General features: G+C 71.1%; 98 protein-coding genes and 1 riboswitch (2 of these 99 cut by a window edge). Of the genes, 56 read left to right on the top strand and 42 right to left on the bottom strand.

What is annotated here, in order from left to right; translation table 11 throughout:
• Together ABKA19_RS01735 and ABKA19_RS01730 are read right to left on the bottom strand one after the other, a co-directional pair.
• Positions 1–2,830: the 5' portion of a TonB-dependent receptor gene (locus ABKA19_RS01735; protein ID WP_502945687.1), read on the bottom strand. Its footprint begins 350 nt before the window's first position; the window shows 2,830 of its 3,180 coding nt (coding positions 1–2,830); its start codon is at positions 2,828–2,830; its stop codon lies off the left edge, out of view.
• A gap of 241 nt (positions 2,831–3,071) precedes the next feature.
• The gene (locus tag ABKA19_RS01730) at positions 3,072–5,858 is read right to left on the bottom strand and encodes a TonB-dependent receptor (protein ID WP_353687377.1); all 2,787 of its coding nucleotides are present in this window, start codon (positions 5,856–5,858) and stop codon (positions 3,072–3,074) included.
• A 253-nt stretch (positions 5,859–6,111) separates the two neighbouring features.
• Here ABKA19_RS01730 and ABKA19_RS01725 point away from each other — a divergent pair, with 253 nt between their 5' ends.
• The gene (locus ABKA19_RS01725; RefSeq protein WP_353687376.1) at positions 6,112–7,128 is read left to right on the top strand and encodes a sugar kinase; all 1,017 of its coding nucleotides are present in this window, start codon (positions 6,112–6,114) and stop codon (positions 7,126–7,128) included.
• A gap of 84 nt (positions 7,129–7,212) precedes the next feature.
• Here ABKA19_RS01725 and ABKA19_RS01720 read toward each other — a convergent pair whose 3' ends face one another.
• The 5 genes from ABKA19_RS01720 to ku form a co-directional block, all read right to left on the bottom strand.
• Positions 7,213–8,157: an MBL fold metallo-hydrolase gene (locus ABKA19_RS01720; RefSeq protein WP_353687375.1), complete on the bottom strand. Its 945-nt coding sequence runs from the start codon at positions 8,155–8,157 to the stop codon at positions 7,213–7,215.
• Positions 8,158–8,364: 207 nt separating this feature from the next.
• Positions 8,365–9,009 (bottom strand): response regulator transcription factor, encoded by a 645-nt coding sequence (locus ABKA19_RS01715; RefSeq protein ID WP_353687374.1) that lies wholly within the window; start codon positions 9,007–9,009, stop codon positions 8,365–8,367.
• Positions 9,006–10,124, bottom strand: a complete 1,119-nt coding sequence (locus ABKA19_RS01710) for a sensor histidine kinase (protein WP_353687373.1) — start codon at positions 10,122–10,124, stop codon at positions 9,006–9,008. The genes ABKA19_RS01715 and ABKA19_RS01710 overlap by 4 nt, the downstream gene beginning before the upstream one ends.
• A gap of 201 nt (positions 10,125–10,325) precedes the next feature.
• Positions 10,326–12,959 (bottom strand): DNA ligase D, encoded by a 2,634-nt coding sequence (ligD, locus tag ABKA19_RS01705; protein WP_353687372.1) that lies wholly within the window; start codon positions 12,957–12,959, stop codon positions 10,326–10,328.
• 6 nt (positions 12,960–12,965) lie between these two features.
• Positions 12,966–13,904, bottom strand: coding sequence for a non-homologous end joining protein Ku (gene ku / locus ABKA19_RS01700; protein ID WP_353687371.1), 939 nt, complete (start codon positions 13,902–13,904; stop codon positions 12,966–12,968).
• 158 nt (positions 13,905–14,062) lie between these two features.
• Between ku and ABKA19_RS01695 the strand changes: the two genes are divergently transcribed.
• Positions 14,063–14,248: a hypothetical protein gene (locus tag ABKA19_RS01695; protein ID WP_162375904.1), complete on the top strand. Its 186-nt coding sequence runs from the start codon at positions 14,063–14,065 to the stop codon at positions 14,246–14,248.
• A gap of 85 nt (positions 14,249–14,333) precedes the next feature.
• Here the strand turns inward: ABKA19_RS01695 and ABKA19_RS01690 are convergent, their stop codons facing one another.
• The 3 genes from ABKA19_RS01690 to ABKA19_RS01680 form a co-directional block, all read right to left on the bottom strand.
• A complete protein-coding gene (locus ABKA19_RS01690) occupies positions 14,334–15,536 on the bottom strand; it encodes an amino acid aminotransferase (protein WP_353687370.1) in 1,203 nt (400 codons plus the stop codon).
• A gap of 139 nt (positions 15,537–15,675) precedes the next feature.
• Entirely contained in the window at positions 15,676–16,488 is an 813-nt protein-coding gene (locus ABKA19_RS01685; RefSeq protein ID WP_353687369.1) for a putative outer membrane beta-barrel protein, read from the bottom strand.
• Positions 16,489–16,589: 101 nt separating this feature from the next.
• On the bottom strand, positions 16,590–18,713 hold the full coding sequence (locus tag ABKA19_RS01680; protein WP_353687368.1) for a TonB-dependent receptor family protein: 2,124 nt from the start codon (positions 18,711–18,713) through the stop codon (positions 16,590–16,592).
• A 229-nt stretch (positions 18,714–18,942) separates the two neighbouring features.
• On the opposite strand from ABKA19_RS01680, the gene ABKA19_RS01675 reads away from it, so the two are divergent.
• Positions 18,943–20,361, top strand: a complete 1,419-nt coding sequence (locus tag ABKA19_RS01675) for an FAD/NAD(P)-binding protein (protein WP_353687367.1) — start codon at positions 18,943–18,945, stop codon at positions 20,359–20,361.
• Positions 20,362–20,518: 157 nt separating this feature from the next.
• Here ABKA19_RS01675 and phhA read toward each other — a convergent pair whose 3' ends face one another.
• The gene (gene phhA, locus ABKA19_RS01670) at positions 20,519–21,412 is read right to left on the bottom strand and encodes a phenylalanine 4-monooxygenase (protein WP_353687366.1); all 894 of its coding nucleotides are present in this window, start codon (positions 21,410–21,412) and stop codon (positions 20,519–20,521) included.
• 125 nt (positions 21,413–21,537) lie between these two features.
• Here phhA and ABKA19_RS01665 point away from each other — a divergent pair, with 125 nt between their 5' ends.
• Together ABKA19_RS01665 and ABKA19_RS01660 are read left to right on the top strand one after the other, a co-directional pair.
• Positions 21,538–22,014 carry an Lrp/AsnC family transcriptional regulator gene (locus ABKA19_RS01665; RefSeq protein WP_353687365.1) on the top strand — a complete coding sequence of 159 codons (477 nt, stop codon included), beginning with the start codon at positions 21,538–21,540 and terminating at the stop codon, positions 22,012–22,014.
• Positions 22,015–22,115: 101 nt separating this feature from the next.
• Positions 22,116–22,694, top strand: coding sequence for a cupin domain-containing protein (locus tag ABKA19_RS01660; RefSeq protein WP_353687364.1), 579 nt, complete (start codon positions 22,116–22,118; stop codon positions 22,692–22,694).
• 195 nt (positions 22,695–22,889) lie between these two features.
• Here the strand turns inward: ABKA19_RS01660 and ABKA19_RS01655 are convergent, their stop codons facing one another.
• The 7 genes from ABKA19_RS01655 to ABKA19_RS01625 all read right to left on the bottom strand — a co-directional run bounded on the left by ABKA19_RS01655 (position 22,890) and on the right by ABKA19_RS01625 (position 28,781).
• Positions 22,890–23,774, bottom strand: coding sequence for an acid phosphatase (locus ABKA19_RS01655; RefSeq protein WP_502945686.1), 885 nt, complete (start codon positions 23,772–23,774; stop codon positions 22,890–22,892).
• Positions 23,771–24,946, bottom strand: a complete 1,176-nt coding sequence (locus ABKA19_RS01650; RefSeq protein ID WP_353687363.1) for a glycoside hydrolase family 18 protein — start codon at positions 24,944–24,946, stop codon at positions 23,771–23,773. Before ABKA19_RS01650 ends, ABKA19_RS01655 begins: the two co-directional genes overlap by 4 nt.
• Positions 24,947–25,137: 191 nt before the next feature.
• Positions 25,138–25,917: a rhomboid family intramembrane serine protease gene (locus ABKA19_RS01645; RefSeq protein WP_353687362.1), complete on the bottom strand. Its 780-nt coding sequence runs from the start codon at positions 25,915–25,917 to the stop codon at positions 25,138–25,140.
• A gap of 135 nt (positions 25,918–26,052) precedes the next feature.
• Positions 26,053–26,541: a hypothetical protein gene (locus ABKA19_RS01640; protein WP_353687361.1), complete on the bottom strand. Its 489-nt coding sequence runs from the start codon at positions 26,539–26,541 to the stop codon at positions 26,053–26,055.
• A gap of 35 nt (positions 26,542–26,576) precedes the next feature.
• Positions 26,577–26,876 (bottom strand): LysM peptidoglycan-binding domain-containing protein, encoded by a 300-nt coding sequence (locus ABKA19_RS01635; RefSeq protein ID WP_162312353.1) that lies wholly within the window; start codon positions 26,874–26,876, stop codon positions 26,577–26,579.
• Between the two features lie 105 nt (positions 26,877–26,981).
• Complete coding sequence (queF, locus tag ABKA19_RS01630; protein WP_353687360.1) at positions 26,982–27,806, bottom strand: NADPH-dependent 7-cyano-7-deazaguanine reductase QueF; 825 nt, start codon at positions 27,804–27,806, stop codon at positions 26,982–26,984.
• A gap of 117 nt (positions 27,807–27,923) precedes the next feature.
• Positions 27,924–28,781, bottom strand: a complete 858-nt coding sequence (locus ABKA19_RS01625; RefSeq protein WP_353687359.1) for an EamA family transporter — start codon at positions 28,779–28,781, stop codon at positions 27,924–27,926.
• Positions 28,782–28,925: 144 nt separating this feature from the next.
• Here ABKA19_RS01625 and ABKA19_RS01620 point away from each other — a divergent pair, with 144 nt between their 5' ends.
• Positions 28,926–29,591, top strand: a complete 666-nt coding sequence (locus ABKA19_RS01620; RefSeq protein ID WP_353687358.1) for an alpha/beta hydrolase — start codon at positions 28,926–28,928, stop codon at positions 29,589–29,591.
• Entirely contained in the window at positions 29,588–30,691 is a 1,104-nt protein-coding gene (zapE, locus tag ABKA19_RS01615; RefSeq protein ID WP_353688019.1) for a cell division protein ZapE, read from the top strand. The genes ABKA19_RS01620 and zapE overlap by 4 nt, the downstream gene beginning before the upstream one ends.
• A gap of 9 nt (positions 30,692–30,700) precedes the next feature.
• On the opposite strand, the gene ABKA19_RS01610 is transcribed toward zapE, so the two are convergent.
• From ABKA19_RS01610 to ABKA19_RS01600, 3 genes are read right to left on the bottom strand one after another with little or no spacing between them, the layout of a single operon-like run.
• On the bottom strand, positions 30,701–30,925 hold the full coding sequence (locus ABKA19_RS01610) for a hypothetical protein (protein ID WP_353687357.1): 225 nt from the start codon (positions 30,923–30,925) through the stop codon (positions 30,701–30,703).
• A gap of 27 nt (positions 30,926–30,952) precedes the next feature.
• On the bottom strand, positions 30,953–31,570 hold the full coding sequence (locus tag ABKA19_RS01605; protein WP_353687356.1) for a DUF998 domain-containing protein: 618 nt from the start codon (positions 31,568–31,570) through the stop codon (positions 30,953–30,955).
• Positions 31,571–31,620: 50 nt separating this feature from the next.
• Complete coding sequence (locus tag ABKA19_RS01600; RefSeq protein WP_353687355.1) at positions 31,621–32,535, bottom strand: alpha/beta hydrolase; 915 nt, start codon at positions 32,533–32,535, stop codon at positions 31,621–31,623.
• A gap of 123 nt (positions 32,536–32,658) precedes the next feature.
• A riboswitch (cobalamin riboswitch) is annotated at positions 32,659–32,881 on the top strand.
• A 273-nt stretch (positions 32,882–33,154) separates the two neighbouring features.
• Between ABKA19_RS01600 and ABKA19_RS01595 the strand changes: the two genes are divergently transcribed.
• From ABKA19_RS01595 to ABKA19_RS01575, 5 genes are all read left to right on the top strand, one after another.
• Entirely contained in the window at positions 33,155–35,506 is a 2,352-nt protein-coding gene (locus ABKA19_RS01595; protein WP_353688018.1) for a ribonucleoside-diphosphate reductase subunit alpha, read from the top strand.
• A gap of 55 nt (positions 35,507–35,561) precedes the next feature.
• Positions 35,562–35,786, top strand: a complete 225-nt coding sequence (locus tag ABKA19_RS01590) for a hypothetical protein (protein WP_353687354.1) — start codon at positions 35,562–35,564, stop codon at positions 35,784–35,786.
• 103 nt (positions 35,787–35,889) lie between these two features.
• A complete protein-coding gene (locus tag ABKA19_RS01585) occupies positions 35,890–36,906 on the top strand; it encodes a ribonucleotide-diphosphate reductase subunit beta (protein ID WP_162375885.1) in 1,017 nt (338 codons plus the stop codon).
• A 53-nt stretch (positions 36,907–36,959) separates the two neighbouring features.
• On the top strand, positions 36,960–38,258 hold the full coding sequence (locus ABKA19_RS01580) for a serine hydrolase domain-containing protein (protein WP_353687353.1): 1,299 nt from the start codon (positions 36,960–36,962) through the stop codon (positions 38,256–38,258).
• A gap of 124 nt (positions 38,259–38,382) precedes the next feature.
• On the top strand, positions 38,383–38,784 hold the full coding sequence (locus tag ABKA19_RS01575) for an acyl-CoA thioesterase (RefSeq protein WP_353687352.1): 402 nt from the start codon (positions 38,383–38,385) through the stop codon (positions 38,782–38,784).
• A 202-nt stretch (positions 38,785–38,986) separates the two neighbouring features.
• Here the strand turns inward: ABKA19_RS01575 and ABKA19_RS01570 are convergent, their stop codons facing one another.
• Entirely contained in the window at positions 38,987–39,187 is a 201-nt protein-coding gene (locus ABKA19_RS01570; protein ID WP_353687351.1) for an oxidoreductase-like domain-containing protein, read from the bottom strand.
• A gap of 128 nt (positions 39,188–39,315) precedes the next feature.
• Positions 39,316–40,209 carry a fructose bisphosphate aldolase gene (locus tag ABKA19_RS01565; RefSeq protein WP_502945685.1) on the bottom strand — a complete coding sequence of 298 codons (894 nt, stop codon included), beginning with the start codon at positions 40,207–40,209 and terminating at the stop codon, positions 39,316–39,318.
• Between the two features lie 159 nt (positions 40,210–40,368).
• Between ABKA19_RS01565 and ABKA19_RS01560 the strand changes: the two genes are divergently transcribed.
• The 4 genes from ABKA19_RS01560 to purU all read left to right on the top strand — a co-directional run bounded on the left by ABKA19_RS01560 (position 40,369) and on the right by purU (position 44,438).
• Entirely contained in the window at positions 40,369–41,235 is an 867-nt protein-coding gene (locus tag ABKA19_RS01560; protein ID WP_353687350.1) for an NAD-dependent protein deacetylase, read from the top strand.
• 141 nt (positions 41,236–41,376) lie between these two features.
• Positions 41,377–42,228 (top strand): hypothetical protein, encoded by an 852-nt coding sequence (locus tag ABKA19_RS01555; protein ID WP_353687349.1) that lies wholly within the window; start codon positions 41,377–41,379, stop codon positions 42,226–42,228.
• Positions 42,229–42,336: 108 nt separating this feature from the next.
• Entirely contained in the window at positions 42,337–43,437 is a 1,101-nt protein-coding gene (locus ABKA19_RS01550) for an NADH:flavin oxidoreductase/NADH oxidase (protein WP_353687348.1), read from the top strand.
• 149 nt (positions 43,438–43,586) lie between these two features.
• Positions 43,587–44,438, top strand: coding sequence for a formyltetrahydrofolate deformylase (gene purU / locus ABKA19_RS01545; RefSeq protein ID WP_162375879.1), 852 nt, complete (start codon positions 43,587–43,589; stop codon positions 44,436–44,438).
• Positions 44,439–44,644: 206 nt separating this feature from the next.
• On the opposite strand, the gene ABKA19_RS01540 is transcribed toward purU, so the two are convergent.
• Positions 44,645–45,430 (bottom strand): TSUP family transporter, encoded by a 786-nt coding sequence (locus tag ABKA19_RS01540; protein WP_353687347.1) that lies wholly within the window; start codon positions 45,428–45,430, stop codon positions 44,645–44,647.
• A 168-nt stretch (positions 45,431–45,598) separates the two neighbouring features.
• Between ABKA19_RS01540 and ABKA19_RS01535 the strand changes: the two genes are divergently transcribed.
• Positions 45,599–46,882, top strand: coding sequence for an amidohydrolase (locus ABKA19_RS01535; protein WP_502945710.1), 1,284 nt, complete (start codon positions 45,599–45,601; stop codon positions 46,880–46,882).
• 145 nt (positions 46,883–47,027) lie between these two features.
• Here the strand turns inward: ABKA19_RS01535 and ABKA19_RS01530 are convergent, their stop codons facing one another.
• Positions 47,028–48,764: an ExeM/NucH family extracellular endonuclease gene (locus ABKA19_RS01530; RefSeq protein ID WP_353687345.1), complete on the bottom strand. Its 1,737-nt coding sequence runs from the start codon at positions 48,762–48,764 to the stop codon at positions 47,028–47,030.
• A gap of 66 nt (positions 48,765–48,830) precedes the next feature.
• The gene (locus ABKA19_RS01525; RefSeq protein ID WP_162375875.1) at positions 48,831–49,349 is read right to left on the bottom strand and encodes a c-type cytochrome; all 519 of its coding nucleotides are present in this window, start codon (positions 49,347–49,349) and stop codon (positions 48,831–48,833) included.
• 457 nt (positions 49,350–49,806) lie between these two features.
• Between ABKA19_RS01525 and ABKA19_RS01520 the strand changes: the two genes are divergently transcribed.
• The 3 genes from ABKA19_RS01520 (at position 49,807) to ABKA19_RS01510 (ending at position 55,150) form a co-directional block, all read left to right on the top strand.
• The gene (locus ABKA19_RS01520) at positions 49,807–52,404 is read left to right on the top strand and encodes a glycoside hydrolase family 3 protein (RefSeq protein ID WP_353687344.1); all 2,598 of its coding nucleotides are present in this window, start codon (positions 49,807–49,809) and stop codon (positions 52,402–52,404) included.
• 138 nt (positions 52,405–52,542) lie between these two features.
• Positions 52,543–54,105, top strand: a complete 1,563-nt coding sequence (locus ABKA19_RS01515; protein ID WP_353687343.1) for a sodium/sugar symporter — start codon at positions 52,543–52,545, stop codon at positions 54,103–54,105.
• A gap of 37 nt (positions 54,106–54,142) precedes the next feature.
• The gene (locus ABKA19_RS01510) at positions 54,143–55,150 is read left to right on the top strand and encodes a LacI family DNA-binding transcriptional regulator (RefSeq protein ID WP_162375872.1); all 1,008 of its coding nucleotides are present in this window, start codon (positions 54,143–54,145) and stop codon (positions 55,148–55,150) included.
• 162 nt (positions 55,151–55,312) lie between these two features.
• Here ABKA19_RS01510 and ABKA19_RS01505 read toward each other — a convergent pair whose 3' ends face one another.
• Complete coding sequence (locus tag ABKA19_RS01505; protein WP_353687342.1) at positions 55,313–59,077, bottom strand: indolepyruvate ferredoxin oxidoreductase family protein; 3,765 nt, start codon at positions 59,075–59,077, stop codon at positions 55,313–55,315.
• Positions 59,078–59,223: 146 nt separating this feature from the next.
• Between ABKA19_RS01505 and ABKA19_RS01500 the strand changes: the two genes are divergently transcribed.
• From ABKA19_RS01500 to ABKA19_RS01485, 4 genes are all read left to right on the top strand, one after another.
• A complete protein-coding gene (locus tag ABKA19_RS01500; RefSeq protein WP_353687341.1) occupies positions 59,224–59,856 on the top strand; it encodes a tetratricopeptide repeat protein in 633 nt (210 codons plus the stop codon).
• A gap of 96 nt (positions 59,857–59,952) precedes the next feature.
• Positions 59,953–60,657, top strand: a complete 705-nt coding sequence (locus tag ABKA19_RS01495; RefSeq protein WP_353687340.1) for a 2OG-Fe(II) oxygenase — start codon at positions 59,953–59,955, stop codon at positions 60,655–60,657.
• 7 nt (positions 60,658–60,664) lie between these two features.
• Positions 60,665–61,579: an AEC family transporter gene (locus tag ABKA19_RS01490; RefSeq protein ID WP_353687339.1), complete on the top strand. Its 915-nt coding sequence runs from the start codon at positions 60,665–60,667 to the stop codon at positions 61,577–61,579.
• An 86-nt stretch (positions 61,580–61,665) separates the two neighbouring features.
• Positions 61,666–62,832 carry a WD40 repeat domain-containing protein gene (locus ABKA19_RS01485; RefSeq protein WP_353687338.1) on the top strand — a complete coding sequence of 389 codons (1,167 nt, stop codon included), beginning with the start codon at positions 61,666–61,668 and terminating at the stop codon, positions 62,830–62,832.
• Positions 62,833–63,003: 171 nt separating this feature from the next.
• On the opposite strand, the gene ABKA19_RS01480 is transcribed toward ABKA19_RS01485, so the two are convergent.
• Positions 63,004–64,488 (bottom strand): AAA family ATPase, encoded by a 1,485-nt coding sequence (locus ABKA19_RS01480; RefSeq protein ID WP_353687337.1) that lies wholly within the window; start codon positions 64,486–64,488, stop codon positions 63,004–63,006.
• 130 nt (positions 64,489–64,618) lie between these two features.
• Between ABKA19_RS01480 and ABKA19_RS01475 the strand changes: the two genes are divergently transcribed.
• From ABKA19_RS01475 to ABKA19_RS01435, 9 genes are all read left to right on the top strand, one after another.
• A complete protein-coding gene (locus ABKA19_RS01475; RefSeq protein ID WP_353687336.1) occupies positions 64,619–65,251 on the top strand; it encodes a nucleotide-binding protein in 633 nt (210 codons plus the stop codon).
• A gap of 40 nt (positions 65,252–65,291) precedes the next feature.
• Entirely contained in the window at positions 65,292–65,777 is a 486-nt protein-coding gene (locus ABKA19_RS01470) for a SixA phosphatase family protein (RefSeq protein ID WP_353687335.1), read from the top strand.
• A 4-nt stretch (positions 65,778–65,781) separates the two neighbouring features.
• A complete protein-coding gene (locus ABKA19_RS01465) occupies positions 65,782–66,363 on the top strand; it encodes a YceI family protein (RefSeq protein ID WP_353687334.1) in 582 nt (193 codons plus the stop codon).
• Complete coding sequence (locus tag ABKA19_RS01460; RefSeq protein ID WP_353687333.1) at positions 66,360–68,339, top strand: phospholipase D family protein; 1,980 nt, start codon at positions 66,360–66,362, stop codon at positions 68,337–68,339. The genes ABKA19_RS01465 and ABKA19_RS01460 overlap by 4 nt, the downstream gene beginning before the upstream one ends.
• Before the next feature lie 813 nt (positions 68,340–69,152).
• Positions 69,153–69,572, top strand: a complete 420-nt coding sequence (locus tag ABKA19_RS01455) for a hotdog fold thioesterase (RefSeq protein WP_353687332.1) — start codon at positions 69,153–69,155, stop codon at positions 69,570–69,572.
• 202 nt (positions 69,573–69,774) lie between these two features.
• Positions 69,775–70,575 (top strand): lysophospholipid acyltransferase family protein, encoded by an 801-nt coding sequence (locus tag ABKA19_RS01450; protein ID WP_353687331.1) that lies wholly within the window; start codon positions 69,775–69,777, stop codon positions 70,573–70,575.
• 68 nt (positions 70,576–70,643) lie between these two features.
• Positions 70,644–71,639 carry a YheT family hydrolase gene (locus ABKA19_RS01445; protein WP_353688016.1) on the top strand — a complete coding sequence of 332 codons (996 nt, stop codon included), beginning with the start codon at positions 70,644–70,646 and terminating at the stop codon, positions 71,637–71,639.
• Between the two features lie 56 nt (positions 71,640–71,695).
• The gene (locus ABKA19_RS01440; protein WP_353687330.1) at positions 71,696–73,759 is read left to right on the top strand and encodes a tetratricopeptide repeat protein; all 2,064 of its coding nucleotides are present in this window, start codon (positions 71,696–71,698) and stop codon (positions 73,757–73,759) included.
• 18 nt (positions 73,760–73,777) lie between these two features.
• Complete coding sequence (locus ABKA19_RS01435; RefSeq protein WP_353687329.1) at positions 73,778–74,389, top strand: YbhB/YbcL family Raf kinase inhibitor-like protein; 612 nt, start codon at positions 73,778–73,780, stop codon at positions 74,387–74,389.
• Between the two features lie 100 nt (positions 74,390–74,489).
• Here the strand turns inward: ABKA19_RS01435 and ABKA19_RS01430 are convergent, their stop codons facing one another.
• Both ABKA19_RS01430 and ABKA19_RS01425 read right to left on the bottom strand, forming a co-directional pair.
• On the bottom strand, positions 74,490–75,359 hold the full coding sequence (locus tag ABKA19_RS01430; RefSeq protein ID WP_502945684.1) for an META domain-containing protein: 870 nt from the start codon (positions 75,357–75,359) through the stop codon (positions 74,490–74,492).
• 107 nt (positions 75,360–75,466) lie between these two features.
• Positions 75,467–76,261 (bottom strand): undecaprenyl-diphosphate phosphatase, encoded by a 795-nt coding sequence (locus ABKA19_RS01425; RefSeq protein ID WP_353687328.1) that lies wholly within the window; start codon positions 76,259–76,261, stop codon positions 75,467–75,469.
• A gap of 221 nt (positions 76,262–76,482) precedes the next feature.
• Between ABKA19_RS01425 and glnA the strand changes: the two genes are divergently transcribed.
• The 8 genes from glnA (at position 76,483) to ABKA19_RS01385 (ending at position 84,709) form a co-directional block, all read left to right on the top strand.
• The gene (glnA, locus tag ABKA19_RS01420) at positions 76,483–77,892 is read left to right on the top strand and encodes a type I glutamate--ammonia ligase (protein WP_162375856.1); all 1,410 of its coding nucleotides are present in this window, start codon (positions 76,483–76,485) and stop codon (positions 77,890–77,892) included.
• 8 nt (positions 77,893–77,900) lie between these two features.
• Positions 77,901–78,041 carry a hypothetical protein gene (locus ABKA19_RS01415; protein WP_353687327.1) on the top strand — a complete coding sequence of 47 codons (141 nt, stop codon included), beginning with the start codon at positions 77,901–77,903 and terminating at the stop codon, positions 78,039–78,041.
• Positions 78,042–78,326: 285 nt separating this feature from the next.
• Positions 78,327–78,665, top strand: coding sequence for a P-II family nitrogen regulator (locus ABKA19_RS01410; protein ID WP_162375855.1), 339 nt, complete (start codon positions 78,327–78,329; stop codon positions 78,663–78,665).
• 21 nt (positions 78,666–78,686) lie between these two features.
• Positions 78,687–80,165 carry an ammonium transporter gene (locus tag ABKA19_RS01405; protein WP_353687326.1) on the top strand — a complete coding sequence of 493 codons (1,479 nt, stop codon included), beginning with the start codon at positions 78,687–78,689 and terminating at the stop codon, positions 80,163–80,165.
• 223 nt (positions 80,166–80,388) lie between these two features.
• Positions 80,389–81,132 carry an N-acetylmuramoyl-L-alanine amidase gene (locus tag ABKA19_RS01400; protein ID WP_353687325.1) on the top strand — a complete coding sequence of 248 codons (744 nt, stop codon included), beginning with the start codon at positions 80,389–80,391 and terminating at the stop codon, positions 81,130–81,132.
• Between the two features lie 60 nt (positions 81,133–81,192).
• A complete protein-coding gene (locus tag ABKA19_RS01395) occupies positions 81,193–82,248 on the top strand; it encodes a two-component system sensor histidine kinase NtrB (RefSeq protein ID WP_353687324.1) in 1,056 nt (351 codons plus the stop codon).
• Positions 82,245–83,693 carry a nitrogen regulation protein NR(I) gene (gene ntrC, locus ABKA19_RS01390; protein WP_353687323.1) on the top strand — a complete coding sequence of 483 codons (1,449 nt, stop codon included), beginning with the start codon at positions 82,245–82,247 and terminating at the stop codon, positions 83,691–83,693. The genes ABKA19_RS01395 and ntrC overlap by 4 nt, the downstream gene beginning before the upstream one ends.
• Before the next feature lie 461 nt (positions 83,694–84,154).
• A complete protein-coding gene (locus ABKA19_RS01385) occupies positions 84,155–84,709 on the top strand; it encodes a superoxide dismutase family protein (RefSeq protein ID WP_353687322.1) in 555 nt (184 codons plus the stop codon).
• A gap of 52 nt (positions 84,710–84,761) precedes the next feature.
• Here ABKA19_RS01385 and ABKA19_RS01380 read toward each other — a convergent pair whose 3' ends face one another.
• Positions 84,762–85,637, bottom strand: a complete 876-nt coding sequence (locus tag ABKA19_RS01380; protein WP_353687321.1) for a hypothetical protein — start codon at positions 85,635–85,637, stop codon at positions 84,762–84,764.
• Between the two features lie 191 nt (positions 85,638–85,828).
• Between ABKA19_RS01380 and ABKA19_RS01375 the strand changes: the two genes are divergently transcribed.
• Positions 85,829–87,106 (top strand): acetyl-CoA C-acetyltransferase, encoded by a 1,278-nt coding sequence (locus ABKA19_RS01375; RefSeq protein WP_353687320.1) that lies wholly within the window; start codon positions 85,829–85,831, stop codon positions 87,104–87,106.
• Between the two features lie 33 nt (positions 87,107–87,139).
• Here ABKA19_RS01375 and ABKA19_RS01370 read toward each other — a convergent pair whose 3' ends face one another.
• The 4 genes from ABKA19_RS01370 to ABKA19_RS01355 all read right to left on the bottom strand — a co-directional run bounded on the left by ABKA19_RS01370 (position 87,140) and on the right by ABKA19_RS01355 (position 91,538).
• Complete coding sequence (locus ABKA19_RS01370; RefSeq protein ID WP_353687319.1) at positions 87,140–88,375, bottom strand: MgtC/SapB family protein; 1,236 nt, start codon at positions 88,373–88,375, stop codon at positions 87,140–87,142.
• Positions 88,376–88,415: 40 nt separating this feature from the next.
• Positions 88,416–89,678, bottom strand: coding sequence for a heme biosynthesis protein HemY (locus ABKA19_RS01365; RefSeq protein WP_353687318.1), 1,263 nt, complete (start codon positions 89,676–89,678; stop codon positions 88,416–88,418).
• Positions 89,675–90,664: a uroporphyrinogen-III C-methyltransferase gene (locus ABKA19_RS01360; protein ID WP_353687317.1), complete on the bottom strand. Its 990-nt coding sequence runs from the start codon at positions 90,662–90,664 to the stop codon at positions 89,675–89,677. Before ABKA19_RS01360 ends, ABKA19_RS01365 begins: the two co-directional genes overlap by 4 nt.
• Before the next feature lie 112 nt (positions 90,665–90,776).
• Complete coding sequence (locus ABKA19_RS01355; protein ID WP_353687316.1) at positions 90,777–91,538, bottom strand: uroporphyrinogen-III synthase; 762 nt, start codon at positions 91,536–91,538, stop codon at positions 90,777–90,779.
• Between the two features lie 55 nt (positions 91,539–91,593).
• On the opposite strand from ABKA19_RS01355, the gene ABKA19_RS01350 reads away from it, so the two are divergent.
• From ABKA19_RS01350 to ABKA19_RS01330, 5 genes are all read left to right on the top strand, one after another.
• On the top strand, positions 91,594–92,049 hold the full coding sequence (locus ABKA19_RS01350; RefSeq protein ID WP_353687315.1) for a YiiD C-terminal domain-containing protein: 456 nt from the start codon (positions 91,594–91,596) through the stop codon (positions 92,047–92,049).
• 52 nt (positions 92,050–92,101) lie between these two features.
• Positions 92,102–92,530 (top strand): hypothetical protein, encoded by a 429-nt coding sequence (locus tag ABKA19_RS01345; protein ID WP_353687314.1) that lies wholly within the window; start codon positions 92,102–92,104, stop codon positions 92,528–92,530.
• A 144-nt stretch (positions 92,531–92,674) separates the two neighbouring features.
• The gene (locus tag ABKA19_RS01340) at positions 92,675–93,112 is read left to right on the top strand and encodes a rhodanese-like domain-containing protein (RefSeq protein ID WP_353687313.1); all 438 of its coding nucleotides are present in this window, start codon (positions 92,675–92,677) and stop codon (positions 93,110–93,112) included.
• Between the two features lie 90 nt (positions 93,113–93,202).
• Complete coding sequence (gene secB / locus ABKA19_RS01335) at positions 93,203–93,724, top strand: protein-export chaperone SecB (protein ID WP_162375842.1); 522 nt, start codon at positions 93,203–93,205, stop codon at positions 93,722–93,724.
• Between the two features lie 22 nt (positions 93,725–93,746).
• On the top strand, positions 93,747–94,781 hold the full coding sequence (locus ABKA19_RS01330) for an NAD(P)H-dependent glycerol-3-phosphate dehydrogenase (protein ID WP_353687312.1): 1,035 nt from the start codon (positions 93,747–93,749) through the stop codon (positions 94,779–94,781).
• Between the two features lie 905 nt (positions 94,782–95,686).
• Here ABKA19_RS01330 and ABKA19_RS01325 read toward each other — a convergent pair.
• The 4 genes from ABKA19_RS01325 to ABKA19_RS01310 form a co-directional block, all read right to left on the bottom strand.
• Entirely contained in the window at positions 95,687–96,241 is a 555-nt protein-coding gene (locus tag ABKA19_RS01325; RefSeq protein WP_353687311.1) for an OmpO family porin, read from the bottom strand.
• 157 nt (positions 96,242–96,398) lie between these two features.
• Positions 96,399–96,875, bottom strand: a complete 477-nt coding sequence (trmL, locus tag ABKA19_RS01320) for a tRNA (uridine(34)/cytosine(34)/5-carboxymethylaminomethyluridine(34)-2'-O)-methyltransferase TrmL (protein ID WP_353687310.1) — start codon at positions 96,873–96,875, stop codon at positions 96,399–96,401.
• Positions 96,876–96,923: 48 nt separating this feature from the next.
• Positions 96,924–97,325, bottom strand: coding sequence for a hypothetical protein (locus ABKA19_RS01315; RefSeq protein WP_162375838.1), 402 nt, complete (start codon positions 97,323–97,325; stop codon positions 96,924–96,926).
• Between the two features lie 370 nt (positions 97,326–97,695).
• A complete protein-coding gene (locus ABKA19_RS01310) occupies positions 97,696–98,433 on the bottom strand; it encodes an SDR family oxidoreductase (protein WP_353687309.1) in 738 nt (245 codons plus the stop codon).
• A gap of 91 nt (positions 98,434–98,524) precedes the next feature.
• On the opposite strand from ABKA19_RS01310, the gene ABKA19_RS01305 reads away from it, so the two are divergent.
• From ABKA19_RS01305 to ABKA19_RS01295, 3 genes are all read left to right on the top strand, one after another.
• Positions 98,525–101,383, top strand: a complete 2,859-nt coding sequence (locus tag ABKA19_RS01305) for a M16 family metallopeptidase (RefSeq protein ID WP_353687308.1) — start codon at positions 98,525–98,527, stop codon at positions 101,381–101,383.
• A gap of 217 nt (positions 101,384–101,600) precedes the next feature.
• On the top strand, positions 101,601–101,918 hold the full coding sequence (locus ABKA19_RS01300; protein ID WP_162375835.1) for a DUF4156 domain-containing protein: 318 nt from the start codon (positions 101,601–101,603) through the stop codon (positions 101,916–101,918).
• A gap of 94 nt (positions 101,919–102,012) precedes the next feature.
• Positions 102,013–103,029: a 3-oxoacyl-ACP synthase III gene (locus tag ABKA19_RS01295; RefSeq protein ID WP_353687307.1), complete on the top strand. Its 1,017-nt coding sequence runs from the start codon at positions 102,013–102,015 to the stop codon at positions 103,027–103,029.
• 134 nt (positions 103,030–103,163) lie between these two features.
• On the opposite strand, the gene ABKA19_RS01290 is transcribed toward ABKA19_RS01295, so the two are convergent.
• Positions 103,164–103,892: a UPF0149 family protein gene (locus ABKA19_RS01290; protein ID WP_353687306.1), complete on the bottom strand. Its 729-nt coding sequence runs from the start codon at positions 103,890–103,892 to the stop codon at positions 103,164–103,166.
• Between the two features lie 135 nt (positions 103,893–104,027).
• On the opposite strand from ABKA19_RS01290, the gene ABKA19_RS01285 reads away from it, so the two are divergent.
• Complete coding sequence (locus ABKA19_RS01285) at positions 104,028–104,954, top strand: alpha/beta fold hydrolase (RefSeq protein ID WP_353687305.1); 927 nt, start codon at positions 104,028–104,030, stop codon at positions 104,952–104,954.
• A gap of 104 nt (positions 104,955–105,058) precedes the next feature.
• On the opposite strand, the gene ABKA19_RS01280 is transcribed toward ABKA19_RS01285, so the two are convergent.
• On the bottom strand, positions 105,059–105,487 hold the full coding sequence (locus ABKA19_RS01280) for a YkgJ family cysteine cluster protein (RefSeq protein WP_353687304.1): 429 nt from the start codon (positions 105,485–105,487) through the stop codon (positions 105,059–105,061).
• A 135-nt stretch (positions 105,488–105,622) separates the two neighbouring features.
• Here ABKA19_RS01280 and oleC point away from each other — a divergent pair, with 135 nt between their 5' ends.
• From oleC to ubiB, 5 genes are all read left to right on the top strand, one after another.
• Positions 105,623–107,305, top strand: a complete 1,683-nt coding sequence (gene oleC, locus ABKA19_RS01275; protein ID WP_353687303.1) for an olefin beta-lactone synthetase — start codon at positions 105,623–105,625, stop codon at positions 107,303–107,305.
• Positions 107,302–108,309: a 2-alkyl-3-oxoalkanoate reductase gene (oleD, locus tag ABKA19_RS01270; RefSeq protein WP_162375830.1), complete on the top strand. Its 1,008-nt coding sequence runs from the start codon at positions 107,302–107,304 to the stop codon at positions 108,307–108,309. The genes oleC and oleD overlap by 4 nt, the downstream gene beginning before the upstream one ends.
• A 68-nt stretch (positions 108,310–108,377) precedes the next feature.
• A complete protein-coding gene (locus ABKA19_RS01265; RefSeq protein WP_162375829.1) occupies positions 108,378–108,536 on the top strand; it encodes a DUF1328 domain-containing protein in 159 nt (52 codons plus the stop codon).
• A gap of 184 nt (positions 108,537–108,720) precedes the next feature.
• Complete coding sequence (locus tag ABKA19_RS01260; RefSeq protein ID WP_353687302.1) at positions 108,721–109,347, top strand: ubiquinone biosynthesis accessory factor UbiJ; 627 nt, start codon at positions 108,721–108,723, stop codon at positions 109,345–109,347.
• Entirely contained in the window at positions 109,344–111,002 is a 1,659-nt protein-coding gene (gene ubiB, locus ABKA19_RS01255; RefSeq protein ID WP_353687301.1) for a ubiquinone biosynthesis regulatory protein kinase UbiB, read from the top strand. The genes ABKA19_RS01260 and ubiB overlap by 4 nt, the downstream gene beginning before the upstream one ends.
• Positions 111,003–111,399: 397 nt before the next feature.
• Here the strand turns inward: ubiB and ABKA19_RS01250 are convergent, their stop codons facing one another.
• Positions 111,400–112,885, bottom strand: the 3' portion of a protein-coding gene (locus ABKA19_RS01250; RefSeq protein ID WP_353687300.1) for a M16 family metallopeptidase. 1,319 nt of this gene lie beyond the right edge of the window; the window shows 1,486 of its 2,805 coding nt (coding positions 1,320–2,805); its start codon lies off the right edge, out of view — the gene reads right to left on this strand; it ends in the stop codon at positions 111,400–111,402.

Raw genomic sequence — 112,885 nt, 5'->3', positions numbered from 1 at the left:
GGTTGATCAGGTCGTTGTTGGTGTACTCGGTGACCACGGTGGTGTTGCTGTTGGCCGCGGTGCTGAACAGGTAGGTGATCTCGGATTCGACGTGGGTGTAGTTCAGCTGCACGCCGAAGTTGCGCCACGCGCCCGGCAGGAAGGTGAACGGCTGCTGGTAGGTCAGCTCGTAGCCCTTGAGCGGGCCGCCGGGGGTGTTGAAGTAGCTCTGCACGTTGAACACCGTGTCCGGGCCGAAGCCGGCCGGCAGCAGGTCCAGCGAGTAGCCCATGTCCTCCCACGTGCTGAGCAGGCGGGTGCGCTGGATGTAGCTTTCGATGTCCTTGTAGAAGATCGCGCCCGAAAGCAGGGCGCCTTCGGCGAAGTACCATTCGGCGATCAGGTCGTAGTTGGTCGAGCGGAATGGCTCCAGCTGCGGGTTGCCGAGGTTGATCGAGTAAGTGCGGCCGTCGTCGAAGTACTGGGTCGGTCCACCGCTGACGCCCGGCGACAGGTACAGCAGCGCGGGGCGGGCCATGGTCTTGGCCGCGCCGAAGCGCAGCACCAGCTCGTCGGTCAGGTCCCACGCCAGGTTCATCGCCGGCAGCACGTCCTGGTAGTCGTGGGTGACCTCTGTGCCGACCAGGTAGCGGTCACCGGGTGCGGAGGTGGCGTTGGCCACGCCGAAGAACGCCTGGCAGTTCTCGGAATTGTTGGCCGGGTTGCTGGCCGCGCACGGCGCCCAGCCGGAAGCGGTGATCTGGGTGTTGACCACGCGCACGCCCACGTTGCCACGGAACGACCGCGCCATCAGGTCCGTGTTGAAATCCAGCTGCAGGTAGCTACCCAGGCTGCGCTCGTTGACCTCGAAGTTGTTGTTCGACGCGCCGAAGTGGCCGACGCTCGCCAGGCGGTAGTCGCCGCCTCGCGCGCCGCTGTCGCAGTTGCAGTAGATATCCAGAAGCTCGGCGACCTGGTCGAAGTCCGGCACCAGCCAGCTCGACGGCGCCCCGGACAGGTTGGCGCCGAAGCCGTCCAGCGAGGTGCTCAGGTCGCCTACGGTCACCCCGGCCGGCAGCGCCTGGGCCAGGCGGCCGTAGCTGATGTGCCGGTATTCCTCCGAGCTCATGTCGTAGCTCTTGTAGGCCAGGCCGCCGCGCAGGGTGAAGGTCGGGTTGAGGTTGAACTCCAGGTCCACCTTGGCGGTGTCGAACGAGTTTTCCACATACTGCGGATTGAGCCGGACTTCGCTGATGTTGCTGCCGCGCGCGGTGCCGTTGCTGTTGACCGGCACGGCGCCGTAGCCCAGCCAGGACCAGGACGAGGCGCTGTTGAGGTCGAACGGGAAGGTCATCCGCGGCATGTCCGGGGTGCCCCGCATGTCCAGCACGAAACCGTCCAGGTTCTGGTTGTCGAAGCTCACCAGCGAGAACACCGGGCGCTCGTAGTCCGAGCGCGAATGACCGACCTGCGCGTCGAGGCGGACCGAATCGTTGATGTGCTGCTCGAGGGTCAGGCTGTACTGCTGGAACTCGGTGGTCTCCTCGATCGCGGTCGATTCGGTACGGAAGTCGACGTTGTCGAACACGCCGTAGGTGAGCCGGTTCATGCTGTCGACCTCGGCTTCGCGCACCACGATCTGGGTCTTGCCGCCGAGGTTGGCCGCGCGATGCAGGTTGGCCCCAAGCGAGTCCTCGCGCTGGTCCTTGGACAGGCTGGAGTACATCGCGTCGAAGCTCAGCACCGTGTCGTCAGAGGGCTTCCACTGCAGGGCGCCGGTGACGCCGACGCGCTCGATCTCGTGCGCGGTGCGGATGTAGCGTGGATAGCGTGGATGCCAGGCGTTGGTCGCGGTCTCGTAGGCGGCGATGTTCTCGGGGGTATTGGCCGGGCGCGGCAGGCCGGTGCCGCACATGGTCGGGCTGATGCCGAAGCTGCCCCAGCCGTTGTTGCGGTCCTGGTTGGCCTGCGAACCGCTGCCGGCAGGGGTTTCGTTCGACAGCGGGTTGCGCGGGGTCTGCGGGTTGTAGCCAACCGGCGAGCAGAAGCCGTAGGTGCCGTTATTGGCCGCATTGGACTGGTTGGAGTTGCGGTGGTTGCCGTGCTCCCAGCGCACCGGGTTGTAGCCTTCCTCGTAGACGTTGCGTTTGCTGTAGGAGGCCGACAGCAGCGCGCCGAAAGTGCCGTCGCCCCAGGTGTTGGAGACCAGGCCCGACACGCGCGGATCGAACTTCTCGGTCAGCTCGCCATACCCGGCCTGGGCGCTGGCCGAGGCGCGGAAGCCGTCGTAGTCGAACGGGCGCGACGCGCGCAGGTCCACGGTCGAGCCCAGCGAGCCCTCGTCCATCTGCGCCGACTGGGTCTTGTTGACCTTGACCTGGCTGAAGAGTTCGGAGGCGAAGGTGTTGAAGTCGAAACCGCGGCTGCGGTTGACGCCGCCGGTACCGGTGCCGGCGGTGGCCAGCGCCTCCAGGCCGTTCAGGCGCACGCGGGTGAAGTCCGAGCCCAGGCCCCGGATCGAGATGCGTTGGCCTTCGCCGCCTTCGCGGTCGATCGACACGCCGGCGATGCGCTGCAGCGATTCGGCCAGGTTCTGGTCCGGGAACTTGCCGATGTCCTCGGCGAAGATCGCATCGACCTGCTCGGTGGTGTAGCGCTTCTCGTCCAGCGATTTCTGCAGGCTTTGCCGGTAGCCGGTGACGGTCACCTTGTCGAGTTCGGCGATGTCCTGGCCGATCGCCGCCGGCGCCTCGCCTGCTTCCTGTGCCGCCAGCGGCGCGGAAAGCGCCAGCGCGATCGCGGTAGCCAGCATGGTAACCGGTGTCTTTCTGCGGAAAGTGCGCTGTTGCATCACTTGATCCCCTCCCAGGGCGTTTATCGGTACTGCGGGATTGGTATCCGGGGGCCTCTGCCGGATGCCGCCGATGTCGATGACACCGATGGTCAAACGGAACCGTAACAGTGGCACGGCCGCATGGCATCTTGCAGCGCACCACCGTTGCAGGGGCGGAAACGCGCGCGACGTTGGCTAAAAAAAAAAGCCGGGGCGGTATGGCCGCCCCGGCTTCACTGGCTTCATCGATGTGACGCGATCAGAACTTGTAGCGCAGGCCCAGCAGGAACGTGCGACCGGTCTCGCTGTACTCCAGCGGCAGGCTCACGCTTGGGTTGGCGACCCACGACTCCTGTGCCTCGTTGGTCAGGTTCTGGCCTTCCAGGCTGACTTCGGCGTTCTCGCTCAGCTTGTAACGGATCGAGGCGTCGAGGATCGTGGTGCCGCTCTGGCCATGGTAGCCGGCGGCTTCGCTGTTGAAGCCGACTTCCGTGCCCGGAACCTGGATCAGGTAGTCGTTGCGGTTGGTCGCCGAGACGCGGCCGGAGAAGCGCTCGCCTTCGTAGAAGACGGTCGCGTTCCAGGAGTTCTTGGATTGGCCGACCATCGCTGCCTTCTGCGCCGCGGTACCGTTGGACAGCAGGTACTGGATCTCCGAGTCGACGTAGGTGTAGTTCATCTGCACGCCGAAGTTAGACCAGAGGCCCGGCAGGAAGGTGAACGGCTGGGTGTAGTTCAGCTCCACGCCCTGCAGTGGACCGCCCGGGGTGTTGATCGGAACGGTGAACACGAACTCGTCGTTGACCGTGGCGGTGGTGCCGTCGAGCAGGTTGGCCGGCAGGCCGCTGTCGGCATATACCATCGTTTCGCGGGTGTTCTGCACGAAGCTGTCGATGTCCTTGTAGAACAGCGCCGCGCCCAGCATCGCACCTTCCTGGAAGTACCACTCCAGGCCCAGGTCGTAGGTATCGGCGCGGGTCGGGTCCAGGTACGGATTGCCGCCGCTGACCGTGCGGGCGCTGCCGCTCACGCTCACGGTCACGCCAGGCGTCAGGGCGTTCAGGCCCGGGCGTGACATGACCTTGGCAGCGCCAAAGCGCAGCAACAGGTCCGGATTGAGCTCGGCGACCAGGTTCAGCGACGGCAGCGTGTCGCTGTACTCGCGGTCGACCGTGGTGACGATCGGCACGCCGCTGGCGGTGGCCACGCCGGTCGAGCTCTGCTTGGTCTTGACGTAGCGCACGCCGGCATCGCCGGTGACCGGCACCGAGCCGAGATCGAAGCCGAACTTGCCCATCAGCCAGGCGCCGCGGTCTTCTTCCTCGACCGAGTAGTCGCTCGGCACGTAGTTGGCCATGGCGAAGGTGCCGGTGCCGCTGAAGATGTCGAACAGCTCGGCGATCTGGTTGAAGTCAGGCACCACCCAGGTGCCCGGGTTGCCGGTCATGCCCTTGAGGCTGGCCAGGTCGACCATGTCGACCGGCACGATGCGGGTGCCATCGGGGAAGGTCGGGACGATGGTTTCCGTGGCGGCGCGACGACGCTCGATCGAGTCGAAGCTGTAGTCCTTGGCCTGGATGCCACCTTCCAGGGTGAAGGAGGAGTTGAAGAGCCAGGAGAAATTGAGGTCCGCGGTGTCGAACTCGTTGGTGACGTAGTTCTCGCGCATGCGGATGGTCGACAGGGTCCAGCCGTTCGGATCGGTCGGGCTCACGCCATAGTTGAATACCGGCTTGTTCATGTCGCCGCGGTAGTCGTAGCTGTACCCGTCGACGTTCAGCTTGTCCATCATGATCGTCGTCTGGATCGGGTTCTTGTGCTCCGACTTCGACGTGCCGACCTTGCCGTACAGCCTGAAGCTGTCGTTGAACTCATGCTCGCCATCGAGGCTGAACTGGTAGAACTCGGTAGCCCATTCGTCGTGGCGGTTCTCGGCGCGGATGTCGACGTCGTCCATGCGCGCGTAGACCAGCGCGCTGTTCTCGACAACGCCGTCCTGCACGATGATCTGGCGCTTGCCGGTGGTGCCGGAGGCGCTCAGGCCGTTGGCCTCTATGTACTTCTCGTTGCGCGTCGCGTCGATCTTCGAGTACAGGCCGTCGAAGCTGAACTCGGTGCTGTCGCTCGGCCGCCACTGCAGCGAGCCGGTGACGCCCAGGCGGTCCTGTTCGTGCTCCATGAAGGTATAGCGCGGGAAGCGCGGCGCGAAGACGTCCGGCTGCAGCGCGGGCTTGAATGGCGATGCGGGGTTGAAGCCGCCATTGGTGGTGCCGCCAGCCCAGCGCACGGTGCCCGTGCCTTCGTCCACCGTATTGCGCTCGGAGTAAGCCACCGAAAGCAGCGCGCCGAAGGTGCCATCGGCCCAGGTGTCGGAGATCAGGCCAGCGAAGCGCGGGCTGGCCGCGCCGGCCGCATCGTTCCAGCTGGCCTGCACGTTGGTGACTGCCTGGAAGCCGTCGTAGTCGAACGGACGCGCGGTACGCAGGTCCACGGTGGCGCCTAGGGAGCCCTCGTCGACGCTGGCCTGCGCGGTCTTGCGCACCACCAGCTGCGAGAACAGGTCCGAGGCGAACACGTTGAAGTCGAAGTTGCGGCTGCGGTTGGTGCCGCCCTGGCCGTCAGAGCTGCCGACGCTGCTCATCGCTTCCAGGCCATTCAGGCGCACGCGCGTGAAAGCCGGGCCCAGGCCGCGGACGGTGATCTGGCGGCCTTCGCCGCCGTCGCGGGTGATGACCACGCCCGGGATGCGCTGCAACGACTCGGCCAGGTTGAGGTCGGGGAACTTGCCGATGTCCTGGGCCACGATCGCGTCGACCATGCCGGTCTCGCCGCGCTTGATGTCGAGCGAACGCTCCAGGCTGGCGCGGTAGCCGGTGACGACGATGGTGTCGAGGTCGGTGGCCGCCTCGGCGGACGCCTGCGGAGCCGGGTCCTGCGCGGGGGCAGCGGCGTCCTGGGCGAACGAAGTCGGCATGTAAAGGGCCAAGCCGATCGAGGCGGCGAGCAGGGTAACCGGTGTCTTCCGGCGGATGTTCCGGGTTTGCATATCCCCTCCCAAAGGAAATACGGATGAATCACGGATGGCGTGAGTGACATTGCCCATCGGATGACACCGATGGCCAAACGGGAACCTAACACCGCCCGGCAGCCCCGGCATCTTGCAGCGCAGCACGGAACCCGGGGTGGGCGCGCTGGCAACAATCGACCGGCTCGCTAGAATTGACACCGCTAGCCAACGGCATTCTGCCGGGGCGGCATGCCACCATCGGTGCCGCCCGCACCGGGCCTGGGAGGGGAAAATGGCGCGTGTCGTGTGTTTCGGTGAACTGCTGCTGCGCCTGAGCGCGCCAGGCCGCGAAAAGCTGCTGCAGAGTCCGCAACTGGACGCGCGGATCGGCGGCGCGGAAGCCAACGTCGGCGTCTCCCTCGCCCATTTCGGCCACCAGGTCGCGGCCGTCAGCACGGTGGCCGACAACGCACTTGGCGAGGCGGCCGCCGGTGAACTGCGGCGCCATGGCCTCGATACCGCCGGCGTGCGCAAGGTCGCCGGCCGCATGGGCCTGTACTTCCTCGCCCCCGGCGCGATCCACCGCCCGGCCGAGGTGCTGTACGACCGCGCCGGCTCGGCCTTCGCCCTGGCCCCGGCCGATGCCTACGACTGGCCGGCACTGCTGCAGGGCGCCGACTGGCTGCACCTGTCCGGGGTGACGCCGGCGCTGGGTGCCAACACCGCTGCCACCGCGCTGGCCGCCGCCCGCGCCGCGCGCAGGACAGGAGTGAAGGTGTCGTTCGATGGCAACTTCCGTCCGAAGCTCTGGGAGGTATGGCAGGGCGACGCCAAGGCGATCCTCTCCGAGCTGATGGCCGAGGCCGACCTGCTGTTCGCCGACTACCGCGACATGGGCGTGGTGCTCGGCGGCCAGTACCGGCAGGCCGAGCCGCTTGCCCGCATCGAGGCCGCCGCGGCCGATGCCTTCGCCGCCTTCCCGCACCTGCGATGGATGGCCTGCACCATCCGCGCGCCGCGCAATGCCGATGCCCATGCGCTATCGGGCGTGCTGGTCGGCCGCGACGGCGGCACCGCACTGGCACCACAGGAAGAAGTGGGCCCGATCGTCGACCGCATAGGAGGCGGCGACGCCTTCGCCGCCGGCGTGCTGCATGGCCTGATCCACGGCTGGGCGCCGGAGCGCACGATCCGCTTCGGCCTGGCCGCCGGCTGCCTCAAGCATTCGATCCCCGGCGACTTCAACCTGGTGTCGGAAGCCGATGTCGAGGCGCTGGTTGGCGAAGGGCGCTACGACGTGAAGCGCTGAGCGCGGCACCGCTACGGTCGCTCGAGGCTGCGGTCACCGCATCATCCCTGGTAGGCGAAGGGCATTGCGTGGTCAGCACATGCCTCAGTCCCCCGGGATCCATGCGAAACCATCGCCTTCGGCGCGGACATGTCCCAGGCCGGGGAAAGGGAAATGCACGGAGTAGAGCCGCAGGTTCTGGTCGGCGGCGCGTTGCAGCAGCGCACGCCGGCTGGCCTGGGCCGTCGGTGCGTCACGGTCGAAACTCACCGTCCAGTCCGGCTGGCGCACCGAGACCACGTGGTGGTGCATCGAATCGCCCACGTAAAGCAGGCTCTGCTCGCCCGACGTGATCGCGTAGGCGGTATGGCCCGGGGTGTGCCCGTCCACGGCCACGGCGGTGACGTGGTCCGGCACGAGCACCGCGCCGGGTTCGAAGGTCGCCACACGTGGAGCGATGGCCGCCACCAGCGCGGCGTGCTGCGGCGACGCCTGCAGTGCAGCCCACTCCGCCGCGGCGATATGGATGGCGGCATTCGGGAAGGCGGGTGCGCCATCGGTGGTCAGCAACCCACCGACATGATCGGCGTGTCCGTGCGAGATGAACACATCGGTGACCTGCGCCGGTTCGACCCCCGCATCGCGCAACGATTGCGGCAGGCGTCCGCCGCGGGCGAAGCTGGCCGCGGCCGCCCCGGTATCGAACAGCAACAGGCGGCCGTCGCCCCTCACCAGCAGCGGCTGGATGCTCAGGCGCAGCGCATTCGTCGGCAGGCCCGCATCGGCCAGCAAGGCGCTCACGTCGGCGACGGGACGGCCGACGCCGAAGACCGAGTTGTCGTTGGGAAGATCGATATCGCCGTCCTTGAGGGCGGCCGCCTCCAGTGCACCGATATGGAAGCGGAAGATGTCCGGATGGGCCGGCGCGGTCGCGTCGGTGGCAGGGGCGGTGGGTGCGGCGACGTCGGCTGGCGCCGGATTCGAACAGCCCGTTGCCACCAGGGCGCCAAGCAGGGCGAGGGTCAGAGGGGAAGGAGGCACTCGGATCATGGGCGGCTCGGGAAGGAATGCGGGTCGGGCGCTCGTGGCACGCAAGCATGGCCAGCGTAGGCCTGGCCTTAGTGAACGACAACGATTGCCACGGAATTGTGCATCCCGCGACCTTTCATGTGGCGCGCGGGAGCCGGATCGGAGTCGCCCGGTCGATGTGGCAATGCCGCGGCGGAAGATTCACCGGGCACGTCGCCGGTTGCGAGGTCAGATGATCCGCAACGTAATCGCCTTCAGCACCGCACGCGTGCGGTCGCGGGTTCCGAGCTTGTCCAGGATCGTGGAGACGTAGTTCTTCACCGTGCCCTCGGCCAGGAACAGGCTGCGGGCGATCTCCTTGTTGGAGTAGCCGCCCGCCAGCAGGCGCAGGATCGCGACTTCGCGCTCGCCGAAGGTGTCGGTCGGCGGGGCCTCGTCGTGGAAGCGGTAGCGCGCGCGCACCGGGTCGGTGCTGACCGGGGCCAGCAGGGTCTCGCCGGCGGCCACGCGCAGGATCGCCTCGTGCAGATCCTCCGGGGCGGCGTCCTTGAGCAGGAAGCCCTGGGCGCCGGCGTCGCGCGCGTGCAGCAGCAGGTCGCTGTCGTCGAAAGTGGTCAGCAGCAGTACCGGCGTGCGGTCGCCTTCGTCGCGCAGTTCACGCAGGGCGGCGATGCCATCCAGGCCCGGCATGCGGATGTCGCTCAGGACCACGTCCACCGGCTGCAGCTGCAAGGCGTCCAGCAGGCCTTGGCCGTCCTCGGCCTCGAACGCGACTTCGATTCCGAGCCGTTCCAGCAGCGCCCGCAGTCCGGCGCGCACCAGCGCCTGGTCGTCGGCCAGTGCGACCCGCAGCGGCCGTTCCGGGCCGTTCACGCCGGCAGCCTGGCCAGCAGCCGCAGGCCGCCGCGCTCGGTGCGGCCGACCATGAGCACGCCGTCCAGTGCGGCCAGGCGTTCGCGCATGCCGGCGATGCCATTGCCCTCGCGCAGGTCGGCGCCGCACTGCCCGTCGTCGTGGATCTCGATGCGCAAGCCGTCTACCCCGTGGTCGATCCGCAGCCACACGCGCTCCGCGCCGGCATGGCGTGCCGAGTTGGTCAGCGCCTCCTGCGCCAGCCGCAGCACCGTCTCGGCCACGGCCGGGTCGGTGATGCGTACCCCGGGTGCGATTGTGAGATGCAGCGAGGGCCGCGGGAAGGGGGCGGCGAGCGCGCGCAAGGCCGTGGCCAGGTCGAGGCCACGGTCGTCGCGCAGCGACTGCACGACCTGGCGGATGTCGCCCATCAGTTCGCCGGCCAGGCGCTCGGCCAGGGTGACGTCGGCCCGCCCGGCCAGCGCCGGGTCCGCGGCCAGCGCGCGCAGGTTCAGGCGCATCGCGGTGAGCTTGTGCCCGGCCACGTCGTGCAGCTCGCGCGCCATCCGCAGCCGCTCGGCATCGCGCGCGCTGTCGGCGAGCAGGGCGCGCGTCGCGAGCAGGTCGGCGTTGACCCGTGCCAGCGCCGCCCGGGCGCGCTCGGCCGATTCGGCGTAGTACACGCAGATTGCGCCGAGTGCCTGGAAGCCGAGGTTGATCAGCACCATCGGCAGCGGATCATGGAATCCGAGGCTGCGCAGGACGAGGAAGAAGGCGACATTGACCAGCACCACCACCGGCGCCGCCAGCCGCACCGGCCAGGCCGCCACGGTACAGGCGGCCCAGATGACCAGCAGCACCTGGGATGCGCCGACCTCGACGCTGAGGCGGCACAGCGCCAGCACCACCAGCGGCATGGCCAGCAGCGCCGCATGGCGCCAGCCGCGCCGGTGCTCGGGAAGGAACTGGAGCAGGACGAACAGGGCCAGGTAGGCCGCGAGCAGCAGGTGGGCCGCCAACCGCGACGGCGCCTCGACGAAGCGCATCGAATAGCCGACAGTGAGGATGGTCAGCAGGCCGGCCAGGCCGAGCGGCTGGAGCAACGGTTGCAGCGCGGTTCTGAGCGACGAGAGCATGCGGGCATGCTCCGGCGCGCGGAGGCGCGTGGCAATGGCCCGGACGCCGAAAGTGACTTCCGGCAGGTCGGCACGCGTCCGCTAGCGCCAACCCCGGCGGCGGCTTGGCGAGGGTTACGCCAGCGGCGCTCTGGCTCCGGGTGCATCGCCGGCGTCGCCGGCCCGCATCCCGCCTGCGAGCACCCGGACCTGCGGCGAGGTTCAGCCGGGCAGCGACTGCCGCAACCGGTCGATCCCGTCCCACGGGTCCTTGCGCAGCCGCGACGCGCGCTGCAGCGCCTTGTCCGGGCTGAACGCGCCCGGCCGGTCGAACTTGCCCAGCTCCTCCCAGCGCAGCGGCATGGCCACGGTCGCGTGCTCGCGCGCGCGCAGCGACCAGCTGGCCACGCTGGTCGCGCCGCGGGTGTTGCGCAGCCAGTCCAGGAAGATCCGCCCGGTCCGCTTCGCCTTGCGCGCGTTGGCCAGCCACCGTTCCGGCGCATGCGCCTCCATCGCCCGGGCGAAGGCCTCGCAGAAGTCGCGCGCCTGCTCCCATGGCACCGCCGGCGCGAGCGGCACCACCACGTGCAGGCCCTTGCCGCCGCTCATGCGCAGGAAACTTTCCAGGCCGGCCTCGCGGAGGCGGCCGCGAACCTCGCGCGCGCCGTCGCACACGGCCTTCCATGACACGCCTTCCCCGGGATCGAGGTCGAACACCAGCCGGTCGGCGCGCTCGGGGTCCTCCACGGTTGCGCCCCACGGATGGAACTCGAGCACGTTCATCTGCACCAGCTGCAGCAGGCCGGTCGCGTCGTCGATCCAGACGTAGTCCTCGATCCCGCTCTTCTGCCGCAGTGGCAGCGCGTGCACCGCCTCGCCGAAGCCGGCGCCATGGTGCTTCTGGAAGAAGCACTGCCCGGTCGCGCCGTCGGGACAGCGCACCAGCGACAGCGGCCGCCCGGCGATGTCGCGCAGCAGCCACGGTGCGATCGCGCGGTAGTACGCCGCCACGTCGCCCTTGGTCATGCCGTCGGCCGGATAGACGACCCGATCAGGATGGGTGATCACGACGTCGGCGCCGTCGGCGCTGCCGGCTTTCCGCGCGGCCTTGGCCCTGGTTCTGGCGGGGGCGGTCTTGGCCGCGCCCTTGCCTGCCTTCGCCCGCGCCGGCGCTTTCGCCTTGGACGCGGCCGGCTTCTCCGGCTGCAGGTCCGCCATGTCCTTGTCCTCCCTCAGTCCGCGGAAGCTGGCCTGGCGCAGCAGGCCTTCCTTGGCCCAGCCGCGGAAGGCCACTTCCACGACCAGGCGGGGCTGCAGCCACTGTACGTTGCGCGGGCGCAGCGGGACGTGGGCCGGCAGTTCGACCGTGGGTCCAGCGGTTTCCAGCGGCCGCATGCGCTTGAACAGGTCGCGCAGCATCGCGTCGCCGAACCCGCTGCCGACGCGGCCGACGTAGCGCAGGCCGTCCTGCCCGGGTCGCGCCAGCAGCAGCGAACCGAAGTGGCCCCGGGCGCCCTTCGGCGCGGTGTAGCCGACGACGACGAACTCGTCGCCGTCCTCGTGCTTGACCTTGATCCAGTCCTGGCCGCGGCCGCCGCGGTACCGCGCGTCCACGCGCTTGCTGATGATGCCCTCGAAGCCGGCCTTGCCACTGGCGGCGAACACCTCGGCTCCGTGCCCGACCACGTGGTCGCTGTAGGCGAGCACGCCGGGCGTGCTGCCCAGCAGCTCGCGCAGCAGCTGCTTGCGCTCGACCAGCGCCGTGCCCGACAGGTCGACGCCGGCCACGCCGGGCAGGTCGAACACCACGTATCGCAGTGGTTGCCGCGAACTGCCCTCCAGCACGCGCTGCAAGGCGGAGAAGTCGCTGTGGCCCCGGTCGTCGAGCACGACCAGCTCGCCGTCCAGGTGCGCGTCGGAGACCGGCAGCGCCTCGACGGCCCGGGCGATGGCCGGCACCCGCGCGGTCCAGTCCAGGTCGTTGCGCGAGCGCAGTTTCGCCTGGCCATCGACCAGGTCGGCGAGCAACCGGTAGCCGTCCCACTTGATCTCGTGCAGCCAGGCGTCGCCGGACGGCGGGGCCTCGCGCAGGGTGCACAGTTCGGCGGCGAAGCCGCTGGGATGCGGACGGTCGCGCGCGCCCTCGAGCGCCAGCGCACGCTCGCGCCAGGCGGCCTCCCGTCGCGGGGACTTGCGCGAAGGCGCGCTTTTTCTCGCCGCTGCGCGCGCCTTGGAATGCCCGCCCGTGGCAGCCGTGCCCTCGGCAGCCTTGGCGGCCTTGGCGCTCTTGGCGGCGATTGGTGCCCTGGCCTCGCCCCTCGGCCGGCCCGTCCGTGATGGAGTCCCGACCAGATCGTCCGCCTCCACGTCGGCGGCGTGGTCGTCGCTGCGCTTGATCAGCAGCCACTGTGGCTGCCGCGCCGGCTTGCCGGTGCGGACCAGCTTCCAGGCGCCCTTGAGCTTGTCGCCGTGCAGTTCGAAATCCAGCGAGCCCCTGGCGATCGCCGCCAGCGGCTCGCCGTCCGTGGTCCAGGTGCCCTGGTCGAAGATGTCCACGTGGCCGGCGCCGTAGTGGCCTTCCGGGATGTCGCCTTCGAAGCCGGCGTAATCCAGCGGATGGTCCTCGACCTCCACCGCCAGCCGCTTGTCGCCGGCGCGCAACGACGGGCCCTTCGGTACCGCCCAGCTCTTGAGCACGCCATCGGCCTCCAGCCGGAAGTCGTAGTGGCGCCGCGATGCATGGTGCAGCTGGACGACGAATATCGGCTGCCGCTTCGACCCGCGCCGCCGCGTCGCGCCCTGCGGTTCCGGGGTCGCGCCGAAGTCGCGCTTGCGGGCGTAGTCGTGCAGCGACATCGCCGCTTACCCGGCCTTGCGCTTGCTGGCCGCCTTCCGTGCCGGCGCCTTCTTCGCGGGCGCCTTGCGCGCGGCCTTCTTCGCCGGCGCCTTGGCCGCCTTGGCCGGCGCGCGAGGGCTGGCCGCGGCCTTCTTCGCCGGGGTGCGCTTCTTCGCATCCAGGCTCTGCTGCAGCAGGGACATGAAGTCGACCACGTTCGTCGTCGCCTCCTCCGGCGCCTCCGCTTCGTCCTCGATCTGCGCGGTGCCTTCCTTGCTCTTGATCCGCTTGCGGATGATGGCCTGCAACCGGTCGCGGAACTCGTCCTTGTAGTCGTCGGGGTTCCAGCTTCCGCTCATCGAGTCGATCAGCTGCTCGGCCATCTGCAGTTCCTTGGCCGTGACCCGGTAATCGGCCGCCTTGCCCTCGGGCAGCGCATAGTCGGCCGGATCCACCAGTTCCTGCGGATAGCGCAGCAGCATCAGGATCAGGGCATCGCCCTGCGGCATCACCGCGGCCAGGTACTCGCGGGTGCGGATCACCACCCGCGCGATGCCGACGCGGTTGCCCTTGCGCAGGGTCTCGCGCAGCAGCACGTACCCCTTCTCGGCCTTCTTCGCCGGCACCAGCACGTACGGCTTCTCGTAGTAGCGCGGGTCGATGGCGGCGGCGTCGATGAAGGTCTCGACCTCCACCGTCTCGTGGCTCTCCGGCGCGGCGGCCTTGATGTCCGATTCCTCCAGCACGACGTAGCTGCCCTTGTCGTACTCGTAGGCCTTGACCACGTCCTTCCACGGCACCTCCTCGCCGGTCTCGGCGTTGACCCGCTCGTAGCGGACCGGCTTGCGGTCGCGCGAGTCGAGCATGCGGAAGTGGAGGTCGGTGCGGCGCTCGCCGGACATCAGCGATACCGGCACGTTGAGCAGGCCGAAGGACAGGGTGCCGGTCCAGATCGGGCGGGCCATGACGGGAGCCTCGGGGCGACGGGCCTGCAGGGGTAGCACGCGCGGCGTGGGGCGTCCGTGATGGATGCCCGATCACCGCCGGCTCACGCCGGGATCACGCGCCCTTTCCACGGCGCCTTCGACGATGCTGCTTCGAGCCCCCATCCGCGGAGACCGCCATGAGTACACGCGACCGCAAGGACCTGCCGCCCCCCGGCAGCGACTGCACATCCGCCCCCGAGGCGCCGCATGAGCGCAGGCAACGCAAGGAGCACGCCAGCCGCAACCAGGACGAGGCGCTCGAGGAAACCTTCCCGGCCAGCGACCCGGTTTCGCCGTTCGTTCCGGCCAAGGTGCCGAAATAGCGCATCGCAAGCCTCGCAGAAGCGCCTCGCAACAAAAAAAGGCCCGGCGATGCCGGGCCTTCGCTTGTGCGACCGCGAGGCGGCATCAGCCGCGGCTGACCGCCGCCACCGCCTTGGCCACGTACTCCAGGTTGCCCTGGTTGAGCGCGGCCACGCAGATGCGACCGGTCCCGACCGCGTAGATGCCGAACTCGTCACGCAGGCGATCGACCTGGGCCCTGTCGAGGCCGGAGTAGGAGAACATGCCGGCCTGCTGGCGGATGAAGGCGTACTCCGGGTGGCCCTGCTCGGCCAGCTTCTGCACCAGGCCCTCGCGCAGGGCGTGGATGCGCTCGCGCATGGCGGTGAGTTCCGCTTCCCACACCGCGCGCAGCTCCGGGCTGGTCAGCACGCCGGCGACCAGCGCGGCGCCATGGGCCGACGGGCTGGAGTAGATGGTGCGGATGATGCGCTTGACCTGCGACTGCACCGCCTGCGCCTGGTCGGTGGTGGCGGCCACGATCGACAGCGCGCCCACGCGCTCGCCGTACAGCGAGAACGACTTGGAGTACGAGCTGGCGACCACGAACGAATCGATTCCCGCCTCGACCAGCAGGCGGATGGCGACCGCGTCCTCGGCGATGCCCTTGTCGAAGCCCTGGTAGGCCATGTCGATGAACGGGAACAGCTGCCGTTCCTTGAGCAGCGCGGCGACCTGCTTCCACTGCGCCACGGTCAGGTCGGCGCCGGTGGGGTTGTGGCAGCACGCGTGCAGCAGCACGGTGGTGCCCGGCTGCAGCCTGCCCAAGTCGGCGAGCATGCCGTCGAAGTCCACGCCATGCGTGGCCGGGTCGAAATAGGTGTAGTCGACGATCTCGAAGCCGGCGGCGGTGAACACCGCGCGGTGGTTCTCCCAGCTCGGGTTGCTCAGCGCCAGGGTCGCGTGCGGCAGCGCCTTGCGCAGCAGCTCGGCGCCCACGCGCAGCGCGCCGGAACCGCCCACGGTCTGGGTGGTGGCGACGCGGCCTGCCGCCAGCAGCGGCGAGTCCTTGCCGAACAGCAGCTCGCGGGTGGCCTGGGTGTAGGCCGGCAGGCCGTCGATCGGCAGGTAGCCGCGCGGGCGCGCGGCGGCGGCCAGCGACTGCTCGACCTGCTGCACCGCCTTGAGCAGCGGGATCCGCCCCTTTTCGTCGTAGTAGATGCCCACGCCCAGGTTGACCTTGGTGGTGCGGGAGTCGGCGTTGTAGGCCTCGGTCAGGCCCAGGATCGGATCGCCCGGGACCCGTTCGACGTTCGAGAAGAAGGACACGGCTTGGCTCTGTTCGGTGGGGGGAGGCGGCATGCGCCGGCGGCCGGCCCTGCCGGAACGCCCGCGAATCGCGCGCGCCATGCTATCAGGCCGCCGCCGGGGGCTCGACCGTTTCCGCTGTGACGACGGCGCGCAGGCCTCAGAACCGGTAGAGCAGGCCCAGGCGCAGCCCGCTGTTGCGCATCTCCAGGTGCCCGGTGAAGGCGTCGCGCTCGGTACGCGCATCGATGTTGCTGAGGGTGTAGTCCACCAGCACCCCGAACCGCGCCCACGGATGCCATTCGACGCCGGCGCGCGCGTAGGTGATGCTGCCGTCGATGTCGTTGATCTCGGTGGAGAACCAGCCGGCGTCGGCGACGATCCGCCGGTCCTCCGCGGGGGTCCAGCGCCAGGCTGCGCCGAGGGTTGGCGCCGGCAGGTCGGCGCTGACCGAGTCTTCCAGCGCGCCGCTGCCCACCGGGTCGCCGTTGACGTCCGCCTCCAGCTCGACGCCCAGCTCGATCCGGTACCAGGTCAGGCCCACCCGCGGCCCCAGCGCCCAGTTCTCCTCGGAGAAGCCCCACCAGGTGTAATAGGCCTCGACCGCGTCGACGTCGTAATGGCCGCGCACGGTGGCCGATGCCTGGTACAGGTGGTCCTCGAACACGATGTCGCGTTCCAGCCGCTTCTCGCTTTCGACGCCGTTCTTGAAGTAGAGCAGGCCGACCTCGTGCCGCGCGAGCGGCCGCCAGCTCACGCCCAGGAAGCCGATCGTGTCGTCCTTGTCCAGGCCCAGGTCGCGCGACAGGTCGATGGTGGTGCCGTCGAAGAGCTCGCCATCGGCGCGCACCCGCGTGTCGAAGCGGGTGACGTAGCCGCCGATGCTGACGCTGAAGGTGTCCAGTGGCTCGACCGCGGCGGCGGCGACCGGAATGGCCGCCAGCACCGCGGCGACGGCGGACAAGCCGGTCAAGCGACGAACCGAACGCCCCATGCGATCCCCCTGGTGGTGACGCGGCGATCCGCGCGGGCGGGCTCGTCGCCCAGCGAATATACCGCTGAACCGCCGCGGCGCTAGCGCAGCTGCCACTCCAGGCCGAGCAGCACTGCGCGCCCGGGGCCGGGTTCGTAGTAGCGGCCGTTGCCTTCATTGACGATTACCGAGCCGATGTGTTGCCGGTCGAACACGTTGTCGATCCGGGCGAAGCCGCGCAGGCGGCCCTCGCCTGCGTGCCACAGGCGCGCCAGTTCGGCATGGACCAGCCCATAGCCCGGCGCCGAGGCGGTGCCGCGGTCGTCCACGTTCACCGCGCCGTTGACCCAGGCCTCCAGCGCCGCTTCCCATGGGCCGCCCCGCCATTGCAGGCGGAGCTGGCCGAAGTGCCGCGGCACGCCGGGGATCGGCGTGCCGGCGGCCACCGCCACCGCCGGCACGGGGCAGGCACCGGTGCACAGCGGGAAGCCGTCACGGAAGTAGGCGTCCAGCCAGGTGCCCGCCACGCGCAACGACCAGGCCTGGCCCATGGGCACGTCGGCCGACAGCTCGGCGCCCTGCCGGCGCGCACGACCGACGTTGCGGTAGCTGCTGCGGCCACCGCTGTTGCGTGCCACCGCCAGTTCGTCATCGGTGTCGGCACGGAACAGGGCCGCCTCGATGGCGGCGCCGGCATCGTTGCGCCACTTCGCGCCGAGTTCGATGTTGCCGCTGACGGCGGGCGCCAGGTCGAAGGCCAGGCCGGCGCCGCCGTCGGCGCGATACGCCAGTTCGTTGAAGGTCGGCGTCTCGAACCCGCGCCCGGCCGATGCATACAGGCGCAGGTCGTCGGCGGCGGCGAACACCAGCCCGGCCACCGGCGTGGTCTGCGAGTACTCGACCCGGCCGCTGTCGTCGGGATTGGTCGCGGTGACGTAACGGTCGTCGGAACGGAAGCGCACCACGCTGTGGCGCGCGCCGGCCTGCAGCGACCAGCGCGGCGCGAATTCCCACCACGCCTGCGCGTACTGGTCGAAGTTGTCGACCACGTCGCGCTGGTCGCGGCGCAGCGCGCCGCGCACGCCCAGCGCGACCCCGCCGGTGCCGTCGGCGCGGAAGTTCTCGTAGCCACGCCGCCATTGCCGCTGGCGGTCGGCGCTGGCGCCGATCGTGAACTCGAAATCGCCATCGCCGACCCGGCCCTGCCAGCTCGCCCGCGCGTCGGCGCCGCCGTAGCCGTTGTCCAGGTCGACCACGCCGCCGGCGCTGAGCGGACTGGCCTGCGCGGCCACGGGGACCGACAGGTACTGCACCACGCTGCGGCTGCCGCCATAGCCGGTGAGCCGCAGCTGCGCGGAATCGCCCAGCGGCTGCCGCCAGCTCGCGCCGAGCTGGTCCTGGGCCGCCGACTTGCGGGTATTGAACTGCAGCGCCACCGCGGTGGCCTGCCGGGGATCCTCTCGCACCTGCGCCCAGGTCAGGCCCAGCGGGTCCTGCGCGTCGGGCGCGCGGAAGTGGTTGCCGACCAGCTCCAGCCGGCCACCGCCGGCGAAGTCACGGTGCAGCTTGAGGTTGGCCGACTCGCGCCGCGCCGCGCTGTGCTCGCGGTAGCCGCCGGTGTCGAACACCGAGGCCGCCAGGTGGTAGCCGGTGCCGGCGGCCCTGCCGAGCACGCGAGCGCTGGCGGACAGGCTGTCGTAGGCCGCGGCGGTGGCGCGCAGGTCCACCCGGGTGGGATCGCCGCCGTCCGCGCTCCACAGCTGCACGACGCCGCCGGAGGAATTGCCGTACAGCGCCGAGAACGGCCCGCGCATCACCTCGATCCGGTCGCCGGCGGCCAGGGCGAAGTGGGAGAGCTGGCCCTGGCCGTCGGGCATCGTCGCCGGAATGCCGTCGGCATACAGGCGCACGCCGCGCACGCCGAAGGTGGCGCGCGCGCCAAAGCCGCGGATCGACAGCTGGGTGTCCTGTGCGTAGTTCTGCCGGTCGCGCGCCAGCAGGCCGGGCACGCCGCCCAGCGCCTCGGACGTGTTTACCTGCGGGCGCGCCGAGCCCTCGCCCAGGTCGACCACGTCGAGCGATGCCGGAAGGTCGAACGCGGTGGCCGATTCCACCCGCGCGGTCACCACCACCTGCGGCAGCGTGGGCGTGTCCTGTGCAGCAACGGAAGTGGAGAGCGTGGCGAGGGCCACGCTGGCGGCGCGGTACCGGGAACGGAACGTCATGGCCTTAGTTTACGTGGGTCGATCGCGCCGTTTGCGTGACGGCCGTGCGGGACGGCGGCCGTGGCGTCGACGGGCTCGCCCGCTCAGAACGAATCGCCATCATTCCAATCGGCCATGTGCATCTGCCACTCGGTGGCCATGGAAACCCCGCCGCATAACGCGGGCTTTACCCATCCCGTCGCCGCTGCCGTTCTACTTCGGCTTCGTCGAATCAGCGGAGGGCGGGGCGATGCGGATCACGATCATTGGCGCCGGGTTCAGCGGCAGCGTGCTGGCCACCGAACTGGCGCGCAGCGCGCCCACCGGCGTGGACCTGTGCCTGGTCGGAATGCCCGACGGCTACGGGCGGGGGGTGGCGTATGGCGAGGCACGGCCCGAACACCTGCTCAACGTGCGCGCGCGCGAGCTCGGCGCGACCCAGGACCAGCCCGGCGAGTTCGCGCGCTGGCTCAACCTGAGCCGGCGCGCGGAAGAGAGCTTCCTGCCGCGCCTGGTCTATGGCGAATACCTGTACTCGCGCCTGCAGTCGGCGGCGCAGGTTTCGCTGGCCGGCTTCAACCAGGTCGCGCAGGAGGCCGTGACGGTGGACCGCGAAGGCGGGGCGTTCCGGGTGACCTTGGCCGACGGTTCGGACTTCCTCACCGACAAGGTCGTACTGGCGATCGGCACGCTGCCGCCGCAACGGCTGCAGGGCGTGGGGCCGCGCCTGCTGGTCGATCCGGGCTACGTCGCCTGGCCCTGGCAACGCAACCTGCGCGGGGTGGATGCACTGGCGCGGGTGCCGCGCGATGCGCGGGTGCTGGTCGTCGGCACCGGCCTGACCATGGCCGACACCGTAGTGACCCTGTTGCGCCGCGGCCATGCCGGACCGATCACCGCGATCTCCCGCCACGGCCTGCTGCCGCGCGCGCACCTGTCCGAGCCCGGTGCGGCGATCGCGCTGCCGCCCAACGTGCTGCATGCGCTCAACAGCGCCGACGTGGGCCAGCTGCTGCGCACGCTACGCAGCCTGGCGCCGATCGTGCCGGACTGGCGCGCGCTGGTCGACGCGCTGCGGCCGTACCTGCAGCGCTACTGGAAGACCCTGCCCGACGAACAACGTGGGCGCTTCCTGCGCCACTTGCGCTCGTACTGGGAGATCGTCCGCCACCGGCTCGCGCCGAGCGTGCACGAGGAACTGGAGCAGCTGCGCGCGCTGGGCCAGCTGCGCGTCCGCGCCGGCCGGCTGCTGCGCGCCAGCCGCGGCCAGTCCGCGGTGGAAGTGCTGATCCGCGAGCGCGGCCAGGCCCACGCCAGCGCCGAGCAGTACGACGTGCTGGTCCGCGCCACCGGCCTGGACACCGACATCGAGCGCACCAGCCATCCGCTCGTCGGCCAGCTGCGCGACGCCGGCACCATCAGCGCCGATCCGTTCGGGCTGGGCCTGCGCGCGACCGCGCAGTACGAGGCATTGGACCGCCATGGCGCGCCAGTGCGCGGCCTCTACTGCATCGGGCCATTGTTGCGCGGCCAGCTGTGGGAGATCACCGCCGTGCCGGAACTGCGGGTGGCCGCGCACCAGCTGGCGCAGCAGCTGCTCAAGGCGCCGGCCACGTCCTCGCGCGTGTCGCATGAACCGCTGCCGCATGCGGCGGCCAGTATCCGCTAATTACCGGAGGCGCGCCGTCTCTTCTGTTGCAGGAGCCGACTCATCGGCGACACCGGCGCCGGAATCCCAAGGACGTCGCCTGTGCCGACGTGGCGTGTCGCCGATGGATCGGCCCCTACAAGGCACACGGGGCGGGCACGCGCCAGCAGGCTGGGGGTCAGACGTCGCCGTCGGTCGCCCAGCCTTCGCCGCTGCCACGCTGGTGCACGGCGTCGCCGTCGCGCACCTCGCCGGCCGGGATCGAGTCCTGCGTCGCCAGCCGCGCGTAAATCGGGGTGAAGTCCGGTTCGGTCGCGCGCATCAGCTGCTCGAAGCTGTCGATGACGAAATATGTCTTCTGGAAGGTATCGATCCGGTAGCGGGTGCGCATGATCCGCTCCAGGTCGAAACCAAGCCGGTTGGGCGCGGCCGACTCCAGCGAATGCAGCGATTCGCCCTTGGACGAGACGATGCCGGCGCCGTAGATGCGCAGGCCGTCGTGCTGGCGGATCAGGCCGAACTCCACGGTGTACCAGTACAGCCGGGTCAGGTTCTGCAGCGCGTCCGGGCCGATCGCATGCGCCTTCACCCCGCCGGCGCCGTAGGCCTGCATGTAGTCGGCGAACATCGGGTCCATCAGCAGCGGCACGTGGCCGAACAGGTCGTGGAACAGGTCCGGTTCGGCGATGTAGTCGATCTGTTCGGGGCGGCGGATCCACCAGGTCACCGGGAAGCGGCGGTTGGCCAGGTGGTCGAAGAAGTCAAGTTCCGGCAGCAGGCCTTCCACGCCGACCAGGGTCCAGCCGGTGGCGGCGCCAAGGACTTCGTTGAGCTGGTCGAAGCGCGGGATGGCGCGCGCGTCCATGCCCATCGCGTCCTGCGCCTGCAGGAACTCGTCGCAGGCGCGGCCGGCGAGCAGTTCGCGCTGGCGCGCATACAGCGTGCCCCAGGTGGCGTGGTCGTCGGCGCTGTAGTCCAGCCACGGCTGTTCGACCACGGCGGTGGTGTAGACCGGCACGTAGCCCTTGTCGGTCTGATGGTGTTCGACGCGGCGGGGGGTGGATTCGGACATGGCGGTGCTCGACGTGCGTTCGGCCCCAGCGTAGGCGCTATTCCACGCAACGGGATTGCAAAGTTGCGCCAGCCATGGGAATAGATGCAATCTTGTTGCGTAAATGCGATGTTGCGAGGCAACAAATGGCCGCTGCCGCCGAGTTCGACCGCACCGACCTGCGCCTGCTGGCGCTGCTGCAGCGCCAGGGTCGGGCCACCAACGCCGAACTGGCCGCGCAGGTGAACCTGTCGCCCTCGGCCTGCCTGCGCCGGATCCAGCGGCTGGAGGCCACCGGGGTGGTGTCCGGCTATGCCGCGCGGCTGGACCCGCAGGTGCTGGGCCTGGGCCTGCAGGCGTTCGTCCGGGTGCAGCTGGAAAAGCACGGCAGCGCCGGCATCGACCGCTTCGTCGAGCGCGTGCAGGGCTGGGACGAGGTGGTCGCCTGCCATGCGCTGACCGGCGACATGGACTACCTGCTGCACGTCTACGTCCGCGACCTCGAGCACTTCTCCCACTTCCTGCTCGACCGCCTGCTCAACGATTCCGGCGTGGCCGACGTCAATTCCAGTTTCGTGCTGCGCACGGTGAAGGGTTTCACGGGGCTGCCGTTGCCCGGTTGACGCGCGGTGCCATCGGCGGCACCGCGCTCCATCCGCCGGGCATGGCCCCCCGGCCGCAATCAATGCGTTGTCATACCTCGGGTCAATGACGCGAGCGAACGATGCGAATCTCCAGAAGCGCGGTGATCATGGCGCTGGCTTCGGTGGCAAGTGCGGGAGCCGTTTTCGCTGAGCCGGCATCGATGCCGGCCGCGGCCGAAGTCGTGGCCAAGGCGGCCGATGATGTGCCGGCAGTGCCCTACGATGCAGGCTCCAGCTACCGCCTGCTGGTGCCAAGCGAAGCGAACGGTGGCCAATATGCGGTGATCGAACTGGTCGAAGGACCCGGCTATCGCACCCCATGGCACCGCCACGACGGAATGGAAGAGCGTTACTACGTCGCCGAGGGAACGCTGACGGTTCGCGGCGCTGATGGCACGCGCGACTATCCGGCCGGTTCCTACATCGTCATCCCGCCCGGTGCCGTGCATGCGCAGGGCAACAACGCCCAGGTGCCGGTCAAGGTGTTGCTGACCCTGACGCCGGGCGGATTCGAGCAGTTCTTCATCGATCGCGCCGAACTGTACAAGACGGTCAAGCGGGACGATCCCGGATTCCAGGACGAGATGGTCGAGCTGGCGATGCGACAGGGCCGATGGTTGCAACCGGCCGATGCGCCGGCAGGCGCGACAACGCCCTAGCAGTCCGGCGGTGGCGTCACGGCTGGTGCGAGCTTAGCGCGCGCTGCGAACGGCCGTGGGAGCTGGCCAAGGCGCAGGGTTTCGAAAGCACCGCCGACGCGTTCGAGCAGTACTGCAGCGTGCCGCAGTCGACGAATTCCGGCTGACGCATCCGTCCGCGCCACGCTTCCACACGTGACCCGGCATGGGGCCGGCTCAGAGCACGCCGGGCAGCAGAATCGCCAGCGCCGCGGCTTCGGCCGCGCAGTCGCGGTCCGGCGCCTGCCCCTGCGTGCGCGCCGCGGCCAGTTCGACGGACGCGGCGGCGACATCGGCACGGAACGCGGCATCGGACTGCAGCCGCGCGAACGTGCCCGCGGCCATGAAGCGTCCCGCGAGGATATCGCTCTGCCAGTGCACGTTGCACACCGCCCGGCTTTCGCCGAACGAACGTCCGCGCGCAAGCAGCGCTTCGGTGTGCGCGGGCACCGCCTCGGTCAGCACCAGCGCCCACATCCAGCCGATCGCCACGTGGCCGGAGGGGTAGGAACCATTGCCGCGCAGCGCCGCTTCGTCGTCCGGCGTGCAGGTCGGAGCGCCGTTCTCGACGAACGGGCGCGCGCGCTGGTAGCGCTCCTTGGCTGCTCGGGTGGCCATCGCCGCATCGACCAGGCTGCGGCGCAGCAGGCGGTAGGTCGCCGGGGTGCGTTCGGCATCGATGCGTACGCCCAGCGTGCAGGCGAAGGTGCCGGCGGCGAACGGGAAGTCGAGGTCGGCGTCACGCGCGGCCTGCTCGAAACGTGGCGTCCCGCGCAGGGCCAGCGCCGCACGCATCACCGCATGGTCCTGGGCGAGCGCCGCGCTGCCGGCGGCCGGCGGCGCCGGGACCAGGGCCAGGCTGTCGGGAATGGCACCCGCAGCCAGGTAGCCGGCCGGCACGCCGGGCTTGAGTTCGGGCACCTTGTCCTGCACGGCGGCCGGTGCGCCCGCCACCGCAGTGTCCGCGACCGGCGTGGCGGCACAGGCGGCCAGCAGCATCGCGGCGCAACCCAGCGCCAGCAGGCGCAGCGGGCCGGTGGAAGAATGCGGTTGCAGCTTCATCGTGTGGTTTCCTTGCGTTCGGCCGGGCTCGGCGCATCCAGTCCATCGCGCAGCGCATCGAGCAGCTCGTCGTCGATGTCGTGCCGGTGCTCCCAGTACATCATGCCGCCCAGGCCGCGCTCGCGCACGAAGGCGGCCTTGGCCGCCAGCGACTGCGGGTCGTCGTAGGTGATGAAACTGCGCGTGTCGGCATTCCACAGGTACGGCGCCTGCGCCTGCCCGTCCCAGTAGCGCACGTAGCCGTCGCGTCCGGGCATGCCGCGCAGCTCGCGCCACGCCAGCGAATCGACGAAGCGGCCGTAGCGCTGGTACAGGCCCCGATTGGCAGGTTTGACCTGCGCGAACTCGCGCCCGTAGAACGCCACGCCGACATTGAGCTTGGCCGCCGGCACGCCGGCGGCCAGGAACTCGTCGACCGCCTGCACCGTGGTGCGGCTGCCGGCCGGCGCCAGCGCCGAGCGGCCCAGGCCGGTGTGGTGGCCGGTGGTGTCGGACAGGCTGCCATGAAAGTCGTAGGTCATCAGGTTGATCCAGTCGAGCACCTGGACGATCCGCGCCAGCTCCAGCCCGCGCGCGGCCTCGCCATCGGCGGCGGCGATGGTCAGCAGGTAGTGGCGGCCATCGGCGCGACCGAGCTCGTCGAGCTTCGTGCGCACGTCCTCCAGCATCAGGCTGAAGTTCCCGCGGTCCTCGGGGCGGTGGCTGATGCCGGGACCGGGCAGGGTCGGGTACTCCCAGTCGATGTCGATGCCGTCGAGCCGGTGCTCGCGCATCAGCCGCACCGCGCTGTCGGTGAAGCGTGCGCGCGACTGCGCGGTCAACGCGGCTTCGGAGAAGTGGTCCGCGCCCCAGCCGCCGATCGAGACCAGCACCTTGAGGTCGGGATTGTCCTGGCGCAGCGCGGTCAGGCCGGCCAGCGACGCCGCGGCGGTGGTGCCGGGCAGGTAGACCTCGCCGGCGGGGTTCACCAGGGCGAAAGCGAAGTTGATCGCGTCGAGCTTGCCGGCGCTGATCGGCGGCAGCGTGGGGCCGTCCATCACATAGCCGATCACCTTAAGCCGCGCGTGGCCGACGGGCACCCGCGCGGCCGGGCTGGCGAACGGGAGCAGCGCAGCGATGGCGAGCGCGGCGCAAAGCAGGCGTGCGGCGAACCTGAAGCGTGTGCGGATCATGCAGTGGCCCGGCGATGCAAAGGGCCGGCCACTATAAGCGCGCAGTTGCCTGCGATGGCGTACGCCACCGTGCTGGCGCCAGGAATGTCATGCGCGTGTCCTTCGAGTCGCATCGCGCGACAGCCTCCGGTCGCGCCGGGCCGCTCCAGGCCACGCGACGCGCCATGGCCCGTCGCGTCGCTGGCCGCGCTTCAGTCCCGCGGTGCCTGCGGCGGTCGCGGCGGGAAGGCGACGACCTTGCCGCGCGGGTCTTCGTCGCCGCCATCGCGGTGCCACAGCACCGGCACTTCGTCCGGCGAGGGAGGTTCGAGGCTGTCGCGTTCGCCGGCGCTGCGCTGCGCCTTTTCCTCTTCGATTTCCCAGCTGTAGCGCTTGCGTGGCGGCTCCGGGTCCAGCCGCCGGAACAGGAAGCCGGCGAGGATGCCGCCGACCGCCCCGCCCAGGTGCGACTGCCAGGAGATGCCGTCGCCATGTGGCAGCACGGTCAGCACCGAACCGCCATAGAACAGCATCGCGATCATGCCGGCGGCGATGGAGGGACGGTCGCGGCGCAGCAGGCCCAGGGTGGTCACCAGGAACATCAGCCCATGGGTCACGCCACTGGCACCCAGATGGCGCGTGCCCCCCTCGCCCAGCAGCCAGGCGCCCAGGCCGGAACAGATCCACAGCAGCGGGATCGCACGCAGGGTGGCGCGCGGATAGACGCTGCCGGCGAGGGTGCCGAGGATCAGCAGGGCGGTCGCGTTGGCGGCCAGGTGCGCGACCGAGCCATGCACCAGCGGCGCGGTCAGCAGTCCCAGCAGCGCGGTCCAGTCACGCGGCGACACCGCCATCGCGGGTACCGGCAGGCGCGGCTGCAGTGCGAACACCACGACCAGCAAGGCGACGAAGGCCAGGCTCAGGTTGAAGGCGAGCAGCAGCCGGCGGCGGTCGCGCTCGGCGGTGGTGGAAGCCGGTTCGTCGGGGCTCATGTTTCCTCCGGGGGCCGGAAGACCATGGCGACGCCCCCGCCCCGAATCAAGCGGCCGGCAAAAAAACGGGCGCGGTGGTTCGCACCGCGCCCAACTAGCTCACCCTGCTGGGAGAGAGACAGAGAGAGAGCTTCCCTACTTCACCTCGAACTCCTTCGACTGGACGACCGAGCCGTCGAGGGAGATTTCGACCTTGTAGCGGCCGACGGGGAATCCGTCGGGCTTGCTGATCTGGAAGGCGGTGGTGCCGTCGCCGGTGAGGCTCAGGTCGCGCGATTCCTCGTGCACGGTCTGGCCGTCCTGGAAGGTCCACTTCGCCGCCAGCTTGCCCGGCACGGTGGCCATCGCGTCGCTGGTGCGGGTGGTGACCGATGCGTAGATCGTGTCCTTCGGCGCGAACGTGGTGGCCGGCGCGGCGACCCGGTTGTCGGCGCCGACGGCGTTGCCCAGGTCGATCGCGGTCACCGAAGCGGTCGCGGCGGCGGCCGGTGGCGTCATCGGCGTGGGTTCGCTGGTCGCAGGCGGTGCCGGCGGCGGCGTGGGCTCGGGCTTCTTGCAGGCGGACAGCACGAGCGCGGTAGCCAGTGCGGCCGACAGCGGATACAGCAGGCGGGTACGGCTCATGAGGGGATCCTCCTGGAGGATGGGGAGCGGGGCGCTCAGGCCGGGTCGGCGGGGATCTTCAGCACCTGGCCCGGCTTGATCCGGTCCGGGTCGTCGAGCTGGTCGCGGTTGGCCTCGAATATCCGGGGCCAGGCGCTGGCCTTGCCGTAGAACTGCTTGGCGATCGCCGACAGCGTGTCGCCCTTTTCCACGGTGTAGGTCTGCACCGGGGGATCGACCATCTCCTCGGTGGAGCGGACGCCGCCCTGCACGTTGCTGAAATCCGGGCGCTCGGCCTCGGTGCTGCGGACTCCGCCCTGCACGTTGGAGAAGTCCGGCTTGTTTCCGGTACCCATGCGCGTGACCTGCTCTGGAGGCGCGGCCACCGTCTCACAGCGCCTGTTAACAAAGCATCTGAAGCTCGTGAAGCCTTTATTGGAACGGCCGCCGCGCGTGCCGGTTCACTGACGCAGGTCACGCAACGGCGGCGGCGGCGGCATGTCCGCGGTCGCGCGCCAGGGGTTGATGTCCAGCCCGCCACGGCGGGTATACCGCGCCTCCACCGACAGGCTGGCCGGGCGGCAGCGATGCAGCACGTCGAGGAAGATCTGCTCGACGCACTGCTCGTGGAAGCCCGCATGCTCGCGGAAGCTGACGATGTAACGCAGCAGGCCGGCACGGTCGATGCGCGGCCCCCGGTAGCGCAGGTGCAGGCTGGCCCAGTCCGGCTGGCCGGTGACCGGGCAGTTGGACTTGAGCAGCGCCGAGGTCAGGTGTTCTTCGGTATGCGCGGCGTCGTCGGCGTCCAGGTACGCCGCATTCGGCGGGCCGTAGTCGTCGAAATCCGCTTCGACGGCGTCGATCGATTCGCCATCGCCGGCCGCGTCCTCCGCCATCGGCGGCAGGCCGAAGGCGGCCGCCACCGGCGCCCCGGCGCTGCGCGACAGGTCGCCGGCGATGCGCTCGAGCACCGCCCTGGCATCTTCGAAACGCTCGCCGTTGAGCGAGTTGAGATAGAGCTTGAGCGACTTGGATTCGATCAGGCTGGGGGAATCGTGGGGCACCTGCAGGGTGGCGGTGGCCACCTGCGGCTTGCCGCGCGCGTCGAGCCAGGACAGCTCGTACGCCATCCAGCGGTCGTGGCCGGTGAACGGCAGCGGCGCGGCAGCGGCCAGGCCGAGCTCGGAACGCGCGCCGGCACGCGGGATCGGGAACAGCAGGGTGGGGTCGTAGCCCTTGGGATAGGCGACCTCGCGGCCCAGGCTGGAGTCTTGCGCGGTAGTCATGCGTGCATTCTAGGGCCGGGTGCGCGCCGCGGCCCACCACGCGGACCCTGCCGCAGGCGCCCGTTCATGGGCGGCCGACCCGTTACGGCCGTTGCGGTGCCCGTCGTGCCCGCGACGCTACCCCTGCGCCAGCGCGATCAGCCCGATCGCCGCCACCGCCGCGACGATCGCCACGCGGTTCAGCGCCGAGGTCCGCTCGCCGAACGCCAGCACGCCCACCGCGGTGCCGAGCACGACCACGCCGATGTTCATCGTCGCGAACACCACCGCAGGGCTGTCCGGCAGCGCCTGGTGCGCGCGCACGTAGAAGAGGATGTTGCCGAAATTGAGCAGGCCCAAAAGCAGGCCGGCAGCGATGTGGTGCAGGCCGGGGCGCACGCCATGGCGAACCCGCCGCCAGCCCTGCCAGGCGAGCATCCCGGCGAAGGCCAGGACGAAGGCGACCATCAGCGCCGCGGTGGCCGGGGTGCCGGACAACGCCACGCGCTTGAGCAGGACATCGACCACGGCGAAGCCCGCCCACACCGCCAGCAGCAGGATCCAGGCGCGCGGGCCGGCCTCGCCCTGCACCGGGCGCGCGAGGATGCCGGCGACCGCGAGCAGCCCCAGCGCCAGTCCGGCCAGCTTCATCGGCCCGGCCTGTTCGCCGAAGAACAGGAACGCCGCCGCCAGCGAGAGCAGCAGCGACAGGCGCTGGGCGATGTCGGTGCGGACGATGCCGGCCAGCCGCACCGATGCGGCCAGCACCAGGAACAGCGTGGGCAGCACCAGCGCGAGGGCCAGCAGCTCGATCCACGGCGCGCCGGGCTGGCGCAGCGCCGCCGGAGGCGGCTGCAGCAGCCAGGCGCACAGCAGCGCGGCGGCCAGGTAGTTCCAGGTCACCATCTGCGCCACGTCCCAGCCGCGGCGCGGTGCCAGCTTGAGCAGCACCGAGACCAGCACGCTGCAGGCCACGCTGAGCAGGATGAAATGCATGGGAATCCGCGCCGGAGGAAGCCGCGGATTGTAGAGCGGGGCCCGCCCCGCTGCTCCCGCTGATCGAAGCCGGTGCCGGGGTTCCACGCCAGCGCCAGAGCCAGAGCCAGAGCAGCGGGGCAGGCCCCGCTCTACAATGCACGGATGACACAGCCCGCATTCCCCAGCGAGTCCACCACGCTGCTGCTCGACGGCCCCGCCGGTGCGCTCGAGGTCGCCATCGACTTCCCGGAGCCCGCCGACGCCCGTCCGCTGCTGGCCGTGGTCTGCCATCCGCTGCCGACCGAAGGCGGCACCATGCACAACAAGGTCGTGACCATGGTCGCCCGCGCGCTGCGCGAACTCGGCGCGACCACGGTGCGCTTCAACTTCCGCGGCACCGGCGGCTCGGCCGGCGCATTCGACCATGGCAAGGGCGAGCGCGAGGACCTGCGCGCGGTGGTGGAGTGGGCGCGGGCGGGGCACCCGGGCCACGCACTGTGGCTGGCGGGTTTCAGCTTCGGCGCCTATGTCAGCCTGTCCGCCGCCGCCGCGCTGCGGCCGGATGCGCTGATCTCGATCGCGCCGCCGGTCGCCGGCCGCGGCTGGGAGTTCGACGACATCGAGATTCCCGAGGTGCCGTGGCTGGTCGTGCAGGGTGATGCCGACGAGATCGTCGACGCGCAATCGGTCTACGACTGGGTCGACTCGCTGCCGCGCAAGCCGCAGCTGGTGCGCATGGTCGACACCAGCCACTTCTTCCATCGCAAGCTGATCGACCTGCGCGGCGCCATCCAGCACGAAGTGAAGGCGTGGCTGCCGCCGGCATGAGCCAGGCCGACGCGGTCCGCACGCCCTCGCAGGCCTACGCCGACGGCGCCGCCGCCGGGCGCTGGCGCGACGATCCGGCGCAGCACCCGGCGCTGCGGGAACTCGATCGCGTCCAGCGCGAGCTGCTGGCGGCCACGCCGACCGGCTGGCGGGCGCGGCTGGGGCTGGGCGGACGCCCGGCGCCGGTAAAGGGGTTGTACCTGTGGGGCGGCGTTGGCCGCGGCAAGACCTTCCTGGTCGACCTGTTCTACGAAGGCCTGCCGCTGGAGCAGAAGCGGCGCACGCATTTCCACCGGTTCATGCGCGGCGTGCACGAGCAGTTGCGCGAACACGCCGGGCAGTCCGATCCGCTGGCGAAGATCGCGCGCGAATGGCGCGAACGGCTGCGCGTGCTGGTGCTGGACGAGTTCTTCGTCACCGACATCGGCGACGCCATGCTGCTGGGCCGGCTGCTGGAGCGGCTGTTCGCCGAGGGCGTGACCCTGGTAACCACCTCCAACACCGCGCCGCAGAACCTGTATCGCGACGGCCTGCAGCGCGAGCGCTTCCTGCCGGCGATCGCCCAGCTGCGCGAACACTGCGTGGAGCTGGCCGCCGACGGCCGCGAGGACTACCGACTGCGCGCGCTGACCCGCTCGCCGGTGTACCGCACGCCGCTGGACGCCGGCAGCGAGGCCTGGCTGGCCGAGCGCTGGCAGGCGCTGGCCTCCGGTGCGCCGGCGCGCGACGGCAGCATCCGGATCGAGGGCCGTCGCATCGGCGTGCGCGGCCGCGGCCATGGCGCGGCCTGGTTCGACTTCACCGAGCTGTGCGAGGGACCACGCTCGACCGACGACTACATCGAGATCGCGCGCGAGTTCCAGATCGTGCTGCTCGGCGGCATCCCGCGCTTCGATGCGAACAGCGAGGATGCCGCGCGCCGCTTCGTCAACCTGGTCGACGAGTTCTACGACCGCCAGGTGACCCTGGTGTGCACCGCCGCCGCGCCGCCGGTGGCGCTGTACGAGGGCAAGCGCCTGGCCGGTGCGTTCGAACGCACCGCCTCGCGGCTGATCGAGATGCAGAGCGCGGAGTACCTGGCGCGCACGCACCGCGGCTGAGGCGGCGCGTCAGGGCAACGGACCCAGCCACCCGGTGATGACCGGATGCCGCGCACGGACCGCCGCGACCAGCAGGTCCAGCGCCAGCAGCGCGATGAGCCCCGCCCCGAGCCGCATCAGGCCGTCCCCGGCGATGGTCGCCACGTGCAAGGCGCTGGCGGCGAACGCCAGGCCGAGCACCAGCGCCAGCACGCGGCCCGCGGTTCGAAGCGTTCCCCGGGATGGCGGTGTCATGCGCGGCTCCATGTGGGCAGGGCGGGATCAGCGCCGCGGCGCGCGCCGCAGGTGCCATCCCGCCAGTCCCAGCCACGCCAGGTAGAGCGCGATCACGACCTTCTGCGATCCGCCCCGCGGCAGCGCCTTCCACAGCGCATGCAGCCACAGGCCGGCGAACGCCAGCGCGGCCAGGACCAGCAGCGGCCGGGCGACCGCACGCCAGTGCGGGTCGCGGTGCAGCGAGGCGGACTGCAAGAGCATCGCCGTGCCGACCAGCAGGAAGGCGGCAATCGCCGACACGCCATGGATGAACGCGCCGGCATCGCTGGCCGGGTACCCGGGACTGGCGCCGGGCCAGGTCGCGGTGACGGCGAGCGCCAGACCGCCCCCGACCAGCAGCACCGGCACCAGCGTGTAGCGCGCGGCGGGCACCAGCGAGCGTTGCAGGGCGGCGGCGAGCAGGACGGTCGCCATCGCCAGCCCGTAATAGGCCGCCTGCAGCCACGCACTGCCCGGACCGGCCAGGTAGAAGCTCAGCGGCGCCTGCCACCAGTCGTACTCCACGCGCACGGCCTGCACCCCGACGGCGCTGGCGCAGAACACCAGGACCAGGCCGAGGACGAGCGTGCCGAGGCGGGCGGGAGTCGAGGGTGGCGCGGACATGGGCGCAGTGTGGCCGATGCCGGCGCGCCGGGGGAGCGGAGACGCCGCGCTCAGCGCACCAGCGCGTCCAGCCAGCGGTCGACCGCGGCCGTGTAGTCCGAGGGCAGGCCTAGCTCGCGGTTGACCTGGCCGTGCGACAGCGCCTGCGGAAGCACCCGGACGGCCACGCCCAGGGTCGTGGCCCTGGCCTGGAAGGCCTGCGCCTGCGGGCAGGCGTCGTTGCGGCGGGTCGAACACACCACCAGCATGGACACGGCCTGCGCGGTGAGCTGGTGCTGCGGCGAGGCGGCGACCCAGTCGTCCGGATCGGGTCCGAACGCACGGTGGTACAGCGGCGGCAGGCGCGGGCGCCGCATCATGTCCGGCACATCCAGCACACCGCTGTCGAGCGAGACTACGCCGAGCGGCGGCGAGGCCCCGGCCTCGCTCCACAGCGATGGCGAAGCGCCCACCAGTGCGGCCAGGTGGGCGCCGGCCGAGTGCCCCATCAGCACCACGCGCGAGGGGTCGGCGCCCCAGTCCGGCGCGAGCCGCTGCACCCGGGCCAGCGCGCGCGCGACGTCGCGGGCCTGGTCGAGCGGCGCGGTGTCCGGGCGCATGCGGTAGTTGGTCGACACCAGCGCATACCCCTCCGGCAGCCACTTGCCGGCCTTGCCCTCGACCAGGCCGGGATTGTCCTTGTTGCCGTTGGCCCAGCCGCCGCCGTGCACGAGCAGGATCACCGGCGCGTCCCGCAGCGGTTGCGCCGGCAGGTAGGCGTCGAAGCGTTGCCTGGGATCGTCGCCGTAGGGGATGTCTCCCAGCACCCGGGCGCCGGTGGGCAGGTTGGGCGGTTGCGTGGCCGGTTCGCGGGAGGCCTGGCGCGCCTGCTGCAGGGGCTCCCGCCAGCCCTGGGCGGACGCATCGCCAGCTCCCAAAACAACGACAAACAGGGCGGCGGACAGGCGCGCGAGGATGTTCGGCATGGCTCCAGCTCCGTTCGGGGACACGCTGGGAAACGCGGTGGACAGGCCCGGGTTGACCGTCGCCGGCGCCGGATGTAAAGCATGGTCGACACCACATCGCGTATTGACGGGCTGGCGGTCCCACAATATCTTGTGGTTGTCGGTTCCGGCGGCCCGCTCGCCACCGGATCAAAAGGGAAGCCGGTGACGCGCCTCGCGCCAGTCCGGCACTGCCCCGCAGCGGTAATTGGGAACGAACCCGCCATCGAGCACTGGGGCCTGGCCCCGGGAAGCGGCGGAAGTAGGAGGACGGCCCCGGCCCTCCACGCCCATGAGTCCGAAGACCTGCCGACAGCCGCGCGATGCACACCGCGCGGTGCCGGCCGCGGAGTCTCCGGGGGGAGATGGCTGGCGACGCAGGGCCAGTCCGCAGTCCGCCTGCCGGTTCTCGCCTCCTGCGACGCCGCTTTTCCATCCTCCGGATCCACCGGCCATCCGCTGCCCCGCGAGGGATGGGGCCGCCGCGTGCGCCACGCATGGAGGAGCAACCGTGAGCCAGACCGATACCGCCGTCGCCGGCGCCGCCGCCGCGTCCCCGGACGACGCATTCCAGCTGACCCCGCCGCCGACGGCCACCGCGATGAGCGTGACCAAGCGCAACGGCGGCCGCGAGCCGGTGGACCTGAACAAGATCGTGCGCGCGGTGCAGCGCAGCTGCGAGGGCCTGCATGCGGTCGACCCGATGCGGGTGGCCACGCGCACCATCTCCGGCCTGTACGACGGCGCCAGTACCCGCGAACTGGACGAACTGTCGATCCGCACCGCCGCGCTGCTCACCGGCGAGGAGCCCGAGTACAGCCGCCTGGCCGCGCGCCTGCTGGCCGCCTACATCGCCAAGGAGGTCACCGGCCAGGAGATCCATGCGTTCTCGCAGTCGGTGGCCCGTGGCCACGAGGTCGGGCTGATCAACGACCGCCTCCTCGGCTTCGTCCAGACCAACGCGCGCAAGCTCAACGACGCGCTCGACCCCTCCCTGGACCTGGGCTTCGACTACTTCGGCCTGCGCACGCTCTATGACCGCTACCTGCTGCGCCATCCGCACACGCGCAAGGTGATCGAGACCCCGCAGCAGTTCTTCCTGCGCATCTCCTGTGCGCTGAGCGAGGACGTGCCCGAGGCGCTGGCGCTGTACCGGCGCATGGGCCAGCTCGACTACCTGCCGTCCTCGCCGACGCTGTTCAACAGCGGCACCACCCACGAGCAGCTGTCCTCGTGCTTCCTGCTCGATTCGCCGCAGGACACGCTGGAGTCGATCTACGCCAGGTACGGCGACATCGCCCAGCTGTCCAAGTTCAGCGGCGGCATCGGCGTCAGCTACAGCCGGGTGCGCTCGCGCGGCTCGCTGATCCGCTCCACCAACGGCCACAGCAACGGCATCGTGCCGTGGCTGAAGACGCTCGACTCCTCGGTCGCGGCGGTCAACCAGGGCGGAAAGCGCAAGGGCGCCGCCTGCGTCTACCTGGAAACCTGGCACGCGGACATCGAGGATTTCCTCGAGCTGCGCGACAACACTGGCGACGAGGCCCGGCGCACCCACAACCTCAACCTGGCCAACTGGGTGCCGGACCTGTTCATGCAGCGGGTGGAGGCCGACCAGGAATGGTCGCTGTTCGACCCGCGCGTGGTGCCGGAGCTGGTCGACCTGTACGGCGAGGACTTCGAGCAGGCCTACCTGCAGGCCGAGGCGCAGGGCAAGGCGGTCAGGACGTTGCCGGCACGCAAGCTCTATGCACGGATGATGCGCACCCTGGCCGAGACCGGCAACGGCTGGATGACCTTCAAGGACAAGTGCAACCGCGCCAGCAACCAGACCCTGCGCAGCGGCAACGTGATCCACCTGTCCAACCTGTGCACCGAGATCCTGGAGGTCACTTCGGCCGAAGAAACCGCGGTGTGCAACCTGGGTTCGATCAACCTGGCCAACCACTTCGACGACGACGGCCCCGCCGGCACCGGCACGTTCGACTTCGACAAGCTGGCCGAGACCGTGCGCCTGGCCGTGCGCCAGCTCGACCGGGTGATCGACCTGAACTTCTACCCGATCGAGACCGCGCGCCGCGGCAACCTGCGCTGGCGGCCGGTCGGGCTGGGCTGCATGGGCCTGCAGGACGTGTTCTTCCGCCTGCGCCTGCCGTTCGACAGCGAGCAGGCCCGGGCGCTGTCGGCGAAGATCGCAGAGACCATCTACTTCCATGCGCTGGAAACCTCGGTCGAACTGGCGCAGGAGCGCGGCCGGCATCCGTCGTTCGCCGATACGCGGGCGGCGAACGGCGAGTTGCAGTTCGACGCCTGGGGCGTGGTGCCGGAGGACGTGGAGCGCTGGGACGCGCTGCGCGAGCGCATCCGCGAGCACGGCCTGCGCAACTCGCTGCTGGTCGCCATCGCCCCGACCGCCACCATCGCCTCGATCGCCGGCTGCTACGAGTGCGTCGAGCCGCAGGTGTCGAACCTGTTCAAGCGCGAGACGCTGTCGGGCGACTTCCTGCAGGTCAACCGCTACCTGGTCGCCGAGCTGAAGAAGCTCGGGCTGTGGACCGACGAGGTGCGCGACGCGATCAAGCTGGCCGAGGGCTCGATCCAGGGCGTGGCGCAGATCCCCGAAGCGCTGCGCCAGGTCTACCGCACCGCCTGGGAGCTGCCGATGCGCGCGCTGATCGACATGGCCGCCGGCCGCGGCGCGTTCATCGACCAGTCCGCCTCGCTCAACCTGTTCATGGAAAGCCCGAACATCGGCGCGATGTCGTCGATGTACATGTACGCCTGGAAGCAGGGCATCAAGACCACCTACTACCTGCGCTCGCGGCCGGCCACGAGGATCGCCAAGACCACCGTCGGCCACGCGACGTCGGCGGCGCCGAAGCCGGACTACAACCCGGCCGAAGCGGTGGCCTGCTCGCTGGAGAACCCGGAGGCGTGCGAGGCCTGCCAGTAGCCAGACGGCGGGTCGCCGCGAGGCCGCCCGCCCTGGCAAGGAGAGGAGAACGGCGATGAAGCGGTACGCCAACCATTCCGGCGACTCGGGCGTGGAGGCCTACCGGACCACCGCGGGCTCCATCTTCGTCCGCTTCCGCAACCGACCCGAACCCTACGAGTACCGCAGCACCGGCCGCGCCGGCCCGGAAAAGGTCGCGCGGATGAAAGCCCTGGCCGCGGCCGGCCGGGGCCTGGCCACCTACATCAGCCGGTACGCGCACGACGACTTCGAGCGCTGACCGCCACACCGTCCCCTGGAGCAGGCAGGACGCGGGAACAGGATGTTCCGGGCACAAGGACGTGCCGACCCGCGCCGCCTCCCAACGCACCGAGACCCGCACCATGTCCACCCATCGCCAGCTCCTGCTCGACCCCGGCTTCGAACTGACCCTGCGGCCGATGCGCTACCCGCAGTTCTACGACATGTACCGCGACGCGATCAAAAACACCTGGACGGTGGAGGAGATCAATTTCCAGATCGACATCTCCGACCTGCACGCGAAGATGACGCCGGCCGACCGGCACCTGATCCACCGCCTGGTCGCGTTCTTCGCCACCGGCGATTCGATCGTGTCCAACAACCTGGTGCTGAACCTCTACCAGCACCTCAACGCGCCCGAGGCGCGGATGTACCTGTCGCGCCAGCTCTACGAGGAGGCGCTGCACGTGCAGTTCTACCTGACCCTGCTCGACAACTACCTGCCCGACCCGGGCGAGCGCGCCAAGGCCTTCGCCGCGGTGGAGAACATCCCGTCGATCAAGAAGAAGGCCGACTTCTGCTTCAAGTGGATCGATTCGATCCACGGCCTGCGCAGGATCGAAACCCGCGAGCAGCGCCGCCAGTTCCTGCTCAACCAGATCTGCTTCGCCGCCTGCATCGAGGGGCTGTTCTTCTTCGCCGCCTTCGCCTACGTCTACTACTTCCGCTCGCGCGGCCTGCTGCCGGGCCTGGCATCGGGCACCAACTGGGTGTTCCGCGACGAGAGCTGCCACATGGAGTTCGCCTTCGAATGCGTGCGCACGGTGCGCGAGGAGGAGCCTGACCTGTTCGACGAGGCCATGCAGCGGCAGGTGTACGACATGCTGGACGAGGCGATCGAATGCGAGCTGCAGTTCGCCGAGGACGTGCTGTCCGGCGGCGTCGCCGGCATCTCCACCCGCGACATGCGCCAGTACCTGCAGCACTGCGCCGACAACCACTTCGCCAAGCTGGGCATGGCGCGCCGCTACCACGCACGCAACCCGCTGCCGTTCATGGAGCTGCAGGACGTGCAGGAACTGACCAACTTCTTCGAGCGACGCGTCTCGGCCTACCAGGTCGGCGTGCAGGGCGAGGTGGGGTTCGACCACGCGTTCTGAGGACTGGGCGCGCGGGTGCTTGATGCCGGCACGGCGAGCAGTTTCAATGTGAAATGCCTGCCGATCGCCGCGATATCCCATGTCCGCTGTTCCGTCGCCGGTTCCTGGGGGCCGGGCTGGGACTGGGCGCCCTCGCTGCGATGCCCGGCAGGGCCTGGGCCGCCCCCCGCCGCGACGTCGACGCCGACTGGATCCCGTCCCCGGAGTTCCTCGCCGACCTGCCGCGGCAGATGCAGGCGCTGGGGGTGCCCGGGATCGGGATCGCGGTGGTGGAAGCCGGCCGGCTGGCCTGGTCGCGCGGGTTCGGCGTCATGCACGCGCAGCAGCGCACGCCGGTCACCGACGCGACCCTGTTCGAGGTGGCCTCGCTGAGCAAGCCGGTGTTCGCCTACGCGGTCCTGCAGCTGGCCGACCGCGGCGAACTGGCGCTGGACCGGCCGCTGGTCGCGTACGCGCGCCCCGAGTACCTGGATGGCGGGCCTGCGGCGAAGGCATGGCTGGACGCGATCACCGTGCGCGACGTGCTGCGCCACTCCACCGGCTTGCCGGACTGGCGCGAGGATCCGGCGAACCAGGCGCTGGCGCCGGCGGTGGCGCCCGGCACGCGCATCGACTACTCGGGCGAGGCCTTCGTCTGGTTGCAGCGCGTGGTCGAGGCGGTCACCGGCGAGAGCCTGGACCAGACGTTGCAGCGGCTGCTGTTCGCGCCGGCCGGCATGCGCGACAGCAGCTACGCCTGGAGCGCGGCGATGGCCGAGCGCTCGGTCTACGGACACCGCGCGCCCAACGCCGCCGGTCCCGCGGACGGAAACGGCGGCATGCCGCCGCAGATGCTGCGCGAGCAGTGGACGGCGGCGCAGGCCATCGCCGATCGCACCGGCACGCCGCTGTCGGCGTGGCGCTACGAGGACGCTGCGCGCTTACTGCCGCAGGTGCAGGCGATCGCGCCGCCGGGCCTGGTCGCCTGGCCGGCGGACATCCTCGCCAATGCCGCCGCCAGCCTGCGCTGCACGGTGCAGGACTACGCCCGCTTCATGGCACTGATGGTGCACGCGCGTCCGGCGGCGTGGGAGCTGCGCCCGGCCACGCGCGCGGCGATGCTGAGCCGGCAGATCGACGTGCCCGGGCGCTGGACCGACAAGGGCCTGGGCTGGAACCTGGAACGGACGCCACGCGGGCCGGTGTTCTACCACTCCGGCAGCAACGGCGGGATCTTCAAGAGCTTCGCCCTGGGCGACCTGGCGCGCCAGCGCGCGATCGTGATCTCGACCAACGCGGCCAACGGCAACCTGCTGTATCGCCGGGTAGTGCGCGCGGCGACCGGCCTGGACCTGCTCGCGTTCGACGTCTAATCCAAGGCCACGTTACGGCGGACAGCCATGCCCTTGCAGCCGGGCCCGCGCACCCCGCGACGCCACCGTGATCCGGGCTTGCGCTACGCTGCGCCCGGGAGGCTGACCGCGCAGGAGCATGTCGATGTCCGAAGTCCCGACCGCCGAGGCGCGCCCGACCCAGGCGCGACTGCTGCACATGGTGTTCCCCGACCACACCAACCACCTGGGCACGCTGTTCGGCGGCCAGGCGCTGGCGTGGATGGACATGGCCGCGTTCATCGTGGCCTCGCGCTGGGCGCGCACCACGGTGGTGACCGCGCGCTCGGAGCAGGTCGACTTCAACCAGCCCATCCACAAGGGCGACCTGGTCGAGGTGGTCGCCACGATCGTCAAGGTCGGCCGCAGTTCGATGAACGTCGAGGTCGAAGTCATCACCGAGAACCTGCTCAGCGGCGAGCGCAAGCTGTGCACGCGCGGCCGCTTCGTGATGATCGCGCTCGATCCCCTGGGCCAGCCCACCGCCGCGCCGCCGCTGCCGGGCTGACCGAGCCGGTGGGCAGGCAGGGCAGGTGGCGCCAGGATCCCGAACCGTCGCCGTTGCCATTGGCGTCATGCCGCGCGCAGGCCAGGCGCCCCAACCGTCCCCGGAGCCGTTGCAGTCCGCACGAAGCCCTCCCTGCTGGCGACCCGGGCGCCGACACCGGTCGATAACCGTCGCGCCGCTGGCGGTAGGGGAAGTCCGGCTCCTACGCCGGCGGGGCTTGCGGGTGGCGTTGTTCCCATGCCGCCAGCGCCTGCCGGTACTGCTCCAGTGCGTCGGCATACAGGTCGTAGACGCAGATCGGGCAACCGCTCTCGCAGCATTCCTGCGGCAACGGCTTTTCCGGGGGCTGCGGTCGCGGATCGTCCGGGATGGAAGCCGCGGAAAGGGAAGGATCGTCGTTCACGACGCACAGCCTAGCAGCGGTATCCGCTCGTCGGGCGGCGGTGCTGCGGCAAACAGCACAGGGGGAGGCGCAGTTGCCGCGCCCTCTGAACAACCGCCGCCGCGCCTGCGCGCGGCGGCGGTGCCGGCTCAGGCGATCGAGGCGCGGTAGATCGATTCGATCGTGGCGTCGAGCGCCTGGTTGAACTCGGCGTCGCCCTGCTGCGCGCTCAGGCCCTCGGTCAGGGCGCGGCTGAAGCTGGCGATGACGCCCGGGTTCTTCGCCAGCTTGGCGTTGGCTTCGTCGCGGCTGTAGCCACCCGACAGCGCCACCACCTTGAGCACGGCCGGATGGTCGACCAGTTCCTGGAAGAAGCCGTCCACGCTCGGCAGCGTGAGCTTGAGCACCACCGGGGTGGCCGGATCGAGCTGGTCCAGGCGCGCGAGCAGGCCCTTCTTCAGCTCGACCTCGATCGCTTCCTTGTCGGCGGCCTTGATGTCGACCTCCGGCTCGACGATCGGCACCAGCCCGGCGGCCAGCACCTGGCGCGCCAACTCGAACTGCTGGTCGAGCACCTTGGCGATGCCGGCCGGGTTATTGGCCTTGATCACCGAGCGCTCCTTGGTGCCGAACACACCCTTGGCCTTGGCCCGTGCCAGCAGTGCGTCAAGCCCGGGGATCGGCTTGAGCAGCTGCACGCCATCGGCCTCGTCCTCCAGGCCCTTGTCGATCTTGAGGAACGGCACGACGCCCTTGTCTTCCCACAGGTAGGCGACCGCGTCCTTGTCGCCGAAGCGGTCGTCCATCGTGCGCTCGAACAGGATCGCGCCGACCACGCGCTCGCCGGTGAAGGCCGGGCTGGTGACGATGCGGCTGCGCATCTGGTGGACCAGCGCGAACATCTCCGCGTCGCCGGAATAGGCCGATTCGTCGATGCCGTACAGCTTGAGCGCCTTGGGCGTGCTGCCACCGCTCTGGTCGAGCGCGGCGATGAAGCCCTGGCCGGCGGCGATGCGGTTCTTCTGGTCCTGGTTGATCGACACGGTTGGCGTTCCTGTCTGCGGGCAAGGGCCGCGATGGTAGCGCGAGCCTCGTTCCACCGGTACGAGACAACGCTGTCAACGCCCAGGACGGCCGCCATGCGCTTCCGGCGTGCCCACGGGGCTTGCGCGCGTGCGGCCCCGGCCCCATCGACCTGTGTCATGGACGCAATCCCGCACCCCGCGCCCGTCGCCGGCAGCGACCGGCCCGGCGCGCTGCACGAATTCCTCGCGCGCCACCGGCGCCTGTTCGTGCTGACCGGCGCCGGCTGCAGCACCGCTTCGGGCATCCCCGACTACCGCGATGCCGAGGGCGGCTGGAAGCGGGTCCAGCCGGTGACGTTCCAGGCGTTCACCGGCGATGCCGCCATCCGCCGTCGCTACTGGGCCCGCAGCCTGGCCGGCTGGCCGCGCTTCGCCGCCGCGCGCGCGAACGCGGCGCACCAGGCGCTGGCCGCAATCGAGGACGATGGACGAATCGAAGCGCTGGTCACCCAGAACGTCGACGGCCTCCACCAGCAGGCCGGCAGCCGCACCGTGATCGACCTGCACGGGCGCCTGGACCGAATCGTCTGCCTGGGATGCGGCGCGCTGTCGCCGCGCGCCGACTTCCAGCACGAGCTGGTGCACCGCAATCCCGGTTGGGACCGCTACGCGGCGGGGACGGCGCCGGATGGCGACGCGGACCTGGACGGCGTGGACTTCGCCGGCTTCGCCGTGCCGGCGTGCCCTCAGTGCGGCGGCATGCTCAAGCCCGATGTCGTGTTCTATGGTGAAAGCGTGCCGCGGGCGCGGGTGGAGGCGGCGGTGGCGCACCTGCACCGCAGCGACGGCATGCTCGTGGTCGGGTCGTCGCTGATGGTCTATTCCGGCTTCCGCTTCGCGCGGATGGCGGCGGAGGCCGGGATACCGCTGGCCGTGCTCAACCTGGGCCGTACCCGGGCCGACGGCCTGGCCACGCTCAAGATCCACGCCGATTGCGCGCTGGCGCTGGCGCGCCCGGGGCGCACCGGATCCGGGCAGGGATGACGCGATCCCCGCTCCGGGCCTAGGATCCTCCGCCACGGCCTTGCCGGCACGCCTGCCAGCGCAGCCCGGTTCCAGCGGCACCGGGCTGCGGGCTGGCCTCGCCGTCGGCGATGTAACGGGGTGCAGACCCCAGGAGAGCGCATGTCGCCGGTCGCCGTGTTGAAGGTGTCGATCATGCTCAGCGCGTTCCTGTACGTGTTCGCGCTGGCACTGCGGGCACGCGCCGGCGACCTAGCCCACCTGTTCCACCGCTGGCGCGCCGGCCTGCGCGCGTTCGCCGCGATGTTCCTGGTGGTCCCGGCGATCACCGTGGCCGTGGTCGCCGCCTTCGACCTCAAGCCGGAGGTGGAGGTGGCGTTGCTGGTGCTGTCGCTGTCGCCGGTGCCGCCGATGCTGCCGGCCAAGCAACTGCAGGCCGGGGCGGGCGGTTCGTACATCGTCGGCCTGCTGGTGGCCGCCGCCCTGGCCTCGCTGCTGGTCATGCCGCTGGGGCTGCACCTGCTGGGCCACCTGTCACGCGTCGCGCGAGAGGTGCTGGTCGCCAGCGTGGCCCTTCCCTTGGCCACTACCGTCGTCGCGCCGATGCTGCTGGGCCTGGCCGCCGGGCGGCTGCTCGGCGACGCGCGCGCGATCGCGGTGGCGGCCGTGGTGGGTCGGTTTGCCCTGGTGCTGCTGCTCGGATGCGCCGCGGTGCTGCTGCTGGCCATGGCGCCGGACATGTGGCGGTTGCTCGGTGGCGGCACGCTTGCGGCGGTGCTGGCGATGATCCTGGCCGGACTCGTCACCGGCTACCTGCTTGGTGGGCCGGTCAAGGAGCACCGCGCCGCGCTGGCGCTGGCGGCGGCTACCCGCCACCCGGGCGTGGCCCTGGGCGTCGTTGCGGCAGCTTTCCCGGGCCAGCGGCTGGCCCTGGCCGCGGTGCTGATCCCGGTCGTACTCAACGTGCTGGTCGGCATTCCCTTCCTGCGTCTGGTCCGGCGCGTGCGCGCCTGAGACGGCCACGCCCGCCGCCGCCACGACGCACTGATCCACCCATGCGGCTTGATGCCGGCGCCGACGCCGGGTGCAATGCGGCTCCCCCGCCGTCATGCCGCGCCCCCCATGAGCCTGCTGTTCTCGCCGATCTCCTTCGGCCCGCTGCAACTGCCCAACCGGATCGTGATCGCGCCGATGTGCCAGTACTCGGCGCACGACGGCTGCGTCAGCGACTGGCACCACATCCACCTCGGCAACCTGGCGCTGTCCGGGGCCGGCCTGCTGGTGCTGGAGGCGACGGCGGTGGAGCCGCGCGGCCGCATCAGCCATGCCGACCTCGGCCTGTGGAACGACGACCAGGAGGCCGCGCTGGCCGCGCTGCTGGCCTCGGTCAGGCGCTGGTCGCCGATGGCGCTGGGCATCCAGCTCGCCCATGCCGGGCGCAAGGCGTCCACCGCGCGGCCCTGGGAAGGCGGTGGCGCGATCGCGGCCGACGATCCGCATGGCTGGGCCACGGTCTCGGCGTCGGCGCTGGCCTACGACGAGCGCCACGAACGACCGCAGGCCCTGGACGCGGCCGGCATCGACGCCCTGGTCGAGGATTTCGTGCAGGCCGCGCGCCGCGCGGTACGCGTGGGCCTGGACCTCATCGAGATCCACGCAGCGCACGGTTACCTGCTGCACCAGTTCCTGTCGCCGCTGAGCAACGCGCGCGACGACGCGTACGGCGGCAGCCTCGAGAACCGGATGCGGCTGGTGTTGCGCGTGTTCGACGCGGTCCGGGCCGCCGTGCCGTCGTCGGTCGCGGTCGGGGTGCGCATCTCCGCCACCGACTGGGTCGAGGGTGGCTGGGACCTGGCGCAGAGCGTGGCCCTGGCGCGCGCGCTGGATGCGCGGGGCTGCCACTTCATCCACGTCTCCAGCGGCGGCCTGGATCCCCGGCAGCAGATCAGCGCGGGCCCCGGCTACCAGGTGCCGTTCGCCGAGGCGATCAAGGCGCAGGTGGCGATGCCGGTGATCGCGGTGGGCATGATCACCCAGCCCAGGCAGGCCGAGGCGGTGCTCGCCGAGGGCCGCGCCGACGCGGTCGCGCTGGCCCGCGGCATCCTCTACGACCCGCGCTGGCCCTGGCATGCGGCGGCCGAACTCGGCGCCAGCGTGGTGCCCGCGCCGCAGTTCCTGCGCTGCGAGCCGCGGGAAGCGCGCGGCGTGTTCGCTGCCGCGTAGGGGATCGCCCAGGAGGCAGCGGGGCAAGCCCCGCTCTACGGTGCTTGGGGCGCGGAGGGAGAGCGGCCGCCGCGAACCCGTCCATGGTGCGGTATCGGCTGCAACCGACGCGCCACGCCGGGGCGGGCCTCGCCTACCATGGCGCTCCTATGCGCAACGACCACATCCTCGCCCTGTCGTGCCCGGATCGCACCGGCATCGTCTATCGCGTGTCCGGCCTGCTGTTCGGCCAGGGCTGCAACATCGTCGACGCCCAGCAGTTCGGCGACGACGAGACCGGCCGCTTCTTCCTGCGCGTGCATTTCGAGGTACCCGAACCGGGCGTGCTGCCGGTGGTACGCGAGCGCTTCGGCCACCTGGCCGAGGAGTTCGACATGGACTGGCAGATCCACGACGCACGCCGGCGCGCGCGGTTGCTGGTGCTGGTGAGCAAGCAGGGCCATTGCCTCAACGACCTGCTGTTCCGCGCCCACAGCGGGCAGCTGCGGGTGGACATCGCCGCGGTCGCATCCAACCACGACGATTTCGCCGCGTTGTCCGCGTCGTACCGGGTCCCGTTCCACCACCTGCCGGTGGATGCATCGAACCGCGCGACGCAGGAGCAGGCGATCATCGACCTGGTGGAGAAGGAGCGCATCGACCTGGTGGTGCTGGCGCGCTACATGCAGATCCTTTCGCCGCGCCTGTGCGAGGCCCTGTCCGGGCGCGCGATCAACATCCACCACAGCTTCCTGCCCAGCTTCAAGGGCGCGCAGCCGTACCACCAGGCGCACGCGCGCGGGGTCAAGATCATCGGCGCCACCGCGCACTACGTCACCCCGGACCTGGACGAGGGCCCGATCATCGAGCAGGACGTGGCCCGCGTGGACCATGCCATGACTCCGCGCGACCTGGTCCGCACCGGCAGCGACATCGAATCGCAGGTGCTGGCGCGCGCGGTGCGCCGACACGTCGAGCACCGGATCCTGCTCAACGGGCACAAGACCGTCGTGTTCCGCTGAGCCTGCACGGTCGGCACGCGGACGCAGGCGCGATCTCGTAGAGCGGGGCTTGCCCCGCTGCTCCCTGCACCACGGTACGAATCCGGATCCCGTGCCAAGGGCAAAGCCCCGGGTTGCGGGTGCGGCCGGGTGCTATGCGCAAAAAAGCAGCGGGGCAGGCCCCGCTCTACGGGGAAGCGGCCGGCCCGGCGTCCATGGCCCGCCGTTCAGTAGCCCAGCCACGCCCGCAGCGGATGCGCCGGCTCGGCCAGCAGCTTCAGCGCCAGCAGCAGCGAGACGGTCACCAGCAGCGGCTTGATCACCCGCGTGCCGTGCCGCATGGCGAAGCGCGAGCCCAGCTGCGCGCCGAGGAACTGGCCGGCGCCCATCACCAGCCCGACCTTCCACAGCACCGCGCTGCTGGCCAGGAACACGCCGAACGCGCCCACGTTCGAGCCGAAGTTGAGGAACTTGGTGTGCGCGGTGGCCTTGAGCAGGCCGAAGCCGGCCAGGCCGACGAAGCCCAGCATCAGGAACGAACCGGTGCCCGGGCCGAACACGCCGTCGTAGAAGCCGATCGCCGGGACGAAGGTCAGTCCGAACACGCGCGGGCTGATCCGGTGGTGGCGCTCGACCGCGCCGATGTCGGGCTTGAGCGCGAAGTACAGGGCGATGCCGACCAGCAGGAACGGCAGCACGGCCCGCAGCCAGCTGCCGGGCACGACCGTGGCCAGCAGCGCGCCGGCGACCGCGCCGAGGGCGGCGGTAAGCGCCATCGGCAGTTGCGCGCGCAGGTCGACATGGCCGTGCCGGGCGTACGACCAGCTGGCCGAGGCCGAGCCGAACAGCGACTGCAGCTTGTTGGTGCCCAGCGCCTGCAGCGGCGGGATCCCGGCCAGCAGCATCGCCGGCAGGGTGATCATGCCGCCGCCGCCGGCGATCGAGTCGATGAAGCCGGCCAGTAGGCCGGCGAGGAACAACAGCAGCAACAGCTGCAGGGCGAGGTCGGGCATGGGCCACCGGCGAAGGACCAACGCCGGCGCGGAGACGTGGCGTGCGTCGCCATTCTACGGCCCGGTGCCGCACGCGCGCGCCGCAACCGGTAGCATCGCCTCATCCCCTTGCGGAGTCGCTCGATGTCCCTGGCCTTCCGTTCCGCGGTTTCCCTGCTCGCCGGCGCCATGTCGCTGTCCCTGGCCGTGCCGGCGCTCGCCGACCCGGCCCAGCGTCCCGAAGTGGCAGCCGCCGCGCAGAAGTTGCAGCAGCAGGTGGTCGACTGGCGCCGCGACTTCCACCAGCACCCGGAGCTGTCCAACCGCGAGGAGCGCACGGCCAGGGTGGTCGCCGACGAGCTGCGGCGGATGGGCCTGGAGCCGAAGACCGGCATCGCCCACCACGGCGTGGTCGCGATCATCAAGGGCGGCAGGCCGGGCCCGAGGATCGCATTGCGCGCGGACATGGACGCGCTGCCGGTAACCGAACGCACCGGCCTGCCGTTCGCGTCCAAGGCCACCGCGCAGTTCCGCGGCGAGACGGTCGGGGTGATGCACGCCTGCGGCCACGATGCGCATACCGGGATCCTGCTCGGCGTCGCCCAGGCGCTGGTCGACATGCGGGCCACGCTGCCGGGCGAGGTGATGCTGGTCTTCCAGCCGGCCGAGGAAGGTCCGCCGGTCGGCGAGGAAGGCGGCGCCTCGCTGATGCTGGCGCAGGGGCTGTTCGACGGCTTCAAGCCGGAGGCGGTGTTCGGCCTGCACGTGTTCTCGACCGTCCCGGCCGGGCAGATCGCGGTGCGCAGCGGACCGCTGATGGCGGCCTCGGACCGGTTCAGCATCAAGGTGGTCGGTCGCCAGACCCACGGCTCGCGGCCGTGGGGCGGCGTCGATCCGATCGTGGCGGCCGCCGACCTGGTCGGTACCGCGCAGACGATCGTCAGCCGCCGCACCGACCTGGCCAAGCTGCCGGCGGTGGTCACCTTCGGCGCGATCAAGGGCGGCATCCGCTACAACATCATCCCCGACGACGTGGAGATGGTCGGCACCATCCGTACCTTCGACGAGGAGATGCGCCAGAAGATCTTCGCCGACCTGCGCAACGTCTCCGAGCACGTGGCCGCGGCGCATGGTGCGCGGGTCGAGGCGCAGGTGCCCGACAGCGAAGGCAATCCGCCGACGGTCAACGATCCGGCGCTGACCGCGAAGATGCTGCCGAGCCTGCAGGCGGTGGTCGGCGCCGGCAACGTGTTCGAGCCGCCGTTGCAGATGGGCGCGGAGGACTTCTCGCTGTACGGCCAGAAGGCGCCGGCGCTGTTCTTCTTCGTCGGCGCGACCGCCGCGGGCATCGACCCGGCGACCGCGCCGGGCAACCATTCGCCCGAGTTCCTGCTCGACGAGAAGGCGCTGGACGTCGGCTTCCGCGCGCTGCTGCAGGTGAGCCTGGACTTCCTGCACGGCACGACCGGCTGAGGATCGGATGACGGGGCGGCAGCGGAATCGCCCCTGGTATTTCGTAGAGCGGGGCTTGCCCCGCTGCTTCATGGCGAACCCGAAACAGCCGGCGGGGCGAGCCCCGCTCTACGACGGCATCGGTATCGCTGCGCCGTCGTCGTAGTTACAGGTCGAAGCCCAGCAGTAGCGGGTCGTGGTCCGAGCTGCGCCACGGGCCGGGGACATTGCGCGCGGCATAGCCGGCATCGTCCGGTTCGTCGGCGTTGACGTGCCACTCGGCCGCGCCGCGCAGGTGCGGCCGCAGCGCCGGGCTCAGCAGGGCGTGGTCGAGCCGGCCGCTGAGGCCCTGGTAGACGTAGCTGTACGGGCGGGCCCCGGCCGGCGCCTCGCCGTCGGTGGCGAAGGCATCGGTCCAGCCACCTTCATCGCGCAGCCAGCGCACCGGGTCCTCCATCGCATAGGCGTTGAAGTCGCCGAGGACCACCACCCGCTCGCGGCCTGCGCCCAGCGGTGCCGACTGCAGCCAGGCATGCAACCGTTGCGCCGAGTCAACGCGCAACGCGTTCCAGCAGCCCTGTCCATCCTTCTGGTCGGTGTCGGCGCCTTCGGCTTCGCTGCAACCCTTGGACTTGAAGTGGTTGGCGACGACCACGAAGTCCTTGCCACCGCCGCGGCGCTGGAACGCCTGCGCCAGCGGCACCCGGCTGCGTTCGCCGAACGGGCCGCCGTCCAGTACCGCCGGTGCGCCGCGCGCGAGCACGCGGTCGTCGCGGTAGATCATTCCCACCCGGATCGTGTCCACGCCCGGGCCGCGACCGGCGTCCACGTAGCGCCAGCGCGCACCGTCGGCATTGAGCTCGCGCACCAGCCGCGCCAGGCTCGACGCCTCGCCGTAGCCGTCGTTCTCCAGTTCCATCAGCGCGGCCACGTCCGGGTCCAGCCCGCGGATCGCCGCGACCAGCTTGGCCAGCTGCGCGTCCAGCGCCTGCGGCGTCTTCGCGCCGCGCTCGGTCGGGAAGCCGCCGCCGCGACCGTCGCCGTTGAACAGGTTTTCCAGGTTGAACGCGGCCACCCTCACGTTGCCCGGCACCTGTGGCGGCGCGGGCCGCGGCGCTGCGTCGATGCGTGGCGGCGACACCAGTTGCAGGCGCCAGCCCCCATGCCGATGGTCGACGACGCCTTCGGCGCCGTGGACGACGCTGCCGGTGCGCGGCGTGTCGCGGCCGTCGAGCCATGCGATGGGGTCCGGGTCGCGCTGCTGGCTGCCGTCGTCAAGCAGCAGGCGCTGGCGGGCGTTGCCGCGGACCAGCGCGGCATGCGCCTCCGAACCCGGGCGGACGAGTTCGCTTGGCTGCCACTGGCGCCCGTCGAAGGACACCGCCAGCTCGCCGAAACGCGCCAGCGCGTCGCTGCCGGTGACAGTGAGCGGCGCGTCGATGCGCACGCGCATGCCTTCCAGCGCTTCCCAGTCGGCCGGCAGCGCAGCCAGTGGCCGTGCCTGCACCGGGTCGGCCGGGGTGCAGCGGTCGATGCGGTCCACCTGCAGTGCGGTCACGCTCCCGCCGCCGCGGCTTTCCAGCTCGACCACCCGGCCGTGGAACCGGCACCGCGTGCCGGTTTCCAGCGCCACGGGGAATGCGAAACCATCGGCGGCCTGCACGAACAGCGCGTCGGACGTCGCCGGGTCGCCGTCACCGCCGTCCTGGACGTAGAGCCCGCCCAGGCCGTCGCGGAAATCGGCGCTGACCGTGCCGGTGACCTGCACTGGCTGGCTGGCCAGCGGACTGCTTGCCGCAGCGCCCTGCACCTGGCCGATCGGCAGTGGGGCGGCGGCCGCCGGGACGGACTGGGTCGCGGCGAGCAGCGGGACCAGGAGGCGGAGCGCGGACTGGGTGTTCATGGCGGGGTCCGGAATCTGAAACGACAACGCCGCCCGGAGGCGGCGTTGTCTGGATCGGGGCGGGGGTTACTTCAGGTTGGCCAGCATCCAGTCGACCGTGGCCTTGACCTGCTCGTCGGTGAGCGCGGGATTGCCGCCGCGCGGCGGCATGATGCCGCCGTCCGGGCCGGTGAAGCCCTCGATCGCGTGCTTGTAGAGGGTCTCGTTGCCCTGGGCGATGCGCGCATCCCAGTGCGCGTGGTCCAGGGTCGGGGCCTTGCCCACGCCATTGGTGTGGCAGGCGCCGCAGAGGTTCTGGTAGATCACCGCACCATCGGTGGTGCCGCCGTAGGCGACCTGCGAGGCGGCCTTGGCGACGGCCGCGGCGGCCGCGGCGGCCTGGGCGGCGGCGCCGGTATCGCCCGCGTAGACCGACCCGGCCGGGTGGATGCGTGCCGCGGTGCGGCTGGCGGCCGTCGGCGAGACTTCCGGCGGCAGCTGGCGGTGCAGGTACAGGGCCAGCAGGATCAGGCCCAGCGTGACCAGGGCCAGCAGGCCGATCACCATCGAGAACCGCTTCAGGAATTCCAGGTCGTAATTACGCACATCGCATCCTATGGCGAGTGGCGCGGCTGGCCACAGCTGGCGCCGATTATAGAGAGGGTTGCCTCGGCTTCGGAAGCCGGAAGCCTTGGGCGGTGGGCATTTGCTGCCCGCGGCCGGCGCCGGGTCATGGCTTCGGGGGCACGGGTACCCCCGCCGCGAGCGGCTCGAGGCGCCGCAAATGGGCTGCTGCGATGCAGCAGGTCGAGGGCGCTGCCCGGTGGCCTGCCGGCGGGGCGTTGCCACCTCTCCAGCCGGGGCAATTGCCCGCCAGCGCGGCGTTTTGCGCATCGGTTCCCGGTCCGCCGCGGTGCGCGGCGCCGGAGCGGCGCGGGGGCGCGGACCGGGCGGACGGGCGCTTCGGTTGACAGCGCTGCCATTTCTGACAAGCCTCTGCGCCCGTGACTGCCGCAAGGCGCCCGGGGACGCGGGCGCTCCACCGATCGGAGGAAGACCCCGCATGAGCATCTTCGCCGGCGCGCCCGCGCCCGCCGCCCGTTTCCGCAACACCCTGGCCGCCGCGCTGGCGCTGGCCGTGCTGGCCGCCTGCAACCGCGCCCCGGCGCCGGCCGACGCGCCCGCTGCCGATGCCGCCACCCAGGCTGCGACGGGCGACGGCGCCATCCATCCGGACCAGTGGCCCGAGCTGGCCTGGCCGGTGGCGACCGACCCGGCGATCGAGAAGCGCATCGACGAACTGCTGGCTAGCATGACCCTGGAAGAGAAGGTCGGCCAGCTGATCCAGGGCGACATCGGCAGCATCACCCCCGAGGACGTGCGCAAGTACCGGCTCGGCTCGATCCTGGCTGGCGGCAGCTCCGATCCGGGCGGCAAGTACAACGCCACCCCGGCCGAATGGCTGGCCCTGTCCGACGCATTCTGGGAAGCGTCGATGGACACCTCCGGCGGCGGCAAGGCGATTCCGGTGATCTGGGGCATCGACGCGATGCACGGCCAGAGCAATGTCGTCGGCGCGACCCTGTTCCCGCACAACGTCGGCCTGGGCGCGACCCGCAACCCCGAGCTGCTGCGCAGGATCGGCGAGATCACCGCGATGGAGACCCGCACCACCGGCATGGAGTGGGCGTTCGCGCCGACCGTGGCGGTGCCGCAGGACGTGCGCTGGGGCCGCGCCTACGAGGGCTACTCCGAGAACCCGCAGGTGGTGGCCGAGTTCGCCAAAGCGATGGTCGAAGGCCTGCAGGGCAAGCCCGGCGCGCCGGACTTCCTCGACGACCGCCACGTGATGGTCTCGGTCAAGCACTTCGTCGGCGATGGCGGCACCAGCGGCGGCCGCGACCAGGGCGACACCGTGGTCAGCGAGGCCGAGCTGCGCGACGTGCACGCCGCCGGCTACAAGACCGCGATCGAGGCCGGCGCGCAATCGGTGATGGCCTCGTTCAACAGTTTCCACGGCACCAAGATGCACGGCCACAAGCCGCTGCTGACCGACGTGCTGAAGGGCCGCATGAACTTCGGCGGCTTCGTCGTCGGCGACTGGAACGGCCACGGCCAGATCCCCGGCTGCAGCAACGACAACTGCCCGGCCACGTTCACCGCCGGCCTGGACATGGCGATGGCGCCGGACAGCTGGAAGGGCATGTACGACACCACCCTGGCGGCGGCGAAGGACGGCACGCTGTCGATGGAGCGGCTCGACGACGCGGTGCGCCGGATCCTGCGGGTCAAGTTCCTGATGAAGCTGTTCGACGCGCCCAAGCCCTCGCAACGCGCGCTGGGCGGCAAGTTCGAGTTGCTGGGCGCGCCGGAGCACCGCGAGGTCGCCCGCCAGGCCGTGCGCGAATCGCTGGTGCTGCTGAAGAACCAGGGCGGCATCCTGCCGCTGCGCGCCAACCAGCGCGTGCTGGTCGCCGGCGACGGCGCCGACAACATGAGCAAGCAGACCGGCGGCTGGACGCTCAACTGGCAGGGCACGGGCACCACCCGCGCCGACTTCCCGAACGCCAACACCATCTGGGAAGGCATCGCCGAGGCGGTCAAGGGCGCCGGCGGCCAGGCCGAGCTGGCCGTGGACGGCAAGTACAAGGCCAAGCCGGACGTGGCGGTGGTCGTGTTCGGCGAGAACCCCTATGCCGAGTTCCAGGGCGACATCCCCAACCTGCTGTTCCATCCGGGCGACGACAGCGACCTGGAGCTGATCCGCAAGCTCAAGGCCGACGGCATCCCGGTGGTGGCGGTCTTCATCAGCGGCCGCCCGCTGTGGATGAACCGCGAGATCAACGCGTCCGACGCGTTCGTGGCTGCGTGGCTGCCGGGCTCGGAAGGCGCCGGCGTCGCCGACGTGCTGCTGCGCAAGGCCGACGGCAGCGTCAACCACGACTTCAAGGGCAAGCTCAGCTTCTCCTGGCCGCGCAACGCGGTCGACGCGGCGGTCAACGCGCCCGGGTACGAGCCCCAGTTCGCATTCGGCTACGGCCTGACCTACGCCGACAAGGGCGACCTGGCGGCGCTGCCGGAAGACTCGGGCATCCAGGGTCTGCAGGCGCCGGCGGGCGTGTACTTCGCCCGCGGCCAGCTCGCCCCGGGCCTGTCGCTCAACCTGGAAGATGCCGCGGGAGCGGCCACCGCGGTCACCACCGTGCCGGCGGCGCTGGCCGACAACAGCCTGGCCGTGTCCGCGGTCGACCACGAGCGCCAGGAAGACGCGCGCCGCTTCACCTGGTCGGGCACCCAGCCGGCCAGCGTGGCGATCGTGTCCGAGCCGCCGCAGGAGCTGACCCGCGAGACCAACGGTGACCTGCTGCTGGTGCTGACCCTGCGCCCGGACGCGGTGCCGGCCACCGGTTCGGTCACCGCCAGTGCCGGCGCCGGCAAGCCGCTGCCGTTGCGCGACACGCTGGCCAAGCTGCCGGCCGGGCAGTGGACGACGCTGGGTATTCCGCTCAAGTGCTTCGTCGCCGCCGGCGCCGACACCGCCAGGCTCGACACCCTGGTGAAGCTGCGCAGCGACGCGGCGGCCACGCTGTCGGTCTCGCGCGTGGCGATCGGTTCGGTCAGCGAAGCCAGCCAGATCCTGTCCTGCCCGACCGCGCAGTAGCCGCGCACGTCCGCGCCGCGCCGGGAGGGCGGCGGCGCGGACCACCCCGGGCCTGTCCCGCCGGACGCTGTTTCACAGTGCGTCCGGCGGCAGGCCATGCCCTCCGCATGACGACAGCCTGCGACCGGGAGAGGGTGGATGAAGCTGGCAACACTCGATGTGGTGATCGTGCTCATGTACCTGGCGGGCATCTTCGCCCTGGCGCAGTGGGTGTCGCGCGAGAAGGCCGGGCACCAGAAGTCGGCCACCGACTATTTCCTCGCCAGCCGCTCGCTGCCCTGGTGGGCGATCGGCGCCTCGCTGATCGCGGCCAACATCTCGGCCGAACAGATCATCGGCATGTCCGGTTCCGGCTACGCCATCGGTCTGGCGATCGCGTCGTACGAGTGGATGGCGGCGGCGACCCTGCTGATCGTCGGCAAGTTCTTCCTGCCGATCTTCCTGCGCAACCGCATCTACACCATGCCGCAGTTCCTGGAGGAACGGTACGGCACGCGGATCCGCACGCTGATGGCGGTGTTCTGGCTGGGCCTTTACGTATTCGTGAACCTGACCTCGATCCTGTGGCTGGGATCGATCGCGGTGAACCAGGTCACCGGCATGGACCAGTTGTTGGCGCTCACCCTGCTCGGCCTGTTCGCGCTGGCCTACCAGCTGTACGGCGGCCTGAAGGCGGTGGCGCTGACCGACATCGTCCAGGTCACGCTGCTGGTGATGGGCGGCCTGCTGGTCACCGGGATCACCCTGAGCCACATCGGCGGCGGCAGCGTCGCCGGCGGCTTCACCCAGCTGTGGAACGCGCATCCCGGCCACTTCGAGATGATCCTCAGCAAGGACAACCCGTTCTACAAGGACCTGCCCGGCATCAGCGTGCTGATCGGCGGCATGTGGATCATGAATGTCAGCTACTGGGGCTTCAACCAGTACATCATCCAGCGCGCGCTGGCGGCCAAGGACATCCGCGAGGCGCAGAAGGGCGTGGTGTTCGCCGCGTTCCTGAAGCTGCTGATGCCGCTGGTGGTGGTGGTGCCGGGCATCGCCGCGGTCGTGCTGGCGCCGGACCTGGCCAAGCCCGACCAGGCCTACCCGACCATGATGGGCCTGCTGCCCAGCGGCATCCTCGGCCTGGTGTTCGCCGCGCTGGTGGCGGCGATCGTGGCCTCGCTGGCGTCCAAGATCAATTCGGTGGCCACGATCTTCACCCTGGATTTCTATGCCAAGTCCAGGCCGCAGGCCGACCAGGCCCGGCTCGTGGGCGTGGGGCGCATCGCCGCGGCGGCCTCGGTGCTGCTGGCGATCCTGACCGCGCGGCCGCTGCTGGGCAGCTTCGACCAGGCCTTCCAGTACATCCAGGAGTACACCGGCTTCTTCACCCCGGGCATCGTGGTGATCTTCGTGCTGGGCCTGTTCTGGAAGGGCGCCAACGAGGCCGGCGCGCTGGCCGCGGCGATCGGCTCGTTCGCGCTGTCGATCGTGCTCAAGCTGGCCTGGCCGTCGCTGCCGTTCATCGACCGCGTCGGCCTGGTCTTCCTGCTGGCGCTGGCGCTGGCGGCGGTCGTCTCGCTGGCGACCAAGCCGCAGCAGGCCGGCAGCGACCTGATCCGCACCGATGACGTCGACTACTCGACCTCGGCGGGCTTCAACGTCGCCGCGATCGGCGTGGTCGCCATCCTGGCGGCGCTGTACGCGATCTTCTGGTGAGGGCGGTGTCGGATATGGACCGGGAGGCGGTGGACTGATGCGCGTCAGGATCGAGGACGTCGCCAACCAGGCCGGCGTGTCCATGAAGACCGTGTCGCGCGTGCTCAACAACGAGCCGGGCGTGCGCGAGGCCACCCGCGCGAAGGTGCTGGAAACCGTGGCCGCGATGAACTATCGGCCCGACCCGTCCGCGCGCAGCCTGGCCGGCAACCGCTCGTACCTGGTCGCGCTGCTGTACGACAACCCGTCGCCGAACTACCTGATGGAGATCCTCACCGGCGTGGTGGAGGCCTGCGAAAGCCACCACTACGGCATGGTGATGCAGCCGGTCAGCTACCACAGCCCGGACTTCCTCGACGCGATCGATTCGCTGGTCATGTCCTCGCGCCTGGATGGCCTGATCCTGACGCCGCCGCTGACCGACAGCGACGCGCTGCTGGACCGGCTGGACCAGCGCGGCGTGCCGTTCTCCTGCATCTCGCCGAAGGGCCGCGAAGGCCGCATCGGCGTGACCATGGACGAGCACGAGGCGGTATGCGAACTGATGGCGCACCTGATCGAGCTCGGCCACCGCCGCATCGGCCACGTCCGCGGCCATCCCGACCACGGCGCCAGCGAATGGCGCATGGCCGGCTACCGCAGCGCGCTGCGCCGGGCGGGCCTGCGCTACGACCCGGCGCTGGTGGTGGACGGCGAGTTCTCGTTCGACTCCGGCCTGGCCGCCGGCCGCCAGCTGCTGGCGCTGGCCGAGCGCCCGACCGCGATCTTCGCCGCCAACGACGACATGGCCGCCGGCGTGATGCGCGCGGCCAGCGAGCTGGGCCTGCGCGTACCGCGCGACGTGTCGGTGTGCGGCTTCGACAACACGCCGATCTCGCAGCAGATCTTCCCCGCGCTGACCACCGTGCAGCAGCCCACCCGCGACATGGGCCAGGTGGCGACGGTGCAGTTGCTCAACGCGATCCGCGACCGCAGCGCCGGGCGCATGGTGCGCATGCCGTATGCGTTGCAGCTGCGGCAGTCGACCGGTCCGGTGCCGAAGTAAGGCGGGCCCGCACCCGCGGCGCGGGTGGCCATGCACGTGCCTTCGTCCAGGTAGAGCGGGGCTCGCCCCGCTGCTCCTGCGGTGATGCCATGTACCCCGGATGCAGCGGGGCGAGCCCCGCTCTACGGGTCCAGGCCGGGACGCGGCCGGGGCATGTGGCGGTCAGGCCGCGTCGCGACCCACCACGACCACCCGCAACGGGTTGTCCCATTCGCGCAGCAGTTCCGCCTCGCGGGCCCTGGCTTGCTCCAGGTGCGCTTCCTTGACGTGGCCGTAGCCGCGGATGTGCTCGGGCACGCTGGCGATCTGTGCCGCCAGGGCGATGTTGCCGGCGTCGAGCTTCGGCAGCAGGGCTTCGATGGTGGCGAAATAATCGGTGACCAGCCGGCGCTCCATGCGCCGCTCCCCGGTGCGGCCGAACGGATCGAAGGCGGTGCCGCGCAGGAACTTGAGCTTGGCCAGCCAGCGGAACGCGGTGAGCATCCACGGTCCGTACTCGCGCTTGAGCAGGCGGCCCTGTTCGTCCTTCTTCGCCAGCAGTGGCGGCGCCAGGTGGAAGCGCAGGGTGTAGTCGCCCTCGAACTGCTGTTGCAGGCGGCGCTGGAATTCGCCGCTGGTGTACAGGCGCGCGACCTCGTACTCGTCCTTGTACGCCATCAGCTTGAACGCGTAGCGGGCCACCGCCTCGGCCAGCACGGTCGAACCCGGTACCCTCGATCCTTCGGCAGCGCGGACCCTGGCCACCAGCTCGGTGTAGCGGCGCGCGTAGGCCGCGTCCTGGTAGTCGGCCAGGAACTTGCCGCGGCGCGCGACCAGTTCGTCGAGGCTGCGAGACAGGCGCAGGTCGTCCAGCGGCAGCGCGGCGACCTCGCCGGTGGCCACGTCCAGCGGCGACGACGGAGCATCGCCCTCGGCACTGCCGCTCTCGGGCAGGCCGCGCCACTCGCGCTCGGCGCGGACCGGGCGCGGCGCGCTGGTGCTGCCCCATTCGCTGCCTTCCCAGTCGCCCGGCGGCAACTGGCGCAGGCCGTCGGGCACGCGCTCGTCGGCGGTCACCGGGTTGGAGACCAGGCCCGCGGCCGCGGCCACCGCCTGCGGATCGACCGCGGCCAGGCGGCCCCAGGCGAACGCCTGCTGGTTCATCTCCACCGCCGCGCCGTTGAGCTCGATGGCACGCATCAGCGCGGTGTGCGAGATCGGCACCAGGCCCAGCTGCCAGGCATGGCCGAGCATGAACAGGTTGGTGGCGATGGCATCGCCCAGCAGCGCGGTGGCCAGCTGGGTGGCATCGAGCAGGCGCGGCTCGCGCCCGCCCAGGGCCAGCCTGATGCCGGCGATGATGTCGGCGGCGGGGAAGTGCAGGTCCGGGCGCATGGTGAAGGTGCCCGGCATCGCCTCGTAGGTGTTGAGCACCACTTCCGAGCGCTCCGCGCGCACCTTGGACAGCGCCCAGTAGTCGTTGACCACGACCATGTCGCAGCCCAGCACCAGGTCGGCCTCGCCGGCAGCAATACGCACGGCGTGGATGTCCTCCGGCGTGCGCGCGATGCGGATGTGGGTGGTGACCGCGCCGCCCTTCTGCGCCAGCCCGGTCTGGTCGAGCACGGTCGCGCCCTTGCCCTCCAGGTGGCCGGCCATCCCCAGCAGCGCGCCGATGGTGACCACGCCGGTGCCGCCGACGCCGGTGATCAGGATGTTCCAGGGCTGTTCCAGCGCCGAGCGGAACGCCGGTTCCGGCAGGTTCGCCAGGCGCCCCGCCGCCTCGGCCTTGCGGCCCTTGCGTGGCTTGCCGCCGTGCACGGTGACGAAGCTCGGGCAGAAGCCCGACACGCAGGAGTAGTCCTTGTTGCAGTTGGACTGGTCGATCTCGCGCTTGCGGCCGAACTCGGTTTCCTTCGGCAGCACCGACACGCAGAAGCTCTTCTGCCCGCAGTCGCCGCAGCCTTCGCAGACCAGGGTGTTGATCATCACCCGCTTCTGCGGGTCCTCGAGCTTGCCGCGCTTGCGCCGCCGCCGCTTCTCGGTGGCGCAGGTCTGGTCGTAGATCAGGATGCTGACGCCTTTCACCTCGCGCAGGCGCTTCTGCACCGCGTCCAGCTCGGCGCGGTCGAAGAACTCCATGCCCGACGGGAACAGCTCGCGCTTGTGCCAGCGGGCGATGTCGTCGCTGACCAGCACGATGGTGTCGATGCCCTCGGCGCGCATCTGCCAGGCGATGTCGGGCACGCTGAGCTGGCCGTCCACCGGCTGGCCGCCGGTCATGGCCACCGCATCGTTGTAGAGGATCTTGTAGGTGATGTTGACCTTGGCCGCGACCGCCTGGCGGATCGCCAGCGAACCGCTGTGGAAATAGGTGCCGTCGCCCAGGTTCTGGAACACGTGCGGGGTGTCGGTGAACGGCGCCTGCCCCGCCCAGGTCACGCCTTCGCCGCCCATGTGGGTGAAGGTGTCGGTGGAGCGGTCCATCCAGGTGACCATGTAGTGGCAGCCGATGCCGCCCAGCGCGCGCGAACCCTCGGGCACCACCGTGGAGGTGTTGTGCGGGCAACCGGAGCAGTAGTGCGGCACGCGCGGGAAGTTGGCGCGCGGCAGCGCCATTTCCGCTTCCTTCGCGTCCATCCAGCGCAGCCGCTGCTCGATCGAATCGGTGCTGATCGAACTCGACTGCAGCAGGCGCAGGATGCGCCGGCCGATCACGCCGGCAATGGTCGCCGGGGTCAGCTCGCCGGTGGACGGCAGGATCCATTCGCCGGCCTCGTCGTACTTGCCGACGATGCTCGGGCGCCGGCCCCAGGCGTTGGGCCAGTTGTAGAACTGTTCCTTCATCTGCCGCTCGAGGAAGGCGCGCTTCTCCTCGACCACGACGATGTCCTCCAGGCCCCGGGCGAAGCGGGCGATGCCTTCCGGCTCCAGCGGCCAGGTCATGCCGACCTTGTAGACGCGGATGCCGATGTCGCGGCAGGCGCGCTCGTCCAGGCCCAGGTACTCCAGCGCCTGCAGCACGTCGAGGTAGCTCTTGCCGGTGGTGACGATGCCCAGGCGCGCGCCGGGCGCGTCCATCACCACCTTGTCGATGCCGTTGGCGCGGGCGAAGGCCTGCGCCGCGCGCACCGCGTAGCGGTGCAGGCGCATCTCCTGGTCCAGCGGCGGATCGGGCCAGCGGATGTTGAGCCCGCCCGGAGGCAGCTCGAAATCCTCGGGCAGCACGATCGTGCGCGCGAACGGATCGACCTGCACCGACGCGGACGACTCCACCGTCTCGGCGATGGTCTTGAAGCCGATCCAGCGGCCGGTGTAGCGGCTCATCGCCCAGCCGACCAGGCCCAGATCGAGGATGTCCTGCACGCCGGCCGGGTTGAGCACCGGCATCATCGCGCTGACGAATTCGTCCTCGCTGCCGTGCGGCAGGGTCGAGCTGCGGCAGGCATGGTCGTCGGCGGCCAGCGCGAGTACCCCGCCGTGCTTCCACGTGCCGGCCGCGTTGCCGTGCTTGAACACGTCGCCGCAGCGGTCCACGCCCGGGCCCTTGCCGTACCACATGGCGTAGACGCCATCGACCTTCGCGCCGGGGAACAGGTTGGTCTGCTGCGTGCCCCAGACCATGGTCGCGCCTAGGTCCTCGTTCAAACCGGGCTGGAAGCGCACCTTCGCCGCCTCCAGGTGCTTGCGCGCGCGCCAGAGCTCCAGGTCGAAGCCGCCGAGCGGGCTGCCGCGGTAGCCGCTGACGAAGCCGGCCGTGTCCAGCCCGGCGGCCGCGTCGCGCAGCTGCTGCATCAGCGGCAGCCGCACCAGCGCCTGCACGCCGCTGAGGTAGATGCGGCCGTCGCGGCGGGTGTACTTGTGCTCCAGGGTGTAGTCGCGGTCGAACGAGTCCAGCCCGGGCTGGTTGGCGGAGGCGGGCGAGGTCAGTTCGGCGGTGCTGGTCATCGTCGGGCCCTGGCGCTGGCGGGGGCGGGCCTCGCCGGCCCGGTGGCAAATGATATCAAGCGCCAATCTGTGATGGCCCGCACTCCCTGACTGTGCGCTGCTGCGGTTAGGATGCGGTGGGGAGGCTGTTGCTTCGGGGAAATGTCGTGAAGAAGTTGCGTTTTCCGCTCGCCCTCGGGCTGGCGTTGTGTTCGTTGCTGGCCCAAGGGCAATCGCTGCCGGCACCGAAGGAGTTCTATTTCGACGCCGATCCGCAGACCACGCGCGCGATCGTGGCCTTGTCCGGCGAAGGCCAGGAGGTCGTCGACCGGTTGGCCGCCACGGTCGCCCGCAGGCCGGACGATGTGGAATCGCGCGTGCAGCTGGCGCGCGTGGCGATGCAGTCCGGGCGCCTGGAGCTGGGCGACGAGCTCTACCAGGCCGCGCAACGCAATGCCGGCAGCAACCAGCGGCTGTCGCGCGCGGTGACCTGGAACTACGGCTGGGACCTGTACCGGGCCGGCGAGCCGCAGCGCGCGCTCGAGCAGTGGCAGAAGCTGATCGGCGGCTGGCCGAGCACGCCGGGCTGGCAGCCGCCGACCCTGGCCCTGGCGCTGTGGAAGCTCGACCGCAGGGCCGAAGCGGTGGCCTGGTACGCGGCGGCGGTGCGCACCGAGCCGCAGCAGTGGAGCAGCGCCGCGAGCTATCCGCACTTGCTGCCCGACTGGCGCGAGGAAGACCGGGCGCTGCTCGCCGAGGTCCTGGCCGCCTGGCAGGCGAATCCGCCGGCCTGGCCGTAGCGGACCGGACCCCACGCGGCGGCCGCACGCCGCCGCCGCCAGCGTGACCGTGCGAAAATGCGGTGGCGCCACGCCGGCGCCGGCGCTCCACGGCCCATGATCAGCAACGAACTCGACATCGAACCGTTCCGGGCGCGCCTGCGCGCGCACGGGCGGGTGCAGGTTCCTGGCTTCCTGCAGGACCAGGCAGCCCTCCGGCTGCACGACTGCCTCCGCGACGAGGTGCCCTGGGAGACCGCGCAGCGCACCGATGCCGAACTGGCCCCGGGCCTGCTCCGCAGCCCCAGCCCGGGGAGCGGGGAAGACACCGCGGCGCTGCAGGCGGCGGCCGAGCGTGCGCGCAACGGGTTCGAGTTCTACTTCGACCGCTACCGCATGATCGATGCGCGCCGCGATGGGCTCCACCCGGAGCTGGTGCTGCATGCGGTGGTCGATTTCCTCAACAGCCCGCCGTTCCTGCAGTTCGCCCGCCACCTCACCGGCGATCCGGCGATCCGCATGGTCAGCGCGATCGCCGTGCGCTACCGCCACGGCCACTTCCTGCGTTCGCACAGCGACCATGCCAGCAACGAGGACCGTGCGTACGCCTACGTGATCAACCTCAGCCGCGAGTGGCTGCCGGACTGGGGTGGCCTGCTGCAGTTCCTCGACCCGGCCGAGCGCCGCGTGGTCGACACCTTCGTGCCGCTCTGGAACTCGCTGAGCCTGTTCCGCGTGCCGCAGCCGCACGTGGTCAGCCTGGTGGCGCCGTGGGCCGGTTCGCCGCGCTACAGCATCACCGGCTGGTTCCGCCGCGGCTGACCCGCGCGTGGCCTGGGATGCGTTCGCCCTGATCCTGGCCATGCTCGGGCTGGGCATGGCCCTGGGCCGGACCTCGCTGTTGCCGGCCAATGCGCCGGAAACGCTCAACCTGGTCGTGCTCTACGTCTGCCTGCCCGCGGCGGTGCTGCTGTACGTGCCGGCGCTGCGCATGGAATGGGCGCTGCTGGGCGTGGCGCTGACGCCGTGGCTGCTGATGGGCGCGACCTGGGTGCTGGTGACGCTGGCCGCGCGGGCCTGGCGTTTCCGCCGCGACGAGTACGCCGTGCTGCTGCTGTGCGTGGGCCTGTCCAATTCCAGCTTCATCGGCTACCCGATGGTGCGCGCGCTGCTGGGCGAGGACGCCGTGCAGTACGCGGTGGTCTACGACCAGTTCGGCACCTTCATCCTGCTGTCGACGGTGGGGCTGTACGTCGTGGCCCGCTACAGCGGCGATGCGGCGCCGACGGTGCGGGAGATCCTGCTGCGGATCGCCCGTTTCCCGCCGCCGTGGGCGTTGCTGGTCGGCCTGACGCTGATGCCCGAGCAGCCGCCGGAATGGATCGCCTCGGGCCTGCGCCGGCTGGCCGAGGCGATGCTGCCGCTGGTGATGCTGGCGGTGGGGCTGTCGATCCAGCTGCGCCTGCCGCGCGACGAGGTGCGGCCGCTGGCGACCGGGCTGGCTCTCAAGCTGCTGGTGATGCCGGCACTGGCGGTGCCGATCTCGCTGGCATTCGGCATGCCCGCGATGATGCTGCGCGCCAACGTGCTCGAGTCGGCGATGCCGACCATGATCTCGGCCGCCGCGCTGGCAATGGCGCACGGCCTGGCGCCGCGGCTGGCCGCCGCGCTGGTCGGCTACGGCATCGTGCTGTGCCTGGCGACGCTGCCGGCCTGGGCCTGGCTGCTGGCACGCATCGCCTGAGGCTGCGCTCCTTGCGGCGGCGGCGCGTGGCTGCCGGCGCCGGCGGTATCCTGCAGCCCGGCGTTGCAGCCAATCCGGGGAGCGCAATGGAAGACAGGGCCGGCCGCCGGAAGCGGCGACGCACGACCCGCCACGCGGCATGGCTGCCGCTGCTGCTGGCGCTGGCCGCCTGCGCGGGCATCGACAAGGAGTTCACCCAGGCGTTCGTCGACGCCAACCGCCGCCTGGACGACGATGCCTGGGCGGCGGCTTACTCGCCGGAGATGGAACTGCTGGCGGTGGGCCGGGATTCGGGCCGGCTGGAACTGTGGGACGCCCGTCGTACCGACGCGCGGATCGCCGTGCAGGCGCACGCGCTGCGGACGCAGGGGCTGGCCTTCGGTCCGCGCGACGGGATCGTGATCACCCATTCGGCCAGCGGCAACGTCCGCTTCGACGACATCGTCGAGCTGGAGAACGGCCCCAAGGTCTGGGATGCGCGCAGCGGTGAACTGCTGGTCGCCTTCCGCGAGGACGACTGGCAGCCGGGCGCGGTGTCGGCCACCCCGGTGCCGGGCCTGTACCTGCTGGCCAGCTACGACCAGCTGCACATCTACGATCATGCCCGTCGTGCGCTAGTCGGCGCGCCGCTGGTGCTACAGGGCGATGGCGGCATCACATCGATCGACTGGGACGCCGGTTCCGGCCTGATCGCCGCCGGCACGGACAAGGGCCTGGTGGTGCTGATGAAGCTGCACCGCGAGGCGGAGGGTGCGCGGCTGGAGGTGCTCGACCGCCACGCACCGCAGGGCCTGGGCCCGCGCAACGACCTCCTGGCGGTGATGCTGCTCGATGGCGGCACCAAGCTGGTCACGGTGCAGTACTCGCCGGCACGGACGCAGGCGATGGCGGACGGAGTTCCCGCGCTCTACCGCGGGTTGCAGCACGAGACCGTGCGCTGGGACCTGGCCACGTGGAAGCGCGAGCACGCGTATGGCAGCCAGTTGGCAGGCGTGCACCAGGCGGGCTTCACCCGCGGCGAAGACTGGCTGGTGCTGGCCGGCGTGGCCGGCGGTACGGCGAAGATCGAGGGCAAGATCGAGCTGGTGGACCTGCGCAGCGGCGTGTCCTGGCTGTACAAGGCCAATACCAGCCATGCCACCGCCGTGCTGCTGCCTTCGGTGCGCGAGGGCCTGATCCTGCAGAGCGGCGGCGCCACCCGCATCAAGTACCTGGACCAGGGCGAGGCGGTGCCGTGGGCGCCGCGCCGCTGACCGGCGGCGTCCGCCGGCGCGGCGATCGCCTCCCCTCCGTCGCGTAGAGCGGGGCCTGCCCCGCTGCTTTCCCTGCCTCGCGTAGAGCGGGGCCTGCCCCGCTGCTTTCCCGCCATCGCCAGCGGCTTCGAAGAACAACGGATAAGCCCCGCTCACGGGCCCATGGCGCCCTCAGTCCGCCGGCACGGTCCGCTCCGCCGCCCATGCGCGCAGCGCGTCGACCTGCTCGGCCATCAGCACCGACAGTGGCCGCGTGCCGCGGACCTCGGCCATCAGCAGGTCGGTATCCAGCGCGCGTTGCTCGGCATGGGCCGCGTACAGGCCCGAGACGATCGCCTGTTCGATCTCCGCGCCGGAGAACCCGGCCGCGGCCGCGGCCAGCGCCGGCAGCGCGAACGCCGCCGGATCCAGGCCGCGCCCGGCCAGGTGGATGCGCAGCAGCTCCACCCGCGTGTCAGGGTCGGGCAGGTCGACGAAGAAGATCTCGTCGAACCGCCCCTTGCGCAGCAGCTCGGCGGGCAGGTGCTGGACCTGGTTGGCGGTGGCGACCAGGAACACCGGCGCGCTGCGCTCGGCCATCCAGGTCAGCAGGTAGCCGAGCACGCGCCGCGACACGCCGCCGTCGCCGTCGCCGGCATCGGCCGACACGCCCTTCTCGATCTCGTCGATCCACAGCACGCAGGGCGCCAGCTGCTCGGCCGAGGCCAGCGCCGCGCGCAGGTTCTGCTCGGTCTCGCCGTGGTACTTGGCGTAGAGCGTGCCGAAGTCCAGGCGCAGCAAGGGCACGCCGAAGCCGCCGGCAATGGCCTTGGCCAGCAGGGATTTGCCGCAGCCCTGCACGCCCAGCAGGAGCACGCCGCGCGGCGGATCCAGCCCGGGCGGCGGGGCGCCGCCGAACGCGGCGCGGCGCTGGCCGATCCAGCGCTTGAGCCGCGCCGCGCCGGCCACGTCGTCGAAACCGGCGGTGTCGTACTCGTAGTGCAGGTGGCCGCTGCGGTTGAGCAGTTCGAACTTCAGCCTGGCCAGCTGCGGCAGGTCGGAGGCGGTGAGCGCGCCGTCGGCATGGATCAGCTGGCGGGCGATGCGCCGCGCGTCGTGCAGGTCCAGGCCCTGCAGGTGGCGCACGATCTGGCGCACCGCGTCCTCCTCGGCCTCGACCCGGCGGCCGCCGTGCTCGCGCGCATAGGCGGTGGCTTCCTCCTTGACCAGTTTCAGCAGCGCCGCCGCGTCGGGCAGGCGCGGGCTGAAGCGCACGGCCATGGCGTCCAGCTCGGCCGGCAGCTCGACCTTGGCCCCGACCAGCACGATCACGTGCGGCTCGCAGCCGCGGCGCTGGACGATGTCGCGCAGCAGGCGCTGGTGGCTGGCGTAGCCCAGGTAGGGATGGAAATCGAGCAGCAGGTAGATGCCGCGCTGGTCGGCCTGGCGGATCGCGTGCAGGACCGAGCTGGCATCGGGCGGGCCTTCGGCCGCGTCCTCGCGGTCGAGGTCCATCCGGCGCAGGCCCTCGGTGATCGTCCAGCGGTGCAGGGCACGCCAGACCTGCATCAGCGCTTGCCGGAACAGCTCCACCACCCGCTCCTCGTCGCGGGTCTCGATCACGATCAACGGGGTGTTGGCCCGGATCAGGGCGGTCAGGTCGTGCAGCTGGCTCATGGGTCGTCCGTGACGGGGGCCGGCGCACGATAGCAAGCGGCGGGTCCCGGCTCCCGGCGGATGCCGTTCCTACCGCCTCCACGGGGGCCGGTGTACCCTGCGGGAAGCCAATCCGGAGGCAGCAGCGCGCATGAAGACGATCCTGGTGGCCGGTTCCAAGGGCGGCGTGGGCAAGACCACGGTCGCCACGCACCTGGCGGCGCACTCCGCGCTGCAGGGCAGGCGCACGGTGCTGGCCGACGCCGATCCGCAAGGCTCGGCGACGCGCTGGGCCGAACGGCGCGCGGAACTGGACAGCGCCGTACTGCCGATCGACGCCAGCCGCCGGCGCGCCTGGCGGGCCTGGCTGCCGGAGGATGCCGAGCAGGTGGTCATCGATGCCCCGGCCGGCGCGCTGGCGGACGACCTTTCCGGATTTCTGGACCATGCCGATGCGGTGGTGGTGCCGGTGCAGCCTTCGGCGCTGGACATCGAGGCCACCGTCAACTTCCTCAACACCCTGGCCAAGGTGCCGCGCGTGCACAACCGCAAGCTGCCGGTGGGACTGGTGCTCAACCGCAGCAAGCCATGGACCAACGCCAGCCAGCAGGCGCTGGAAATGCTCAAGACCTGGCCGTACCCGGTAGTGGCGCAGCTGCGCGACACCCAGGCCTATGTCGTCCTGGTCGGGCTGGGCCGCAGCCTGTTCGACTACCACTCCGCCCAGGTGCGCGAGCACCAGGCCGACTGGGAACCGCTGCTGAAATGGCTGGCCAAGGCCTGAGCGACGCCACCCACTCGAACGAAGAACCACAGGGGCCGCCATGCGAGAAGTGATCCTGCTGCGCCACGCCCACGCCGAACCGGCATCGCCCGGCCAGGCCGACATCGACCGGCCGCTGTCGCCGGTGGGACTGGCCGAGGCCGAGGCGGCCGGCCGCTGGCTGCTGGCCCAGGGCCTGCAGCCGGACCGGGTGCTGTGCTCGCCCTCTCGGCGGACGCGGGAAACGCTGGAAGCGGTGCTGGCGGTGACCGGCTACGCCGAGCAACGACTCGAGCAGGCGATCTACGAGGCCACCCCGGGCACCCTCATCGGCCTGCTGCAGGAGCAGGGCGAGGTCGAGCGGTTGCTGCTGGTCGGCCACAACCCGGGCCTGGAGCGGCTGGTGGCCCTGCTGGACACCGGCCAGACCAGCGACTACCGCGGCATGCCGCCGGCCGGCGTGGCGGTGCTCACCCTGCCGGAACTTCCGGCGTCCGCGTCGATCGAACCCGGCCTCGGCCGTCTGACGGCGTACTGGTGGCCCTGAAGCGATGTGGAAGTCCCGGGGGTATGCGTGGCTGCTGGGCGCGACCCTGCTGTGCGTCCTGCCGTCCGGCCTGGCCCAGCCGCTGGCCGGGGCGGGATTCGATGTCGAGCGCAGCTGGCTGGGCTTCGAGGTCCGGACCCGGTTCGGCCAACGGTTGATGGGGGAGTTTCCGCGCTACGAGGGCAGGGTCGAGTTCCTGCCCGACGGACGCCATCGCGTGCACCTGCGGGTGGCCACCGGCGAGGCGGTGATTCCCGACCGGCCGCGCTACACCAGCTGGATGCACGGCCAGAGCTTCTTCGATTCGGTACGGTATCCGTGGATGGAGTTCGTCTCCGATCCCTACCTGCCCGGGCTGCTGCAGGAGGGCGGGCCGCTGAAGGGCCGGCTGAGCCTGCGCGGAGTGACCCGCGACGAAGAACTCCGGGTGCTGCCGGCGCCATGCCCGCAGCCGGGGCGCGACTGCGACATCCAGGTGGTCGGCGCCATCGAGCGCGCGGACTACGGCATGCGCGAGTGGCAGTTCGCCCTGACCGACCAGGTCCGGCTCGAAGTGCGCGTGCGCCTGCGCGGGGACGGGCCGTGACCGGCTGGCTGCGCCTGTGTGCCACCGCCGTGCTGCTGCTGTCGACCACCGCCTGCGGCACGCTGGGCGCGGCCCGCAGCGACCGGGCCGCCGCCATCGCCCTGGCCGCGCGCGACGACACAGTCGACTGCAGCCGCCCGGACCGTTGCGCGGTGCCTTCGCAGCTGCGTGGCCTGGCCGGCGCCGCCTTCGCCGAGACGGCGGCGGCTGGACCGGACGGGCCGCCGCGCCACTACGCGCTGATCCTCGACGAAGGCGGCGACGCGCTGCTGGCGCGGATCAACCTGATCCGCAGCGCGACCCGCAAGATCGACCTGCAGACCTACATCTTCGACAAGGACGACAGCGCCCGGCTGGTGATGGACGAACTGCTGGCCGCGGCGCGGCGCGGGGTCCAGGTGCGGGTGCTGATCGACCAGCTGTCGGCGATCGCCGACCTGGAGATCCTCGCGGCGCTGTCCGGCGCCCACCGCAACCTGGAACTGCGCATCTACAACCCGACCTTCGGCGAGGCGATGCCCAGCTACTTCGATTACGCCGCCAGCGTGATCTGCTGCTTCCGGCGCTTCAACCAGCGCATGCACAACAAGCTGCTGGTGATCGACGACGCGGTGGGCATCGCCGGCGGGCGCAACTACCAGGACGATTACTTCGACTGGGACGCGGAGTACAACTTCCGCGACCGCGACGTGCTGGTGGCCGGGCCGGTGGTGCGCGACATGGAGCGCAACTTCACCGAGTACTGGATCGATCCGCGCAGCGTTCCGGTGGAGCGGTTGGAGGACGTGGCCGCGCTGCTGCTGGCGCGCGGCGTGCCGCCCCTGCCCGGAGTGCCCGCGCTGCGGCCGGAACGCGTGGAACGGATATCGCGGGCCGCGGTCGATCCGCAGCTGGTCCACGAGCGCCTGGTGTCGCGGGCGATGCCGGTGGGCCAGGTGGACTACCTGGCGGACCTGCCGCAGAAGCACAGCGAGGGCCCGGATGGCGAAGGCGCCGGTGCGTCCGGCCTGGCCGGGCTGCTGGCCGGCGCGCAGGAGCGGATCCTGCTGCAGACGCCCTACCTGGTGCTGTCCGACAGCGCGCTGGACATCTTCCGCGGCCTGCGCGCGCGCGAGGCCCCGCCGCACGTAGTGGTGTCGACCAACAGCCTGGCGGCGACCGACAACCCGATCGTCTATGCGCTCACCTACAAGTACAAGCGCCGCAACGTGCGCGAACTGGGCTTCGACATCTTCGAGTACAAGCCGTTCCCGGACGATCCGCCGGTCGATCCCGCGCTCGGGGGAGCGAGGCCGGGCGAACCGGTTGCCCCCCTGCCGACGCCTTCCCCTGCGCGCGGCGGGTCGCCCCTGCCCGGCAGCAGCGGCAGCGCGGGGAGCGGCTCCAGCGGCAGCGCCGCCAATGCCGACGGCCAGGTCGAGGACAAGCTGCGTACCGAGACGCGTCCGTCGCTGCTGCGCACCAGCGCGCCGGCCAACCGCCCGGTGCCGGTCAGCGGCGAAGGACCGCGCATGGGCCTGCACGCCAAGTCGGTGGTGATCGACGGGCGCATCGGGGTGGTCGGCACGCACAACTTCGATCCGCGCAGCGAGACCTACAACACCGAGGCGGTGGTGGTGATCGAGGATCCGGCCTTCGCGCGCGCGCTGGCCGACAGCATCCGCCGCGACATCGCGCCGGGCAATTCGTGGACGGTGGCGCCGCGGGAGAAGCCGCCGGTGCTGTCGGGCCTGAACTACAGCATGGGCAAGGTGTTGGAGGCCTCGCCGGTGCTGGACCTGTGGCCATGGCGCTATGCGACCAACTACGAGTTCCAGCCCGGTCCCGAATGCCCGGCGCCCGTGCCGAGGCGCGACCCGGCGTTCCACCGCTGCTACCTGCCGGTCGGCGACTTCCCCGAGGTCAGCCTTGGCCCGAAGTCGATCTTCACCCGCATGCTCACCGCCTTCGGCGCGGGCCTGGTGCCGATCCTCTGACCGTTGCGCAATGGTCTTCGCCGGAGCGATTGCGTTGCCGCCGCCAAGTGCGCGGCGGACGCGAGGCCGGATTGCATGGAGACTGGCGCACCACGCGGCGTGGACGCGGCTGCAATGCGCGCTCTTTACTTTGCGCAGGTTGATTCGCTGATGGTGTTGACCGCAAACCGCAAACCGCAAACCGCAAACCGCAAACCGCAAACCGCAGCCGCAACAGCAGGAGCAGTCGGCTCCGGGCTGAGCCGCGGCAGGCCAGGGGTATCGCGGTCGGCACGGCGGCACATCCCTGTGCCGACGCGCCGACGCGGACATCCCTGTCCGCTGCCGCGATACCCCTGGCCCGCCACGTCTTCGGGGGGCTTCGGGGTGGTGGCTTCGTTCGACGGCCAGGCAGGGCGAAAGCCGTTTCATCGGGAATCCTCTGCACGCGCCGCACACGACTGCTGCAAGGGCATGACGGGTGCAGGCTTTGACGAGCGAAGCCACGACCTCGCCGCCGCCCGAGGACGTCGGGTCATGGGGGCATGGCGCAAGTGGCGCAGGGATGTGCCACGGCCGCGCGTACGGACAGGGATGTCCGTCCGCGCGGTAAGCCATGCCCCCATGGCCCGGCGGCCCCCACCGGAGCCGGGGCTCCCGCCTTGGACCTTGCGGGCAGCCTCTGGCGACAAGCGCGCTTCACCCGGTGGCAACCCTTTGAGGTCCACGGCCAGGAGCAAGGCCCTCTCCAGGTGGCAGCCTGGAAATCCATTCGCACCCGCACCCGCCGCTCCGCGGCGATAATCTCCGCCATCCCGCAACGCGATCCCGGCCATGGTCTTCCGTGCCCCCGTTTCCATCGACGCCCTCAACGCGCTCAGCCGCGACACCCTGATCGAGCACCTGGGCATCGTCTTCACCGAGGCTGGCGAGGACTGGGTCCGGGCGACCATGCCGGTCGACCCGCGCACGCGCCAGCCCTACGGACTGCTGCATGGCGGCGCGTCGGTGGTGCTGGCCGAGACGCTGGGCAGCAGCGCCGGGAACCTGTGCCTGGACACGCGCGAGCAGATGGCGGTGGGGCTGGAGATCAACGCCAACCACCTGCGCGCGGTGCGCGAGGGCACGGTCACCGGCACGGCCCGGGCCGTGCACGTGGGCCGCACGACCCAGGTCTGGGACATCCGCATCGAAGACGCACGCGGCCGCTCGGTCTGCGTCTCGCGCCTGACCCTGGCGGTGGTGCCGGTATAGGCGCCGGTCCCCCGGGCGACCCGATGCCGATGGACAGGCGACGCCCCGGTGATCCTGGCGCCGTGTCGCCCATGACCGGGCGCCTGCAAGCTTGATCGTTCACCTTCGACGCGCGCGGCGGCGCGTTCCGCGTCCCTGGCGGGCCATGTCGCACCGCGTCGCCGTATCCACGACGCGGCCGGCCGCGGTATCGTGCGCGTCCATGGACCACGCCCCCACGCGTGCCGCCCGGCGAACCGCCGGGGGCCTCGCACGCACCTTCCGCTACCTCTACCGCGTCCCGCTGCTGCTGCTTCACCTGCTGCTGCCGCTGCCGCTGACCCTGCTGTGCCTGGCGCCGCCGCTCTCGCGCATCGCCTGGGGCCCGGAGACGCTGGGTGACCGCGCCGTGCGCGCCTGGTCGGCAGGCCTGCTCTGGATCTTCGGCTTCCGCCTGCGCCGCTTCGGCACGCCGCTGCCGGGCGCGACCCTGTTCGTCGCCAACCACGTCAGCTGGATCGACATCGAGACCCTGCACAGCCAGCGGATGATGGGCTTCGTGGCCAAGCGCGAGATCGCCGGCTGGCCGCTGGTGGGCTGGCTGGCCGCCCAGGGGCAGACGATCTTCCACCATCGCGGCAGCACCGATTCGCTGCAGGACGTGCTCGGGCAGATGGTCGAGCGCCTGCGCCAGGGCCGCTCGGTCGGCGTGTTCCCGGAAGGGCGCACCCGCGGCGGCGAGGAGGTGGGCCCGTTCCACGCGCGGATCTTCCTGGCGGCGGTGGAGGCGCAGGTGCCGGTGCAGCCGGTGGCGCTGCGCTACGGCGACCGCGGCGACGCGCAGACGCTGGTCGCGTTCGGCCCGCGCGAGAGCTTCCTGGCCAACTTCCTGCGCCTGCTCGGGGAGCGCCCGCGCGCGGCCGAGGTGCACTTCCTGGCGCCGATTCCGCCGGGCGGCGTCGATGGCCGCCGCCGCATCGCCGACCTGGCCCGCGAGCGGATCGTGGCGGCGATGGAAAGCTGAGGCGCGCCGGCGCACTTGCGCCACCGATGTTGCGGTGCAAAATGGCTCCGCCCACCGTCGCTCCCGCCATGCTCACCGCCGCCGACTACCGACCGCCCCGCCTCCTGCGCAACCCGCACCTGCAATCGGTGCTGGGGTCCAGCGGCCTGCGCCGGCATCGTGGCCTGCGTGCCCTGGCCGCCACCGGCGCGGAGACGAGCGAACACATCCTCGACGGCGGTGGTGGCGCGCGCCTGCAGGGCTGGCACAGCCGGGTCCGCGGTCGCGAACCGCGCGGCATGGCGCTGCTGCTGCACGGCTGGGAGGGCAGCGCCGATTCCGGCTACATGCGCCTGACCGCCGCGCGCCTGCTGGCCGACGGCCTGGACGTGTTCCGCCTCAACTTCCGCGACCACGGCGACACCCACCACCTCAACGAGGGCCTGTTCCATTCCAACCGGCTGGACGAGGTGGTGCACGCGGTGGCCGACATGGTCCAGCGCCTGCGCGTGCGCGACCTGGTCGTGGCCGGTTATTCGCTCGGCGGCAACCACGCCCTACGCCTGGGCCTGCGCGCCAGCATCGCCGGGTTGCCGCTGCGCCACATCGCCGCGGTCTGCCCGCTGGTCGACCCGGCCACGACGATGGCCAGCATGGAGCGCGCGCCGCAGCTGTACGACTGGTATTTCCGCCGCAAGTGGCGCAGTTCGCTGGTGCGCAAGCGCGCCCTGTTCCCCGAGCAGCACTGCTACGACGACGCCACCCTCGCGCTGGACATGCGCAGCCTCACCGCCTGGCTGGCGCAACGCTACGCCGGCTTCGGCAGGGTCGAGGACTACTTCGACAGCTACTCGATCGCCGGCGACCGGCTGGCGGCGCTCCAGGTGCCGGCCAGCGTCCTGATGGCGCAGGACGATCCGGTGATCCCGTTCGACGACTTCCGCCAGTGGCGTCTGCCGCCTTCCGCCGCGCTGGAAGTGGCCCGCTGGGGCGGCCACTGCGCCTTCGTCGAAAGCCTCTCCGGCGACGGGTTTGCCGAGCGCTGGGTCGCCGACCGCCTGGGCGCGGCGCTGCCCCGGCGCTGACCCGGGCCGGTCCGGCGCCGGGGTAAACTGCGGGTTTTCCCCGGAAGACCCCAGAAATGCAGGAACGGATCCACGATGCGCTGCGGCGCAATGCCGTCGACGAAGCGCTGGCCCTGGCCCAGGAATGGGCGGCGCAGGCACCCGACGACGCGAGCGCGCAGCGCAGCCTGTCGGCGGCCCTGGCCCGGGCCGGCGACCCGGCGGCCGCGCTGGTCGCGCTGGACCAGGCGATCCTGCTGGCGCCGGACGAGGCCGGGCTGCACTTCGAGCGCGCCGCGCTGCTGCTGCGCCAGCGCGACACCGGCGCGGCGCGGGTCGCGCTCGACGAGAGCCTGGGCCTGGATCCGAACCACCTGCCGTCGTACCTCGCGCAGGCGCAGGTCGCGCTGGCCCAGGGTGACCTGGCCGAGGCCGAACGGCTCAGCCGCACCGCCGCGCGCATCGACGCCGACGATCCGCGGCTGGTCGCGCTCAACGCGCTGCTGGCGCTGCGCCGTGGCGAGCCGGATGCCGCGATCGCGCTGGCCTCGGCGGCCAGCGTGCAGTTGCGCGACGATCCGCAGTTGCTGTCGGTGCTGGGCTTCGGCTACCTGGCCAAGCAGCACTGGGCGTTCGCCGAGCAGGCGTTCCGTCGGGTGTCCGAGCTGTTGCCGGATGCGCGTGCGCTGTGGCCATTGCTGGCGCAGCTGGCGGCCAGGCAGGGCCGGCCGGACGAAGCATTCGAGCGGGTGGCGCCGTTGCTCGCCGACCCCGCCACCGCCACCCCCGCGCTGCGCCGGGCCGCCGGCCTCCATGCCCTGCAGGCCGGCCGCGGCGAGGAGGCGCTGGAGCACCTGCGCGCCGCGCTGTCGGCAGGCCCGGACCGCGCGGTGCTGCGCGGTTTGATGGCGCTGTGGCGCGAAAGCAACGATCGCGAGGGCGCCCTCGCCACGCTCGAAGCCGCGCTGGCCACCTCGCCGGCTTCCGGCGACCTGTGGGGCGCGCGGCTGGCGCTGGAAACGCCCGGCACCGCGGAGGGCAACCGGGTGCTGCAGCGCTGGCTGGCGGCGATGCCCGACCACATCCCGGCGCTGGAGACGGCGATGTTCGATCGCGACCGTGCCGGCGACCTGGCCGCGGTGGCCGGATTCGCTGGGCGCTTGGTCGAGCTGCAGCCGGGCCATCCGGCGGCCGAGCAGTTCCTGGTCGAAGCGCGGCTGGCCGAGGATCCGGACGCGGCCCTGGCGCAGGCGCGCGCCGCCGTCGCCGCGCAGCCCACCGAAGAGGCGCGGACCGCGATGCGCGGCTGGCTGGGTCGCCTGCTGGACCGCACGGGGCGCACGGCCGAGGCGCTGGCGCACTGGCGCGCGCTGCACGCGGACTTCAGCGCCGCCCGCCTGCCCTTGCCGCCGTTCACCGACGCGGTCGACACGTGGCCGCCGCTGGCGTCCGCGGCGGTGGATGCACCCAGTCCGATGCTGGTCTGGGGCCTGCCCGGTTCGGGCATCGAGCGCGTGGTCGAGAACCTGGCCGCGGCCGGTGGCCCGGTGCTGAGCGACCGCTTCGGCGCGCAGGCACCGGCCGACCCGCTGCGCTCGCCGCAGACCGGCCAGGCATTGCGCGCCGGGACCGTCGATCCGGCCCAGGTGGTCGCGCAGTGGCGAGGCCACCTGCCGGCGCGCGGGATCGCCGACGGCAACGTCGTCGACTGGCTGCCGTGGTGGGACAACGCCCTGCTGCTGGCGCTGCGCCCGCACCTGCCCGAGGGCCTGCTGCTGGTCGCGGTGCGCGATCCGCGCGACATGCTTCTGGACTGGCTGGCCAGTGGTTCGCCGGTGCCGCTGGCACTGGAATCGCCGGAGGCTGCCGCCGAGTGGCTGGCGCAGGGCCTGGAGCAGGTCGCCGACCTGCACCAGCAGGACCTGTATCCGCACCGCCTGTTGCGCCTGGATGGCGCGATCGACTCGCCGCCGCAACTGGCCACGGTGATCGGCCAGGCGCTGGGCATCCAGCTGCCGCCGCTGCCGGCGACGCAGCGACGCATGCCGCCCGGTCGCTGGCGCGCCTACGCCGACGAGCTCGCCGGCCCGTTCGAGCGGCTGGCCGCGGTCGCCGCGCGCCTGGGCTACCCTGACGCCTGACCGCAACCGGAGTCACGCATGCGCATCTGGAGCGAGAGTTTCGAACACCGCGGCGCGATCGCCGCGGAATTCGCCATGGGCCAGCCCGATGGCTTCGCCGCCAACCGCAATCCGCACCTGGCCTGGGACGGGGTTCCGGCGGGAACGAAGTCGTTCGCGCTGCTGTGCATCGACCCGGATGCGCCGACGGTGCCGGAGACCGTCGGCCGCGACGACCTGCAGATCCCGGTCGAGCAGCCGCGCGCCGACTTCGTGCACTGGGCCGTGGCCGACATCGCGGCGGACACGCGCACGATCGCTGCAGGCAGTTGCAGCGACGGCGTCAGCGCCGGTGGCAAGCAGGCGCCGTCCGGCCTGCCCGGTGCGCGCCAGGGCCTGAACGACTACACCGGCTGGTTCGCCGGCGATGCGCGGATGGGCGGTGACTACCACGGCTACGACGGCCCGTATCCGCCGTTCAACGACCTGCGCGTGCACCGCTACTTCTTCCGCCTGTTCGCGCTGGACATCGCCGCGCTGTCGCTGCCGGCGCGCTTCACCGCCGCCGACGTGCAGCGCGCGATGCAGGGCCACGTGCTGGCCGAGGCAGCCGTGTACGGCACCTACACGCTGAATCCGGCCCTGGCCTGATCGGCGCGGGAGCCGTTCCGATCGGACCCGAGGCGCAAAAAAGACCGGCCCGCAGGCCGGTCTCTTCGTTGCCGGACGCCGCCCTGTCGCGGCCGCGTGCTCAGCGCTGCACCTGCTCCGATTCCACCACCATGTCGAGCACGTAGGCATAGCGCGAGGCGTCGGCCGGCGCGTCCTTGCGCGTGTAGCGGTCGATCCGCAGCACGTTGCGCACGCCCGGCTGGTGGGTGTAGCCCTCGATCTCGTCGAAGAAGTTCTGCCATTCACCCGGCTCGCCCACCCGCAGGCCGTTCTCGTCGAACCTGACCTCGCGCACCTGCAGGCACTGCTTGTCGGGGATCAGCGGGTGGCTGCAGGGCCTGGTCTGCGGACCCACCTCCAGGAACACGCGCTCGGCCTGCCCGCCGAAGCGGGTGGCCGCGGTCGGCGCGCCCTCGAACACCAGGCGGTCGCCGCCGGCGTTGGTGAGCACCAGTTGCGGCGTGTCGCCGGCGGTGCTGGACACGGTCAGCGCGCCGGCGAGGCGCTTGCCGACCTCGGCATCCAGGGCCGTCAGCTTGGGGTCGGTGCAGGCCATCAGGGTCGCGGCCATCTGCCCCAGGGTGAGGGTGGGGCCCTCCAGGGTGAAGCTGCCCATCATCCGGTTGCAGGTGTTGGACACATTTACCCGGCCATCGGCGAAATCGAGCTGCACCGGTTTGTCGGGCTGGGCGAACAGCGCGTCGATGCGCTGGCCCTGCGCGTCGGTGGCCTCGACCAGGCGCCAGTGGTGGGACGGCAGGAGCGAGGCGGTGTCGGTGGACGGTGCCTCCATCGGCGGCGGAGCGGCAGGGTCGGCGGCGGGCGCCGGCATTTCCCCCGGTGCGGGCGTGGCGGCGTCGGTCGCAGGCCGGTTGCACGCGGCGATCGCCAGCGGCAGCAGCAGCAACAGCGGAAGCGACAGGGGGCGACGGTTGGGCATGGACTTCATCGGGACCTCCTTGGCGGGGCCGGCCAGCCGGCCGGCGCGGGGATGCGGCACGTCGATACAACGGCTGGATGCGCCCGACGGGGTTTGCCCGGCGTGAAGGCCGGGGCTCAGCTGCCGGTGGGCATCAGCGCCAGCAGCAGCAGGCCCAGGACGATCCGGTAGATCGCGAATCCGGTGAAGCGGTGCGCCTTGATGTATCCCATCAGCCAGCGCACCACGGCGAAGCCGGTGGCCGCCGCGGCCACGAACGCCACCGCCACCGCCGTCCAGTCCTCGCCGCCAAGCGCGTCGTCGCTGAGCAGTTCGAGGAAGGCGTAGCCGCTGGCGGCGAACATGGTCGGGATGCCGACCAGGAACACGAACTCGGCCGCCGACGCGCGGCGGCTGGTACCGGCCAGCATCGCCACGAAGATCGCCGCCGCCGAGCGCGAGGTGCCGGGGAAGATGCCCGCGACCACCTGCGCCAGCCCGACCAGTACCGCGACCTTCCAGGTCACCGTGGCCACGTCGCCGCGCTTTTCGGCGTAGTGCTCGGCCACCAGCATCCACACGCCGCCGACCACCAGCGCCCAGGCGATCGGAGTCACCGTCTCCGGCAGCTCCCAGCCGGCCAGGCGCACCGGCAGGCCGACCAGCGCGGTCACCAGGAAAGCCACGCCGATCTTGGCCACGTAATCGCGGTTGGCCGGCTCGCCCAGCCCGGTCGCCAGTTCCCACAGCCGGCGCCGGAAGGCCAGGGTCACGGCGAGGATGGCGCCGGCCTGGACGACGATGTTGAAGAAGTCCGAGCGCGCGCCGAGCCAGTGCTGGGCGATCAGCAGGTGCCCGGTGCTGGAGATCGGCAGGAACTCGGTCAGGCCTTCGAGGATGCCCAGCAGCAGGGCGGCGAGCAGGTCGTGCACGGGCGGGGCGCGGCGGCGAGGGCTGCACAGCATACGCCAGCCCGGCGACCCGCCCATTTGCACCAAGATGGTTCATGCCCTGCACCACAATGAGGCACCAGATTGGTGCGAGTCGTCGGAGCTGGTGCGTGCGTTCATTCAAATCAATGACTTGTGAGCGTCATGGGGTTGGCACGCGGCCTGCTATGTCTCCGGTACCCATCAATCCGAGGTTGCAAGCGATGTCCGTGGAAAACGTTGAGAAGCTGATCAAGGACAACAAGGTCGAGTTCGTCGACCTGCGGTTCGTCGACATGCGCGGCGTGCAGCAGCACGTGACCTTCCCGGCCAGCATCGTCGAGCCGGCGCTGTTCGAGGACGGCAAGATGTTCGACGGCTCGTCGATCGCCGGCTGGAAGGGCATCAACGAGTCGGACATGGTCCTGCTGCCCGACGCCGACACCGCGGTGCTGGACCCGTTCACCGCCGACCCGACCCTGATCCTGACCTGCGACATCCTCGACCCGGCGACCATGCAGGGCTACTCGCGCTGCCCGCGCGGCATCGCCAAGCGCGCCGAGGCCTTCCTCAAGTCCTCGGGCATCGCCGACCTGGCGTTCTTCGGCCCGGAGCCGGAGTTCTTCATCTTCGACGCGGTGCGCTTCGCCAACGACATGGGCCACACCTTCTTCAAGATCGATTCGGAAGAAGCGGCCTGGAACACCGGCACCAAGTACGAAGGCGGCAACACCGGCTACCGCCCGGGCGTGAAGGGCGGCTACTTCCCGGTCGCGCCGACCGATTCGCTGCACGACATCCGCTCGGAGATGTGCAAGACCCTGGAGGAGTCGGGCATCGAGGTCGAGGTCCACCACCACGAGGTGGCCACCGCCGGCCAGTGCGAGATCGGCACCAAGTTCAACACGCTCGTCAAGAAGGCCGACGAGCTGCTGACCATGAAGTACATCATCAAGAACGTCGCCCACCGCAACGGCAAGACCGTCACCTTCATGCCCAAGCCGATCGTCGGCGACAACGGCAGCGGCATGCACGTGCACCAGTCGCTGGGCAAGGACGGCAAGAACCTGTTCTCCGGCGACGGCTACGGCGGCCTGTCGCAGCTGGCGCTGTGGTACATCGGCGGCATCTTCAAGCACGCCCGCGCGATCAACGCGTTCGCCAACTCCGGCACCAACAGCTACAAGCGCCTGGTGCCGGGCTTCGAAGCGCCGGTGATGCTGGCCTACTCGGCGCGCAACCGCTCGGCCTCGTGCCGCATCCCGTGGGTGTCCAACCCCAAGGCGCGCCGCATCGAGATCCGCTTCCCCGATCCGCTGCAGTCCGGCTACCTGACCTTCACCGCGCTGATGATGGCCGGCCTGGACGGCATCCGTAACCAGATCGACCCGGGCGCGCCGAGCGACAAGGACCTGTACGACCTGCCGCCGGAAGAAGAGAAGCTGATCCCGCAGGTGTGCTCGAGCCTGGACCAGGCGCTCGAGGCGCTGGACGCGGACCGCGAATTCCTCAAGGCCGGCGGCGTGATGACCGACGATTTCATCGACGGCTACATCGCGCTGAAGATGCAGGAAGTCACCAAGTTCCGCGCCGCCACGCACCCGCTGGAGTACCAGCTGTACTACGGCAACTGATGATCCGCATGAACGCCAACGTTGCAGCTGCGGAGGGGCGGGTGTCCGGCCCGCCGCAGCGCGGCGGGCGCTCGGTGGGAATGCGCGGCAATGCCGCGCAAGCATTCCCGCCTCGCCCGCTGGAGTACCAGCTCTACTACGGCAACTGAGCGGGGACACCCGTTGCGCGCGGGTGGGGAACCGCGCGCAACGGAGCCCTCGCCACGCGGCGGTGGGAGACAGAGCTTCACCGTTGTACGCGACACAGGGGAAGAGAGATTCACGGGCCTGCATGACCTCCCCCAAGAAGTCGGATGCAGCCTGGGAATCGGTGCGCCGCCGCCGTCATGGAGCGGCCATGTCGACCGGGACGCCGGGTCCAGCAAGGACCCGGCCGTTCCCGGAGTTCCGAACGCCGGCCTTTCGGCCGGACCCTCCACCATCGGGATGCGAACATGAAACTGATCACCGCCATCATCCGGCCGTTCAAGCTTGACGAGGTGCGCGAAGCCCTCGCCCAGGCGGGCGTGTCCGGGATCACCGTGACCGAAGTGAAAGGCTTCGGCCGCCAGAAGGGCCACACCGAGCTGTACCGCGGCGCCGAGTACGTCGTCGATTTCCTGCCCAAGATCAAGATCGAAACCGTCGTCACCGACGAACGCCTGGACGCGGTGCTGGAAGCGATCCAGCAGTCGGCCGGCACCGGCAAGATCGGCGACGGCAAGATCTTCGTCACCGCGGTCGAACAGGTCATCCGCATCCGCACCGGCGAGATCGGCGCGGACGCGCTCTAACCACCACTCGGAGCACAGCCCATGAACATCCGTTTGCTGTCCGGGTGGAAAGCCCGGTTCTATGCCGTCTGCCTGACCATGCTGGTCAGCGCGCTGGCGGTCACCACGTTCGCCGGCAGCGCGATCGCGCAGGAGACCGCCGCGCCGCCGGCCGCCGAAGCGCCGGCCGAAGCCGCCGTCGAAGCGGCTGCCATGGCCGAAGCCGGCGCCGAAACGGTCGCCGCCGCCGCGGCCACCGAAGAAGCCACCGCAGAACCGGCACCGACCGTCGACAAGGGCGACGTCGCCTGGATGCTGACCTCGACCCTGCTGGTGCTGCTGATGGTGGTGCCGGGCCTGGCCCTGTTCTACGGCGGCATGGTCCGCTCGAAGAACGTGCTGTCGGTCCTGGTCCAGGTCGCCGTCGTGTTCTCGCTGCTGTCGGTGCTGTGGATCGTGTACGGCTACAGCCTGGCCTTCTCCGGCGACGGCGCCTGGGTCGGCAACCTCGACAAGCTGTTCCTCAAGGGCGTGACCGTGGAAACGCTGGCGGCGACCTTCACCGCAGGGGTGAGCCTGCCCGAGTACGTGTTCATCGCCTTCCAGCTGACCTTCGCCGGCATCACCGGCGCGCTGATCGTCGGCGCGTTCGCCGAGCGGGTGAAGTTCGCCGCGGTGGTGCTGTTCGTGGTGATCTGGTTCACCCTGGGCTACCTGCCGATCGCGCACATGGTCTGGGCGGCGGGCGGCTACCTGTTCGAGAAGGGCGCGCTGGACTTCGCCGGCGGCACCGTGGTGCACATCAACGCCGGCGTGGCCGGCCTGGTCGGCGCCTACTTCGTCGGCAAGCGCCTGGGCTACGGCCAGGTCGCGATCAAGCCGCACAACGTGACCCTGACCTTCGTCGGCGCCTCGCTGCTGTGGGTGGGCTGGTTCGGCTTCAACGCCGGTTCCAACCTGGAAGCCAACGCCGGTGCGGCGCTGGCCTTCATCAATACCCTGGTCGCCACCGCCGCCGCGGTGCTGGGCTGGGCGCTCACCGAGAAGGTGGTCAAGGGCAAGTCCTCGGCGCTGGGCGTGGCCTCGGGCATGGTCGCCGGCCTGGTCGGCATCACCCCGGCCGCCGGCACCGTCGGTCCGTTCGGCGCGGTGGCCATTGGCTTTGCCGCCGGCGTGATCTGCGTGTGGGGCGTCACCGGTCTGAAGAAGCTGCTCGGTGCCGACGACAGCCTGGACGTGTTCGGCGTGCACGCGGTCGGCGGCATCGTCGGTGCGATCCTGACCGGCGTGTTCTCGGCCGATTCGCTCGGCGGCGTCAAGGCGGTGGCCGATGGCTACTCGATCGGCGGCCAGGTCGTGATCCAGGCGCTGGGCGTGGGCCTGACCGTGGCCTGGATCGGCGTGGTTTCGATCATCGGCTACAGCGTCGCCAAGCTCGTGTTCGGCCTGCGCGTGGCCGAAGAGGACGAGCGCCAGGGCCTGGACATCACTTCGCACGGCGAATCGGCCTACGAGGTGTAACAGGTGCGTCGAACCGGTCCGCGACGCTGCGTCGCGGGCCGGTGGATTCCCGGGGCGGTCGGCCATGTGGGCCGGCCGCATCCCCAGCGAAGCGCGCGGCCGGGGGGCGTAGCGCACCCGCCATCGCCGAGGTGAACCGTGTTCCCCCTTCTTTCTTCCAGCCGCAGTCGGCGCCGCGAAGGCCCCGGCTTGCCATCGGCCGCGCCAGCCGGTGCAATGGGCCATGAGCTACCGCTGGCTACTGCCGATCCTGTGCCTGCTGCTGAGCGCCTGCGGACATGCGCCGCCGCGGCAGACCAATCCGCTCGCGCAATGGGAACCGTCGCCCAACTTCGACGAGCGGCGCCCGATCGTGATCGTGATCCACGCGACCGAGCAGGAGTCGGTGGCGCGGAGCCTGCGCACGCTGAGCACGCGCAACAGCGGCGGTCCGGTCAGCGCGCATTACCTGGTCGGCGCCGACGGCGCCCTGTACCAGCTGGTCGAGGACTCGCGCCGCGCCTGGCATGCCGGCGGCGGCAGCTGGGGCACGATCGACGACCTGAACTCCGCGTCCATCGGCATCGAGCTGGACAACGATGGGACTGAACCGTTCCCGCCCGCGCAGGTCGACGCGCTGCTGCGCCTGCTCGACGACCTGTGCACGCGCCTGCGGATCCCGCGCCACGCGGTCATCGCACACGCGGACATGGCGCCCACGCGCAAGCGCGATCCCGGCGCACTCTTCCCTTGGGCGCAGCTGGCGCACGCCGGCTACGGACTGTGGCCCGACCCTGCCGACGGCGAGCCGCCCGCCGGCTTCGACCCGTGGCTGGCGCTGCAGGCCATCGGCTATCCGCTCGACGACCCGGCCGCGACCGTGCGCGCCTACCGGCGCCACTTCCGTGGCGACGAGGCCGGGGAACTCGACGCCCAGGACCACCGCATCCTCCATTCGCTGGTCTTGCAGGCGCGGCGCCTGCGCTGAACGCCACCTCCGGGGGCCGTCGCTTCCCGGCACGCCTTGCACTAAATTGGTGCAATGGACATGAGCCTGCCCGCGCCGCCGCCCGGCCCCACCCTGGACCAGCTCGCCACCCCGCTGGCATGGGCCGACCGCCAGGGCCGGATCGTCGGGGTCAACCCCGCGTTCCCGCGCTGGCTCGGGGTGGGCCCGCGGCGCCTGGTCGGGCAGCCGCTGGCGGCGCTGGAACTGGAAGGCGACGCCCTGGCCCGGTTCCTGGAGCAGGACGAGCGCGAGATGTTGCGCCTGCACCGGATCGCGCTGGGCATGCCCGGCGAGGAAGCGCGCTACGCCGACGGCTGGGTGGCCCGCACCGCCGAGGGCTGGCTGCTCGAGGCGCACCCGTCCGGCGCGTTCGGCGCGGCCGATCCGGCGCAGTCGCTGCCTGGCGCATTGCAGGCCGCGCTCAAGGGCCTCGCCCACGAGCTGCGTAATCCGCTGGCCGGGCTCAAGGGCGCCGCGCAGCTGCTGGCGCGGCGCGCGAACCTGCGTCCGGAGGAAAGTGGCGAGCGCGAGCTGATCGAGCTGATCGGCGCCGAGATCGACCGCCTGAGCCAACTGGTCGAGCAGCTCATGTCGCCGGCGCCGCAGCGCCCGCACGCGCCGCTGAACATCCATGCCGTGCTGGAGCGCGTGCTGCGCCTGGCCGAGACCGAAGGCGGCTGGGCGGTGCGCATGCAGCGCGACTACGACCCGAGCATCCCCGAATTCTCCGGCGACGCCGACCGCCTGACCCAGGCGGTGTGGAACCTGGTCCGCAACGCGCTGCAGGCCAGCGCCTCGACGATCATCCTGCGCACCCGCGTCGAAAGCGGACTGCATATCCGCGACCACGTGCATGCGCGCGCGCTGCGGGTGGAGATCGTCGACGACGGACGCGGCGTGCCCGACGAGCTGGCCGAGCACCTGTTCCTGCCGCTGGTCAGCGGCCGCGCCGAGGGCACCGGCCTGGGCCTGGCCCTGGCCCACCAGGTCGCGCGCGAACACCGCGGTTCGCTGACCTTCCGCTCGCGACCCGGGCACACCGTCTTCACCCTGCTGCTGCCGCAGAACGAACCCGAAGGAGCGCCCAGCCCATGACCGCCGACGACAGCGCCGACAGCCGCCGGGTCTGGGTGGTCGATGACGACCGCTCGGTGCGCTTCGTCCTGGCCACCGCGCTGCGCGATGCCGGCTACGAAGTCGACGGGTTCGAGAACGCCGCCAGCGCGCTGGCCGCGCTGCGCGTGCGCGGCGCGCCGGACCTGCTGTTCACCGACGTGCGCATGCCCGGCGACGACGGCCTGGTACTGCTCGACCGGCTCAAGTCGGCGCACCCGCAGTTGCCGGTGATCGTGATGTCGGCCTACACCGACGTGGCCAGCACCGCCAGCGCGTTCCGCGGCGGCGCGCACGAATTCCTGTCCAAGCCGTTCGACCTGGACGACGCGGTGGCGCTGGCCGCGCGGGCGCTGCCAGCCGAGGCCGTGGCCGCCGCCGCCGCCGAGCCCACGCAGGCGGTGGAGGCCGCCGGCGCGCCGGAGCTGATCGGCGACACGCCGGCCATGCGCGCGCTGTTCCGGGCGATCGGCCGGCTTGCGCAGGCGCCGCTGTCGGTGCTGATCACCGGCGAGACCGGCACCGGCAAGGAACTGGTGGCGCACGCGCTGCACCGCGAATCGCCGCGGTCGGCCGGGCCGTTCGTCGCGCTGAACACCGCGGCCATTCCCGCCGAGCTGCTGGAGAGCGAACTGTTCGGCCACGAGGCCGGTGCGTTCACCGGCGCGCAGAAGCGCCATGTCGGCCGCTTCGAACAGGCCGACGGCGGCACCCTGTTCCTGGACGAGATCGGCGACATGCCGGCGTCGCTGCAGACCCGGCTGCTGCGGGTGCTGGCCGAGGGCGAGTTCTTCCGCGTCGGCGGCCGCGAGCTGATCCGGGTCGACGTGCGCGTGATCGCCGCCACCCACCAGGACCTGGAAACGCTGGTCCAGCAGGGCCGCTTCCGCGCCGACCTGCTGCACCGGCTCAACGTCGTGCGCCTGCAGTTGCCGCCGCTGCGCGAGCGCCGCGCCGACATCCCGCTGCTGGCCGAGACCTTCCTGCGCCGCGCCGCGCGCAAGCTCGGCGCCGGCGCCAAGCGCTTCGACGCCGGTGCCGCCGCCGCGCTGCAGGCGATGGACTGGCCCGGCAACGTGCGCGAACTGCAGAACCTGTGCTGGCGCCTGGCCGCGCTCGCGCCCGGCGAAACCATCACCGCCGCCGACCTGGACGAGGTACGGGCGCCGGCATCGTTCGGCGCCCCGGCCAGCGTCGCCGCACCGGTGCCCGCCGAATGGGACCGGCAGCTGGGCCAATGGGCGCTGGCGTGCCTGCAGGCCGGCGCGCGCGACCTGCACGCCGAGGCGCGCGACCGCTTCGACCAGGCGCTGCTCGGCGCCGCCCTGCAGCACACCGGCGGACGCCGGGTCGAGGCCGCCGCGTTGCTCGGAGTCGGCCGCAACACGGTGACCCGGAAACTGGGTCCCGGGCGCAAGCGGCGCTGAGGAAAAGCCCGGGCCATCCACCGCGATGCCCGATGGCGATGCGGCTGCCCATCGTAGGCGCCCATCCTCATGGGCGACACGGGCGTCGGCGTGACGAGGGCGTTGCCTCGGCCGACGGCGTCGGGTCGCCGATGAATCGGCTCCTACAACAGGCCAAGGCGTTGGCGCCTTGCAGGCGCCCATCCTCATGGGCGACACGGGCGTCGGCATGACGAGGGCGTTGCCTCGGCCGACGGCGTCGGGTCGCCGATGAATCGGCTCCTACAACAAGCAACGGCGTCCGCTTCTTGTGTAGGAGCCCATCCTCATGGGCGACGCGGGCGTCGGGAGCATGAAGGCGCCGCCTGTGCCGAATCCGCCAGGTCGCGGGCAAGTCCGGCTTCTGCAGCGGCTGCGATGGAATTCATCCGGCGTGTACCGGCCTGACGTTTATCCTGAGCCTTTCCCGAAGGAGTCCGCCCATGCGTACCGCTATCGCCTCCCTTGGCCTGCTCGCCCTGGCCGCCTGCAGCAGCGCGCCCCCCGCAGCGCCCCCGCCGCCGCCGGCGGCCGCCAGCACCGCGCAGCAGGCCGTGGTGGTCCTGGCCTCCGCGTCGGGCAGCCGGGTCAGCGGCAAGCTGACCCTGGCGCCGATGGGCGATGGCGTGCACATCAGCGGCGAGGTCGGCGGGCTGCCGGCCAATGCCCAGTCCGGCTTCCACGTGCACGAGAAGGGCGACTGCAGCGCGGTGGATGCGACCAGTGCCGGCGCCCACTTCAATCCGGCCGCCAGCCAGCATGGGCGTGCCGGGACGGCCACCCACCACGCCGGCGACATGGACAACCTCGTGTCCGACGCCAGCGGCGTGGCCAAGGTCAACATGCACCTGCGCGGAGTCACCCTCGGCGGCGGGGCGGCCAACGACATCGCCGGGCGCGCCGTGATCGTGCATGCCGCGCCGGACGACTATCGCACCCAGCCCACCGGCAATGCCGGCGCGCGCGTGGCCTGCGGCGTGATCAAGGTCACCCGCTGACGGCGGCCGTTGCGGTGGTGCGGCCCGCGCTGCGCGCGCGGGCCGTGGCGGATCAGGCCGCCAGCAACGCGCGTGCGTCGTCCTGGCCGTCGCAATGCACGAACAGCACCGGGATGCCGTGCGCTTCGAGCACCGCGGCGAACTGGCGCTGCCGCGCCATGAAATGGTCGTAGACCCGCTGCAAGCGGTCGCAGTCGCCCTGGCCGTGGCGGTAGTGGGCGCACCAGCCGGCGGGGTCGAACAGGGCCATCCGCACCTCGCCGTGCTCCAGCCGCAGCAGCGGTTCGGCGCCGGCATCCAGCCACTCGACCGCATCGGGCGCCAGCAGCGCCGCTTCGACCAGGTTCCACAGCGGCGCCAGCCCCTGGTGGTCGTACTGCATGGCCATCATCGCGGCCAGGTCGTGCGCGGTGAGATAGCGGGCGTGCTCGATCTTCGCGGCGAAGCCGTCCTGGGCCAGCAGCGCGGTGCCCGGCGTGGCCATGCCGAACTGCAGCAGCTTCTCCTCCAGGGCCTCGTTGACCGCGCGCGCCGCGTCGGGCGCGCCGACGAGCAGGAACGGCAGCACGCGCAGGCCGCCGCCGGCGAGCGCCGGATCGGCCTGGAACGGCAGCGGCACCGCGCCGGCGGCATCGGCGCCGAACGCCAGTACCCGCGGTCCATCGCCGCGGCCGGGTGCGCGCGCATGCAATTCCTGCAGGCGCTGGTGCAGGGGCCAGCCCGGGCGCAGTGCTTCGGCAGGGTCGAAGTGCGCCGCTGCCAGCACCAGGTCCAGGCCGGCGACGCCGTCCACCAGCGCGGCCAGGTCGCGGCCCACGGCGGCGGCCAGCTCGCCGGCCTGCGCCGGCGACAGCGCAGCCCGGTCGGGCGCCAGGCCGCCGGCCAGTTCGAGCGCGAACACGCCGCGTACGATCGCCGGCTCAGCCATGCGGATGCTCCTGCCTCGCGCCGGCTGCCGCGATGCGCCGCACGTCCGCGCCGCGGGCGGGGACGCCATTCATGCCGGGGTGGGTCTTCATCATTGGCCGCCTGCCGGGTCGGGGCTACACTCCCGCATTATGCATTCGGTCGCGTATGCAGGCCGAGCCCACGAATGGAATCTCCTTGAGGTAGTGCCCGATGCCTTCAGTCCGACCCGTCGCCATCCTCGGCGGCGTCCGCATTCCGTTCTGCCGCCAGAACACCGCCTATTCGGACGTCGGCAACCTCGGCATGTCGGTGCGGACCCTCGGCGCCCTGGTCGAGCGCTTCGGCCTGCATGGCCAGCAGCTCGGCGAAGTGGCGATGGGCGCGGTGATCAAGCACTCCTCGGACTGGAACCTGGGCCGCGAGGCGGCGCTGTCGTCGGGCCTGTCGCCGCTGACCCCGGGCATCACCCTGCAGCGCGCCTGCGGCACCAGCCTGGATTCGATCATCACCATCGCCAACAAGATCGCGGTTGGCCAGATCGAGTCGGGCATCGGCGGCGGTTCGGACACCACGTCCGACGTGCCGATCGTCTACGGCAGGAAGCTGCGCGCGCGCCTGCTGGCCGCCAACCGCGCGAAGACGACGAAGGACAAGATCGCCGCGTTCAAGGGCTTCAAGCTGGCCGAACTCAAGCCCGAATTCCCCGGCGTGGCCGAGCCGCGCACCGGCAAGAGCATGGGCGACCACTGCGAGGACATGGCCAAGCAGTGGAACATCTCGCGCGACTCGCAGGACGAATGGGCGGTGTCCTCGCACCGCAAGCTGGCCGCGGCCTACGAGCGCGGATTCTTCGCCGAGCTGATCGCGCCGTTCCGCGGCGTGGAGCGCGACAACATCCTGCGCCCGGACACCTCGCTGGAGAAGCTGGCCACGCTGAAGCCGGCGTTCGACAGGGTCTCCGGCCGCGGCACCCTGACCGCCGCCAACTCGACCCCGCTCACCGACGGCGCCGCCGCGGTGCTGCTGGCCTCCGACGAGTGGGCGCGCAGCCACGGCCACGAGCCGCTGGCCTACCTGAAGGACGCGCAGGTCGCGGCGGTGGACTTCGTCCACGGCGAAGGCCTGCTGATGGCGCCGACCGTGGCGGTGCCGGAGATGCTGCGCCGCCATGGCCTGGGCCTGCAGGATTTCGACCTGTACGAGATCCACGAGGCCTTCGCCGCGCAGGTGCTGTGCACGCTGCGCGCCTGGGAAAGCGAGGACTACTGCCGCAACCGGCTCGGACTGGACGCGCCGCTGGGCCGGATCGACCCGGAGAAGATCAACCCGGTCGGCTCTTCGCTGGCCACCGGCCATCCGTTCGCCGCCACCGGCGCGCGCGTGGTCGCCACCGCGGCCAGGCAGCTCAAGGAACGCGGCGGCGGCCGCGCGCTGGTGTCGATCTGCACCGCCGGCGGCATGGGCGTGGTGGCGATCATCGAGCGCTGAACGCACCCCGCCCGGTGGCACCGCCCGGCATGCTCAGGTGAATCCCGCCGCCAGCGCCGCGGCGGCGACCATGCTCGCCAGCCCCAGCGTCATCCGCAGCCCGTAACGCGCGCCTCCGCTGGTGAAGGCCACCACCGACTTGGCCAAGGCGCTGGCGCCGAGCAGGCCGACGATCGCCCAGCGCCCCTGCGCCAGGTCGATGATGCCGCCCTGGTGCAGGCTCGCCACCGTGGCCGTGGCCGCGTGCAACTCGGCCAGCGCGGAGAGGAAGGCCGCCGCCAGCGCACCGCCTGGACCGAGCCACTGGCCGAGCAGGCTGGCAACCGCCATCACGCCGGCGATCAGTGCCGCGAAGCCCACGGCCTGGCCGATCCGGAACATGCGCGAATCGGCCGTCGGCGGCGGCGCCGCCACCGCGCGCCCGCGGCGCAGGCCGGCGGCCGCGTGCAACAACAAGGCCAGCGCAGCGGCGAGCAGGATCCAGCCCGAGGCCCGCAGCAATGCAGGCGACACCGCGAGCAGGATCGGGACGAACAGGGCCATCGATGCCAGGTTGGCCAGCATCGCCGCGCCGATGCACGAGGACGCCAGCGCCGGTTGTGCCCGCGCCTGCTGGCCGAAGCTGGCGGTGGCGGCGGTGGACGAGACGAAGCCGGCGAAGAAGCCGGACACCGGCAGGCCCCAGCGGGTGCCGACCACGCGCACGGCGATGTGGCCGGCCGCGCCGATCGCCATGACCAGCACCACCAGCTTCCAGATCGTGGCCAGGTTGAACGCGCCATGGGGATCGATCGGCCGGTCGGGCAGCACCGGCAGCACGATCAGGGCGAAGGCCAGCAGCATCAGGCCGTCGGCGATCTCGCGGTCGCTGATGAGTTCGCGGCTGAGCCGGTGCAGGTTCGACTTGGCATGGACCAGCACCGCGACCACCACCGCCAGCGCGCTGGCCGCCAGCGGCGCCTGCATCGCCAGGCCGCCGAGCAGGCCACTGGTGAGCAGGGCCAGTTCGGAGGTCAGGCCGGGATCCTCGCTGCTGGTGCGCAGGTAGCCCACGGCGGACAGCGCGGCCAGGGCCAGCAGCAGGGCGATGAAGGCCGGCATTCCCAGCCACAGCGTGACCGCGCCGGCCAGCGCCGCCAGGGTGTGGGTGCGCAGGCCGGCGGTCATTCCGGGGTTGTCGAGCTTGCGCCGTTCGGCGACCAGGCCCAGCAGCAGGCCCACGCCCAGCGCGGTAGCGGTCGGCAGCAAGGGAAGGTCGAACCCGGCCATGGCCGCGACTATACGGTCGTCGCGGCGCCGGGTGCCTGGGTCAGTCCTTCAGCCGCGGGATGCCGTGCGCGTCGCGGTCCTCGACCACCGCGCGGTCGAAGATCTTCTCGCGCAGGTCGCGACCGGGCAGTTCCTCGGCCGCCTCGCCGCGCGCGGCATGCAGCGCGTTGGCATAGGCACGGCGCGCCAGGCCCTCCTCGCCGGCGGCGGCGAAGCCGGCGCCCATCTCCTCCCAGGCATCGGCCCCGGCGCCCTGGGCCAGCGCCCGGTGCAGGAAGTCCTGCGCCTGCAGCCACTGGCCCTGCTTGCGGGCCAGCCGCGCCAGCGCGACCAGCAGCGCAGGGCTGGCCGGGTGCGCCTGCAGCCAGCGCTGGGCGCTGGCCCGGCGGGAATCGACGTGGCCGATCGGCAGGCGTCCGTAGAGGTCGGCCAGCGACTCGTCCCAACGCGCATCCAGCGCCTGTTCGATGTGGCGCAGCGCGGCTTCGTCCCAGCGCAAAGCCGCCGCGCGTTCGGCGTAGGCGGCGACCACCGACGGCTCGGTGCGCAGCGGCTTGGGCATGGCTTCCCAGCGTTCCGCCAGCAGGTTCGCATCGGCCGCATCGCGCAGCGACTGGGTGGCCAGCTCCAGCTCCAGCCGGCCCAGTTCGTCGGCCGGCAGCGCGTCCTGCTGCCGCAGCGCACCGAGCAGGCCATACGCTTCGTCCGCGCGGCCGATCATCTTCAGGGCGCGGGCGCGCAGCAGCAGCCCGCGCGGCGGCAACGGCTGCGCGGCGGCCACGTCCAGCGCGTTGATCGCATCGACCGGCAGCCCGCGCACGAGCAGTCGTTCGCCCTGCAGCATCGCGTGCGCGGCCGGGTCGCGCACGGCGAGCGTGGCCAGCCAGCCCTGGGCGGCGGCATCGTCGCCGCGTCCGTCGGCGGCACGGACGGCGCCGGCGAGTGCGATCGCGCCGACTTCGCGGTCCTCCACCGCCGCCGCGAACAGGCGTTCGGCACGCAGCCAGTGGCCGCCCTGCAAGGCGCGCAGCGCTTCGATCAGGCGCGCACGACCCTGGCGCTTGCGATACCGGCCCCAGGCGCGGAACGGCAGCCGCAGCAGCGACCACGCCAGCCCCAGCGCGAGCCAGGCGAGCACCAGCAGCAGCAGCGCACGCGGCAGCGTGGTGCTGTAGTCGTACCCGCCGGTGCGCACGATCACCTGGCCCAGCGTGGACTGGTCCTGCTGGGCGAGCCACTGCGCGCCGATGACGCCGAGCACGGCAACCACCAGCAACGCCACCAGCCATCGATAGGGTTTCACCGGGCAGCCTCCTTTACTTCGCGCATGGCGCGCAGCTGCTGCAGAGTGCTGCCGAGCAGCGGCGACTCCGCCTGCAGGGGCGCCTCGCGCAACGAATCGAGTTCCTGGCGAACTTCGCGCAGCGCGGGTGAATCGGGCCACAACCTGCCGACCCACATCGCGCCGCGGTTCAGCGCAGTATGGAAACCGTCAACGTCGCCGCGTTCCAGCGCGGCGCGCGCCAGGGTCAGTTCCACCTGCAGCGCATCCTCGCCCTGCCGGCGCTCGGCTTCGCCCATCAGCGCCTGGCCGCTGGCGGGCCGGATCTCGAGCAGCGGCGAAAGCAGCCGCTGCCAGAGCGGGCGCTTCTGCTCCTGCGCCGGAGCGGACGGCACCTGCAATGGCAGCCGCGCGATATCCACGCTGACCGCCTCGAGCCGTTGCGCGGCCTGCGCCCGCGGGCCCGGGCCCAGCGCGTCCAGCGCAACGCGCTCGGCCGCCAGCGCCTGGCGCAGGTTGAGCGCCTCCGGCTGGTCGAGGCCGTCGAGCATGGCGGCGGCGAGCGCATAGGCGCGCCGTGCCCCGGCGACATCGCCGGCGATCTGCAGGCGTTGCACGCCCAGCACCAGCAGCAGTTCGGTCTCGTCCAGGCGCAACGCCTGGTGGCCCTCGCGGGCGTTGGCGTCCAGGCGTGCGACGGCTTCCTCGAGCAGCGCATTGCGCTGGCCCAGGCCGAGCACTTCGTCGCGAAGCACCCGGTTGGAGGCGGCGGCGTCCTGCAGCAGCCGGCCCTGCGCGCGCAGGTCGCCGCGCAGGGTGTCCATGCGTTGGCCGAGCGCGTCGATCTGGCGCGCGTCGTCGAGCGCGCGTTCCTGCGCCTGTTGCTGCCGCGCCTGCCAGCCCTGCCACCCGAACCAGCCGGCGAGCGCCACGCCGGACGCCAGCACGAGCGGCACCAGCAGGCGCCAGCGCGCACGGCGAGGAGCGGTGGGAGCGACGTCATTCACGGCTGCGTCCTTGTCATGCGGCCGTCGTCGCGCTGTCAACCGTGACGCGCATCGCACCGGGGCCGCATGCGAAGGATCGCTTGGCGCCTGCGCAGCTGCAAGCGCGCGCGGTTCAGACGGTGCTCGGCAGCGCGCCGGCGGCGGTACGGGCCAACGCCGCCGGCCGCGGGCTGCCGGCGACCAGGACGCGTTGCCAGCCCAGGTCGCGTGCGATGGTAGCCAGGCGCGCACTGGCGGCGACCACCGGCGAGTGGCGCAAGCGGGTCGCCAGGGCGCCGGGCAGCTGCGGGAGCACCCGTTGCAGCGCCTCCTCGCTGCTGAGCGCCAGGACGAGGGGAGCGTCGGCGGCGGCCAGCCGGGCCAGGGCGCGCCGGTCCAGCGGCACCGGCACCCGCGCATAGACATCGGCCCGGTCGACGCGGGCGCCGCGTGCCGCCAGCGTCGGCGCCAGCAGGCCACGGCCGCCCGGTGCGGTGACCAGCCCGACCCGCGACGGCGCGGCAAGCGCCGGCAGCGCCAGTAGGCCCTCGCTGTCCATCCGTCCGGGCGCCTGCACCTGCACGATGCCGGCGCGGCGCAGTGCGGCGGCGGTGCCGGCGCCGACCGCCAGCCAGTGCTGGCCGGTCCGAACGGCCAGCGGCTGCAGCTGCGCCGCCGCGCGAACCGCCGCCGGGCTGGTGAACACCACGACCGGCGCCGACAGCGCCTGCACGAGTGCTTCGCCGCTGGCCGCGTCCTGCATCGGCACGATCCGCCATGGCGACAGCGGCAACAACGCGCCCCCATGGCGCGCCGCAGCCCGGCGCAGGGCCGCATGCTCGCCCTGTCCACGCAACGACACCAGGTACCAGGCGGGCGGACGGGATGCGGGCATTCCGGCATTATGCGGGCCCCGCGCGGCTCGCCGCGCTCCAGCCGAAGAAAATGAAATGGGTGATACCGGTTCCCTCGACGCGCTGCGCGCACACCTGCAATCGATCCCGCTGGTGCGGGCCATGCAGGTGGAAGTGGTTGGCGACTCCGCCGGCCGGCTGCGGTTGCAGGCGCCGCTGGGACCGAACGTCAACGACAAGGGCTCGGCGTTCGGCGGCAGCCTGGTGTCGCTGATGACCCTGGCCGGATGGGCGCTGGCGACCCGGCGCCTGGACGAAGCCGGCTTCCAGGCCGACGTCTACGTCGCCGACAGCCAGGTCCGCTACCTGGCGCCGCTGCTGTCGGGGCTGGAAGCGGAAGCCTGGCTGGAAGAGGGGGACTGGGAGGCCTTCGTCGCCACCTACCGCCAGCGCGGCCGCGCGCGCTGCCGCATCGCCGCCCGCGTGCGCCTGCCGGACGGCGGCGATGCGACCGTGTTCAGCGGACGCTTCGTCGCCCTGCGCCCGGGCTGAGTCGCGCGCCCGGGCTGCTAGGATGCGGCGCATCCATCCGGGAAGCCGCCGCATGCACAAGCTCACCTCCCCGTTGCTGCCCGCACTGATCGCGCTGCTCGCGCTGGCGGGGCTGCCGCGCGCCGAGGCCGCCGGCAGTTCGCGCAAGCTGGAGCAGGCTCAGGTCGTGTTCTCCTCGGCCATGCGCTGGAGCGACTACGAGGCTGCCTGGCAGATGGTCGACCCGGAGGTGCGCGCGGAGAAGCCGCTGACCGACCTGGAGCTTGAGCGCTACAAGCAGCTGCAGGTCTCCAGCTACCGGGAGGGCGGAAACGGCGAGCTGGAAGACGGCACGATCGCGCGCTCGGTGGAGATCGGCGTGATCAACCGGCACACCCAGGCCGAGCGCGTGGTCCGCTACCAGGAGCGCTGGCGATGGGACCCGAAGGCCAAGCGCTGGTGGCAGATGGCCGGGCTGCCCGACTTCTGGGACGGCAAGTAGAGCGGGGCTTGCCCCGCTGCCCCCCTGCGGCGAAGCGTCTTGGCCCGGGAGGGCCGCAGTAGCGCAGCCCCCGCCCCGCGAGGGCGGCAGCCGCGGCGCCTGTGCGACAATCCGGGCCCTTTCCCGCCGCAGACCCGGACCGCCGTGAATTTCGAGACCCTGATGGCCTTCTTCGGCCGCCACCCGATGCTGTCGCTGGCGCTGGCGGGCCTGACCGTGGCCATCCTCTACACCGAGGTCGCGCGGCTGTTCCGCGGCTACAAGGCGATCAAGCCGGCCGCGCTGACCACCCTGGTCAACCAGGAAAACGCGCTGGTGGTGGACCTGTCGGCCAGCGCCGATTTCGAGAAGGGCCATATCCCCGGCAGCCGCAACCTGACCCCGAGCCAGTTCAGCCCCGAGGCCAAGCTGGTGGCCGGCGCGAAGCAGTCGCCGGTGGTGCTGGTCTGCCGCAACGGCATGGCCTCCGCCGAGGCCGCCAAGAAGCTCAAGAAGGCCGGTTTCGAGCAGGTCCACTGGCTCGACGGCGGCATCGCCGCGTGGGATGCGGCAGGCCTGCCGCTGGTCAAGGGGCGCGCCTGAGCCGCCGGCCGCGCCCGGGCGGGCGTGCCATAATCCGACGTTCTTTCCCGATCACGCTGATCGATCCCACCGCTTTCTGGAGTTTGTGAAATGTCCGACGAAACCACCAACGGCGCCGCCGTTCCCGCCCAGCAGGATGCCGCGGGTCCCGCTTTCAGCGTCGAGAAGATCTACGTCAAGGACGTTTCCTTCGAGGCTCCCGGCGCACCGGCGATCTTCAGCGAGCAGGGCCAGCCGGACCTGCAGCTCAACCTCAACCAGCGCGTGCAGCGCCTGAACGAGGCGCTGTTCGAAGTCGTGCTGACCGTGACCCTGACCTGCAAGGTCGGCGACAAGACCGCCTACGTGGCCGAAGTCGAGCAGGCCGGCGTGTTCGGCCTGGTCGGCCTGCAGCCGCAGGCGATCGACGTGCTGCTCGGTACCCAGTGCCCGAACATCCTGTTCCCGTACGTGCGCCAGATCGTCGGCGAACTGATCCAGGCCGGCGGCTTCCCGCCGTTCCTGCTGCAGCCGATCAACTTCGACGCGCTGTACGCCGAAACCCTGCGCCAGCGCCAGCAGCAGGCCGGCGCCGACGCGGCCGCCAGCGAGCTGCCGGTCGGCAACGCCTGATCCGCGCCTGCGGCCTGCAACCATGACCGCGGGAGTTGCCGTACCCGACACGCTCGCGGTCCTGGGCGCCGGTTCCTGGGGTACCGCGCTGGCCACCCTGGCCGCGCGCAACGGCCTGGCCACCACCCTGTGGGGCCGGGACGCGGCGATCGTCGAGGCGATCGACCGCGGGCACCAGAACCCGCGTTACCTGCCCGGGATCGAATTGCCGGTCTCGCTGCGCGCCACCACCGACCTGGCCCAAGCGGTGCGTGGCGCCACCTGGGTGCTGGTGGTCGTGCCCTCGCACGCCTTCACCGAAACCCTGCACGCGCTCAAGCCGCTGCTGCCGGCCGGCGCCGGCGTGGCGTGGGCGACCAAGGGATTCGAGCCGGGCTCGGGCCGTTTCCTGCATGAAGTCGCCGAGGACGTACTCGGTTCCGGGGTGCCGCTGGCCGTGGTCACCGGCCCCTCGTTCGCCAAGGAAGTCGCGCTCGGCCTGCCGACCGCGGTGACCGTGCACGGCGCCGACCCGGAGTTCGCCCAGGTCGTGGCCGATGCGCTGCATGGCCCGGCGTTCCGCGCTTATACCGGCAACGACATGGTCGGCGCCGAGCTGGGCGGCGCGATGAAGAACGTGCTGGCGGTGGCCACCGGCGTGGCCGACGGCATGGAGCTGGGCCTCAATGCCCGCGCCGGCCTGATCACCCGCGGGCTCAACGAAATGCTGCGCCTGGCCGCCGCGATCGGCGCCCGCCCGGAAACGCTGATGGGCCTGGCCGGCCTGGGCGACCTGGTGCTCACCTGCACCGGCGACCTGTCGCGCAACCGCCGCCTGGGCCTGGCCCTGGGCCGCGGCCAGCCGATGGACGAAGCTATCCGCGAGATCGGCCAGGTGGTCGAGTCGGTGCAGACCGCCGACGAGGTCATGCGCCTGGCCGACCGCCACGGCATCGAACTGCCGATCTCCGCCGGCGTGCGGGCGGTGCTGCACGGGGACATCACCCCGGTCGACGGCCTGCGCCAGCTGCTGGCGCGCGAACAGAAGCCCGAATACCCCGCGGCGCTGTTCCTCTAGGGCCCTTCCAGGGCCGATCTGGGGCGAATCAAGTCCGCTGCTGATCCGAGCCGCACCAACTGCTCGTGTCGAGCGGACCTCGGGCGGGCGTCGTCCGCGTCAGCGGCGATCTGTTGAGTCGGCTCTAGAGGACAATTCCGTCGGTTTCAGGAGCGCTGTCGTGCGTCGGCTCCGGAGGGGGCCGCTGTCCTGCCGCAATGGGGGTCGTCGCTCACGCCGGCGTCCTGCCTCAGTTCGCGAGCGCGGCACATCCCTGTGCCGCTCGACCCTCATTGCGGCAGAACAGCGTCCTTCGGCGCGTCGAGGGCAGCGCTTCGATCGCTTGGCCGCACAGCCTCGCACCCAGTCAAAAGGCGTGATCCTGCTTTCCTGGGAGCTGAAGGCCCACGGATGGCTCGACAGGTGACGGCTACGGATGGCTCGACGGCGGTGGCGCCCGTCGCACTTGCCGGCTCTTGCGATCGAAGCCGCGACCCTGATGATCACGAAGGACGCCGCACCCTGGGCCTATGTCCCAAGTGGCACATGGATGTGCCACGGCCCTTCGTAAAGACAGGACGTCGTCCCGAAGGGTGGGACATAGGCCCAGGGTGCGGCGGCCCCGTCCGGAGCCGACGCATCTACAGGTCACGGCGGCCACTCCGGAGCCGACGCTCCACCCGGGGAAGCGGCCGCATCGGGAGGCTTCAATAGGGGAACTGACGCTTCAACCGGGTACGACGACAGGCCCTGCAAGGCGCTTGCGCCTCGAGCCGCCGACCAGCGCCGGCTTCCGGAACGGAAACAAAAAGAGCCCGGCTTGCGCCGGGCTCCGGGTCTGGCGTGGAGGGAGGGAAACACGCCAGTAGAACTAGGCCGGGGACAGGGGAGAGAGGGACCGCCCCCGCCTATCGCACAGGTGTCGCTTACCAGCTGAAGCGCGGGCCGACGAACCACTGGGTGTCGCCGTCGACGAACTTCACGTCGCCGCTCACGCCCCAGTTCTGGTTGAACTTGGCCTGGGCGCCGAGGCGGCCGTAGAACTCGCCGTCGTAGTTGTCGCCGTCTTCGTAGCCGGCCATCACGTAGCCTTCGAAGTTCGGGTGCAGCGCACCGCGCACGCCCACCTCGGCGCTCCAGCCGTCGTAATCGAAGCCGCGGCCGGCGTCGAACTTCTCGTAGGCCACGCGGGTGACCAGGTCGGCGGACGGGGCGATCTCGCGGTTGTAGCCCACGCCGGCGCGCCACTGGTCGAAGTCGATCGAGGTGTCGTCGATCTCCTGGTTGCTGTAGCCACCGAACAGGTGGAAGTTCGGGGCGATGGCGACCGAGCCGTCCAGGCCCCAGCCGTCGGCATCGGCGCCGTCGGTATTGGTCGCGGCGTAACCGCCCTGGACGTAGTTGTAGGACACGCCCTCGGCCGCCGAGGCGGCGAAGGGGGCGGCGACCAGCAGGGTCAGGGCCAGCAGGGACTTCTTCATTGTTCTATCGACCTCTATGTCGTTTGGTATGTCCGGCCTTTTGCTCCGACCGGTGGGCGCAATTATTCGCAGCGGTCCTCAATCCAGCCTGAATATCAAACTGACTGGTACATTAATTTGGTGCGGCTTCCGGGAACTTCGGGGCTTGCATCAGGCATCAGCCCGCGCCGGCGAACCCGTTCTGCCGCCAGGCCTCGAACACCACCACCGCCACCGCGTTGGACAGGTTGAGGCTGCGGTTGCCCGGGCGCATCGGCAGGCGCAGCTGCAGCTCCGGGGCGACCGCGTCGAGCACGTCCTGTGGCAACCCCCGCGTTTCCGGGCCGAACAGGAAGGCATCGCCATCGGCGTAACGCGGCTGGTCGTGGCGGACCTGGCCGCGGGTGCTCAGCGCGAACAGGCGTACCGGCCGGATCGCGTCGAGCGCGGCGTCCAGGCTGGCGTGCACCTGCACGCGGGCGAACTCGTGGTAATCCAGGCCGGCGCGCCGCAGCTGCTTGTCCTCCATCGCGAAGCCGAGCGGCTCGACGAGGTGCAGGCGCGCGCCGGTGTTGGCGCAAAGCCGGATCACGTTGCCGGTGTTCGGCGGGATCTCGGGCTGGTACAGCAGGATGTCGAAAACAGGCGCTTGCATCGCGGCGATTGTATGCGGGCCCCTCCCGCCGCCGCGCGGGTGCGGCGGTCAGGGCAGGGTGACGGCCAGGGTCTCGGCCAGCAGCGTGGTCGCCAGCTGCGCGGTCAGGGCCTGGGCGTGCTCGGCGGCCACGATGGCGGCGCGCTCGGCCAGCTGCTCGGCGGTCGGGTACACGTTGATCGCCGCCAGGTCGACGATGTGCGCCACGCGCGGGGCTTCGTTGGCGGCCAGCTCGGCGGCCAGCGCGGCATCGGGGCGGACGGTCACGGCCGGCAGGTCGACGACATGGGCGACGCGCGGGGCGTTGGCGGCCAGCTCGGCGCTCAGGGCGGCGTCGGGACGGACGGTCACGGTCGGCAGGTCGACGATGCGGGTCTCGGCGGCGTTGGCGGACAGGGCGGCCAGCGACAGGATCAGGCTCATCGCGGCGGAAAGGGTCTTGGCGTTCATGGCGTGCTCCGGTGTGATGTGGCGGTGGTGTGGTAGTAAAGTAATACACCTAACCAGCAAGCGCAAGCGAAAGTTCAAGATTTCCCGCTTGTGTTCACCATCCGTTCAGTAATTTTCAGGATGGCGCTGGACTCGCCAGATACAACGCATACAGCGTGCCAACCCCAAGCAACTGATTTACAACGCTTTTATCGGGTGTCCGCGGTGTCCGGCGGTGCGCGCGGACGTCCGTCAAGCGTGGTTTCCGTGTCCGGCGCCCGCCGGCTGGCGGGCTCGGAACCCGGTTCCAGGACGGCCGACCTCAAGCCGATCGCCCGGGAGAGCTCGACGCCTTATGTATGTGGGAAAGCGCGCACGAGGCGGCGCGCGGTCACCAGGGCAGCACCTGGCCCCGTGGGTCGAGGAAGACGCCGCTCTGCCCGGGGCCAAGCCGGTTGATGACATCCAGCAGCGCCGCCACCGCCTCGGCCGGCGCCAGCGTGGCCTGCGCGCCACCCATGTCCGTGCGCACCCAGCCCGGATGCAGCGCCACCACCCGGATCCCACGTGGGGCCAGGGCCCGCGCCAGCAGCACGCTGCCCATGTTCTGGGCGGCCTTGCCGATCGCGTAGCTGGGCGTGCGGAACTCGTCGCGCCGGGCGATCGAGCCGATCTCCGAGGACAGGTTGGCCACCACGGCTCCCGCGCGCGCGCCATCGGCATCGGCCAGCAAGGGCACCAGCGCCTGGGTCAGCAGGAAAGGGCCGATCGCATTGGTGTGCAGGCTGGTCTCCAGGTCGGCCTCGGCGACCTGGCCGAAGCGCTCGCCGCCGTGCAGCACGCCGGCATTGTTGACCAGCAGCCCGAGGCGGGCGCCATCGAGCACCAGTGGCAGTTCGCGCACCAGTTCGTCGCGGCTGCGCGCGCTGGCCACGTCCAGCGGCAGCACGTGCAGCCGGCCCGGATGCTCGCCGGCCAGCAGGTTCAACGCCGTCGCGCGGCCGGGATGGCGGCACGCGGCCACCACGCGCTCGCCACGCACCAGCAGCTGGCGGACGAATTCCAGCCCAAGCCCGCGGTTGGCGCCGGTCACCAGGCAGTGGCGGTCGGCTTCGGTCGAGTCCCGCATCGGCGGCTCCGCTCCGGCATGGCTTGTGGCCTAGTGTAAAGGCCGGGGGCGCTGGGTAGGATCGGGCGTCTACACCCCAAGGAGCGTCACCATGACGTTAGCCCGCCGGCCGCTTACGGCCGCCCTGGTCCTGGCCATCACCGCATCGCTCGGCGTCGCCGCCCTGGCGCCTTCGCCGGCGCTGGCCGCCAAGACCGCAGCGCCTGCCGGCGAGCAGCTGGTGCCGTACGAGGAGTTCACCCTGCCCAACGGCCTGCGCGTGATCGTGCATACCGACCGCAAGGCGCCGGTGGTGGCGGTGAACCTCTGGTACCACGTCGGCAGCAAGGATGAACCGGCCGGCCGCAGCGGCTTCGCCCACCTGTTCGAACACCTGATGTTCAACGGCTCGGAAAACTACCGCGGCGAGTTCTTCGAGCCGTTCGAGCTGGCCGGCGCCACCGACCAGAACGGCACCACCTGGCTGGACCGCACCAACTACTTCCAGAACGTGCCGACCACCGCGCTGGACATGGCGCTGTGGATGGAGTCCGACCGCATGGGCCACCTGCTCGGCGCGATCGACCAGAAGGTGCTGGACGAGCAGCGCGGCGTGGTCCAGAACGAGAAGCGCCAGGGCGAGAACCAGCCCTACGGCCAGGCCGACGACGAGCTGTACCGGGTGCTGTACCCGAAGGGCCACCCGTACCACCACAGCACGATCGGCTCGATGAACGACCTCAACGCGGCCTCGCTGGAGGACGTGAAGAACTGGTTCCGCGCCTGGTACGGCCCGAACAACGCGGTGCTGGTGCTGGCCGGCGACATCGACGTCGCCACCGCCAGGGAGAAGGTCGCGCGCTACTTCGGCGACATCCCGGCCGGCCCGAGCCTGGCGCGCGTGCAGGCCGGACCGGTGAAGCGCGAGGACAGCCGCGCGACGATGACCGACAAGGTCCCGCAGGCGCGCATCTACCGCGCCTGGAGCGTGGCCGGCTACGGCGATGCCGATGCCGACCGCCTGCAGGTGCTGTCGCAGGTCCTCGGCGGCAGCCGCAGCTCGCGCCTGGACCGCCGCCTGGTCCACGGGGAGAAGCTGGCCGACAAGGTCAGCGCCTACGTGCAACCGTTCGAGCTGGCGTCCACCTTCTACATCACCGCCGACGTGAAGCAGGGCGTGGACCCGGCCAAGGTCGAGGCGATCATCGACGAGGAGCTGCGCAAGCTGCTGGCCGACGGCCCGACGGCCGCCGAGCTGCAGCAGGCGCAGGCCATGCTCGAGGCCGGGTTCGTGCGCGGCATCGAGCGCATCGGCGGCTTCGGCGGCAAGGCCGACGCGCTGGCCGAGTGCGCGGTGTACACCAAGGACCCCGGCTGCTTCCGCGCCAGCCTGGAAGTGGTCCGCGACACCACCGCCGCCAACTTCAAGGCCACCGGCCAGCGCTGGCTGGGCGAAGGTTCGCACACCCTGGTGGTGGTGCCGGGCGACCGCACCGTGCTGGAGGAAGAGGCATCGCCGACCCCGGCGCCGTTCGTGCTGCCCAAGCCCGATCCCAAGTTCAAGACGGCCAGGACCACGGTCGACCGCAGCCAGGGCGTGCCGATGCCCGAGAGCTTCCCCGACCTGAAGTTCCCGGCGCTGGAGCGGGCCACGCTCAGCAACGGCACGAAGGTGATCCTGGCCCGCCGCGACGCGGTGCCGGTGGTGCAGTTCAGCTACGAGTTCAAGGGCGGCTTCGCCGCCGACCAGGGCCGCAAGCTCGGCACCTCCAGCTTCACCATGGGCATGCTCGACGAGGGCGCGGGCGAGCTGGACGCGCTGGCGTTCGCCAACCGCGCCGAGTCGCTGGGCGCGATGCTGGGCGCAGGCGCGGCGCTGGACGGCGGCAACGCCTACCTGTCGGCGCTGAAGGAGAACCTGGACGATTCGCTGGGGCTATTCGCCGACATGCTGCGCCAGCCGCGCTTCGACCAGAAGGAGATCGATCGCGTCCGCGCCACCTGGATCGCCGGCATCGGCCAGGAGAAGGCGCGGCCGAACGGCGCCGCGCTGCGGGTGCTGCCGCCGCTGCTGTACGGCAAGGGCCATCCCTATGCGATCCCGTTCAGCGGCAGCGGCACCGAGGCCTCGATCGCCGCGTTGACCCGCCAGGACCTGCTCGATTTCCACAACCAGTGGGTGCGTCCGGACAACGCGACCCTGATCGTGGTCGGCGACACCACGCTCGAGGAGGTGGTGCCGCTGCTGGAGAAGCACTTCGGCGACTGGAAGGCCGCCACGCCGGCCGTGGCCGCCGCCGCGCTGCCGGAAGTGAAGCGTCCGGCCAAGCCGACCGTCTACCTGGTCGACCAGCCCGGCGCCGTGCAGGCCACGATCCTGGCCGGCCAGGTGGTGCCCTCCACCAAGGACGCCGGTGCGATCCGGTTCGACTTCGCCAATTCGGTGCTCGGCGGCGAGTTCACCTCGCGCCTGAACATGAACCTGCGCGAGGACAAGCACTGGGCCTACGGCGCCTACAGCAGCGCCCCGGGCGCGATCGGCCAGCGGCCGTGGATCAGCTTCGCACCGGTGCAGATCGACAAGACCGCCGACGCCCTCAAGGAGCTGGACCGCGAGATCCGCGAGTACGCCACCGGCAAGGCCCCACCGACCGCGGAGGAAGTGGCCAAGATCCAGGCCACCGAGATCCGCAGCCTGCCCGGCGCCTACGAGACCAGCCGCGCGGTGATGGGCACGATCGGCGGCATCGTCCGCTACGACCGCCCGGACGACTACGTGTTCAAGCGCAAGGACGAGATCGAGGCGCTGACCGTGGAGCAGGTGCAGCAGGCCGCGGCCACCCTCGATCCCGACAAGCTGGTGTGGGTCGTGGTCGGCGACCTCAAGCAGGTCGAGGCGCCGGTGCGCGCGCTGAACCTGGGCGAGGTCCACGTGGTCGATGCCGACGGCAAGCCGGTTGTCGCGAAGTAGCACCACTCGGACACGCGCCGGCTCCGGCCGGCGCGTGTCCGAGGCACACTTTGTTGTAGGAGCCGATCCTCATCGGCGACCCGACACCGCCGGCACAGGCGACGTCCCCCCAGGGCCTCCGACTCACGTGTCGCCGATGAATCGGCTCCTACAATGGCGTTCATCCCCGGGCCGGCACTCTGGTGGCTGCCGGCCCCTCCACCTGGAATTCCCGCCCATGCTCCGTCCCCTGTCCGTCCTGCTGCTGGTCCTCCCGTTGGCCGCCTGCACCTGGGTCTCGCTCAAGCCCGAGGCCAAGCAGGTGCGCGTGGTCCCGGCCGGGCCGGCGCCGGCCGGCTGCACCCGGCAGGGCGAGATCGAGGTTTCGGTGAAGCACAACGTGGCCTTCTACGATCGCGACGCGCTCAAGGTCCGCGACGAACTGGAAACCCTGGCCCGCAACGAGGCGCCCGGGGTGCCTGCCAACACCCTGCAGCCGCTGGGCGAACCCAGCGGCGGCAGCCAGCGCTTCGCCGCCTTCCAGTGCGGCCCCTGAACCCGGCGGCGGCCCGCCCGGGTTCGTAAAGGTGCGGTGAAGACGGCCAGCCGTTAGAATCGGTGCCCCTTCCGCCACACCGGCGCGGTTTGCCATGCTGTTCAAGAACGTCTCCATCGCCGGGCTGGCGCATATCGACGCGCCGCACACCCTGACCTCGCAGGAAATCAACCAGCGGCTCAAGCCGACGCTGGACCGCCTGGGCATCCGCACCGACGTGCTGGGCGACATCGCCGGCATCCACGCCCGCCGCATGTGGGACGACGGCCAGCAGGCCTCCGACGTGGCCACCCTGGCGGCGCGCAAGGCCCTGCTCGACGCCGGCATCGGCGTGGAGAAGATCGGCCTGTTGGTGAACACCTCGGTCAGCCGCGACTACCTGGAGCCGTCCACCGCCTCGATCGTGTCCGGCAACCTGGGCGTGGGCGACGAGTGCATGACCTTCGACGTCGCCAATGCCTGCCTGGCCTTCATCAACGGCATGGACATCGCCGCGCGGATGCTTGAGCGCGGCGAGATCGACTACGCGCTGGTCGTGGACGGCGAGACCGCCAACCTGGTCTACGAGAAGACCCTGGAGCGCATGGCCTCCCCGGACGTGACCGAGCAGCAGTTCCGCGACGAGATGGCCGCGCTGACCCTGGGCTGCGGCGCCGCGGCGATGGTCCTGGCCCGCCGCGAGCTGGTCCCGGACGCGCCGCGCTACAAGGGCGGCGTCACCCGTTCGGCCACCGAGTTCAACCAGCTGTGCCGCGGCAACCTGGACCGGATGGTCACCGACACCCGCATGCTGCTGATCGAGGGCATCAAGCTGGCGCAGAAGACCTTCGGCGCGGCCAAGCTGGCGCTGGGCTGGGCGGTGGACGAGCTGGACCAGTTCGTGATCCACCAGGTCAGCCGCCCGCACACCCAGGCGTTCGTGAAGTCCATCGGCATCGACCCGAAGAAGGTCATGACCATCTTCGGCGAGCACGGCAACATCGGCCCGGCTTCGGTGCCGATCGTGCTGAGCAAGCTCAAGGAGCTGGGCCGCCTGAAGAAGGGCGACCGCATCGCCCTGCTGGGGATTGGTTCGGGCCTGAACTGCTCGATGGCCGAAGTGGAATGGTGATGCGCCCCCGGGGCGCCTGATCCGGGTTGCATGAAGGGCCGGCTCGTCCGGCCCTTTTCATGTCCGGTCGATCGGCCTGGCGTTCCCGCACCCGGCGGCGCGGGGCGTCCCCCGCATCGAGCGAGGGCTGTTGTTCAGCCCGCCCCGCAGCACTTCTTGTGCTTCTTGCCGCTGCCGCAGGGGCACGGATCGTTGCGGCCCGGTGCCGCGTCGCGGCGGATCGGCGTGCGCGGCGTCAGCGACTCGAAGTGGTGGTGGTTGAGGTCGGCGAGCATGCCCGGCAGGTCCATCACGATCTCCAGCCGGTCGCGATAGCCCAGGGGCACCGGTGCCTTGCCAGGGTCGTCGGCATCGGCCACCTCGCCGGACGCCAGCCGCTCGAGCAGGGCGAAGATCTCGTCGATCCACTCGTTCTCGTCCAGCCAGCGGTCCCACTCGGCCTCGCGCAGCGCCACGCCTTCGAAGAAGCCGAGCGCCCATTCGCGGCCGACGTCCAGTTCGTCCTCGGCCAGGGCCTCGGTGCCGTCCTCCGGGTCTTCCGGCAGCCACATCAGGGGCATCAGGTGGTCCGGCAGGGTTTCTTCGCCCTTTCGGGCGCGCGCGGCGCACATGTTCCAGTGGCCCGCCAGCAGGGCCTGGACCTCCTGCGCTTCCTCCGCACTGCCCCAGTTCGGGGCCTTGCCGCCCCATACCAGCGGCTCCCACTCCTCGGGCGGCACCGGCGAGGGCGACACCACCAGAGCGGAAAGAAAGCCGTCCAGGGCCTCGAGGTTGAACCCGCGGAACGGGACGGCGCGTTGTTCGAGCAGCGCGGACAGGCGCTCGATCTGCGCGTCGTCGAGGTAGGGCGGGGGCGTGGCCATGGCGGATGGAAGCAAGGGAAGGGCGTGCATGGTAGTCCCTGCGGCAGCCCAAGGGAGGCGTGCGCGCCACGCCGCCGGCCGGTAGCGGCGCGCGCTGGCCTACAATCCCGGGCTTCCCGCGAAAACGGCCTCCCCGTGCCACAGTTCCCAGGCTACCCGTCCGATCCGAAGCGCTTCGAAGTCCGCCCCGGCATCTCGATGTCCTACCTGGACCAGGGGCCGCGCGACGGCGAGGTGGTGGTCATGCTGCACGGCAATCCGTCGTGGAGCTACTACTGGCGCACCCTGGTCGCGGGGCTGTCCGACCCGGCTTCCGGCAAGCGCTACCGCTGCATCGTCCCGGACCATGTCGGCATGGGCCTGTCCGACAAGCCGGACGACTACCTGGCCTCGAAGCCGCGCTACGACTACACCCTGCAGTCGCGCGTGGACGACCTGGAGGCGCTGCTGCGCCATGCCGGCGTCGACGATGCCACCCCGGTGACCCTGGCCGTGCACGACTGGGGCGGGATGATCGGTTTCGGCTGGGCGCTGAAACACGCCGCGCAGGTGAAGCGGCTGGTGGTGCTCAACACCGCCGCCTTCCCGATACCGGCGACCAAGGCGATGCCGTGGCAGATCGCGCTGGGCCGCGACTATTTCGTCGGCGAGCTGCTGATCCGCACCTTCAATGCGTTCTCCGCCGGCGCCTCGTGGCTGGGCGTGGAACGGAAGATGCCGGCCGACGTGCGCCGCGCCTACGTGGCGCCGTACGACTCGTGGAAGAACCGCATCGCCACGATCCGCTTCATGCAGGACATCCCGCTCTCGCCCAAGGACGAGGCCTGGCCGCTGGTGGAGGCGGCCGGCAAGGCCCTGCCGTCGTTCGCCGACCGTCCGGTGTTCATCGGCTGGGGCCTGAAGGACTTCGTGTTCGACCGGCATTTCCTCGAGCGATTCCAGGCCGACCTGTCGCGGGCGCAGGTGCACGCCTTCGAGGATGCCGGCCACTACGTGCTCGAGGACAAGCACGAAGTGCTGGTGCCGGCGATCCGCCGTTTCCTGGAGACGCATCCGGTATAGCGGCCGCGATCGCGGCCCGGCACGCCGGCTTGAGCACGCTTGGCCGGCGCCGGGTGGAGCCGGCGGCGCGTGCGGGCGTGCCAGGTGCGCCGGGGGCGGATGGCTCAGGCGGCGATGGGCGGCGCGGGCGGGGACGAAGGGCTGTTGCCGTTGTCGTCCGGGCAGTCGTCGTCGTTGCCGGCCGGGTCGCGCCAGCGCCAATCGGCGGCGGTGAGCGGCGGCAGTCCATGGACGATGCGCGCCTGGTCGCATTGCCGGCTGGGGGCACCGAATTCCCAGGACGCATCCACCTCGCGGCACACCGACGGCCGCTGGGGATGGATGCTGCAGCGCGAATACACCCCGATCTCCGCATCCAGCGCCACGCAGCGTACGGGCGCCGAGTAGGTGCCCCGCATGCACAGCCGGTGCGCGTCCAGGGGCTCGGTCAGGTGCGACGGCACCCCGCCCTCGCCGTGCGCGTCCGACTCCAGCCAGTGGAACGCGACGCGGTACTGGGTACAGCATGCGCCGCAGGTAAGGCAGGGGTGCATGGGGGTCCGACGCGTCGGGCGGTGGTGGGGACGAGGCGTCGAATTCTGCCGCAGGCCGCGCCCTGCGCAGAAGCGTCCCCGCGTCCGGGCGGACGCAGCCCCGATCGGCGGTCGTCCATCGGCGATAATCGGGCGATGACCGAGCCCTGCAACATCGCCGCGGCGCTGCCGCGGCTGGCCGCCGAACGTCCCGACCAGCCCGCGATCCGTTGCCCCGGGCGGCGCAGCGCGGGCGCTGGACTGGCCGCCTACGACGTGGTCCTGGACTACCGCACCCTGGACGCGCGCAGCGATGCGATCGCCGCCGGCCTGGCCCGCCACGGGATCGGCCGTGGCGTGCGCACGGTGGTGATGGTGCGGCCGTCGCCGGAGTTCTTCCTGCTGATGTTCGCCCTGTTCAAGGCCGGTGCGGTACCGGTGCTGGTCGACCCGGGCATCGATCGCCGCGCGCTGAAGCAGTGCCTGGACGAGGCGCAGGCGCAGGCCTTCGTCGGCATTCCGCTGGCGCATGCGGCGCGCCTGGTGCTGGGCTGGGCCAAGTCCGCGCGCATCCTGGTCACGGTCGGCGCGCGCTGGGGCTGGGGCGGCACCACGCTCGCGAAGATCGAGCGGGACGGCGCCGGCAGCGGGCCGCAGCTGGCCGATACCGCGCCGAATGACGTGGCCGCGATCCTGTTCACGAGCGGATCGACCGGCGTGCCCAAGGGCGTGGTCTACCGCCACCGCCATTTCGTCGCCCAGGTCGCGATGATGCGCGAGGCCTTCGGCATCGAGCCCGGCGGGGTGGACCTGCCGACCTTCCCGCCGTTCGCGCTGTTCGACCCCGCGCTCGGTTTGACCTCGGTGATCCCCGACATGGACCCGACCCGGCCGGCCAGCGCCGACCCGGTGCGGCTGCATGACGCGATCTGGCGCTTCGGCGCCACCCAGCTGTTCGGCTCGCCGGCGCTGATGCGGGTGCTGGCCGACTACGGCCGGCCGCTGCCGACGCTGCGCCGGGTGACCTCGGCCGGCGCGCCGGTACCGCCGGAGGTGGTCGAGAAGATCCGCACCCTGCTCGACGACGACGCCCAGTTCTGGACGCCCTACGGCGCCACCGAGTGCCTGCCGGTGGCGGTGATCGAAGGCCGCGAACTGCAGGGCACGCGCGCGGCGACCGAGGCCGGCGCCGGCACCTGCGTCGGCCGGCCGGTGCCGCCGAACCAGGTGCGCATCATCGCGGTGGACGACGCGCCGGTCGCCGAGTGGTCCGGCGTGCGCGAACTGGCGCCGGGCGAGGTCGGCGAGATCACCGTCGCCGGCCCGACCGCCACCGACAGCTACTTCAACCGCGACGCGGCCACCGCCGCGGCCAAGATCCGCGAGACGCTGGCCGCGGAGGGAAGCGGGCCGGCGGCGGGCGAGCGCGTCGTCCACCGCATGGGCGACGTCGGCTATTTCGACGACCAGGGCCGGTTGTGGTTCTGCGGCCGCAAGAGCCAGCGCGTCGAAGCGGCCGATGGCCCGCTCTACACCGAGCAGGTCGAGCCGGTGTTCAACGTGCATCCGCAGGTGCGCCGCACCGCGCTGGTCGGCGTGGGCGGCCGCGGCACGCAGCGGCCGGTGCTGTGCGTCGAGCTGGCCGCCGGCACCCACGTAGGCGAGTTCCCGCGGATCGAGGCGGAGTTGCGCGCGATCGGCGCACGGCATCGGCACACCGCGCGCATCGCCACCTTCCTCCCGCACCCCGGCTTCCCGGTCGACATCCGCCACAACGCCAAGATCGGCCGCGAGAAGCTGGCCGCCTGGGCCGTCCCTCGCCTTGGAGACAACGCATGAAGATCCTGGTCACCGGTGGCGGCGGTTTCCTCGGCCAGGCGCTGTGCCGCGGCCTGCGCGGGCGCGGCCACGAAGTGGTGAGTTTCCAGCGCCGGCATTCGCCGGAGCTGGCGGCGCTTGGCGTGGGCCAGGTGCGCGGCGACCTCGCCGACGCCAACGCGGTGATGCATGCGGCCGCCGGCGTGGACGCGGTGTTCCACAACGCGGCCAAGGCCGGCGCCTGGGGCAGCTACGACAGCTACTTCCAGGCCAATGTCGTGGGCACCCGCAACGTGCTGGCCGCCTGCCGCGCGCATGCCATCGGCCGGCTGGTCTACACCTCCACGCCCAGCGTCACCCACCGCGCCACCCATCCGGTCGAGGGCCTGGGCGCGGACGAAGTGCCCTATGGCGAGGATTTCCAGGCGCCGTACGCGGCGACCAAGGCGATCGCCGAACAGGAGGCGCTGGCCGCCAGCGACGCCACGCTGGCGGTGGTGGCGCTGCGCCCGCGCCTGATCTGGGGCCCGGGCGACGCGCAGATCCTGCCGCGACTGGTCGAGCGCTCGCGCGCCGGCCGGCTGCGCATCGTCGGCAGCGGCGACAACCTGGTGGACACGACCTACATCGACAACGCCGCGCAGGCGCACCTCGATGCGTTCGACCACCTGGCGCCCGGCGCAGCCTGCGCAGGCAAGGCCTACTTCATCTCCAACGGCGATCCGCGGCCGATGCGCGAGGTACTCAACGCGCTGCTGGCGGCAGCCGGCGCGCCACCCGTGGAGAAGCACCTCTCGTTCAAGGCCGCGTACCGCATCGGCGCGGTCTGCGAGCGGGTCTGGCCGCTGCTGCGCCTGCGCGGCGAGCCGCCGATGACCCGCTTCCTCGCCGAGCAGCTCAGCACGACGCACTGGTACAGCATGGAGCCGGCACGCCGGGACTTCGGCTACGTGCCCCGGGTTTCCTTTGACGAGGGACTCACAAGGCTGAAGGCTGCATGGCGCGACGGTGCGGCCATCACCTGATCACGACCCGGGTCCACGCACTATCCGCGGCAACCGCCCCGAGGGGCGTCCACCCGAGGGATATCCCCATGCTGCACTACGCCGTCGTGTTCTTCGTCATCGCCGTCATCGCCGCGCTGCTGGGCTTCAGCGGCATCGCCGGCGCCGCCACCAATATCGCCTGGATCCTGTTCGTCGTGTTCCTGATCCTGGGCGCCGTTTCGCTGCTGCGCGGCCGCAAGGTCTAGCGCGGGGCCACCGTAAGGAGGGAGCTCGCCGCCCGGGCCGTGTGCAAGCCGGCGCGCGGCAGGCATGGAAGCCATTGGACGGGCGGGGCGCAAGCCCCGCCCGTCGTCTTGTCCGCGCCTTGTTCCGCGCGGCACCAGGCGTTCCGCACCGTCGCCCCGGCATCGGCCCCGGTAGAATGCCGGCATGCCCACGCCTTTCGATGCCCTCAAGCCGCTGGCCGGTCGCGCCCTGGAAACCGCGCTCAACCGTGCCGTGGCACTGGATCCGGACACGGGCGCGGCGTTGGCGGCACTGGATGGCCGCCGCATCTCGCTGGCGCTCGAATCACCGCCGCTGGCGCTCGACATCGCCGTGCATCGCGGCCATCTGCAGGTGGGTCCGCCGCTGGGCGAGGCCGACCTGGCGGTCCGCGGTACGGTCGGCGGCCTGCTGGGACGCTTGCCGTTCCTGGCCGGCGCGCGCGGCGCGGGCGGGCGCCTGCACGTGGCCGGCGACGCCGACCTGGCCCAGCGCCTGCAGCGGCTGGCCGCCAACTTCGCCCCCGACTGGCAGCAGCCGTTCGTCGCCGCGTTCGGCGAAGTGATCGGCGTACAGGTCGCCAACGCGGTTGCGGCGGCGCTGCGGGGCGTCCGGGAAACGGCGGTAGGGCTGGCGCGTTCCGGCGCCGAGTACGTCACCGAGGAAAGCCGCGACGTGGTCGCCCGCGCCGAGCTGTCCGCCTTCAACGACGACGTCGATGCATTGCGCGACGACGTCGAGCGCATCGCCGCGCGCATCGCCCGCCTGCCCCGCGTCGAGGTGGCCCCGTGAGGGCGGCGCTTCGCGCCTGGCGCATCGGCCGGGTGGTCCTGCGCTACCGGCTGGACGAACTGCTCGACGACACGCCCGCCGAGCGCTGGCTGCGGCTGGGCAAGCCCTTCGCCCCGCGCACGCCGGCCAGCGTGGCGCGGCTGCCGCGCGGCGAGCGCCTGCGGCTGGCGCTGCAGGAGCTGGGGCCGATCTTCGTCAAGTTCGGCCAGATCCTTTCGACCCGGCGCGACCTGCTGCCGGCCGACATCGCCGAACAGCTCGCCCTGCTGCAGGACCAGGTGGCGCCGTTCGACGGCGACACCGCGCGCGCGATCGTCGAGCACGCGCTCGGCGAACCGGTGGCCACGGTGTTCGCCCGCTTCGACACCACGCCGCTGGCCTCCGCGTCGATCGCCCAGGTACATGCCGCCCGCCTGCGCAACGGCCGCGACGTGGTGGTCAAGGTGCTGCGCCCGGGCATCGAGAAGCAGATCGGCGCCGACATCGCCCTGCTCAAGTCGCTGGCCGCGCTGGTCGACCGCACCCACCCCAACGCCGACAAGATCCGCCCGCAGGCGGTGGTCGCCGAGATCGAGACCACCCTGGCCGCCGAGCTGGACCTGCAGCGCGAGGGCGCCAACGCCAGCGTGATGCGCCGGCTGTGGGCCGACTCGCAAGACCTGTACGTGCCGGAAGTGATCTGGAGCCACACCGCCGAGCGCGTGCTGACCATGGAGCGGGTCAGCGGCATTCCGTCGGACGACATCGCCGCCCTGGATGCCGCCGGCATCGACCGCCGCGTGCTGGCGGAGAAGGGCGTGCGCGTGTTTTACACCCAGGTGTTCCGCTACAACTTCTTCCACGCCGACGCGCACGCCGGCAACATCTGGGTCGACGACGATCCGGCGCGGCGCCACGACCCGCGCTTCGTGGTGCTGGACTTCGGCATCGTCGGCCAGCTCTCGGCGCAGGACCAGTACTACCTGGCCGAGAACTTCATGGCCATCTTCCACAAGGACTACCGCCGCATCGCCGAGCTGCACGTCGAAGCCGGCTGGATGCCGGCGACCGTGCGCATCGACGAGCTGGAAGCCGCCGCGCGCGCGGTCTGCGAGCCGTACTTCACCCGACCGCTGAGCGAGATCTCGCTGGCCGAAGTACTGGCCAAGCTGTTCCGCACCGCGCAGCGCTACGAGCTGACCCTGCAGCCGCAGCTGATCCTGCTGCAGAAGACCCTGCTCAACATCGAGGGCGTCGGCCGCCAGCTCGACCCGAGGCTGGACATCTGGGCGGTGGCCCAGCCGGTGCTGGAGCGGATCCTGCGCGAGCGCTACAGCCCGCGCCGCCTGCTGCGCGAGTTCCGCAAGCGCGCGCCGGAGCTGATGACCCGCGCGCCGGAAATGCCGCGCCTGCTGCACGCCTGGCTGGAGCAGCAGGTCGAGGGCCGCCACGAGATGGGCATCCGTTCGCAAGAGCTCAGCGAAATCGCCCGCACCCTGCAGACCATGCAGCGGCGCTCGGTGGCCGCGATCCTCGGCAGCGGGCTGCTGGTGGTGGCCGCGGTGCTGTATGCGCTCGAGGCCGGTGGGCCGAGCCTGCTGGGCGTGCCGCTGTCGGCGTGGATCGCCGGCCTCGGCGGCCTGTGGGCGATCCTGGCCGCGCTGCCGCGCAGGTAGGGCGGTCGCCGGCGACAAGCCGGTCTCGTTGGCGTGCCGGCCGACGCGGCCATCACCCGTCCGTTCCTCGCCGTCGGATACGCCCGTGTCGCCCATGGAGATGGGCTCCTACAGGGCGGTGGTGGTGCCCGTGTAGGAGCCGATTCATCGGCGAACCGGCGGGGCCATCACCCGTCGGTTCCCTGCCGTCGGATACGCCCGTGTCGCCCATGAAGATGGGCTCCTACAGGGCGGTGGTGGTGCCCGTGTAGGAGCCGATTCATCGGCGACCCGACGGGGCCATCACGCGTCGGTTTTCCTGACGTCGGATACGCCCGTGTCGCCCATGAAGATGGGCTCCTACAGGGCGGGGGTGGTGCCTGTGTAGGAGCCGATTCATCGGCGACCCGGCGTCGCGTTACGGCCCGGCTGCCGCTGGTCCCCGCGCCGCTGGCCCGGCCTTTGCCGCCGCGGCGAAATCACCGGCGGTGAAGGTGCTCAGCTTCGCCGGATCCAGGTGCCTGCGGATCGCGGCGTTGACCTGGTCCACGGTGAGCGCGCGGTAGCGGGCGTCGAGGTCGGCGGTGAACTGCATGGTGCGGCCGAAGTACAGCTGGTCCTGCAGCATGCCGGCGACCTGGGCATCGTTGGCCCGGCCCTGTTCGCGTTCGGTGAGCAGGCCGGAGACCGCATCCTGCAGTTCGGCGGCGGTGATGCCGTCGGCGACCAGGCGGGCCAGCTCCTCGCGCGCCGCCGCCTCGACACGGGCCATGTTCTGCGGCGCGGCGATCGCCTGGATGGCGAAGCTGCCGGCATCGTCCTCGCCTTCGATGCTGTCGTCGGCGTTGATCGAGCTGCCCACGCCGTAGCTCAGGCCCTCCTTCTGCCGGATGCGGTCGCCCAGCCGCGACTTCAGCGCGCCGCCGCCGAAGATGCGGTTGGCCACCACCAGCGCGGTGTAGTCGTCGTCGGTGACCCGCAGCGGGACGTTGTGGCGGGCCATGAACACGGCGTTGGGCTTGTCCGCCACCGGCAGGCGCTCGGCCACCGGCGCCACCGGCGTGAAGCGGGTCGCGATCGGCTGGTAGGGATGCGGGGTCTTCCAGCCCGCGAAAAGCGCCTCCAGCTGCGTGCGGACCGCGGCCGCGTCGAAGTCGCCGACGATCGCGACCTCGCCCTGCGCCGTGCCGTAGAAGTCGCGGTGAAAGGCGACCAGGTCCTCGCGCCTGAGCGCGCGCAGGCGGGCCAGCGACTCGTCCAGCGTCTCCACGTGCAGCGGATGGCCGGCCGGCCAGGGGTCGAAATGCAGCGCCAGCGCCTGCGCGGCGATGCTGCCCGGCTCGTTGCGCGAGGCTTCCAGGCCGGTGACCGCCTGCAGCTTCAGCTGCTCGAACTCCTCCTCGGCGAAGGCCGGTTCGCGCAGCAGCGTCGCCATCAGGGCCAGCGCCTCGGGCAATTGCGCGCGGCGGGTGACCAGCGACAGGTTGGCGCCCTGCAGGCCGCCACTGACGCCGCCCTGGGTCTGCAGCGATTCCAGCTTCTGGTCGATCTGCACGCGGCTCAATTGCCTGGAGCCGCGCATCAGCATCGCCCCGGCCATGCCGGCGGCGGTGTCGCGGCCGGTCAGCGAGGCGGCGTCGCCGAAGCGGAAGTTGCCGTCCACCACCACCGTGCCGCCGCGGGTGCGCTTGGGCAGCAGCGCCACCTTCAGTCCTTCGCCGAGGGTGAAGCGCTCGGTGCGGGCCTCGATGTTCGCCGGGCTCGGGTCGAAGTGTTCGCCGGCATCGACCGCGGCACGGCCGGTGTAACCGGCGACCACGCCCGCCGCCGGTGGCGCGGCCGGCACCTCGACCCGGTCGGGCGCATCGGTGGGCACGAAGCGTCCGAGGGTGCGATTGACCGGG

This window comes from Pseudoxanthomonas sp. Soil82, from assembly GCF_040446535.1.
In the GTDB taxonomy this organism is placed as follows: Bacteria; Pseudomonadota; Gammaproteobacteria; order Xanthomonadales; family Xanthomonadaceae; genus Pseudoxanthomonas; species Pseudoxanthomonas kaohsiungensis.
The sequence above is the reverse complement of the archived record's forward strand: the minus strand, read 5'-3'. Positions and strand labels throughout refer to the sequence as shown.

Bases quoted from the DNA above. Each gene is read 5' to 3' on its own strand.
- ABKA19_RS01730 (WP_353687377.1), bottom strand. From the start codon at position 5,858: ATGCAAACCCGGAACATCCGCCGGAAGACACCGGTTACCCTGCTCGCC.
- ABKA19_RS01725 (WP_353687376.1), top strand. From the start codon at position 6,112: ATGGCGCGTGTCGTGTGTTTCGGTGAACTGCTGCTGCGCCTGAGCGCG.
- ABKA19_RS01720 (WP_353687375.1), bottom strand. From the start codon at position 8,157: ATGATCCGAGTGCCTCCTTCCCCTCTGACCCTCGCCCTGCTTGGCGCC.
- ABKA19_RS01710 (WP_353687373.1), bottom strand. From the start codon at position 10,124: ATGCTCTCGTCGCTCAGAACCGCGCTGCAACCGTTGCTCCAGCCGCTC.
- ligD (WP_353687372.1), bottom strand. From the start codon at position 12,959: ATGTCGCTGCACGACTACGCCCGCAAGCGCGACTTCGGCGCGACCCCG.
- ku (WP_353687371.1), bottom strand. From the start codon at position 13,904: ATGGCCCGCCCGATCTGGACCGGCACCCTGTCCTTCGGCCTGCTCAAC.
- ABKA19_RS01695 (WP_162375904.1), top strand. From the start codon at position 14,063: ATGAGTACACGCGACCGCAAGGACCTGCCGCCCCCCGGCAGCGACTGC.
- ABKA19_RS01680 (WP_353687368.1), bottom strand. From the start codon at position 18,713: ATGACGTTCCGTTCCCGGTACCGCGCCGCCAGCGTGGCCCTCGCCACG.
- ABKA19_RS01675 (WP_353687367.1), top strand. From the start codon at position 18,943: ATGCGGATCACGATCATTGGCGCCGGGTTCAGCGGCAGCGTGCTGGCC.
- phhA (WP_353687366.1), bottom strand. From the start codon at position 21,412: ATGTCCGAATCCACCCCCCGCCGCGTCGAACACCATCAGACCGACAAG.
- ABKA19_RS01665 (WP_353687365.1), top strand. From the start codon at position 21,538: ATGGCCGCTGCCGCCGAGTTCGACCGCACCGACCTGCGCCTGCTGGCG.
- ABKA19_RS01660 (WP_353687364.1), top strand. From the start codon at position 22,116: ATGCGAATCTCCAGAAGCGCGGTGATCATGGCGCTGGCTTCGGTGGCA.
- ABKA19_RS01655 (WP_502945686.1), bottom strand. From the start codon at position 23,774: ATGAAGCTGCAACCGCATTCTTCCACCGGCCCGCTGCGCCTGCTGGCG.
- ABKA19_RS01650 (WP_353687363.1), bottom strand. From the start codon at position 24,946: ATGATCCGCACACGCTTCAGGTTCGCCGCACGCCTGCTTTGCGCCGCG.
- ABKA19_RS01645 (WP_353687362.1), bottom strand. From the start codon at position 25,917: ATGAGCCCCGACGAACCGGCTTCCACCACCGCCGAGCGCGACCGCCGC.
- ABKA19_RS01640 (WP_353687361.1), bottom strand. From the start codon at position 26,541: ATGAGCCGTACCCGCCTGCTGTATCCGCTGTCGGCCGCACTGGCTACC.
- ABKA19_RS01635 (WP_162312353.1), bottom strand. From the start codon at position 26,876: ATGGGTACCGGAAACAAGCCGGACTTCTCCAACGTGCAGGGCGGAGTC.
- queF (WP_353687360.1), bottom strand. From the start codon at position 27,806: ATGACTACCGCGCAAGACTCCAGCCTGGGCCGCGAGGTCGCCTATCCC.
- ABKA19_RS01625 (WP_353687359.1), bottom strand. From the start codon at position 28,781: ATGCATTTCATCCTGCTCAGCGTGGCCTGCAGCGTGCTGGTCTCGGTG.
- ABKA19_RS01620 (WP_353687358.1), top strand. From the start codon at position 28,926: ATGACACAGCCCGCATTCCCCAGCGAGTCCACCACGCTGCTGCTCGAC.
- zapE (WP_353688019.1), top strand. From the start codon at position 29,588: ATGAGCCAGGCCGACGCGGTCCGCACGCCCTCGCAGGCCTACGCCGAC.
- ABKA19_RS01610 (WP_353687357.1), bottom strand. From the start codon at position 30,925: ATGACACCGCCATCCCGGGGAACGCTTCGAACCGCGGGCCGCGTGCTG.
- ABKA19_RS01605 (WP_353687356.1), bottom strand. From the start codon at position 31,570: ATGTCCGCGCCACCCTCGACTCCCGCCCGCCTCGGCACGCTCGTCCTC.
- ABKA19_RS01600 (WP_353687355.1), bottom strand. From the start codon at position 32,535: ATGCCGAACATCCTCGCGCGCCTGTCCGCCGCCCTGTTTGTCGTTGTT.
- ABKA19_RS01595 (WP_353688018.1), top strand. From the start codon at position 33,155: ATGAGCGTGACCAAGCGCAACGGCGGCCGCGAGCCGGTGGACCTGAAC.
- ABKA19_RS01590 (WP_353687354.1), top strand. From the start codon at position 35,562: ATGAAGCGGTACGCCAACCATTCCGGCGACTCGGGCGTGGAGGCCTAC.
- ABKA19_RS01585 (WP_162375885.1), top strand. From the start codon at position 35,890: ATGTCCACCCATCGCCAGCTCCTGCTCGACCCCGGCTTCGAACTGACC.
- ABKA19_RS01580 (WP_353687353.1), top strand. From the start codon at position 36,960: ATGCCTGCCGATCGCCGCGATATCCCATGTCCGCTGTTCCGTCGCCGG.
- ABKA19_RS01575 (WP_353687352.1), top strand. From the start codon at position 38,383: ATGTCCGAAGTCCCGACCGCCGAGGCGCGCCCGACCCAGGCGCGACTG.
- ABKA19_RS01560 (WP_353687350.1), top strand. From the start codon at position 40,369: ATGGACGCAATCCCGCACCCCGCGCCCGTCGCCGGCAGCGACCGGCCC.
- ABKA19_RS01555 (WP_353687349.1), top strand. From the start codon at position 41,377: ATGTCGCCGGTCGCCGTGTTGAAGGTGTCGATCATGCTCAGCGCGTTC.
- ABKA19_RS01550 (WP_353687348.1), top strand. From the start codon at position 42,337: ATGAGCCTGCTGTTCTCGCCGATCTCCTTCGGCCCGCTGCAACTGCCC.
- purU (WP_162375879.1), top strand. From the start codon at position 43,587: ATGCGCAACGACCACATCCTCGCCCTGTCGTGCCCGGATCGCACCGGC.
- ABKA19_RS01540 (WP_353687347.1), bottom strand. From the start codon at position 45,430: ATGCCCGACCTCGCCCTGCAGCTGTTGCTGCTGTTGTTCCTCGCCGGC.
- ABKA19_RS01535 (WP_502945710.1), top strand. From the start codon at position 45,599: ATGTCGCTGTCCCTGGCCGTGCCGGCGCTCGCCGACCCGGCCCAGCGT.
- ABKA19_RS01530 (WP_353687345.1), bottom strand. From the start codon at position 48,764: ATGAACACCCAGTCCGCGCTCCGCCTCCTGGTCCCGCTGCTCGCCGCG.
- ABKA19_RS01520 (WP_353687344.1), top strand. From the start codon at position 49,807: ATGAGCATCTTCGCCGGCGCGCCCGCGCCCGCCGCCCGTTTCCGCAAC.
- ABKA19_RS01515 (WP_353687343.1), top strand. From the start codon at position 52,543: ATGAAGCTGGCAACACTCGATGTGGTGATCGTGCTCATGTACCTGGCG.
- ABKA19_RS01510 (WP_162375872.1), top strand. From the start codon at position 54,143: ATGCGCGTCAGGATCGAGGACGTCGCCAACCAGGCCGGCGTGTCCATG.
- ABKA19_RS01505 (WP_353687342.1), bottom strand. From the start codon at position 59,077: ATGACCAGCACCGCCGAACTGACCTCGCCCGCCTCCGCCAACCAGCCC.
- ABKA19_RS01495 (WP_353687340.1), top strand. From the start codon at position 59,953: ATGATCAGCAACGAACTCGACATCGAACCGTTCCGGGCGCGCCTGCGC.
- ABKA19_RS01485 (WP_353687338.1), top strand. From the start codon at position 61,666: ATGGAAGACAGGGCCGGCCGCCGGAAGCGGCGACGCACGACCCGCCAC.
- ABKA19_RS01480 (WP_353687337.1), bottom strand. From the start codon at position 64,488: ATGAGCCAGCTGCACGACCTGACCGCCCTGATCCGGGCCAACACCCCG.
- ABKA19_RS01475 (WP_353687336.1), top strand. From the start codon at position 64,619: ATGAAGACGATCCTGGTGGCCGGTTCCAAGGGCGGCGTGGGCAAGACC.
- ABKA19_RS01470 (WP_353687335.1), top strand. From the start codon at position 65,292: ATGCGAGAAGTGATCCTGCTGCGCCACGCCCACGCCGAACCGGCATCG.
- ABKA19_RS01465 (WP_353687334.1), top strand. From the start codon at position 65,782: ATGTGGAAGTCCCGGGGGTATGCGTGGCTGCTGGGCGCGACCCTGCTG.
- ABKA19_RS01455 (WP_353687332.1), top strand. From the start codon at position 69,153: ATGGTCTTCCGTGCCCCCGTTTCCATCGACGCCCTCAACGCGCTCAGC.
- ABKA19_RS01450 (WP_353687331.1), top strand. From the start codon at position 69,775: ATGGACCACGCCCCCACGCGTGCCGCCCGGCGAACCGCCGGGGGCCTC.
- ABKA19_RS01445 (WP_353688016.1), top strand. From the start codon at position 70,644: ATGCTCACCGCCGCCGACTACCGACCGCCCCGCCTCCTGCGCAACCCG.
- ABKA19_RS01440 (WP_353687330.1), top strand. From the start codon at position 71,696: ATGCAGGAACGGATCCACGATGCGCTGCGGCGCAATGCCGTCGACGAA.
- ABKA19_RS01435 (WP_353687329.1), top strand. From the start codon at position 73,778: ATGCGCATCTGGAGCGAGAGTTTCGAACACCGCGGCGCGATCGCCGCG.
- ABKA19_RS01430 (WP_502945684.1), bottom strand. From the start codon at position 75,359: ATGAAGTCCATGCCCAACCGTCGCCCCCTGTCGCTTCCGCTGTTGCTG.
- glnA (WP_162375856.1), top strand. From the start codon at position 76,483: ATGTCCGTGGAAAACGTTGAGAAGCTGATCAAGGACAACAAGGTCGAG.
- ABKA19_RS01415 (WP_353687327.1), top strand. From the start codon at position 77,901: ATGAACGCCAACGTTGCAGCTGCGGAGGGGCGGGTGTCCGGCCCGCCG.
- ABKA19_RS01410 (WP_162375855.1), top strand. From the start codon at position 78,327: ATGAAACTGATCACCGCCATCATCCGGCCGTTCAAGCTTGACGAGGTG.
- ABKA19_RS01405 (WP_353687326.1), top strand. From the start codon at position 78,687: ATGAACATCCGTTTGCTGTCCGGGTGGAAAGCCCGGTTCTATGCCGTC.
- ABKA19_RS01400 (WP_353687325.1), top strand. From the start codon at position 80,389: ATGAGCTACCGCTGGCTACTGCCGATCCTGTGCCTGCTGCTGAGCGCC.
- ABKA19_RS01395 (WP_353687324.1), top strand. From the start codon at position 81,193: ATGAGCCTGCCCGCGCCGCCGCCCGGCCCCACCCTGGACCAGCTCGCC.
- ntrC (WP_353687323.1), top strand. From the start codon at position 82,245: ATGACCGCCGACGACAGCGCCGACAGCCGCCGGGTCTGGGTGGTCGAT.
- ABKA19_RS01385 (WP_353687322.1), top strand. From the start codon at position 84,155: ATGCGTACCGCTATCGCCTCCCTTGGCCTGCTCGCCCTGGCCGCCTGC.
- ABKA19_RS01380 (WP_353687321.1), bottom strand. From the start codon at position 85,637: ATGGCTGAGCCGGCGATCGTACGCGGCGTGTTCGCGCTCGAACTGGCC.
- ABKA19_RS01375 (WP_353687320.1), top strand. From the start codon at position 85,829: ATGCCTTCAGTCCGACCCGTCGCCATCCTCGGCGGCGTCCGCATTCCG.
- ABKA19_RS01370 (WP_353687319.1), bottom strand. From the start codon at position 88,375: ATGGCCGGGTTCGACCTTCCCTTGCTGCCGACCGCTACCGCGCTGGGC.
- ABKA19_RS01355 (WP_353687316.1), bottom strand. From the start codon at position 91,538: ATGCCCGCATCCCGTCCGCCCGCCTGGTACCTGGTGTCGTTGCGTGGA.
- ABKA19_RS01350 (WP_353687315.1), top strand. From the start codon at position 91,594: ATGGGTGATACCGGTTCCCTCGACGCGCTGCGCGCACACCTGCAATCG.
- ABKA19_RS01345 (WP_353687314.1), top strand. From the start codon at position 92,102: ATGCACAAGCTCACCTCCCCGTTGCTGCCCGCACTGATCGCGCTGCTC.
- secB (WP_162375842.1), top strand. From the start codon at position 93,203: ATGTCCGACGAAACCACCAACGGCGCCGCCGTTCCCGCCCAGCAGGAT.
- ABKA19_RS01330 (WP_353687312.1), top strand. From the start codon at position 93,747: ATGACCGCGGGAGTTGCCGTACCCGACACGCTCGCGGTCCTGGGCGCC.
- ABKA19_RS01325 (WP_353687311.1), bottom strand. From the start codon at position 96,241: ATGAAGAAGTCCCTGCTGGCCCTGACCCTGCTGGTCGCCGCCCCCTTC.
- trmL (WP_353687310.1), bottom strand. From the start codon at position 96,875: ATGCAAGCGCCTGTTTTCGACATCCTGCTGTACCAGCCCGAGATCCCG.
- ABKA19_RS01315 (WP_162375838.1), bottom strand. From the start codon at position 97,325: ATGAACGCCAAGACCCTTTCCGCCGCGATGAGCCTGATCCTGTCGCTG.
- ABKA19_RS01310 (WP_353687309.1), bottom strand. From the start codon at position 98,433: ATGCGGGACTCGACCGAAGCCGACCGCCACTGCCTGGTGACCGGCGCC.
- ABKA19_RS01305 (WP_353687308.1), top strand. From the start codon at position 98,525: ATGACGTTAGCCCGCCGGCCGCTTACGGCCGCCCTGGTCCTGGCCATC.
- ABKA19_RS01300 (WP_162375835.1), top strand. From the start codon at position 101,601: ATGCTCCGTCCCCTGTCCGTCCTGCTGCTGGTCCTCCCGTTGGCCGCC.
- ABKA19_RS01295 (WP_353687307.1), top strand. From the start codon at position 102,013: ATGCTGTTCAAGAACGTCTCCATCGCCGGGCTGGCGCATATCGACGCG.
- ABKA19_RS01290 (WP_353687306.1), bottom strand. From the start codon at position 103,892: ATGGCCACGCCCCCGCCCTACCTCGACGACGCGCAGATCGAGCGCCTG.
- ABKA19_RS01280 (WP_353687304.1), bottom strand. From the start codon at position 105,487: ATGCACCCCTGCCTTACCTGCGGCGCATGCTGTACCCAGTACCGCGTC.
- oleC (WP_353687303.1), top strand. From the start codon at position 105,623: ATGACCGAGCCCTGCAACATCGCCGCGGCGCTGCCGCGGCTGGCCGCC.
- oleD (WP_162375830.1), top strand. From the start codon at position 107,302: ATGAAGATCCTGGTCACCGGTGGCGGCGGTTTCCTCGGCCAGGCGCTG.
- ABKA19_RS01265 (WP_162375829.1), top strand. From the start codon at position 108,378: ATGCTGCACTACGCCGTCGTGTTCTTCGTCATCGCCGTCATCGCCGCG.
- ABKA19_RS01260 (WP_353687302.1), top strand. From the start codon at position 108,721: ATGCCCACGCCTTTCGATGCCCTCAAGCCGCTGGCCGGTCGCGCCCTG.